101 protein-coding genes and 3 pseudogenes are annotated in these 104,661 nt (G+C 69.1%); 52 read left to right on the top strand and 52 right to left on the bottom strand.

The window, feature by feature from the left end; all coding sequences use genetic code 11:
* Positions 1-223, top strand: a pseudogene (locus GSE44_RS15865) (IS701 family transposase); the annotation flags it as partial.
* A gap of 50 nt (positions 224-273) precedes the next feature.
* Here the strand turns inward: GSE44_RS15865 and GSE44_RS15860 are convergent.
* Genes GSE44_RS15860 through GSE44_RS15830 form a run of 8 tightly spaced genes read right to left on the bottom strand, consistent with a single transcriptional unit; the run spans position 274 to position 5,358 of the window.
* Complete coding sequence (locus tag GSE44_RS15860) at positions 274-567, bottom strand: hypothetical protein (protein WP_159349790.1); 294 nt, start codon at positions 565-567, stop codon at positions 274-276.
* On the bottom strand, positions 564-917 hold the full coding sequence (locus GSE44_RS15855; protein WP_159349789.1) for a hypothetical protein: 354 nt from the start codon (positions 915-917) through the stop codon (positions 564-566). Before GSE44_RS15855 ends, GSE44_RS15860 begins: the two co-directional genes overlap by 4 nt.
* A 6-nt stretch (positions 918-923) precedes the next feature.
* Positions 924-1,526 (bottom strand): cytochrome c oxidase subunit 3, encoded by a 603-nt coding sequence (locus GSE44_RS15850; RefSeq protein WP_159349788.1) that lies wholly within the window; start codon positions 1,524-1,526, stop codon positions 924-926.
* On the bottom strand, positions 1,523-3,469 hold the full coding sequence (ctaD, locus tag GSE44_RS15845; RefSeq protein ID WP_159349787.1) for a cytochrome c oxidase subunit I: 1,947 nt from the start codon (positions 3,467-3,469) through the stop codon (positions 1,523-1,525). The genes GSE44_RS15850 and ctaD overlap by 4 nt, the downstream gene beginning before the upstream one ends.
* Entirely contained in the window at positions 3,466-4,116 is a 651-nt protein-coding gene (locus GSE44_RS25350) for a c-type cytochrome (protein ID WP_201306098.1), read from the bottom strand. Before GSE44_RS25350 ends, ctaD begins: the two co-directional genes overlap by 4 nt.
* The gene (locus tag GSE44_RS25345) at positions 4,113-4,481 is read right to left on the bottom strand and encodes a cytochrome c oxidase subunit II (RefSeq protein ID WP_201306097.1); all 369 of its coding nucleotides are present in this window, start codon (positions 4,479-4,481) and stop codon (positions 4,113-4,115) included. The genes GSE44_RS25350 and GSE44_RS25345 overlap by 4 nt, the downstream gene beginning before the upstream one ends.
* Positions 4,478-5,044, bottom strand: coding sequence for a c-type cytochrome (locus tag GSE44_RS15835; protein ID WP_201306096.1), 567 nt, complete (start codon positions 5,042-5,044; stop codon positions 4,478-4,480). The genes GSE44_RS25345 and GSE44_RS15835 overlap by 4 nt, the downstream gene beginning before the upstream one ends.
* Positions 5,041-5,358 carry a type 2 periplasmic-binding domain-containing protein gene (locus GSE44_RS15830; protein WP_201306095.1) on the bottom strand — a complete coding sequence of 106 codons (318 nt, stop codon included), beginning with the start codon at positions 5,356-5,358 and terminating at the stop codon, positions 5,041-5,043. Before GSE44_RS15830 ends, GSE44_RS15835 begins: the two co-directional genes overlap by 4 nt.
* Before the next feature lie 342 nt (positions 5,359-5,700).
* On the opposite strand from GSE44_RS15830, the gene GSE44_RS15825 reads away from it, so the two are divergent.
* Positions 5,701-5,964 carry a hypothetical protein gene (locus GSE44_RS15825; protein ID WP_159349786.1) on the top strand — a complete coding sequence of 88 codons (264 nt, stop codon included), beginning with the start codon at positions 5,701-5,703 and terminating at the stop codon, positions 5,962-5,964.
* 165 nt (positions 5,965-6,129) lie between these two features.
* On the opposite strand, the gene GSE44_RS15820 is transcribed toward GSE44_RS15825, so the two are convergent.
* The 3 genes and pseudogenes from GSE44_RS15820 to fabF all read right to left on the bottom strand — a co-directional run bounded on the left by GSE44_RS15820 (position 6,130) and on the right by fabF (position 9,067).
* Entirely contained in the window at positions 6,130-6,387 is a 258-nt protein-coding gene (locus tag GSE44_RS15820) for a hypothetical protein (RefSeq protein WP_159349785.1), read from the bottom strand.
* Between the two features lie 218 nt (positions 6,388-6,605).
* Complete coding sequence (locus GSE44_RS15815; protein ID WP_159349784.1) at positions 6,606-7,790, bottom strand: thiolase family protein; 1,185 nt, start codon at positions 7,788-7,790, stop codon at positions 6,606-6,608.
* Positions 7,783-9,067 (bottom strand): annotated as a pseudogene (gene fabF, locus GSE44_RS15810) (beta-ketoacyl-ACP synthase II). Before fabF ends, GSE44_RS15815 begins: the two are co-directional and overlap by 8 nt.
* A 188-nt stretch (positions 9,068-9,255) precedes the next feature.
* Between fabF and GSE44_RS15805 the strand changes: the two are divergent.
* Complete coding sequence (locus tag GSE44_RS15805; protein ID WP_159349783.1) at positions 9,256-9,957, top strand: SDR family NAD(P)-dependent oxidoreductase; 702 nt, start codon at positions 9,256-9,258, stop codon at positions 9,955-9,957.
* 7 nt (positions 9,958-9,964) lie between these two features.
* Here GSE44_RS15805 and GSE44_RS15800 read toward each other — a convergent pair whose 3' ends face one another.
* The 7 genes from GSE44_RS15800 to GSE44_RS15770 all read right to left on the bottom strand — a co-directional run bounded on the left by GSE44_RS15800 (position 9,965) and on the right by GSE44_RS15770 (position 18,082).
* A complete protein-coding gene (locus GSE44_RS15800; RefSeq protein ID WP_235924870.1) occupies positions 9,965-11,236 on the bottom strand; it encodes an aminotransferase class III-fold pyridoxal phosphate-dependent enzyme in 1,272 nt (423 codons plus the stop codon).
* 77 nt (positions 11,237-11,313) lie between these two features.
* Positions 11,314-13,062: a hypothetical protein gene (locus tag GSE44_RS15795; protein ID WP_159349782.1), complete on the bottom strand. Its 1,749-nt coding sequence runs from the start codon at positions 13,060-13,062 to the stop codon at positions 11,314-11,316.
* A gap of 152 nt (positions 13,063-13,214) precedes the next feature.
* The gene (locus GSE44_RS15790; protein ID WP_328799087.1) at positions 13,215-14,246 is read right to left on the bottom strand and encodes a UDP-glucuronic acid decarboxylase family protein; all 1,032 of its coding nucleotides are present in this window, start codon (positions 14,244-14,246) and stop codon (positions 13,215-13,217) included.
* Entirely contained in the window at positions 14,243-15,364 is a 1,122-nt protein-coding gene (locus tag GSE44_RS15785; protein WP_159349781.1) for a CgeB family protein, read from the bottom strand. The genes GSE44_RS15790 and GSE44_RS15785 overlap by 4 nt, the downstream gene beginning before the upstream one ends.
* The gene (locus tag GSE44_RS15780) at positions 15,361-16,458 is read right to left on the bottom strand and encodes a CgeB family protein (RefSeq protein WP_159349780.1); all 1,098 of its coding nucleotides are present in this window, start codon (positions 16,456-16,458) and stop codon (positions 15,361-15,363) included. The genes GSE44_RS15785 and GSE44_RS15780 overlap by 4 nt, the downstream gene beginning before the upstream one ends.
* Positions 16,455-17,054 carry a histidine phosphatase family protein gene (locus tag GSE44_RS15775; protein WP_159349779.1) on the bottom strand — a complete coding sequence of 200 codons (600 nt, stop codon included), beginning with the start codon at positions 17,052-17,054 and terminating at the stop codon, positions 16,455-16,457. The genes GSE44_RS15780 and GSE44_RS15775 overlap by 4 nt, the downstream gene beginning before the upstream one ends.
* 8 nt (positions 17,055-17,062) lie before the next feature.
* Positions 17,063-18,082, bottom strand: coding sequence for an inositol-3-phosphate synthase (locus tag GSE44_RS15770; RefSeq protein WP_235924869.1), 1,020 nt, complete (start codon positions 18,080-18,082; stop codon positions 17,063-17,065).
* 406 nt (positions 18,083-18,488) lie between these two features.
* Between GSE44_RS15770 and GSE44_RS15765 the strand changes: the two genes are divergently transcribed.
* The 8 genes from GSE44_RS15765 (at position 18,489) to GSE44_RS15730 (ending at position 26,756) form a co-directional block, all read left to right on the top strand.
* Positions 18,489-19,652, top strand: a complete 1,164-nt coding sequence (locus tag GSE44_RS15765; RefSeq protein ID WP_235924868.1) for an NAD-dependent epimerase/dehydratase family protein — start codon at positions 18,489-18,491, stop codon at positions 19,650-19,652.
* Entirely contained in the window at positions 19,649-20,752 is a 1,104-nt protein-coding gene (locus GSE44_RS15760) for an SDR family NAD(P)-dependent oxidoreductase (protein ID WP_235924867.1), read from the top strand. The genes GSE44_RS15765 and GSE44_RS15760 overlap by 4 nt, the downstream gene beginning before the upstream one ends.
* Entirely contained in the window at positions 20,749-21,876 is a 1,128-nt protein-coding gene (locus GSE44_RS15755; protein ID WP_235924866.1) for a glycosyltransferase family 4 protein, read from the top strand. The genes GSE44_RS15760 and GSE44_RS15755 overlap by 4 nt, the downstream gene beginning before the upstream one ends.
* Positions 21,873-23,021, top strand: a complete 1,149-nt coding sequence (locus GSE44_RS15750) for a CgeB family protein (RefSeq protein WP_159349777.1) — start codon at positions 21,873-21,875, stop codon at positions 23,019-23,021. Before GSE44_RS15755 ends, GSE44_RS15750 begins: the two co-directional genes overlap by 4 nt.
* Positions 23,018-23,788: a TIGR04290 family methyltransferase gene (locus GSE44_RS15745; protein WP_159349776.1), complete on the top strand. Its 771-nt coding sequence runs from the start codon at positions 23,018-23,020 to the stop codon at positions 23,786-23,788. Before GSE44_RS15750 ends, GSE44_RS15745 begins: the two co-directional genes overlap by 4 nt.
* On the top strand, positions 23,785-24,696 hold the full coding sequence (locus GSE44_RS15740) for a glycoside hydrolase 5 family protein (protein ID WP_159349775.1): 912 nt from the start codon (positions 23,785-23,787) through the stop codon (positions 24,694-24,696). The genes GSE44_RS15745 and GSE44_RS15740 overlap by 4 nt, the downstream gene beginning before the upstream one ends.
* A gap of 90 nt (positions 24,697-24,786) precedes the next feature.
* Entirely contained in the window at positions 24,787-25,773 is a 987-nt protein-coding gene (locus GSE44_RS15735; protein ID WP_235924864.1) for an MDR/zinc-dependent alcohol dehydrogenase-like family protein, read from the top strand.
* Positions 25,770-26,756, top strand: coding sequence for a Gfo/Idh/MocA family protein (locus GSE44_RS15730; protein WP_159349774.1), 987 nt, complete (start codon positions 25,770-25,772; stop codon positions 26,754-26,756). Before GSE44_RS15735 ends, GSE44_RS15730 begins: the two co-directional genes overlap by 4 nt.
* Positions 26,757-26,822: 66 nt before the next feature.
* On the opposite strand, the gene GSE44_RS15725 is transcribed toward GSE44_RS15730, so the two are convergent.
* On the bottom strand, positions 26,823-27,605 hold the full coding sequence (locus tag GSE44_RS15725) for a DUF3750 domain-containing protein (RefSeq protein ID WP_159349773.1): 783 nt from the start codon (positions 27,603-27,605) through the stop codon (positions 26,823-26,825).
* A gap of 256 nt (positions 27,606-27,861) precedes the next feature.
* Between GSE44_RS15725 and GSE44_RS15720 the strand changes: the two genes are divergently transcribed.
* The 3 genes from GSE44_RS15720 (at position 27,862) to GSE44_RS15710 (ending at position 32,898) form a co-directional block, all read left to right on the top strand.
* Positions 27,862-28,875: a chemotaxis protein CheB gene (locus tag GSE44_RS15720; RefSeq protein WP_159349772.1), complete on the top strand. Its 1,014-nt coding sequence runs from the start codon at positions 27,862-27,864 to the stop codon at positions 28,873-28,875.
* A gap of 70 nt (positions 28,876-28,945) precedes the next feature.
* Positions 28,946-32,518 (top strand): CheR family methyltransferase, encoded by a 3,573-nt coding sequence (locus GSE44_RS15715; protein WP_159349771.1) that lies wholly within the window; start codon positions 28,946-28,948, stop codon positions 32,516-32,518.
* Complete coding sequence (locus GSE44_RS15710; RefSeq protein ID WP_159349770.1) at positions 32,515-32,898, top strand: response regulator; 384 nt, start codon at positions 32,515-32,517, stop codon at positions 32,896-32,898. Before GSE44_RS15715 ends, GSE44_RS15710 begins: the two co-directional genes overlap by 4 nt.
* A 37-nt stretch (positions 32,899-32,935) precedes the next feature.
* On the opposite strand, the gene GSE44_RS15705 is transcribed toward GSE44_RS15710, so the two are convergent.
* Positions 32,936-34,453 carry a PAS domain-containing sensor histidine kinase gene (locus GSE44_RS15705; RefSeq protein ID WP_159349769.1) on the bottom strand — a complete coding sequence of 506 codons (1,518 nt, stop codon included), beginning with the start codon at positions 34,451-34,453 and terminating at the stop codon, positions 32,936-32,938.
* A 118-nt stretch (positions 34,454-34,571) separates the two neighbouring features.
* The gene (locus GSE44_RS15700) at positions 34,572-35,312 is read right to left on the bottom strand and encodes a Crp/Fnr family transcriptional regulator (protein ID WP_159349768.1); all 741 of its coding nucleotides are present in this window, start codon (positions 35,310-35,312) and stop codon (positions 34,572-34,574) included.
* 160 nt (positions 35,313-35,472) lie between these two features.
* Between GSE44_RS15700 and GSE44_RS15695 the strand changes: the two genes are divergently transcribed.
* Positions 35,473-35,853, top strand: coding sequence for a response regulator (locus GSE44_RS15695; RefSeq protein WP_235924863.1), 381 nt, complete (start codon positions 35,473-35,475; stop codon positions 35,851-35,853).
* Positions 35,854-35,948: 95 nt separating this feature from the next.
* Here the strand turns inward: GSE44_RS15695 and GSE44_RS15690 are convergent, their stop codons facing one another.
* Positions 35,949-36,377 (bottom strand): helix-turn-helix domain-containing protein, encoded by a 429-nt coding sequence (locus GSE44_RS15690; protein WP_159349804.1) that lies wholly within the window; start codon positions 36,375-36,377, stop codon positions 35,949-35,951.
* A gap of 148 nt (positions 36,378-36,525) precedes the next feature.
* Between GSE44_RS15690 and GSE44_RS15685 the strand changes: the two genes are divergently transcribed.
* Both GSE44_RS15685 and GSE44_RS15680 read left to right on the top strand, forming a co-directional pair.
* Positions 36,526-36,711, top strand: coding sequence for a hypothetical protein (locus GSE44_RS15685; RefSeq protein ID WP_159349767.1), 186 nt, complete (start codon positions 36,526-36,528; stop codon positions 36,709-36,711).
* Positions 36,704-36,913 (top strand): hypothetical protein, encoded by a 210-nt coding sequence (locus GSE44_RS15680; RefSeq protein ID WP_159349766.1) that lies wholly within the window; start codon positions 36,704-36,706, stop codon positions 36,911-36,913. Before GSE44_RS15685 ends, GSE44_RS15680 begins: the two co-directional genes overlap by 8 nt.
* Positions 36,914-36,922: 9 nt before the next feature.
* Here GSE44_RS15680 and GSE44_RS15675 read toward each other — a convergent pair whose 3' ends face one another.
* From GSE44_RS15675 to GSE44_RS15665, 3 genes are all read right to left on the bottom strand, one after another.
* Entirely contained in the window at positions 36,923-38,068 is a 1,146-nt protein-coding gene (locus GSE44_RS15675) for a patatin-like phospholipase family protein (protein ID WP_235924871.1), read from the bottom strand.
* Positions 38,069-38,104: 36 nt separating this feature from the next.
* On the bottom strand, positions 38,105-38,305 hold the full coding sequence (locus tag GSE44_RS15670) for a hypothetical protein (RefSeq protein WP_159349764.1): 201 nt from the start codon (positions 38,303-38,305) through the stop codon (positions 38,105-38,107).
* A 110-nt stretch (positions 38,306-38,415) separates the two neighbouring features.
* Positions 38,416-39,390 (bottom strand): TIGR03885 family FMN-dependent LLM class oxidoreductase, encoded by a 975-nt coding sequence (locus GSE44_RS15665; RefSeq protein ID WP_159349763.1) that lies wholly within the window; start codon positions 39,388-39,390, stop codon positions 38,416-38,418.
* A gap of 329 nt (positions 39,391-39,719) precedes the next feature.
* Between GSE44_RS15665 and GSE44_RS15660 the strand changes: the two genes are divergently transcribed.
* From GSE44_RS15660 to GSE44_RS25340, 8 genes are all read left to right on the top strand, one after another.
* Positions 39,720-40,265 (top strand): hypothetical protein, encoded by a 546-nt coding sequence (locus tag GSE44_RS15660; protein ID WP_159349762.1) that lies wholly within the window; start codon positions 39,720-39,722, stop codon positions 40,263-40,265.
* Positions 40,262-40,636, top strand: coding sequence for an SPW repeat domain-containing protein (locus GSE44_RS15655; RefSeq protein ID WP_159349761.1), 375 nt, complete (start codon positions 40,262-40,264; stop codon positions 40,634-40,636). The genes GSE44_RS15660 and GSE44_RS15655 overlap by 4 nt, the downstream gene beginning before the upstream one ends.
* Positions 40,636-41,418 carry a DUF2243 domain-containing protein gene (locus tag GSE44_RS15650; protein WP_159349760.1) on the top strand — a complete coding sequence of 261 codons (783 nt, stop codon included), beginning with the start codon at positions 40,636-40,638 and terminating at the stop codon, positions 41,416-41,418. The genes GSE44_RS15655 and GSE44_RS15650 overlap by 1 nt, the downstream gene beginning before the upstream one ends.
* Before the next feature lie 148 nt (positions 41,419-41,566).
* Positions 41,567-44,317: a cyanophycin synthetase gene (cphA, locus tag GSE44_RS15645; RefSeq protein ID WP_201306094.1), complete on the top strand. Its 2,751-nt coding sequence runs from the start codon at positions 41,567-41,569 to the stop codon at positions 44,315-44,317.
* A gap of 2 nt (positions 44,318-44,319) precedes the next feature.
* Positions 44,320-45,198, top strand: a complete 879-nt coding sequence (locus GSE44_RS15640; protein ID WP_159349802.1) for an isoaspartyl peptidase/L-asparaginase family protein — start codon at positions 44,320-44,322, stop codon at positions 45,196-45,198.
* Positions 45,191-46,036, top strand: coding sequence for a cyanophycinase (locus tag GSE44_RS15635; protein ID WP_159349759.1), 846 nt, complete (start codon positions 45,191-45,193; stop codon positions 46,034-46,036). The genes GSE44_RS15640 and GSE44_RS15635 overlap by 8 nt, the downstream gene beginning before the upstream one ends.
* A gap of 8 nt (positions 46,037-46,044) precedes the next feature.
* Positions 46,045-47,394, top strand: coding sequence for an NAD(P)/FAD-dependent oxidoreductase (locus GSE44_RS15630; protein WP_159349758.1), 1,350 nt, complete (start codon positions 46,045-46,047; stop codon positions 47,392-47,394).
* 2 nt (positions 47,395-47,396) lie between these two features.
* Positions 47,397-47,756, top strand: a complete 360-nt coding sequence (locus GSE44_RS25340; protein WP_201306092.1) for a hypothetical protein — start codon at positions 47,397-47,399, stop codon at positions 47,754-47,756.
* 13 nt (positions 47,757-47,769) lie between these two features.
* On the opposite strand, the gene GSE44_RS15620 is transcribed toward GSE44_RS25340, so the two are convergent.
* Positions 47,770-49,071 (bottom strand): family 1 glycosylhydrolase, encoded by a 1,302-nt coding sequence (locus tag GSE44_RS15620; protein WP_159349757.1) that lies wholly within the window; start codon positions 49,069-49,071, stop codon positions 47,770-47,772.
* Positions 49,072-49,425: 354 nt separating this feature from the next.
* On the opposite strand from GSE44_RS15620, the gene GSE44_RS15615 reads away from it, so the two are divergent.
* Complete coding sequence (locus GSE44_RS15615; protein WP_159349756.1) at positions 49,426-50,523, top strand: hypothetical protein; 1,098 nt, start codon at positions 49,426-49,428, stop codon at positions 50,521-50,523.
* A gap of 93 nt (positions 50,524-50,616) precedes the next feature.
* A complete protein-coding gene (locus GSE44_RS15610) occupies positions 50,617-51,882 on the top strand; it encodes a glycoside hydrolase family 1 protein (protein WP_235924860.1) in 1,266 nt (421 codons plus the stop codon).
* A 39-nt stretch (positions 51,883-51,921) separates the two neighbouring features.
* Here GSE44_RS15610 and GSE44_RS15605 read toward each other — a convergent pair whose 3' ends face one another.
* The 9 genes from GSE44_RS15605 to GSE44_RS15565 are packed head-to-tail and all read right to left on the bottom strand — an operon-like array spanning position 51,922 to position 60,522.
* Entirely contained in the window at positions 51,922-52,716 is a 795-nt protein-coding gene (locus GSE44_RS15605; RefSeq protein ID WP_159349755.1) for an ABC transporter permease, read from the bottom strand.
* A complete protein-coding gene (locus tag GSE44_RS15600) occupies positions 52,716-53,663 on the bottom strand; it encodes an ABC transporter permease (RefSeq protein ID WP_159349754.1) in 948 nt (315 codons plus the stop codon). The genes GSE44_RS15605 and GSE44_RS15600 overlap by 1 nt, the downstream gene beginning before the upstream one ends.
* A gap of 3 nt (positions 53,664-53,666) precedes the next feature.
* Positions 53,667-55,274, bottom strand: coding sequence for an ABC transporter substrate-binding protein (locus tag GSE44_RS15595; protein WP_235924859.1), 1,608 nt, complete (start codon positions 55,272-55,274; stop codon positions 53,667-53,669).
* A 58-nt stretch (positions 55,275-55,332) separates the two neighbouring features.
* On the bottom strand, positions 55,333-55,800 hold the full coding sequence (locus GSE44_RS15590) for a RidA family protein (RefSeq protein WP_159349753.1): 468 nt from the start codon (positions 55,798-55,800) through the stop codon (positions 55,333-55,335).
* Positions 55,800-56,720, bottom strand: coding sequence for an NAD-dependent epimerase/dehydratase family protein (locus GSE44_RS15585; protein ID WP_159349752.1), 921 nt, complete (start codon positions 56,718-56,720; stop codon positions 55,800-55,802). Before GSE44_RS15585 ends, GSE44_RS15590 begins: the two co-directional genes overlap by 1 nt.
* The gene (locus tag GSE44_RS15580; protein ID WP_235924858.1) at positions 56,717-57,706 is read right to left on the bottom strand and encodes an ABC transporter ATP-binding protein; all 990 of its coding nucleotides are present in this window, start codon (positions 57,704-57,706) and stop codon (positions 56,717-56,719) included. Before GSE44_RS15580 ends, GSE44_RS15585 begins: the two co-directional genes overlap by 4 nt.
* Positions 57,703-58,704, bottom strand: coding sequence for an ABC transporter ATP-binding protein (locus GSE44_RS15575; protein ID WP_201306091.1), 1,002 nt, complete (start codon positions 58,702-58,704; stop codon positions 57,703-57,705). The genes GSE44_RS15580 and GSE44_RS15575 overlap by 4 nt, the downstream gene beginning before the upstream one ends.
* A gap of 10 nt (positions 58,705-58,714) precedes the next feature.
* Entirely contained in the window at positions 58,715-59,869 is a 1,155-nt protein-coding gene (locus GSE44_RS15570; protein ID WP_159349751.1) for a mandelate racemase/muconate lactonizing enzyme family protein, read from the bottom strand.
* A complete protein-coding gene (locus GSE44_RS15565; protein WP_268893660.1) occupies positions 59,866-60,522 on the bottom strand; it encodes a GntR family transcriptional regulator in 657 nt (218 codons plus the stop codon). Before GSE44_RS15565 ends, GSE44_RS15570 begins: the two co-directional genes overlap by 4 nt.
* A 149-nt stretch (positions 60,523-60,671) precedes the next feature.
* Here GSE44_RS15565 and GSE44_RS15560 point away from each other — a divergent pair, with 149 nt between their 5' ends.
* Positions 60,672-61,538, top strand: coding sequence for an alpha/beta hydrolase (locus GSE44_RS15560; RefSeq protein WP_159349749.1), 867 nt, complete (start codon positions 60,672-60,674; stop codon positions 61,536-61,538).
* Positions 61,539-61,636: 98 nt separating this feature from the next.
* Here GSE44_RS15560 and GSE44_RS15555 read toward each other — a convergent pair whose 3' ends face one another.
* Positions 61,637-62,653, bottom strand: a complete 1,017-nt coding sequence (locus GSE44_RS15555) for an ABC transporter substrate-binding protein (RefSeq protein ID WP_159349748.1) — start codon at positions 62,651-62,653, stop codon at positions 61,637-61,639.
* Positions 62,654-62,770: 117 nt separating this feature from the next.
* Here GSE44_RS15555 and GSE44_RS15550 point away from each other — a divergent pair, with 117 nt between their 5' ends.
* The 6 genes from GSE44_RS15550 (at position 62,771) to GSE44_RS15525 (ending at position 68,082) form a co-directional block, all read left to right on the top strand.
* Positions 62,771-63,412 carry a TetR/AcrR family transcriptional regulator gene (locus tag GSE44_RS15550; RefSeq protein WP_159349747.1) on the top strand — a complete coding sequence of 214 codons (642 nt, stop codon included), beginning with the start codon at positions 62,771-62,773 and terminating at the stop codon, positions 63,410-63,412.
* 94 nt (positions 63,413-63,506) lie between these two features.
* On the top strand, positions 63,507-64,346 hold the full coding sequence (locus GSE44_RS15545) for an ABC transporter permease (protein ID WP_159349746.1): 840 nt from the start codon (positions 63,507-63,509) through the stop codon (positions 64,344-64,346).
* Positions 64,347-64,349: 3 nt separating this feature from the next.
* Positions 64,350-65,423 carry an NAD-dependent epimerase/dehydratase family protein gene (locus GSE44_RS15540; RefSeq protein WP_159349745.1) on the top strand — a complete coding sequence of 358 codons (1,074 nt, stop codon included), beginning with the start codon at positions 64,350-64,352 and terminating at the stop codon, positions 65,421-65,423.
* Positions 65,410-66,246 carry a GNAT family N-acetyltransferase gene (locus GSE44_RS15535; RefSeq protein WP_159349744.1) on the top strand — a complete coding sequence of 279 codons (837 nt, stop codon included), beginning with the start codon at positions 65,410-65,412 and terminating at the stop codon, positions 66,244-66,246. Before GSE44_RS15540 ends, GSE44_RS15535 begins: the two co-directional genes overlap by 14 nt.
* Before the next feature lie 13 nt (positions 66,247-66,259).
* Positions 66,260-67,321: a dihydrodipicolinate synthase family protein gene (locus GSE44_RS15530; RefSeq protein ID WP_159349743.1), complete on the top strand. Its 1,062-nt coding sequence runs from the start codon at positions 66,260-66,262 to the stop codon at positions 67,319-67,321.
* Complete coding sequence (locus GSE44_RS15525) at positions 67,318-68,082, top strand: ABC transporter ATP-binding protein (protein WP_235924857.1); 765 nt, start codon at positions 67,318-67,320, stop codon at positions 68,080-68,082. Before GSE44_RS15530 ends, GSE44_RS15525 begins: the two co-directional genes overlap by 4 nt.
* A gap of 4 nt (positions 68,083-68,086) precedes the next feature.
* Here GSE44_RS15525 and GSE44_RS15520 read toward each other — a convergent pair whose 3' ends face one another.
* The 4 genes from GSE44_RS15520 to GSE44_RS15505 all read right to left on the bottom strand — a co-directional run bounded on the left by GSE44_RS15520 (position 68,087) and on the right by GSE44_RS15505 (position 71,822).
* On the bottom strand, positions 68,087-69,406 hold the full coding sequence (locus GSE44_RS15520; protein ID WP_159349742.1) for an NtaA/DmoA family FMN-dependent monooxygenase: 1,320 nt from the start codon (positions 69,404-69,406) through the stop codon (positions 68,087-68,089).
* 174 nt (positions 69,407-69,580) lie between these two features.
* Positions 69,581-69,775, bottom strand: coding sequence for a 2-hydroxymuconate tautomerase (locus GSE44_RS15515; protein ID WP_159349741.1), 195 nt, complete (start codon positions 69,773-69,775; stop codon positions 69,581-69,583).
* A gap of 120 nt (positions 69,776-69,895) precedes the next feature.
* Positions 69,896-70,885 carry a Bug family tripartite tricarboxylate transporter substrate binding protein gene (locus GSE44_RS15510; RefSeq protein WP_159349740.1) on the bottom strand — a complete coding sequence of 330 codons (990 nt, stop codon included), beginning with the start codon at positions 70,883-70,885 and terminating at the stop codon, positions 69,896-69,898.
* A 115-nt stretch (positions 70,886-71,000) separates the two neighbouring features.
* Positions 71,001-71,822, bottom strand: a complete 822-nt coding sequence (locus GSE44_RS15505; protein ID WP_235924856.1) for an IclR family transcriptional regulator domain-containing protein — start codon at positions 71,820-71,822, stop codon at positions 71,001-71,003.
* A gap of 79 nt (positions 71,823-71,901) precedes the next feature.
* Here GSE44_RS15505 and GSE44_RS15500 point away from each other — a divergent pair, with 79 nt between their 5' ends.
* The 6 genes from GSE44_RS15500 to GSE44_RS15475 all read left to right on the top strand — a co-directional run bounded on the left by GSE44_RS15500 (position 71,902) and on the right by GSE44_RS15475 (position 77,555).
* Entirely contained in the window at positions 71,902-72,885 is a 984-nt protein-coding gene (locus tag GSE44_RS15500) for a Bug family tripartite tricarboxylate transporter substrate binding protein (RefSeq protein WP_159349739.1), read from the top strand.
* 14 nt (positions 72,886-72,899) lie between these two features.
* The gene (locus GSE44_RS15495) at positions 72,900-74,180 is read left to right on the top strand and encodes an aromatic ring-hydroxylating dioxygenase subunit alpha (protein ID WP_159349738.1); all 1,281 of its coding nucleotides are present in this window, start codon (positions 72,900-72,902) and stop codon (positions 74,178-74,180) included.
* Positions 74,181-74,188: 8 nt separating this feature from the next.
* Positions 74,189-74,653, top strand: coding sequence for an aromatic-ring-hydroxylating dioxygenase subunit beta (locus GSE44_RS15490; protein ID WP_159349737.1), 465 nt, complete (start codon positions 74,189-74,191; stop codon positions 74,651-74,653).
* A gap of 7 nt (positions 74,654-74,660) precedes the next feature.
* On the top strand, positions 74,661-75,662 hold the full coding sequence (locus tag GSE44_RS15485) for a 2Fe-2S iron-sulfur cluster-binding protein (protein WP_159349736.1): 1,002 nt from the start codon (positions 74,661-74,663) through the stop codon (positions 75,660-75,662).
* A 17-nt stretch (positions 75,663-75,679) separates the two neighbouring features.
* Positions 75,680-76,690: a PdxA family dehydrogenase gene (locus GSE44_RS15480; protein ID WP_159349735.1), complete on the top strand. Its 1,011-nt coding sequence runs from the start codon at positions 75,680-75,682 to the stop codon at positions 76,688-76,690.
* Positions 76,691-77,243: 553 nt separating this feature from the next.
* Entirely contained in the window at positions 77,244-77,555 is a 312-nt protein-coding gene (locus tag GSE44_RS15475; RefSeq protein ID WP_159349734.1) for an HU family DNA-binding protein, read from the top strand.
* Positions 77,556-77,744: 189 nt separating this feature from the next.
* On the opposite strand, the gene GSE44_RS15470 is transcribed toward GSE44_RS15475, so the two are convergent.
* The 11 genes from GSE44_RS15470 to rsmI all read right to left on the bottom strand — a co-directional run bounded on the left by GSE44_RS15470 (position 77,745) and on the right by rsmI (position 93,493).
* A complete protein-coding gene (locus GSE44_RS15470; RefSeq protein WP_159349733.1) occupies positions 77,745-78,632 on the bottom strand; it encodes an ABC transporter permease in 888 nt (295 codons plus the stop codon).
* Positions 78,632-79,582, bottom strand: a complete 951-nt coding sequence (locus GSE44_RS15465; RefSeq protein WP_235924855.1) for an ABC transporter permease — start codon at positions 79,580-79,582, stop codon at positions 78,632-78,634. The genes GSE44_RS15470 and GSE44_RS15465 overlap by 1 nt, the downstream gene beginning before the upstream one ends.
* 39 nt (positions 79,583-79,621) lie before the next feature.
* On the bottom strand, positions 79,622-80,899 hold the full coding sequence (locus GSE44_RS15460; protein ID WP_159349732.1) for an ABC transporter substrate-binding protein: 1,278 nt from the start codon (positions 80,897-80,899) through the stop codon (positions 79,622-79,624).
* Positions 80,896-81,957: an ABC transporter ATP-binding protein gene (locus GSE44_RS15455; protein WP_159349731.1), complete on the bottom strand. Its 1,062-nt coding sequence runs from the start codon at positions 81,955-81,957 to the stop codon at positions 80,896-80,898. The genes GSE44_RS15460 and GSE44_RS15455 overlap by 4 nt, the downstream gene beginning before the upstream one ends.
* A gap of 209 nt (positions 81,958-82,166) precedes the next feature.
* Positions 82,167-84,056, bottom strand: coding sequence for a pectate lyase family protein (locus tag GSE44_RS15450; RefSeq protein ID WP_159349730.1), 1,890 nt, complete (start codon positions 84,054-84,056; stop codon positions 82,167-82,169).
* Between the two features lie 1,103 nt (positions 84,057-85,159).
* Entirely contained in the window at positions 85,160-85,369 is a 210-nt protein-coding gene (locus GSE44_RS15445) for a hypothetical protein (RefSeq protein WP_159349729.1), read from the bottom strand.
* Positions 85,370-85,468: 99 nt separating this feature from the next.
* Entirely contained in the window at positions 85,469-87,916 is a 2,448-nt protein-coding gene (locus GSE44_RS15440; protein WP_159349728.1) for a helicase-related protein, read from the bottom strand.
* Between the two features lie 115 nt (positions 87,917-88,031).
* Positions 88,032-88,784 (bottom strand): SDR family NAD(P)-dependent oxidoreductase, encoded by a 753-nt coding sequence (locus GSE44_RS15435; protein ID WP_159349727.1) that lies wholly within the window; start codon positions 88,782-88,784, stop codon positions 88,032-88,034.
* A complete protein-coding gene (locus tag GSE44_RS15430; RefSeq protein WP_159349726.1) occupies positions 88,781-91,123 on the bottom strand; it encodes a xanthine dehydrogenase family protein molybdopterin-binding subunit in 2,343 nt (780 codons plus the stop codon). Before GSE44_RS15430 ends, GSE44_RS15435 begins: the two co-directional genes overlap by 4 nt.
* A 167-nt stretch (positions 91,124-91,290) precedes the next feature.
* Complete coding sequence (locus GSE44_RS15425; RefSeq protein ID WP_235924854.1) at positions 91,291-92,448, bottom strand: glycosyltransferase family protein; 1,158 nt, start codon at positions 92,446-92,448, stop codon at positions 91,291-91,293.
* A 106-nt stretch (positions 92,449-92,554) separates the two neighbouring features.
* Positions 92,555-93,493: a 16S rRNA (cytidine(1402)-2'-O)-methyltransferase gene (gene rsmI / locus GSE44_RS15420; RefSeq protein ID WP_201306089.1), complete on the bottom strand. Its 939-nt coding sequence runs from the start codon at positions 93,491-93,493 to the stop codon at positions 92,555-92,557.
* Positions 93,494-93,507: 14 nt separating this feature from the next.
* Between rsmI and GSE44_RS15415 the strand changes: the two genes are divergently transcribed.
* The 3 genes from GSE44_RS15415 to GSE44_RS15405 all read left to right on the top strand — a co-directional run bounded on the left by GSE44_RS15415 (position 93,508) and on the right by GSE44_RS15405 (position 96,783).
* Complete coding sequence (locus GSE44_RS15415; RefSeq protein ID WP_159349725.1) at positions 93,508-94,686, top strand: penicillin-binding protein activator; 1,179 nt, start codon at positions 93,508-93,510, stop codon at positions 94,684-94,686.
* A 32-nt stretch (positions 94,687-94,718) separates the two neighbouring features.
* The gene (locus GSE44_RS15410; RefSeq protein ID WP_235924852.1) at positions 94,719-96,068 is read left to right on the top strand and encodes an ATP-binding protein; all 1,350 of its coding nucleotides are present in this window, start codon (positions 94,719-94,721) and stop codon (positions 96,066-96,068) included.
* 265 nt (positions 96,069-96,333) lie between these two features.
* On the top strand, positions 96,334-96,783 hold the full coding sequence (locus tag GSE44_RS15405) for a hypothetical protein (RefSeq protein ID WP_159349724.1): 450 nt from the start codon (positions 96,334-96,336) through the stop codon (positions 96,781-96,783).
* On the opposite strand, the gene GSE44_RS15400 is transcribed toward GSE44_RS15405, so the two are convergent.
* Positions 96,780-97,337, bottom strand: coding sequence for a glycosyltransferase family protein (locus tag GSE44_RS15400; protein ID WP_159349723.1), 558 nt, complete (start codon positions 97,335-97,337; stop codon positions 96,780-96,782). The genes GSE44_RS15405 and GSE44_RS15400 overlap by 4 nt on opposite strands.
* A 93-nt stretch (positions 97,338-97,430) precedes the next feature.
* On the opposite strand from GSE44_RS15400, the gene GSE44_RS15395 reads away from it, so the two are divergent.
* The 9 genes and pseudogenes from GSE44_RS15395 to GSE44_RS15360 all read left to right on the top strand — a co-directional run.
* Positions 97,431-98,666 (top strand): FkbM family methyltransferase, encoded by a 1,236-nt coding sequence (locus tag GSE44_RS15395; protein WP_159349722.1) that lies wholly within the window; start codon positions 97,431-97,433, stop codon positions 98,664-98,666.
* Positions 98,663-99,319: an acetyltransferase gene (locus GSE44_RS15390; protein WP_159349721.1), complete on the top strand. Its 657-nt coding sequence runs from the start codon at positions 98,663-98,665 to the stop codon at positions 99,317-99,319. Before GSE44_RS15395 ends, GSE44_RS15390 begins: the two co-directional genes overlap by 4 nt.
* 8 nt (positions 99,320-99,327) lie before the next feature.
* Positions 99,328-100,353, top strand: coding sequence for a glycosyltransferase family 4 protein (locus GSE44_RS15385; protein ID WP_235924851.1), 1,026 nt, complete (start codon positions 99,328-99,330; stop codon positions 100,351-100,353).
* A complete protein-coding gene (locus tag GSE44_RS15380) occupies positions 100,350-101,384 on the top strand; it encodes a glycosyltransferase family 4 protein (protein WP_159349719.1) in 1,035 nt (344 codons plus the stop codon). Before GSE44_RS15385 ends, GSE44_RS15380 begins: the two co-directional genes overlap by 4 nt.
* 167 nt (positions 101,385-101,551) lie before the next feature.
* Complete coding sequence (locus GSE44_RS15375; protein ID WP_159349718.1) at positions 101,552-102,757, top strand: glycosyltransferase; 1,206 nt, start codon at positions 101,552-101,554, stop codon at positions 102,755-102,757.
* The gene (locus GSE44_RS15370) at positions 102,754-103,899 is read left to right on the top strand and encodes a DegT/DnrJ/EryC1/StrS family aminotransferase (RefSeq protein WP_328799086.1); all 1,146 of its coding nucleotides are present in this window, start codon (positions 102,754-102,756) and stop codon (positions 103,897-103,899) included. The genes GSE44_RS15375 and GSE44_RS15370 overlap by 4 nt, the downstream gene beginning before the upstream one ends.
* Positions 103,900-104,071: 172 nt before the next feature.
* On the top strand, positions 104,072-104,305 hold the full coding sequence (locus GSE44_RS15365) for a hypothetical protein (RefSeq protein WP_159349717.1): 234 nt from the start codon (positions 104,072-104,074) through the stop codon (positions 104,303-104,305).
* Positions 104,306-104,343: 38 nt separating this feature from the next.
* On the top strand, positions 104,344-104,472 hold the full coding sequence (locus tag GSE44_RS26265) for a hypothetical protein (RefSeq protein ID WP_268893659.1): 129 nt from the start codon (positions 104,344-104,346) through the stop codon (positions 104,470-104,472).
* 8 nt (positions 104,473-104,480) lie between these two features.
* Positions 104,481-104,661 (top strand): annotated as a pseudogene (locus GSE44_RS15360) (ABC transporter ATP-binding protein); the annotation flags it as partial.

The raw sequence follows: 104,661 nt of genomic DNA, 5'->3' as shown, positions 1-104,661 counted from the left end.
CGAGGACAGCTTCGAGACCGCCAAGAACGAACTCGGCCTGACCCACAACGAAACACGCTCCTGGCACGGCTGGCATCGACACGTGTCGCTGGTCATGCTGGCTTTCGCCATGATGGCGGTGATCCGACACCGCGCAAACGCTGCCGATGAGCAAACCTCAGCCCGCGTGAGTCGCAAGGACGGGCACTCGTCCGCTGGTCTATCCAGGAAGTCCGCCGCATAGCGGTCCAACTGGCCCAACGAAAAATCCGGCCCGCCCACGTCATCGCATGGTCACTCTGGCGACGAGCACATCAAGCTGTCGCCCAGCAAGCCCACCTCAAACGTAACGCGCAACTGTAATGCTAGGGCAAAACAGGCCGCCTGCCGGACCGCCACGCCCCGGCCGATCCCGGCCCTGCCCCAAAGCCGCGCGACGCCTCGGCCATACAGCACCGCCGAGACCAGCAGCGGCACGACCACCACGGGGTCGAGCTCAATGTCAAAGCCGGGTTCCGCATGGTGATGCCCCTCATGCGCCAGGGCCGGCGAAGCCGCGATCAGTGCGAGAAGAAGCAGCCACCTCATAGCTCGCACCCGTCGAAGACGAAGCCCGCCGCGCCCTGCACCAGGATCACCGCGGTAAAGAGGGCCGCCATCAGGATGCTGACCACCGCCAGGAATTCCCGTGCCTCGCGGCCATCCGGCGGCACCACCCGCTCGGCCTCGCGGAAGGTCTTCCAGGCCCGCCAGGAGATCACGCCGCCCAGAACGGCCAGGATGGCCGAGAGCAGGGTGATGCCGACCGTCACCAGCACCGGATGGTCGGCACAGGCCAGCGACACATAGCTGTACTTCGCCTGCGTGCCGATCGCCCATGCGCCCGGCCCCGCCACGAGGCCGGCCCAGGCATAGCTTCGGGGTGCGAGCGCCGCCATGGCCCGTCACAGCCTCGGCACAAAATAGATGAAGAGGTAGAGCACCACCCAGGAGGCGATGACGAAATACCAGTAGAAGCAGTTGTCGCTCACATCGCTGAAGCGCTTGCCATGGCCGTGGCGGGTGAACATCAGCACAGCCAGCACCAGCGTATCGCCCCAATCGGTCAGCAGATGTATCGTGTGCAGGCCGAGCAGCAGCCAGTTGATCGAGCCATAGGCATTGGTGTCCCAAAGGACGTTCAGCGCCGGGAACTCCCAGATCCGCACGATCAGCGGCGCCGTAGCCAGCAGTGTCATCACCACCATGCCGATGCGGACCTTGCGCAGGTTCTCCTCACGTGCGGCACGGTCCAGCCACCAGTTGGGCCACAGGCTGATGAGCAACAGGACGAGCACCGCCGTGCACGGCCCGAGATCCGGCGGCGGCGCCCTCAGCGGCCAGACCCGGTTGACGAAGGCGATGTAGAGATAGCTGGCGATGGCGACGATGAAGCCGCCGTCCTCGATCGCCACGAAGGCCAGCGTCCCCCACCAGACAGGGCTCTTGGTCCCGAAGCCGTAGCTGGGCAGGCCGGAGAGGTCCTGGACGGGACGCATGGGCCTCATGCCTCATCCTCCTTGTCGCCTTTCGGCCAGAACCAGGCGGTCAGCGCGATGGTCAGCGGGATGGAACCATAGACCACCGCCCAAGGCGTGAAGATCGAGCCGATGAACAGGCCCGTCAGGGCGATGGCGGAGATCAGCGGCCAGATGGATGGATCGGGCGAGCTTTCCCGCAACTCCGGCCTCGCCTCGGTGACGGAGGTGATGACCAGCTCGCGCATATCCGTCCGCAGCCCAACCGCGACCGGCAGGGCGCGGCGCTCCGCCCAGAGCGGCTCCCGCGCCGTGACGACAGGAATATGGGCGAAGTTGTAGGCCGGCGGTGGCGAGCTGGTGGCCCATTCCAGCGTATCCGCATCCCAGGGATTATCCCCAGCCGGCTCGCCATGACGCAGGCTGTAGAGGACGTTCCAGAGGAACAGCGCGAAGCTCGCGAAGACCACGACAGCGGCGAGGCTGACGAAGAGGTTCATGTCCCCCCAGTTCAGCTCCGGCTGATAGGTGTAGATGCGCCGCGGCATGCCCCAGAGGCCCAGCAGGTGCATGGGGAAGAAGGCGGCGTTGAAGCCGAGGAAGGCCAGCCAGAAGTTCCAGCGGCCAAGCCGCTCGCTCATCATCCGCCCGGTGAACTTCGGAAACCAGTAGTACACCGCCCCGAGCAGCGGGAAGACGGCGCCGCCGATCAGTACGTAGTGGAAATGCGCCACCACGAAGTAACTGTCATGCACCTGCGTATCCAGCGGGACGGAGGCCACCATCACTCCCGTCAACCCGCCGATGACGAAGGTGATGATGAAGCCGATGATGAAGAGCATCGGCGTCGCGTAGCGCGGCTTTCCCGAGACGATGGTCGCGACCCAGCAGAAGATCTGAATGCCATTCGGGATGGCGATCAGCATGGAGGAGGCCGTGAAGAAGCTCTCCCCCAGCTGCGGCAAGGCCGTGACGAACATGTGGTGCACCCAGAGCCCGAAGCTGAGGATGCCGATCGAGATCACGGACAGCACCAGCGCCAGATGCCCGAAGACTGGCCGGCGCGTGAAGGCCGGCAGCATGACCGAGATCATGCCACTGGCCGGGACGAAGATGATGTAGACCTCCGGATGGCCAAAGAACCAGAACAGGTGCTGCCACAGCAGCACGTCGCCGCCCTCCGCCGGGTTGAAGAAATGCGTGCCGACCAACCGGTCCATGATGAGCATGGAGCTGCCCACCATCACCGATGGCATGGCGAACATCACCATGAAGGCGGTGACCAGCATCGCCCAGGCAAAGAGCGGGATGCGATCGAGCGTCATCCCAGGTGCACGCTGCTTCAGGATGGTCACGATCAGCTCCACCGCCACGGCCAGTGCCGCCACCTCGGTGAAGGTGATCATCTGCGCCCAGAAATCCGCCCGCTTGCCTGGCGAGAATTCCGGGCCGGACAGCGGCACATAGGCGAACCACCCGACATCGGGGCCGATGTTCAGGAAGAAGGCGCCCCAGACCATCACCCCGCCAAACAGGAACACCCAATAGGAGAAGGCGTTGAGACGGGGGAAGGCGATGTTACGCGTGCCCATCACCAGCGGGATGATGAAGACGGCCACCGCCTCCATCACCGACACGGCGAACAGGAACATCATCGTCGTGCCGTGCATGGTGAAGAGCTGGTTGTAGAGGTCCGGCCCCACCACCTGCCCTTCCGGCTGCGCCAGCTGTGCGCGCATGACCATGGCGGCAAGACCCGCCAGGAACAGGAAGAAAAAGGTCGTTGCGATATAGCGCCGCCCGATCAACTTGTGGTCGACCGTGGTGATCCACCCCCAGAAGCCGGGTTTCGTGCCCCAGGTCTCGCTCAGCACGCGGTGCAGCTCGGCCTCATCCGCCGTGCTGTCGCGGGGCGCCCCCGCGTCCTCCCGCTCCTCCTGCTCCTTGAGGCGGTCGGACTCGGTGACGCTCATCGCAGCCCCTCCAGATAGCTGACGAGGTCCTGGAGGTCCCGGGGCGGAATCTGCGTCATCGGCATGTTGGCCCCGGGCTTGATGCTCTGCGGGTCGGTGATCCAGCCGGCCAGGTTGCCGCGGTTCATCGGCAGGGTGCCCGCCGCGATGAATTGGCGGGTGGCCAGATGCGTCAGCTCCGGCCCCACCCGCCCGGCCGAGGGCGTGCCGCGCACCTGATGGCACATGATGCAGCTGGAGCGGAGGAAGACCTGCTCGCCACGCTGCCGCTCCGGCTCCTTCGGCGCTTCCGCCGCACGCAGCTGCGCCAGGCGCCAGGCATCGAAGGCCTCCGGCGGCTCGGCCACGACCAGGAAGCCCATGCGGGCATGCTGCAGCCCGCAGAACTCGGCGCATTGCCCACGATAGACGCCGGGCTTATCCGCCTGGAAGTCAATGACAGTCTGCAGTCCCGGAAGCAGGTCGCGCTTCCCGAAGAGGTTCGGCACCCACATGCTGTGGATGACGTCGGTGGAGTTGAGCACCAGCCGGACCGGCCGCCCCGTCGGGATATGGATTTCGTTCGCCGTGCGCAGGACCCGCTCGGGCGAAGGATCCTGATAGGTGATCTCCCACCACCACTGATGCCCGGTGACCTGAAGCGTCATCGGCGTGTCCTGCGCGAGGGAGGCGAGCCGCTTCCCGTCACATAGCTCAGGCCGGTCAGGACAAAGACAATGAGCGCCGTCACCCCGACCAGCGCCGTCACGATCCCGGTCGTGCGCCGCTCAGTGGCGGGGTTCAGTGCAAGCGGCGAGGCGGGCACGGCCGCGCGCCGTCGGAGCAGGAGCCCGATGCAGAGCACCAGGACCACCAGCCCCCAGATCGCGCCGCAGACATAGACGAAAAGCCAGAACAGATCCGCGATCCGCTCCGCCTGCGGCCCATGCGCCTCCAGCGCCGATTGCCAGCCGCTGCCGCCCAGTGCCACGGCCGCGAGGGGCAACAGCAGGATGCGGGCCGGGACCTTCATTGGGGATGCTGGGCACTCGGCGGAGTGCTGCCGCCGGCGACGGGAGGTGCCAGGGGCAGCCGGTTCTCGGAAGCGCGCGGGTGCATGTCGTCATTGCGGCTCGGGGCGATGTCCATGCGGACATTGCGGCCCATCGAGCGCACATAGGCGGAAACCTGCCAGATCTGATGGTCCGGGATGCGCCCCCGGAAGCTCGGCATGCCATTCGGCCGCCCCTGCTGGATGGTGGCGTAGATGTTCTGGATCTCGCCGCCATAAATCCACTTGTCATCCATCAATGGCGGCCCGGAATCGCCGCCGCCATTGGCATGGCAGCCATTGCAGTTGAACCAGGTATAGAGCCGCTTGCCCTCGGTTATCTGGTAGGCGCTCTCCTCATATCGCTTGCCGGCGCTCTCCATCGGCGGCGCCTGGGCCGAGCCGGCATGGTTGGTGCTGAGGGCGAGCTGCCGCGGCTGCTCCGCCGGCACCGTACTGGCCCGTGTCTCCCGTTTCTCCCGTTTGCAGGAAGGAAGCGCGAGCACCGCCACCGCGGCCAGCGCGAGGAGGACCGCCCGCATCATGGTGCCCTCTCCGCGCGCTGCCGGCGTGCATCCAGTCGCGGCACGCCGTATTCCGCCAGGATCGCGTCGATCTCATCGCGCTTCCGCACCATGGCCGCATCGATCTCGCGCTGAAACGCGTCATCCTCCCGCCGCACGCCCATGGAGATGTCGAACACCATGGGCAGGCGCGGTCTGTCGATCTGTGGGCGCACCGGGGTGAGCACCAGCGGCACCGATTGCCGTCGCGCGAAATACCTAGCCAGAGGCCCCCAGACGGCGGCGACGTCGATCTCCCCCTTCGCCACCGCCTCCACGATGCGCGCGGGCGGCACCACCGCATCAAGCTTGTACCTCCGGGGCCCCGAAGCGACCTCGTCCCCGACCGCGCGTCCGGCGTTCCATCGTCCGGCGTTCCATACAGAGCACTCCATGAAACTTGCGGCGCCCACATCTGAGCACGCGCCCCTTCGACTGGACAGGACACCCGGATCGGCGGCGCGCCCGCGCCTGGCCAGAGGGCTTGCCTAGGTCATCGCTCCTAAAACCATAGCCCGCATATGCCCTGATTACGCCATTCGTTCAGGACGGAACCGAGACGAATCGCGGCGCTTATCATCTCGCCTGTCGGCCACTATGGCATTGGGGAGCGAACCTACAGGCACAAGGAGGCGTGGATGCAGCGATCCAGGGGCAGGAGCCGGGCGGGGGCCACAATGACGATAGGGCAGCGTGAATTTGAACGCCTCGTCGGGCAGAGCAGGACGCATGGGGCGCCGTCGGATCTCGATGATTTCGCGACGGTGCAACGATTGAAGCGCGTGCTCGAAGTTCTGCAGGAGGTGGAGCGCTCCTTGCTCCGCTCGCAGGAGACGCGAAGGCTGCGGGGAAGGATGCTTCGCGCCCCGGTCACCGTGCTGCGCCAGCCGACCGCGCGATAGCCCGACAGGATCGAGGGGCCCGGCGGGGCGCCAGCGTTTCAGGTGGTTCCAGCCCTCGTCGGCATCCTTCCGGCACGAGCATCCTGCATCCTGTGCCGCGCAGCCTCCCGCTCGCGAAGCAACGCTGCCGCAATGGCCATGCCGCGAGTCCGGAAAGCGCCGTCCTCACGCCGCGTCACGCGCTGCGAGGAGGTCATCCACCGCCGCATCCAGCCCATCGGCGAGAAGCGCGCGGCGCATCATCCCCGTGACCGGGTCCGGTCCCATATCCGCCTGTTGCAGGAGCAGGAACAGGTCATCCCGGATCAGCTGCAGGGCACCGGCATGATCCTCAGGGTCCAGGGATGCCGGCAACCGGATTTCCAGCAGTTGGCGGAACGCCTCTTGAAGGGCGGCGGCATCGAACAGAGGGTCTGGAGGCATCGGTATCCCCGCAGCGGATGCGCAGCCACCGGCTCCGGCGGTTGCGGAATGCACGCGCGCCGAAACAGCCGGTCCCGCCACCCGGCGCGTCGGGGATAAACCGCACGCGACTGCTTCTGTTGCCGCGCAGAAGTGCCGCCTCAGCACAAGCGCTCGACCAGCCTCCGGACCCAAGGGCCCCTGAGCGGGGCATTGCCCCGCCATGCGATGCCGCCGCGTCAGTATGCCTCGAGCGCCAGGGCGATCCCCTGTCCGCCACCGATGCACAGCGTCACCATGCCGCGTCGCAGGCCGTCCCGCCGCATGCCGTGCAGTAGGCGCGTGACCAGCACCGCGCCGGTGGCCCCGATCGGATGTCCATGCGCAATGGCACCGCCTTCGACATTGATGATGTCCTCCGGCAGGCCGAGCGCCTGTGCCACCGCGAGCGGAACGGCCGCAAAGGCCTCGTTGATCTCGATGCGCTCCAGCTCCGGCAGCCGCCAGCCGGCCCGCTCCAGCGCCTGGCGCACGGCAGGAACCGGCCCCAGGCCGAACATGCCCGGCTCCACCGCGGCGATGCCATGCGCGACCAGCCGCGCAGCGGGCGCGATCCCCTTCGCCTCGGCGACGCGCCGATCCGCCACCACCATCGCCGCGGCGCCGCTGTTGAGCCCGGGTGCATTGCTGGCCGTGATGCTGCCATCCGGGCGGAAGGCCGGGCGGAGCCTCGAAAGCCCATCAAGACTGGTGTCCGGCCGCGGCGCCTCGTCCCGCGTGAAGCTCTCTGGCCCCTTGCGGCCCTGGATGGGGACGGGAACGATCTCGGCGTCGAAATGCCCGGCGAGCTGCGCCGCCGCGAAGCGCCGCTGGGACCGCACGGCCCAGCGGTCCTGCGCCTCCCGGCTGAGTTGCGCCCGGGAGACGAGATCCTCGGTATGCCAGCCCGAATGTTCGCCCGAGAAGGCATCGACCAGCCCGTCCCGCAGCATGCTGTCATGGATCTCGGCGGGGCCCATCCGGTAGCCCCAGCGGCCGCCATCCATGAGGTAGGGCGCGCGATCCATGTTCTCCATGCCACCCGCGATCGCCAGGGCCTGCTGGCCGAGCCGGATCTCCTGCGCCGCCGTCACGATCGCCTGCGCGCCCGAGCCGCAGACGCGGTTCACGGTCATCGCCGGCACCGAGACGGGCAGGCCGCCATGAATGGCCGCCTGCCGGGCCGGGTTCATCCGGTTCCCGGCCTGAATGACATTGCCCATGACGACGCTGCCAATCTCCCCGCCCTCAAGCCCTGAGCGCGCCAGGGCCCCGCGGACCACAACGGCGCCGAGATCGGTGGCCGGAACCCCCTTGAGCGTTCCGTTGTAGCCCCCGATCGCGGTGCGGACCGGGTTGCACAGGACCACTTCGGTGTCAGGCATCGTCGGTTCCTTTCCCGATGGCGGATGCGCCAGGGCGAGAGGGCGGCCAGCGGCGGAGCACGATTGAGGCGTTGACGCCGCCGAAGCCGAAGCCGTTCGAGAGGGCGAATTCGGCCGCCTGCATCCGTGCGACAGGGCCGATGAGGTCGAGCGAACCCGCGGCGGGGTCCGGCTCCTCAAGGTTGAGGGTGGGCGGCAGGATTCCGTCCCGCAGCGCCAGGATGGAGATGATCGCCTCCACACCCCCCGCAGCGCCGAGGAGATGGCCGGTCGCGGATTTGGTCGAGGAGATCGCGGGGCCACGCCCATCTCCGAAGACTGAGCGGATGGCGGCCAGCTCGCTGGCATCCCCCACCTGGGTGGAGGTGGCATGGGCGTTGACATAGCCGATCGCCGCCGGCTCCAGCCCGGCCATCGCCAGGGCCTGCAGCATGGCCTGCCGGGCGCCCCGCCCATCGGGCGGTGCCGCAGTCACGTGGAAGGCGTCCGCACTGGTCCCGTAGCCGACCAGCTCCGCCAGCGGCTCCGCGCCGCGCCGCTCAGCATGGTCCAGGGATTCGAGAACGAGGACCCCCGCGCCTTCGCCCATGACGAAACCGTCCCGCCGGATGTCGAAGGGCCGGGAGGCCTGGGCCGGAGCCTCGTTGAAATGCGTGGACAGACTCCGCGCCGCCGCGAAGCCGGCAAGGCCCACCTGGTTGATACAGGCCTCCGCCCCGCCGCAAACCGCCACATCCGCCTCTCCGTTCCGGATCAGGCGCATGCCGTCGCCGATGGCCTGCACGCTCGCGGCGCAGGCCGTCGCCGGCGCACCCAGGGGCCCGGCGAAGCCATGGCGGATGGAGACATGGCCAGCGGCGAGATTCACCAGGAAGGAGGGCACGGTGAAGGGCGAAAGCCGCCCGCTGCCCTTCGCATCCACCGTCCTGACGGCCTCGACGAGGCTGTGCAGCCCGCCGATACCGGAGGCGATGATGGTCGCAGTCCGCAGGCGCGGCCCCTCCTCCTGCGGGTTCCAGCCGGCCTGCAGCGTGGCCTGGCGCGGCCTCGAGGGCGAATTGGATGAACCGGTCCATCTTCTTCCGGTCCTTCACCTCGACGGCGGCCGCCAGGTCGAAGCCATGCGGTTCCTCCTCCCGCGCCGTCACCAGCCCGCCCACCTTGGCCTCGATATCCGGCACGACCGCCTCGGGAATCCGCCGCAGGCCGGATTGGCCCGCGGCCAGCCGCGTCCACATCGGCTCGATGCCGACGCCAAGGGGAGACACGATCCCCATGCCGGTCACGACGATCCTGCCCTCAGGCCGCATTGGGATGGTGCCCTTCCATTCAGAACCCATGGCCACGGCACCGTTTTGATGACGGCCATCATTTTTGTGGATAGATGTTTGCCATCATAAAAAGAGTCAAGCCCGGTTTGCTAAGGCTGGGCACGCGGCATTCCGCCGTGAAACGGAGAGCCGAGATGCAGGACCTGCCCTATCGCACCGCGCTGATCGTCGGCGCCGGCTCGGGGATCAGCGCCGCCCTGGCGCGCGGCCACTCGGCCGCCGGCATGCGCGTCGGCCTCGCGGCACGTGATGCCGCCAAGCTCGCGCCGCTGGCCGCCGAAACCGGCGCGCTGGCCTTTGCCGCGGATGCCTCGAACCCCGCTTCCGTCGCGCGGCTCTTCATGGAGGCCGATGCGCAGCTCGGAGAGCCGGATGTCGTCATCTACAATGCGAGCGCGCGCGCCCAGGGGCCGCTGGCGGAACTGGATCCGAAGGCCGTCCGGCAGGCGATGGCCGTCACCGCCTTCGGCGCCTTCCTGGTCGTGCAGCAGGCAGCCCGGCGCATGCTGCCGCATCGTCGCGGCGCCATCCTGCTGACTGGTGCAACCGCGAGCGTGAAGGGCTTCGCACTCTCCGCTGCCTTCGCCATGGGCAAGTTCGCCCTGCGCGGTCTGGCGCAGAGCGCCGCGCGGGAACTCGGGCCGCAGGGAATCCATGTCGCCCATGTCGTGGTGGATGGCGGCGTGCGCAGCGCCCGGCGCCCGGAACCCGCAGACCGCCCCGACAGCCTGCTCAGCCCCGAGGGCATCGCGCAGACCTACCTGTCCATCCTTCGGCAGCCTCGCGATGCCTGGTCGCTCGAAGTCGAGCTGCGCCCCTGGGTCGAGAAGTTCTAAGCGCTGCTCAGGCGATTCGTGCGACGGCCTTGAACCCTGCCTCGGCGGCGGTGAGGGCGGCGTCGATATCCGCTTCGGTATGGGCGCAGGAGAGGAACATGTTGTGGCGCGGGTGGAAATAGGCGCCGTGGCGCAGCGCTTCGGCGCAGAAGGCCTCGCCCAGGCGGAAGTCGGTATCACCTTCGAACTGCAGCAGCGGCATGGCGGGCGGGCCGCTGTTGCGGATGGACAGTCCCTCGTGCGCCGCCAGTCGCTCGAAGCCCGCGCGCAGCCTCTCGCCCATGGCGCGCATCCGCGCCGGCCCGTCGATGCGGCGCAGCTCGGTCAGCGTCGCCACCGCAGCCGCCATCGGCACGGCCGTGCACCAGAAGGAGCCGGTGGTGAAGACCTTCGTCGCCGCCTCGCGGAAGCGCTCGGCACCGGTGACGGCGGCCATGGCGTAGCCATTGGCAATGGCCTTGCTGTAGGCAGCCAAGTCCGGCCGCACGCCCAGCAGTTCCCAGGAGCCACCCAGATGCAGGCGGAAGCCCGCCCGCACGTCATCGAGGATCAGCGCCGCCCCGGTCGCATCGCAGACCGCGCGCGCCCGGCGGGCGAAGTCCGGATCGGGTAGTTCCAGCGCCATGCTCATGTCATGGCGGAAGGCGGTGACGATGATGCCGGCGAGGTCATCCCCCGCCTGCTCCGCCGCCGCCTCCAGGCTGGCCGCATCATTGTAGTCGAAGGCGATCAAATGCGCTCGGTCCTCGGCCGTGACCCCGGCGATGGAGGGTGAGCACCAGGGCACCGCGCCATGATAGCTGCCGCGGGCGACCAGGATCTTGCGCCGCCCGGTGCCGGCGCGGGCGATGGTGACGCAGGCGGTGGTGGCATCGGTGCCGTTCTTGGCCAGCAGGCACCATTCGGCATGCGGGATCATGCCGACCAGCAACTCGGCCAACTCCACCAATACGGGCGCGGGGCCGTTGAGGCAGTCGCCGAGCGCCGCCTGGCGGGCGGCGGCGGCCTCCACCACCGTATGGTGGTGCCCGAGCACGACCGGCCCCCAGGAGCACATGAAGTCGATGAATTCGCGTCCATCCACGTCCCAGAGGCGGCAGCCCTCTGCGCGGGTGAAGAACTGCGGATAGCCTTCGGGGAGCTTGGCAGCGTTGAGATGCCCCCACAGGCCGCCGGGAATGACTTTTCGGGCACGGGCGCGGAGCGCGGCGTCTGCAGGGCGCTCCGCCTGGGGCGCGGTCCGGATTTCGGCCAGGGTATTGGGCATCGCCTGGGACATGGCGGCGGTCCTTCGCTTCTCGCTTGATATATCATATCGGCAAGAAAGGATGTTGGATAGCGTGAATGCGGCGCCGGTCAGTCGAAGCCAAGAACTTCCCGAAGGCCTTCGGCATAGCGATCGGCGGCACGGCGAGCCCGCGCCGCGTCCACCTCGCTAGACGCATCCGCCGCCATGGCGTGATAGCCCAGCTGGAAGGCCAGGTAGCAGGGCGTTAGGAAGGCCAGCAACGCCGGATCGACCTCCCGCGCCGCCTCGGCTTCAACCAAGGCGCGAAGACGCTCCCGCTCGGTGGCGGACAGGCCAAGCTCCACCGCCGCCCCCGCGACATCCCAGGCGATGTCCTGGCAGCCGATCAGGTCATGCGCCGCCGCATGGTCCACCGCATCGGTCTTGAGCAGCCGGCCATCGGGCAGGACCAGCCATTCCCAGGCATGCAGGCGGTTGTCGGTCCAGACCCGTCGCATGCGGGCCTCGAGCGAGGAAAGTTCCGGCTTCCAGCCATCCAGCCGGGAGGCGAGCGCCTCGCCCAGCGCCTCGGCGGCGTTGTGGCGGGCCATCTGCCATAGCGCCTCCGCCGATGCGCCGCCTTCCGGCGCTGCCGGCAGGTGCCGCGCGCGGAAGGCCAGGTAGCGGCCAAGATGCGCGACCAACCGGTCACGGTCGAACCGTGCCGGATCGAGGGGACGCGCCTCCCCCATCCAACGCTCGACAAGGAAGCCATGGCGGAAGCCCGCAACCTCCGGGGTAAAGCCGGCGGCATGGAGACGGCGGGCGCGCTCCGCCTGCGCGGCGCCGTGGCGGCCGAGCCCCGCGAACTTCAGCAGCCAGGCCGAGCCGCCCCGGCGGAACAGGAATTTCCGGCGCTCCATATAGGGGTGGATAGGTGGCTCGCCCCCATGCAGCCGGCGCCAGGTGCCGCCGGCCAGATCCTCCAGCGGCCCGTCGGGCGATCCCAGCAGCTCGGCCGCCCAGCCTTCCAACCGGTGCTCCGGCCGTGCGGCGTGGAGGAGGAGATCTTCGAAGGAGGCGGGGTGGCGTTGCACCCGCGCCCAGCGGGCACGCAAAGCCGGACATGCCTGCGGCCCGGGCTCGCCGCCATGTCCGGGAAGGAGGTGAATCCGCGAAAGCGGCACCCCGCGGTCCTCCAGGAATGCCATCACGGCGCCGAAGCTGCTGCCGGACAGGCCGGGTCCCTCATCCACCACGGCAAAGCGGGCGGTGGCGCTCGAAAGGAGACCGGCCGCCAGCCGCTCCCCCACAGCCAGCTCCCGGCGGAACGGATGCCCCACCGGGCGCAGGGTACGGGAAGGGACTGCGCCAAGACGGGCGGCGACCATCGCCGCCAGGGTCGCCCCGATCGAGCGGAGGCCGATCACCCGCATCGGCCGAGCAGCCGGCAGGGATGCCGCCGCCAGCGCATAGGCCTCGGGGTAGAGGGCGTAATAGGCGAAGCCCTCGGCCCGCCGGCTTCGTGTCGCCTCTGGCAAGGCCAGGGCGGCCAGGGCGGCCAGCTCGGCCTCGGGCACCGGCCCGAGTTGGGCAAAGCCGGTGTCCCAGGAGAGGCACACCTCCCGCGCGACCCGGCCGAGCAGTGCCATGGCGGCTTCCGGCGCGGGGGCGCCCAGCTCGTCCATCCCGCGATCGGCGAAATCGGCATCGGCGATGCCCTGCGCCAGCTCGCCCGCCTCGATCAGCGCGTCGACCAACGCGGCATGGCGGTCCAGGCCCGGCGGCAGGTCTGCGAGGCACCGGAGCGCCTCGGCCAGTTCCACCAGCTTGCGGCGTGGGTCCTCGCAGCGCGGCGCGTCGCCATAGACCAGCATCGGCGTGGCCTATCCCGCCGGAGCGCGTATGGCAGAAAGCACTGGCGCCACTGGGATCGCCCCGCCGACCACAACGAAGGCCGGCCGCACGGCCTCGTCATCCGGCACGGCGACGCTCCTGCCGAGGCTGGGCGGAGCCGGCGCTCCGCCGCTCAATCCGGGCGGCTGGCCGTGGCGGGCAGCGCAGGGTGCGCGGGATGCACCGGCTGCACCGGACCGGCCTCGCGCCGGAACCAAGCGACCGTTGCCTCGAGCCCCGTCTGCAGCGGCACCCGCGGCGACCAGCCCAGCAGCGCCTTCGCGCGGGAGATGTCGGGGCGGCGGCGGCGGGGATCGTCCACCGGCAGCGGCCGGCGCACGATGCGCGAGCGCGAGTTGGTGAGGGCCAGAACGCGCTCAGCAAGGTCGAGCACCGTCAGCTCCACCGGATTGCCGAGATTGACCGCGCCCGGCGGCTCCGGATCGCAGGCCATCAACCGGACGAGGCCGTCGACAAGATCGTCCACATAGCAGAAAGAACGGGTCTGGCTGCCATCGCCATAGATGGTGATGTCCTCGCCCGCCAGCGCCTGGCAGATGACGTTGGAGACGACGCGGCCGTCATCGGCGCGCATGCGGGGCCCGTAGGTGTTGAAGATGCGGGCCACGCGCACCTCGGCGCGCCGCGCGCGGGCGAAATCGAAGGCGAGGGTCTCGGCGGCGCGCTTGCCCTCGTCGTAGCAGGCGCGGGGGCCGGTCGCATTCACATGGCCCCAGTAGTCCTCGCGCTGCGGATGGGTCTCGGGATCGCCGTAGATCTCGCTCGTTGAGGCTTGGAGGAAGCGCGCGCCCGTCGCCTCGGCGAGGCGCAGCAGCGAGCGCGTGCCGAGGACGCAGGTGAGCATCGTGTGCTCGGGATCCGCCTGATAATGCCGCGGCGAGGCGGCGCAAGCCAGGTTGTAGATCGCGCTGAGATGCAGGCGCTCGGGTGCGAGGGAAGCGGGAAGCGCCTCGGCGATGTCGGCCTGCACCAGGTCGAAGCGCGGGTCCCGCTTCAAGTGCCGCAGGTTGTCTTGTCGTCCCGTCTGGAAGTTGTCGACGCAGATGACGCGGTTCCCCTCGCCGAGGAGATAATCGCAGAGATGGGAGCCGAGGAAGCCGGCGCCGCCGACGACCATCACGAGCTTGGTCTTGCCGTTCCTCACGAGGTCACCTGTTCATCCGCGGGTTGGCCGAAGGCAGCTGCACGCCTGGCCAGGGACTCGCGGAGGTGCCCTTCCAGTTCCGCCGCCCGGTGAGCTGCCGTGTGCTCGCCAAGGACGCGTTCGCGCAGTGCCCGCCCCATCTCGCGTCGCCGCGCCTCGGGCATGTCGAGCAACGCGCGGAGAACGGCTTCGGCGTCATCGGCGAGGATGATCTCCTCATCGGGCCGGAGCAGTGTGTCGATTCCGTCCCACCGGTCCGAGATGATCGGCACGCCGCAGGCGCCTGTCTCGAACAGGCGGACGCTGGGGCTGTAGCCCGCGCGGATCATGTCGGCGCGGGTGACGTTCAGCGTGAATCGGCTCTGTGCATAGAAAGCCGGATGGTCGGCCGGCGGGACATGCTCGATGCGTTCGACATTGGAGGGCCAGTCGATATCGGCGGGATATTGCGGCCCGGCCACGGCGAAGCGCAGCTCCGGCGCGCGGCGCGCCGGCTCCAGCAGCAGCCGCTCCAGAGTCGGCTGGCGATCCGGGCTGTAGGTGCCGAGATAGCTCAGGTCCCAGCGCGGCGGCAGGTCGAGCGGGCGGTAGGCATCGGCATCCACGGAGCAATAGAGCTGGCGCGCCGCCGGCGATCCGTATTGGCGCTCCAGCCGGTCCAGCGTCGGACCGCCGGTGAAGGAGAGATAGAGATCGTATCCGGCGATCAGCGCGGGGGAGAGATATTCCTCGTCGCCGCGCTCCAGCTTTGCGAGGGTGACGGGCGTGTCGATGTCGTAGAAGGCGGTCACGCCACGCGCGGCATCCTGCACCATGCGTCCCACCGCCACGCCCTCGGGCACATAAGAGCCGACGATCACCGCATCCGCCTGCGCGATGGTGCCGCGCCAGGATTCAAGGGCCGCGAGATCGGCGTACAGTTCCAGTCTGCAGAATCCTGGCGACGGAAGATCCCGGTGCTGAGCGTACCAGGGCACGTCGCGTTCCAGGAACAGGATGTCATGGCCGCGCGCGGCCAAGGCGCGGAGCAGGGCGCGGAAGGTGGTCGCATGACCGTTCCCCCAGGAGGAGGAAAGGCTGAGGCCCAGCACGACAACCCGGAGCGGTGGCGCCGTCATGCCGTGACACCCTGGGCCCGCACGCGCGCCATCTCGTTCCGCAGCAACCTATCCACCTCCGCACCACGGCGTGCATAGGTGTGCTCGGCGAGCACGCGCGAGAGGGCGGCCTCGCCAATGGCCTTCGCGCGGGCCGGGGTAAGCGAGCGCAGATGCTCCGCCAACTCCGCACCGTCGCGCGCCACAAGCACCTCCTCGCCTTCCTTCAGGAACAGCTCGAGCCCAACCCAGGCATCGGTGATGAGGCAGGCGCCGGCGCCTGCCGCCTCGAACACCCGCGTGGCGGGCGAGTAGCCGGTCAAGGCCATGCTGTCCCGCGCGATGTTCAACACCGCGAGGGAGGAGGTGTTGAAGGCGTTGTGGTCGCGCGTGCCGACATGGCCGATGCGCTGCACATTGCCTGGCATCGGCTTGTCGTCCCAGCCATTGCCGCCGAGCAGGAAGCGGCGGTCCGGTAGCCGCGCGGCAGCGTCCAGGAAGAAGCGCTCCACCCGCGCCTCGCGGTCCGGCAGGCGATTGGCGAGGAAGGAGAGATCAGCCGCGAATCGCGGATCGGCAGGCACCGGATGATGTGTCTCGGGATCCAGCGCGTTGTAGATCGGAATGCAGCGCCGCGCGCCCAGCCCCTCATAGGCCGCGATCACCGGCGGGCCGCCGCCATAGGTCAGCACGAAGTCCAGCGACGACAGCACGCGGCGCAGCGCATGGTCCGGCGCGTCACCAATCTCGGCGAGGGTGGCGGGTGCGTCCACGTCCCAGAATATACGAATGGCATCGGGCCGCGCGGCAGCCATCACGCCTTCGACCAGTTCGTCGTCGAAAACGCCGACACCGCTGGCCTTCACCACCACATCCGCCAACGCCGCCTCGGCCATCACCTCGCGCAGCGCGTCGGTGGTGGCAGGATAGACGCGCACCTCGGCCCAGGGCGGTGGCTCGATGTCGCGATGCTGCTGGCGCCCAAACGCATCCGGCTCGTAGAAAATGATTTCATGGCCGCGCGCGGCGAGATCGCGCAGCAGGCCGCGATAATAGGTGGCGGCGCCATTCCAGTAGGAAGAGAGAAGGCTTGATCCGTAGAAGGCGATCCTCATGCCGCAATCGCCTCGTTCATGCTCAGGACTTTTCCTTCCCTGCCCCAAGCCACCAAGACGCTCACGGATGCAGGAGCAATATCGAACCTCGCAAGCCCGTCGAGCGTTAACCTAAGATAGGAAGCGAGCGTCGCTTTTATCACATCACAGTGGCTGACGAGCACGATGCGGCCCTCCGGATAATCCTGCTGCAGACGATCCAGCGCGCGCGTCGCGCGGGACTGCACTTCGACCATGCTCTCTCCGCCTGGCGGACGCGCGGTGGAGCGGCTTTCGTTCCAATGAATCCAATCTTGCTCGCCTTCAAGCGAAGCGAACGACCTGCCGGTCCAATCGCCGAAGTCGATCTCCGCCATGGCGTCGCTGACACGGGCCTCAAGACCGATGCGCGCCGCGATGGGGGCTGCGGTTTCCCGTGCACGCTCCAGCGGGCTGGTATAGACGGCGTCGATTCGCTCACCGGCGAGGCGGTCGGCCAGCGCATGCGCCTGCCGCCGTCCCGCCTCACCCAGGCTCACGGCCGGCATCCGGCCGCAGAGCACGCTCCCCACGCGATCATGCGCCGCGTGCCGCACCAGAAAGAAGGTGGTCGCCATGCGCCACCTCAGATCTCGCCTGCCACGAAACGAAGGGTCCGCTCGCGCGCCTCGCCGTCCTGGAACTGCTGGGGCGGGGACTTCATGAAGTAGCTGGACGGCGCAACCAGCGCGCCGCCGACTCCGCGGTCGAGCGCGAGCCGGGCGCAGCGCACCGCATCGATGACCACCCCGGCCGAGTTCGGCGAATCCCACACCTCGAGCTTCAACTCGATATTCAGGGGCATGCCACCGAAGCCGGTGCCCTCCAGCCGGATCTGGGCCCACTTCCGATCGGTCAGCCAGGGCACGTGGTCGCTGGGGCCGACATGCACATCCTGCGCCGGCAGCGGGATCTCGAACTGGCTTGTCACCGCCTGGGTCTTGGAGATCTTCTTCGATTCCAGCCGCTCGCGTTCCAGCATGTTCAGGAAGTCGGCATTGCCGCCGAAGTTCAGCTGGTAGGTCCGGTCCAGCCGGACGCCGCGCTCGCGGAACAAGTTGGCCAGGACCCGGTGCACGATGGTGGCGCCCACCTGGCTCTTGATATCGTCCCCGATGATCGGCAGGCCGCGTGCCTCGAAGCGCTTCCGCCATTCGGGGTTGGAAGCGATAAAGACCGGGATGCAATTCACGAAGGCGCATCCGGCCTTCAGTGCCTGCTCGGCATACCATTCCGTCGCCCGCTGCGAGCCTACCGGCAGGTAGGACACGACGACATCGGTGCGCGATCGCTCCAGGACACCCGCGACATCGGCCACGGGCAGATCCGATTCGGTGATTTCGGCGCTGAGGTAGCGCCCAATGCCATCGAACGTCGCGCCGCGCTCCACCATCACGCCGGTGGGTGCGACGGTGGCGAACTGATGGGTGTTGTTTGGCGGCGCCAGAATGGCATCGGCCAGGTCGCGCCCGACCTTGGAGGCGTTCACGTCGAAGGCGGCGGACAGTTCAATGTCCCGCACATGGTAGCCACCCAGCTCCACATTCATCAGCCCGGGCACGGGCTCATTGGCCGCCGCATCGCGGTAATAGGTGAGACCCTGCACGAAAGAGGACGCGCAATTGCCGACTCCGACAACGGCAACGCGAAGTGCGCCCCGGCTCACGAGGCCTCCCCACCCAGCCGCTGCCGACGCATGGGTGCCAGAATGGATTCCGGCATGCGGAGCGGATCGATCATCAAGAGGTCAAGGTTCCTGCTTCCTCCGGCCCCGGCAGGGCGCCAGGGACCGCATCAACTTAGCTTTCGCGGAAGCAACCGTTCAATGCGGCCTTCGGCTGCACTGCGCCACATTGGATGCGTTACAAGAAAATGTGATGGCATCGGGACTCTTCTTCAAACATGCTGCCGCGGTTAAGGAATGGCGTGGCTCTGCGTAGGCGGCAGGGCAAGCTATGCGCGTTCATGATCCCGGGACGGGAGACTGACGAAGCGTATGGTTGCATGACGCCGTGAGTGATCACCTGGGTGGGCACGGCAATCGGCTGGAGGGCAAGCGTTTGGCGGAATCGATCCTGATCACCGGCGGAGCCGGGTTCATCGGGCGCTATGTGTCGCGTGCGCTGCTCGACCGGGGCGATCATGTGCGCGTGCTCGATAGCTTCATCGAGCAGGTTCATGCCGACCGGGGCGCGGACGGGCTGGATTCCGAGGTGGAGGTCATCACCGGCGACGTGCGGGATGCGGATGCCGTGCGCCGCGCGCTGAAGGGCGTCGACAAGGTGGTGCATCTCGCCGCTGAGGTCGGCGTCGGGCAGAGCATGTATGCGATCGACCGCTATGTCTCGGTGAATGATTGCGGCACGGCCATGCTGTTCCAGCAGTTGATCGACCAGCCGGTGAAGCGCGTCGTCGTCGCCTCCTCCATGAGCATTTATGGGGAGGGGATGTATCGCGACGCTGACGGGAACCTGGTCGAGGATGCGGTACGCCAGCCGCGCAGCGGGCCGGACGCACCCTGGGATCCGCTGGATTCGAAGGGCCGCCCGCTGGTGCCCGTGCCGACGCCCGAATGGAAGCGGCCGAACCTCGCCTCGGTCTATGCCATCACCAAGTTCACGCAGGAACGGCTGACGCTAACCCTCGCCCCCGCCTATGGGATGGAGGGCGTGGCCCTGCGGCTGTGGAACGTGTATGGTGCCGGGCAGGCGCTCTCTAATCCCTATACGGGCGTGCTGGCGATCTTCGCGGCGCGGCTGCAGAACGGTCAGCCGCCGCTGATCTTCGAGGATGGGCTGCAACGACGCGACTTCGTCCATGTCGAGGATGTGGCGCGCGCCTTCCTCCTTGCGCTCGATCATCCGAATGCACCGGGCGGGGTGTTCAACATTGCCAGCGGCGTGGACCGGACGGTGCAGGAGGTCGCGGCGGACCTGGCCACCGCCATGGGCCGCACTGGGCTTGCGCCGGAGATCGCGGGCAAGACCCGCGCGGGCGACATCCGCCACAACATCCCCGACATCACCAAGGCACGCGAGGAGCTGGGTTACGCCACTCGGCATCTCGACTTCACGGCCGATCTCGCGGAGCTGGCGGAGTGGGTGGCGCGGCAACAGGCGCGCGACCGTGTCAGTCAGGCGCGGAACGAGCTCGAGCTGCGGGGACTGGTCGCGTGAGGAAGGTGTCGGCACCATCCGCTCCCGCCGTCACGGGTCGGCAGCCGATCCTGGTCACGGGCGGCGCCGGCTTCATCGGCTCCAACCTCGCCGACCGGCTGGCCACGGAAGGCCATGATGTCCTGATCTATGATGCCCTGCTGCGCCCGGGCGTGGAATCGAACCTCAACTGGCTGAAGCGCCGGCATCCGGAGCGGATCTCCGCCGTCGTCGCGGATGTGCGCGACGCCGCCTCGCTGGCGGCGGCCGCGTCCAGGGCCGGGGCGGTGTTCCATCTCGCGGCACAGGTGGCGGTGACCACCAGCCTTGTCGATCCGCGCGAGGATTTCGACATCAATCTCGGCGCCACCTTCAACCTGCTGGATGCGCTGCGCCGGCGGGGCGAACGGGTGCCACTGGTCTTCGCCAGCACCAACAAGGTTTATGGCGATCTGTTGGATGTTCCGCTCGAACTTGATGGCGAGGCCTATGCGCCGCGCGATCCGGCGATCCGGGCGCGCGGCATCGGCGAGGAACGATCACTGGACTTCCACACGCCCTATGGCTGCTCCAAGGGCGCGGCCGACCAGTATGTGCTGGATTTCGGCCGCTCCTTCGGCGTGCCCACCGCGGTGATGCGGATGAGCTGCATCTACGGGCAGCGCCAGATGGGTACCGAGGACCAGGGCTGGGTGGCGCATTTCGTCCTCCGCGCCCTGCGCGGGGAACCGGTCAGCATCTATGGCGATGGCTGCCAGGTGCGGGACGTGATGGATGTTGGCGATGCCGTGGACGCCTATCTCGCGGCCTGGCGGCGGATCGATGCCGTGGCAGGGCGCGCCTTCAATCTCGGCGGCGGGCCGGCCAATGCGATTAGCCTGCGGCAACTGCTCCGGCATATCGGCGACCTGACGAACCATTCGGTCGAGACGCATTACGCTGATTGGCGCGCGGGCGACCAGCGCTACTATGTGTCGGACACGAGCCGCGCGGCGCGTGAGCTGGGGCTACGCCCCGCGCGCCCCTGGCGCGAAGGCGTCGCGGCGCTCGCGCAATGGCTGCGGCAGGAGCGCACCACACCGGAATCGCTCCGCGCGCCGGTGCCGCTGGCCAGCGCGTGACCTTCGGCGCACAGGGAATCCGGGGCACGCGGCTGCTGATGACCGCCGATGCGGCGGGCGGTGTCTGGACTTATGCGCTGGACTTGGCCGGGGGCCTCGCCATGCAGGGCGTGAGCACCGTGCTTGCCGTGCTCGGCCGGGGACCGACGCCGGACCAGATGGTGCAGGCGTCCGCCATCCCCGGGCTCGAATTGCGGCTGACCGGTCTGCCGCTGGACTGGCTGGCGGAGGAGCCACAGGCGGTGACGGAAGCGGGCGCGGCCCTCGCCGCGCTGGCGCGGGATGTGCGGGCGGATGTCGTGCAGCTCAACAGCCCGGCGCATGCAGCCGGCGCGGGCTTCGCGGTACCTGTCGTCGCCGTCTCGCATTCCTGCGTCGCAACCTGGTGGGATGCGGTGCGGGGCGGCATCCTGCCCGCCGATTTCGCCTGGCGGACGGAGCTGGTCCGCAGCGGCTTCCTGGGCGCCACGGAGCTTGTCGTGCCCAGCCGGGCCTTCGCCGAGGCGACGGCGAACCGCTACACGCTGCCGCGCCTGCCGCGCGTCGTCTACAACGGCCGCATGGCCCCTCCCGCCTCGGCCAGCCCGCCTGATGGCGTGCCGCCGCTCTTCGCCTTCACGGCCGGGCGGCTCTGGGACGCGGGCAAGAACCTCGAGACGCTGGACCGCGCGGCGGCGCGGCTGGACCTGCCGGTGCTGGCCGCCGGCCCCATGGCCGGACCGGACGGAACGCTGGTGCAGGCGCGGCACCTGCGCGCCCTTGGGCGGCTGAACGAGCCGGGCCTGTTAGGATGGCTCGGCCATGCGCCGATCTATGTCTCCCTTGCCCTGTACGAGCCCTTCGGCCTCGCCGTCCTCGAGGCCGCGCAGGGCGGATGCGCGCTGGTGCTTTCGGATGTCCCGAGCTTTCGGGAGTTGTGGGATGGCGCCGCCATCTTCGTGCCGGCGCGCGATGACGCGGCCGCTGCCGATGCGATAGCGCGGCTGGCGGCGGATGCCGGCGAGCGCGCGCGCCTGGGTGCCGCCGCGCGAGAGAGGGCGGGCCGCTACACCGTGGAGGCGATGGCGGAGGCGATGCTTGCCGTGTATCGCAGCCTGCTGCTGCCGGGGACCGTCGCCGCGTGAAGCTCGTCTACCTCACCCATTCGCTGGCCTCCTGCTGGAACCATGGCAACGCGCATTTTCTGCGCGGCGTGCTGCGGGACCTTGTGCATCGCGGGCATGAGGTGCTCTCCCTCGAACCCGAGGGAGCCTGGAGCCTAGAGAACCTGCTGCGCGACCATGGCAAGGCGGGGCTCAACGCCTTCCAAGCGAACTACCCCGAGCTGTCCTCCCGTGCCTTCTCCGGCTTCGCGGAGGTGGAGGCCGCGCTCGACGGGGCCGACGTGGTCATCGTGCATGAATGGAACGAGCCGGAGCTGGTCGCCGCTGTCGGCCGTCTGCGTCGCCGCGGTGCGCCCTTTACCCTGTTGTTCCACGACACGCATCACCGCGCGGTCAGCGAGCCAGAGGCGATCCGGCGCTTCGACCTGGATGGCTATGACGCCGTGCTGGCCTTCGGTGCCACCCTCGCGGAAGTCTATCGCGAGTGGGGCTGGGGCGACCGCGTCTTCGTTTGGCACGAGGCGGCGGATACGCGCCTGTTCCATCCACCGGAAGTGGAGGGCCGGCGCAAGGGCCTGGTCTGGATCGGCAACTGGGGCGATGGCGAGCGCAGCGCGGAGCTGGAGAGCTTCCTGCTGCGCCCCGCGCGTACCACCGGCCTGCCGTTGGACATCTATGGCGTGCGCTACCCGGATGAGGCACGGGCCATGCTGGCACGCTACGGCGTGCGCTACCGCGGCTGGCTGCCGAATGCGCGCGCGCCCGAGCTCTTTGCGCGGCACCTTGCCACCGTGCATGTGCCGCGCCGCTTCTATGTGGAAATGCTGCCCGGCATCCCCACCATCCGCGTCTTCGAGGCGCTGGCCTGCGGCATTCCCCTCGTCTCCGCTCCCTGGCAGGATTCCGAAGGGCTGTTCCGCCCCGGCCATGATTATCTGACGGCCCGCGACGAGGCGGAGATGGTGCGCCACCTCTCCGCCCTGCGCGACGATCCCGCGCTGCGGCGCGCACTGGTGGAAAGTGGGCTGGAGACGATCCGCGCGCGCCATAGCTGCGCGCATCGCGTGGACGAGCTGCTGGGCATGCTGTCACGCCTGGATGCGGCACCAATGCGGCGGCTCGGCCCCGCGCAACATTCGATGGCAGAAGGGGCGCCAGCACCATGAGCCAAGCCGTGACGCTTTCGAAGGATGAGATCCGCAAACGGGTCGAGGCCCTCGGCGACTGGTTCCACAACTTCGACCTCGGCGGGGTGAAGACCGCGCCGAACCACTTCCTGCACGACTATCCCGCAAACAAGTTCAAGCGCTTTGCGAAGGCGATCCCGCAGGACCTGACGGGCAAGTCGGTGCTCGATATCGGCTGCAACGCCGGCTTCTACTCGCTGGAGATGAAGCGGCGCGGCGCCAGCCGCGTGCTCGGCATCGACTCCGATGACCGCTACCTGGCCCAGGCGCGGCTGGCCGCCGAGGTGACGGGGCTGAAGGCGGAGTTCCGCAACCTCTCTGTCTATGATGTCGGCACGCTGGGCGAGCGCTTCGATCTCGTGATCTTCATGGGCGTGCTCTACCATCTGCGCCATCCGCTGCTCGCGCTGGACCTGATCCATGAGCATGTCGCCAAGGACCTGCTGCTGTTCCAGTCCATGCAGCGCGGCGCGACGGAGGTGGAGTCGGTGGCGGCGGACTATCCCTTCGAGGAAACCGAGATCTTCGAACGTCCCGGCTATCCGAAGCTGCATTTCGTAGAGCACCGTTACACCGGCGATCTGACCAACTGGTGGGTGCCGAACGCCGCCTGTGCCGAGGCGATGCTGCGCTCGGCCGGTTTCGCCATCCTCGAGCACCCCGAGCAGGAGGTGTATCTCTGCCGGCGCAAGGAAGCCCCCTGGGGTGCCGGCGCCGCCTATCCCGCGAAGGAGAAGCGCGCGTGATCGAAGCCGCGATGATCTGGAACGAGCCCAACAACAAATCCCATTGGGATCCCGAGATCGATCCGGGCTGGGCGATGTTCGCGGAGACGGCGAAGCTGGCCGGCCGGGCGATCCGCGAGGCGAATCCGGACTTGCCGCGCATTCTCGGCGGCATCTCACCGATCGATCCCGCCTTCATCGTGAACATGGCGGAACGGGGGGCGCTGGCGGAGGTCGATGCGGTGGCCGTGCACGGCTTCCCGCTCGACTGGAACCTGTGGAAGATCGACGAGTGGCCGGCGAAGATCGACGAGATCCGCGCGGTGACGGACAAGCCGATCTGGGTGTCGGAAGTCGGCATCTCCACCTTCGGCGCGGAGGAGGTGCAGGTCTGGGGGCTCAACCGCACCGCCGAGCTTCTGATCGGCAAGGCGCCACGCATCCACTGGTACAGCCTTTACGACCTGCCGCAGGCCTGGGGGGCGACCACGCGCCACCGCGAGGCCGAAGGCTCCTCCTATTATCGCCATTTCTACATGGGCCTGCTGCGCGAGGACGGGTCGCCCAAGCCATCCATCGAGCATTTCGCGAAGCACGCGCCGCAGATGGGCCTGTGCCAGTGGTTCCACTATGAGGACCACCGCCTATACGACGCCGTGGAATGGATGAAGCGGCTGGGCGTCACCTATCTGCGCACCGGCCTCTCCTGGGCCGACAGCTTCCGCCCCAATGCGCTGGACTGGTTCGACCGGCAGATGGAGGCGCTCGCTGATTTCGACGTCACCGTCACCTTCTGCTTCACGCCGGAACATCGCGGCATCGCCCCGCACCACACCAGCCCGCCCCAGGTGCCGGAGGAATTCGCGGAGTTCTGCGCCTCCATGATCCGGCGCTACGCCCCGGCCAAGGCGGCGGTGGTCGCGGCCTGATTCCGGCGGGATCAAACAGTCAGTCAGCAGGTTGATTCGGACCGCCGGTGGCCATCGCGCCACCGGTGGCACGCGATGAAGGATGGCATGATGAGTGGGATGCCCGCCGGTGCGGCGCGCATGCGGGCCGCGGTCCTGACCGGGCCAGGCCGGATGGAGGTACAGGAGGTGGCGCGGCCGGAGCCCGGCCCCGGCCAGGTGCGGCTGCGTGTCGAAGGATGCGGCGTCTGCGCCTCCAACCTCACCCCCTGGGCCGGTCCGGACTGGATGCGCTTCCCCACGGAGCCGGGCGATCTGGGGCATGAGGCCTGGGGCGTGGTGGATGCGCTGGGCGAGGGCGTGGAAGGGCTTTCGCTGGGCGATCGCGTCGCCGCCCTCTCCTATCGCGGCTATGCGGAGTACGATCTGGCGGAGGCCGCGAATGTCGTGCGCCTGCCGGAATCCCTCGCCGGGCAGCCTTTCCCGGGCGAGCCGCTGGGCTGCGCCATGAACATCTTCCGCCGCAGCGGGATCGAGGCGGGGCAGACCGTCGCCATCATCGGCATCGGCTTCCTCGGCGCCATCCTGACGAAGCTGGCGACCCAGGCGGGCGCGCGGGTGATCGCCATCTCCCGCCGCCCCTACTCGCTCGATCTTGCACGCAAGATGGGCGCGGCCGAGACCATCCCGATGGAGGACCACAACGGCATCATCGAGCGGGTGAAGGAACTCACGGGCGGCCGGTTCTGCGAGGTGGTGATCGAGGCGGTGGGCAAGCAATGGCCGCTGGACCTCGCGGCCGAGCTGTGCCGGGAGCGCGGGCGGTTGATCGTCGCCGGCTACCACCAGGACGGGCCGCGGCAGGTGAATATGTGGCTGTGGAACTGGCGCGGGCTGGACGTGATCAACGCGCATGAGCGCGACCCGAAGGTCTATGTGCAGGGCATCCGGGAGGCGGTGGAGGCCATCGCCGCCGGTCGCCTCGATCCCGCGCCGCTCCTCACCCATGACTTCCCGCTGGAACGGCTGGACGCGGCGCTGGACGCCACGCGGGACCGGCCGGACGGCTTCCTCAAGGCCGTGGTGCGCTTCTCGTGAAGGCGCCCCGCATCGGCTTCCTCGGCGTCGGCTGGATCGGCCGCCACCGGATGCAGGCCATCCTGGCCAGCGGCGCGGCCGAAGCCGCCGCCATCGCCGATCCGTCGCCGGAAATGGCGGAGGAGGCCCGGAAACTGGCCCCCGGCGCCCGATGCGTGGGTTCGCTGGAGGAGATGCTGGCGCTGCGCCTGGACGGCGTGGTGATCGCCACCCCCAGCGCGATGCATGCCGCGCAATCCATCCAGGCACTGCAGAGCGGCGCGGCCGTTTTCTGCCAGAAGCCGCTGGGCCGCACGGAGGCGGAGGTGCGCGCCGTGGTCGATGCCGCCCGCGCGGCCGATCGCCTGCTGGCGGTGGACCTGTCCTACCGCTTCACCGAGGGCATGCGCCGCATCCGGGAGGCAATCCAGGCGGGGCAGCTCGGCAGCCCCTATGCCGTCGATCTCGTCTTCCACAACGCCTATGGGCCGGACAAGCCGTGGTTCCGCGATCCTGCCCTGTCGGGCGGCGGCTGTGTCATGGACCTGGGCGTGCATCTGGTGGATCTCGCGCTCTGGGCGCTGGACTTCCCCAAGGTGGCGCGGGCGTCCGGCTCGCTCTTCGCCGGTGGGGAGCCGCTGGGCGCTCGCACGGACCGGGTGGAGGATTATGCCGTCGCAACCATCGAACTGGAGACCGGGGCGGTGGTGCGGCTGGCCTGCTCCTGGAACCTCCATGCGGGCTGCGACGCGGTGATCTCCGCGGAATTCCACGGCACGGCGGGCGGCGCCGCACTGCGCAACGTCAACGGCTCCTTCTACGACTTCACCGCCGAGCGCTTTCGCGGCACCGCGCGCGAGACGCTGGCGCTGCCTCCCGATGAATGGGGCGGCCGCGCCGCAGCCGATTGGGCCGCGCGCCTCGCCGGCGGTGCGCGCTACGATCCCGCCACCGAGCAGCTCACCGAGGTGGCCGCCGTCCTGGACCGGATCTACGGACGCTGACCACCCGCTAAACCCGAAGGAAAAAGATGGGGGCCCGGGGGAATTCCTTCCCCCGGCCTTTCTTTCTCAGGACGCCGCCGCCGGCATCGGCACCCCCGGCCCGTCCGGCCCCCGCATGCCGATGCGCCCCAACCCCGGAAGCTTGATCGCCGGCCGGCGCAGGTCGATCCCCGCCACGGCGCCGAGGATGTTCACCTCGATCCCCTCCACCCAGCCCAGGGTGATGCCGGCATAACCCCCCAGCGTCAGCCGCACTCCAGTGCCCGAGGCCGTGCGGCGAAGCCACCGGCCGTCATAGGGGTAGTCCTTGCCGATGGCGGTGGGCGGGAGGGAGACGCGGATCCCCGGCACCGAGTCCAGTACGGCGGCGACGAAGGTGTTGGAATTCGGCCCCGGCCAGGGGCTGTAATCCCCCTGGTTGCGCCAGCTATAGCTGGCGATGGCCGCCTGCATCCGGGGGATCAGCGCCGATGCGTCCAGGCCATCCGCCGCGAAGACCACCTCGGGCACGCGCCCGAACCAGCGGCCGTCGGGCTCGAAGCCGTTCATGCGGATCGGCTCGCCCCAGGCGGTGTAGTCGTAGCGCGTGTAGCGGGACGCGCCCTCGGGCTTGAAGACGATCCAGCAATGAACGGCAAAGATGCCGCGCCAGCGCACCGTCGGGGCGGCGAAGACCCGCACCACCGCGCCGGGCGTCTGCGCCGCCGGCGGCAGGAGCCCGGCGCTCGAGCGATCGGCCGACCACCACTCGGTGACCGCACCGCCCGCCCGGTAAAGGGCGGCCGAGACGCCAAGGGGCAGGAGGTAGAAGAGGAGGAAGAGGAGGAGCGCGACTTTGATGAGCATCATGGCCGTGCACCATGTTTGTTGCGCTGCGGCAGGCTGCAACCGCGCCCGTGACTCCGCGCGGCATCCCTGCCGCCACCCCGGCGCGGGGCAGGCCGCCGGGCCAGCTCCGGAGAATGCTGCGGGGGCTGCGCCAGGGTCGGCTGTGAAGCCCTCGCGCCCTCCGGCATAGCACCCGCGTAACCGCCCGGAACGGCCGCAACCCCCGCATCATCCAACGGTTCAACTTCATGGCGCACATGCGGCTGAGCGGGACAGGATGACAAGACGCAATATCGTGGCGATCGGCGGCTCTCTCGGCAGTACGGCCGTGCTGAAGCGCCTCCTCACGAGCCTGCCGCAGGATTTTCCGGCGGCCGTGTTCATCACCACCCACATTCCCAGCAGCAGCACGGGCTATTTGGCGGAAATGCTGGGCGCCACTTCCACCCTGCCCGTCAGCCAGGCGGTCGATGGACAGCCGATCGAGCCAGGGCGCGTTTATGTCGCCCCGCCCGACCGGCACCTGCTGATCATCGATGGCGCGGTGGTGCTCGGCACCGGCCCACGGGAGAACATGGCGCGCCCCTCCATTGACCCGATGTTCCGTTCAGCCGCCCTGACTTACGGGCCGCGCGTCATCGGCGTGGTCCTGACCGGCCTGCTGAATGATGGCGCGGCGGGCCTCTATGCGATCAAGGAGGCCGGGGGCCTGACCGTGGTGCAGCATCCGCTGGACGCTGAGGCCCCGGACATGCCGCGGGCAGCGCTGGAAACGGTGGAGGTGGACCATGTCGCCGGGGCCGAGGACCTGGCGGGGCTGCTCACCGCCTTGGCGGACACGCCGGCGGGCCCGGCCCCGCTACACCCTCCGGAGCTGGAGCTGGAGGTGATGATCGCGGCGGGCCGGCGCGTGGGTTCGGACCAGCTGCGCGAGATCGCCGCGCCCTCGGCCGTGACCTGCCCGCGTTGCCAGGGCGTGCTATCCGAGATGAAGGCGGGGGGGCCGCTGCGCTACCGCTGCCAGATCGGCCATGCCTTCACGGCGGAGGCGGTGATCTCCGCCCAGGAGGAAGGGGTGACGGAGGCGATCCGGATCGCCATGCGGATGATGGAGGAGCGCACCGAACTCGTCACCCGCATGGCGCGCGATGCCCGCGAGCAAGGGCGCTCGGCCGTGGCCGAGCTCTATGAAGCGCGGGCCACCGAATACGGCGGCTATGCCGCGACACTGCGGCGGGCGGCCACGCTGGAGCTCCGCACGGCACGCCGCACCTCGCCACAGGAAGTCTGAAAGTCGGATAATGAGGCGCGCGCTTGGGCCGGACAGGATATAGCCCCGCGTGACTGAGGAGCGGCACGTCTTGAACCATCAGGCTACAGGGGAAATCGGACCGCCGGCGGACAGGCCGGTGGCGGTGGTGGGCCTGGGCGCCTCCGCGCTCGCCTACCGCTCGCTGGAGCGCCTCTTTGCCCTGATGCCGCGGGAGAACGGCGCAGCCTTCATCGTGGTATCGGAGTCCCCCAAGCCGCTTGACGCGATCGCCATGGTGGAGGCGCTGAACAGCCATGAATCCATGCCCGCTCGCCTCGCCACCGATGGGGAGCGGCTGCAACCGGACAGGATCTATGTCGTCCCTGTCGGGCTGATGACGACCATCGAGGACGGGCATCTGCGCCTGTCGGAGCCGGAGCAGGTGCCGGGCCACCGCGGTACGGTGGACACCTTCCTCACTTCCCTCGCCGAGCAGTTGCGGGAAGCGGCGGTGGGCATCGTTTTGGCGGCGGTGAAGGAAGCGGGCAGCCTCGGCGTCGCGCGGCTGAAGGAATGCGGCGGCTTGGCCCTGGCCGAGGTGGAGCCCGACCAGGGCGGCTCCAACCCGACGGAGATCGACGGGGCATCCGGGATGGCCGACGTCCGCGTGCCCCTGGCCGAGATCCCGGCCCGGCTCCTGAAGCTGATCGAGCACCTGCGGCAGACCGACGAGGAAGCCGAGACCACGAAGCTCATCCGGGAGGGCGAGAGCCGGCTTCCGGCGATCGCCACCATCCTGCGGAACCAGACCGGCCATGACTTCCATGGCTACAAACCCAACACCTTTCTCCGGCGCATCCAGCGCCGCATGCATGTCGTGCGCGCCACCGACATCGACTCCTATGTCGAGCGGTTGCGCGCCGATGCCGGCGAGGTGCAGGACCTGTTCCAGGACCTGCTGATCGGCGTCACCCAGTTCTTCCGCGACCCGGCCGAGTTCGCGATGCTCGAGGAACGGGTGATCCCCGAGCTGCTGAGGGACCGGCGGGCCAACGACACGCTGCGGCTCTGGGTGCTCGGCTGCTCCACGGGGGAGGAGGCTTATTCCCTCGCCATGCTGGTGCGCGAGGCGACGGCGGAGATGGACACGCCGCCGCATGTGCAGATCTTCGCCACTGACATCGATGCCCGCGCTCTGGCCGTGGCCCGCGCCGGACGCTACCTGGAATCCATCGAGAAGGACGTCCCGCCGGAGCGGCTGGCGCGCTGGTTCATCCGGGAAGGCTCCACCTACCGCGTCCACAAGGACCTGCGGGAGATGTGCATCTTCTCCGCGCACAACGTCATCAAGGACGCGCCCTTCTCCCGCGTCGACCTGATCTCCTGCCGCAACCTCCTCATCTACCTGAACGCCGAGCTGCAGGAACGCGTCATCCCGCTGTTCCACCTCGCCCTCCGGCCGGGCGGCTGTCTCTTCCTCGGCCCCTCCGAGAACGTCACCCGCCATACCAAGCTGTTCCAGCCGCTGGACCGGAAGTTCCGCATCTTCCGACGGCTGGAAACGGTGACGCGGGTCCTGCCGGAATTTCCCCTCACCGCCCGCTCCGGCACACGGCGGAACAGCGGGGGGACAACGACCGCTGTGGCCCGTGCCCTGCCGGGCGCCCAGCTCAGCCGGCGCGCGGAGCGCGTGGTGGAGCGCTACGCGCCGGCCTATGTCGTCATCGACGAAGAATATCAGGTGCTGAACTTCTCCGGCCGGACGGGCCCCTTCCTCGATCCGTCGGCGGGTGTTGCGAATCTCAACCTGCTCAACCTGGTGCACCGGGACCTGCGGCTGGACCTGCGGGCGGCGCTGCACCGGGCTGCCACCAACCGCAAGACCGCGCGCGTCGCGCCCCTGCGGATGGGGCTGGAGAACGAGGCGCGGCGGGTGGGGCTGACGGTGGAGCCCCTGTCGGATTCCGTCCAGGACGCACACAGCTTCGTCGTGCTCTTCCACGACTACGGCGCCGATCTCGGCCAGAATTCCGAGGACACGCCGCTCGATCCCGCGCTGCTGCGCGACGAGCATGTGCTGCGGCTGGAAGGCGAGCTGCGCGTCACCAAGGACCGGCTGCAGGCCACGATCGAGGAGCTGGAGAGCACCAACGAGGAGCTGAAATCCTCCAACGAGGAATACCAGTCGATCAACGAGGAGCTGCAATCCGCCAATGAGGAACTGGAGACCTCGAAGGAGGAGCTGCAATCCGTCAACGAGGAGCTGCAGACGGTCAATGGCGAGCTGGCGCACCGCATCAGCGAGCTGGCGCGCACCAACAGCGACCTGAAGAACCTTCTCGAATCCACCCAGATCGCGACGCTCTTCCTCGATAACGACATGCGGGTGAAGAGCTTCACCCCCAGCATGTCCGAGGTGTTCCACCTGATCGAGAGCGATCTGGGGCGCCCGATCGCCCATATCGCCTCCCGCGTGCCCTATCCGGACCTGGGCGAGGACGTGCGGCGCGTGCTGCGCACGCTCTCGACCATCGAGCGCGAGATCGGGGCACCCGACCGCGGCCGCTACCTCGTGCGCGTGCTGCCCTATCGCAGCGTCGACAACTTCATCGCCGGCGCGGTGCTGACCTTCCTGGACATCACCGAGACCACCATCGCCCAGGCCGCCCGGAAGGCCGCAGACGAGCGGGCGCGCCTGGCCACCTCCGCCGCCCGGATCATCATCTGGGAAATGGCGGTGGAGAGCGGGCGCTTCACCCATTCGGAAGGCTTCGAAAACACCTTCAGCTTCCCCCCGCCGCAGACGCTGGGGATGCTGCTCGAAACCGCCCATCCCGAGGACCGGGACCGGCTCTCCGCCGCCTTCGACGCCGTGATCAACGGCCGGACTCCCTTGGATGTGGAGGTGCGCATGGCCGGGCAGCGCGGCGAGGTCTGGGTCCGCTTCAGCGGCACCCGCACCGACGGCACGCTGCTGGGCGTCCTGCAGGACGTGGACGAGCGCCGCCGCGCGGCCGGGCAGCAATCCCTGCTGCTGGCGGAGCTGCAGCACCGGGTGAAGAACATCCTGGCCGTGGTGCGCTCCCTCACCGTCCGCTCCCTCGACACCTCGGAGACGCTGGAGGAGTTCGGCGAACGCTTCTCCGGCCGGATCGACGCCCTGGCCCGCACCCAGGGGGTGCTCGCCAACCGCGGCGCGGCCGGCGTGCAGCTGGGCGAGCTGGTCCGGGACGAACTGGCCGCGAGCCTCGGCGATGATGGCGGCCAGGTGGAGATCGGCGGCCCGCCGGTGCTGCTGAAGGACAAGGCGGCGGAGGCCTTTGCCCTCGCCATCCACGAGCTGACCACCAATGCGGTGAAATACGGCGCCCTCTCCACCCCCACGGGCCGGCTGAGCGTGCAGTGGCGCATCATGAACACGAGCGGCGGCGGGCGGCTGGACCTGGAATGGCGCGAGCAGGGCGTGCAGCTGCCAGACGCCCGCCCCCCCCGCACCGGCTTCGGGCGGCGGCTGATCGAGCGCGGCCTGCCCTATGACCTCGAGGCGGTAACCTCCCTGGAATTCACCCCGGAGGGCGTGCGCTGTACGGTGGAGCTGCCGCTCGGACCGCGCGTCATCGCCCTCGCCGAGGATGAGATGGCCGGCCCCCCCGGTAACACCCTTGCCGGGATGCCAGGATGACCGACGCCACGCCAACTGCCCAGCCCCTTGCCGGCCGGGCCGTCCTCATCGTCGAGGACCAGTACCTCATCGCGGACGAGATGTGCGCCCTGGTCGAACGGCTGGGGGGCACGGTGGTCGGTCCCGCCGCGCGGGTCTCCGCGGCCCTGGCGGCGCTCGCCTCCCACCGGCCGGACCTCGCCCTGTTGGACGTGAACCTGGACGGGGAGCGGATCTATCCCGTGGCCGAGGCGCTGCGGGAGGCCGGCATCCCCTTCGTGTTCATGACCGGCTACGACCCCTGGGCGATCGATTCCCGCTTCAGCGACGCGCCGCATCTGGAGAAGCCCATCGGGTTGCCGGCGCTGCAGGGCATGCTGCGCAGCCTGGGCCTGGCCTGAGCCGCCGCAGCCCCTACCCGGCCCCCACCGACCAGTCTCAGGCGACGACGCTGCTTACGGAGGTCTCCCGCATAACGATCCGGTCGGTCAGCGGAAGCTCGATCCTGCAGTGCAGCCCCTTCGGACCGAAGTTCTGCGTGACCTTCGCGCCCAGATCGTAGGGAAGCGTCCGTTCCAGCAGTTCGGTGCCGAAGCCGCGGCGCCGCGCCCCTGCCACACGGGGCCCGCCGCTCTCCTGCCAGTCGAGGATGAGCTGGGGATCCTCGCTTCGCCAGGTCACGTCGATGCGCCCCTGCGGAAGAGAGAGCGCTCCGTGCTTCACCGCATTGGTGGTCAGCTCATGTATGGCCAGGCCCAGTATCTCGGCAGCCTTGGGCCGGAGCTGCACCGTTGGCCCCTCCATCCGCAGCCGTTCGTTCTCCCTCGCGGTATGGGCGAGCAGCTCGTCCGCGATGAGCTGCGCGAGGTCGATGCCGCGCCCGGGGTCCCGGGTGACGGCGGCCTGCACCCGGGCGAAGGCGTTGATGCGCCCGTCCAGATGCATGGCCAGCTCGTCGACCGTCGAGCTCGCCCGCACCGTGCGGCGGATGAGGGAGCGGATCACGCTGAGCATGTTCCGGCCCCGGTGCTGCAGCTCGGCCATCAGGAGGCGTTGGTGCTCCTCCATGCGGCGCAGCTCGTCCACATCGGTGGAGGTGCCCAGCCATTCGACGACGCGGCCTTCGTCGTCCCGCACCGGCTTGGCGCGGGTCTGGAACCAGCGGTAGCGACCCTCGGCGGCGTGGCAGATCCGGTACTCGGCCTCAAAGATCTCCCCCTCATCGGCGCGCTGCCAGGCCTCCAGGGCCACCGGGCGGTCATCCGGGTGCAGGGCCCGCAGCCAGCCATGGCCCTGGCTCTCCGCCTCCGGCAGGCCGGTATGGGCGCTCCATTGCGGGCTGCACCAGGACCAGATCCCGCCCGCCGTGGCGCGCCAGACGAGCTGCGGGATTCCCTCGACGAGGGAACGCAGCCGCCGCTGGTTCTCCTGCAGCCCCTTCTCCACCGAAACGCGCCGGGTGGTTTCCACCACCGTGGTGACCATGCCAGCGACATGGCCTTCCGCATCGCGTAGCGGCGCGGTGGAAAAGGTGAAGAGCGCTTTCTCTGGTGTGGAGGGGCGCGCCGAGGCAAAGGCGAAATCCTCAAGGAAGACCGTCTCACCATGCTGCAGGACACGGTCGGCCATGGATTGCACCTGCTCGCAGCTTTCTGGCCAGACCTCGCGCAGCGGGCGGCCGAGCGCCTCGGGCGGCGGGCCCATGATCCGCAGGGCAGCGTCGTTGTGCAGCTCGAGAAGCTCCGGGCCCCAGAAGATGAAATTGGGGAAGCCCGAGGCGAGGCAGAGCTCCACCGCGGTCCGCAAGCTGGGGGCCCAGGCCGCGGGCGGGCCGAGCGGGCTGCCCGACCAGTCCTGCGTCCGGATGAGCTGCCCCATGGCGCCGCCGCCCTCGGGCCAGCCGGTGCGAAGGTCAGGGGCGGTCCCGCTCTCGCTGGTCCGGGTTTCGCTGCTCAAGCTCTGTCCCTCGGCATCTGGCCCTCAGCATCTGGTTCGGGCAGGACCCTACGCGTCCTGGCGGCCGTCTCAGGCGAATGCGCCGCATCTTTCAACATGTCCGCGGCTGCCACGCATGCTATTCATTTGCGTCGAGGTGTCGCCCTTCGTGTTCGAGATGTAGGTAATTAGGATTGAACTGCCCGGCGCTCTGGAGCGCATCGAGATCCGGGATGGTCAGGGTCCTGCCCTTCAGGACGATCAGGTTCGCCGCGCGAAGCTCCTGCAGGGTGCGGTTCACATGCACCGTGGAGAGCCCCATCGCGTCGGCCAGCTCCGACTGGGTGAGCGGCAACTCGCAGCGGTTCTCCTGGGTGAGGCCGACGCTGCGCAGGCGCAGGAACAGCTCGCAGAGGAGATGCGCCATACGCTCCAATGCGTCGCGCTGGCCAAGGCTGACGGTCCATTCCCGCTGGATCGCCGTGTTCACCAGCGATTCCCACCAGAGCGCCTGGGTGACGCGGGGGTATTCGAGCGTGATCTCGTCGATGCGGCGGCGGGGGATCTGGGCGAAGGTCACGGGAGTCAGCGTGCCGACCGAATGGTCCATCTCTCGCAGGACGAAGACATGGTTGTCGCAGAGGTCGCCCGGCAGGAAGAAAGCGATGATCTGGCGCCGGCCATCCTCCAGATGCTTGTAGCGGCAGGCCCAGCCGGAAAGGATAAGGTTAAGGGCCTGCGGCTTGTCGCCTTCACGGATGATGTCCTCCCGCGTTCCGAGCTGGCGAACCCCCTCGGCCGCGACCTGCTCAAGAACCTGCCTTTCGTCCGATGACAGCTTCGTGAACTGCTGCAGTTTCCGAATAAGTGGATTGTTCATGGCAGATCCCGTGTGCAACGGGGCTGGTAACGCCCTGGGGTAAGATCGCCTTAACATGGGTTATGCAACGACGACGACAGCTTCCCGATCCGCATTGGCGGGCTATTCTGACCACAGCGCAATGCCCGCTTCGGCATGCACGCCAGAGAAGGCACCAGGGATGATGATGGAAGCTGTGCCGAGACAGGACCTGAAGGGTTGCCGCGTGCTCGTTGTCGAGGACGAGTTCTTCATCGCCGATGATCTGGTGCAGGCGCTGCAAGACCTCGGGGCCCAGGTCCTCGGTCCGGTGCCGACCCGGGAGCAGGCGCTCGAGCAGCTTTCGGCCGGTGGTCGGATCGACCTTGCCGTCCTGGACGTCAACCTGCAGGGGGAAATGGCCTTTCCCGTGGCGGATGCACTCAACGAACGGGGCGTCCCCTTCGTGCTGGCCACGGGCTATGCGCAGACCTCCCTGCCCCCCCGCTTCGGCCATGTGCCGCACTGGGAGAAGCCCTTCGACCCCGAAGCGCTGGTGCGCGCACTATCAGGCCTGATCTAGGCGCCGCTGGCGCCGGCGCGGGTATATCCGCACGCGTATGGGGCATTCCCGATGACGGGATCGCCCCTGCAGATTTCTCTCCTCGGTCCCTCGGCTTAATCCTCCGGCGCAAGGCTCCTCAGCAGCGCCATGACGCGCTTCCGCACGGCGGGATCCGTGATGCTGTAATAGGCACGGATGAGCTGCAGCGTTTCGCGCTGGTGCAGCGTATCGCCCGTCATGTGGTCCAGTGGCGCCTCAGGCGTCTGATCCAGGCCTTGCAGCGCCTGGACCCCCTCGGGCATCTCATCGAAGAAGTAGCCGATCGGCACATCCAGCACCTGCACCAGATCGAACAACCGGCTGGCGCCGATACGGTTTGCGCCGCTTTCGTATTTCTGGATCTGCTGGAAGGTGACGCCGAGTGCCGCCCCCAACTCCCCCTGACTGATCCCCAGCATGGTCCGGCGAAGCCGGATCCGGCGCCCGACATGCGCGCCGATCATGCTCGAGCGCGGATCTCTCGCCCGCTGGGACCGTTCCATCCCCGTTCTGACACTGCGGTCAAAGGTGACGATATCCATCGCAAAAGGATCTCCATCCGCACCGACCTCATTCACTAACAGGCCTCCACCGGAGGGGAATTACCTTATGTTAGGGATGCGTAACCGACCCTGGTCCAAGTTGGCATGCATGGAGCCGCGGCCTCATTCCGATCTGAACCGACGCATCCTTCAGGTGCGGCTGGTCGTCGCCTTGTCCCGGCAGATGCACGGGCCCTTCGTTCCGGCCTTGCCCGGCGCGTCGAGACGCCTGCCGGCCATGCCGAACCGCGCCATGGTGCAGGCGGGCCGGGTGGAGGCGCCGCGCCATGCCTGAGGTGACGCGCCCGCCCATGGCGCGGATCCTTCTCGTCACGCCGGGCTCGGAACGCGGCTTCTTTGGCGGCCTTTCCTTCATCGTCGAATATGAAACCATTTTGGGTCAGTGCACGGTCGAACTCTCGCCCGAGCGCATGCAGCATCTCGGGATCCTGGAGGCCTATGGCAGCGAACGGCTGATTCCCGCGCCGGAGCCATAGCGCCAGGCGCTACGCCACCTCGTGGAGCAGCAGGCCGGGGGCAAGCTCCTCGGCCCTGCCGCCTGCTTCAATCCGCCGCAATCCTTCCCGCAACGCCTCGGCGCCCGCGCGCCAGCGCTCCGCGAGTGTGATGTGCGAGAAGTCGAAGACCTTGCCTGGGCCAGCCTCGTCCAGCCCGCCGCGATAGCCGAGCAGCAGCAGCGTCAGCTCGCGCGCTGCCCCCCTGGCCTCGGCCCGGAGCGACGCGGTCCGCGCATCCTTTCCATCTTTCGGCCCATCTTTAGGCAGTGCCGCGGCCAGACGCCCCACCAGCGCGCGCAGGCGGAACTCCCGCGCGCAGCCTTCGAGGATCCGGCGCGTCTGGTTGCCGAAGGCGAGGTCCCCCGCGCGTGCAGCGGAAGCGGCGACGGAGCGCGGCCGGCTGCCATGGCGCGTGAAAAGCTCGACCAGGACACAGAGCACGGGCCCGGCCACCGGCTCCTCGATCAGCAGGTCGAGCGGCGCATTGGCGGAGAGGCCGCCATCGCCGAGCAGGCGGCCCTCCACCTCCACCGGCGCGAAGAGCGGCAGCAGCGCGCATGAGGCCATGAGATGCTCCGGCCTGATCCGCGCTCCCCGCGCCGTGTCGAAGGTCACCCGCTCCCCGCTGATGACATCGGTCGCCACCACGGTGAGGCGAGGCGCGCCGGCATGGTTCAGCCGGTCGAAGTCGAGGCATTCCGCCAGGTGCCGGCGCATCGGCTCCAGGTCATAAAGGGCTGGGGAGGCGCCCGACAGCTCCCCGCCCATCAGGCGCGGCCGGAACAGGCCCGGCCGGCCCAGGAACAGCGACTGCATCGCGGCCGCCTGATTATACGCGCGCCGCCACGCGCCCGCCTCCGGTGGCGGCCCGAGCCAGAAGGACGTCCAGGGCGTCGGGTCGTCGGCGGCCCTGCCCCAGAACTTCCGCAGGCTCTCCACGCGGCGGCCGGGCGGGTTGCCGGCGATGATGGCGGCGTTCACGGCCCCGGCGGAAGAGCCCAGGACCCAGTCGGGCAATGGGCCATCCGCTGCCTCCAGCGCCTCATACACGCCGGCCTCGAAGGCCCCTAGGGCGACCCCGCCCGAGAGCACCATCGCCGTCATCCGCGGGGCTGGCGCCGCCGGCCCTGGCACGCTCAACCCTGCGCTCCCTTCTGGAGCGCCGGCCGATCAGCCACTGGTCTTGTGCCCGGGCCGTCCAGCTGCGGCCTTCGCGGAGCCGGTTCCGGCGATGTTGCGCTGGTTGTCCTGCTTTGAGCCCGTGCCCGGGGAGCTGCCGGGACCTGTAGCGGTGCCGCCAGCATTGCTGACGCTTCCCTGCCCCGAGCCGGTCTCCGCCGCGCGCCGGTTCGCCTTCTTCTCAGTCGTCATCGCCTTCGTCCCTGATGCTGGATGGGGATGCTGGATGGGAACTTGGCCCTGCCCCAGAACGCGGCGGGGCCCGCGAGGGTTCTGAAGAAACGCGCCGCAGGCGCCGCATGTCACCCGCGCCGCAGTGCCGGCAGAACCTTCGCGCCGAAGGTCTCGATGAAGGCGCGCTGGTTCCGCCCCACCTGATGGAGCTGGATCTCCCCGAAGCCGAGTTCCACCAGCTCCGCCAGGCGCGCGGCATGCCATCCGGGATCGGATGAGATCCAGACGGATTTATGCATGTCCTCGGGCCGGACGAAGCGCGTGGCGGTGTCGAACTCCTCCGGCGTGCGCAGGTCCCAGTTCACGTCGCCGCCGATGGCGTTGGTGCGCCACTGCTCATGCGCACCGGCCAGCGCCTCCGCCTCGGTCGGCGCCCAGTTCACGGCCACCTGCGCCACGAGCCGCTTGCCCCGCCCACCACCGCGATGGAAGGCCTCCACCACCTTGCGCATCTGCGCCGGCTCCGCCGAAACGGTGAGCAGGCCGTCCGCCCAGGCGCCAACCTCCTCCGCCGTCGCCTCCGTCACGGCCGCGCCGAGCAGCGGCGGCGGGGTCGCGGGGCGGCTGTACAGCTTCGCATCCACCACGGTGACGCGGCCTTGATGGTTCACCGTCTCCCCGGCCAGCAGCGCGCGCACGATACCCGCGCATTCCCGCAGCCGCGCGTTGCGCTCCGCCTTCTCCGGCCAGGCAAGGCCGGTGATGTCCTCGTTGAGCCGCTGTCCGCTGCCGAGGGCAAACCAGAACCGGTCCGGGAACATCTCGGCCAGCGTCGCAGCGCCCTGGGCAAGAATTGCCGGATGATAGCGGTAGCCCGGTGCCGAAATCACGCCGAATGGCAGCCGCGTCCGCGCCATCGCTGCACCGAGCCAGGACCAGGCATAGCCGGAATGCCCTTGTGCGGCGCCCCAGGGCCGGAAGTGATCGGACGACATCGCGCAATCGAAGCCGGCGCCTTCCGCTTCCTCGACGAGGGCCAGCAGCTCCGATGGCGGGAACTGCTCGTGCGAGGCGTGGAAGCCGAAGCGGACGGGCTGCGTCATAAGGCGGCTCCTTTGGAAGCTGCATGAACCGGGAACGTCGCCGCGGGTTGCCGGCGAATGGCAGGACACCGCGCGGCGCGTGGAAATCACTCATTCGGGAGAACACGAATGAGCGGCACGCCACCTATCGCAGGTTAGAGGCTGCCCGCTCCCGCTGCGTAAGAAGCAAAGTCCCGCACTGATGAACACGCCAGGGAACCCATGACCAAAGGTCCGCCGCCGGCCCATTTCCATCCCGTCCTTGCCGCAATTGCTAAGTTGCGCATTCCTCCCGACGGGCAGGGCAGGCGCGGCCCCGCCCCGGCGGTCCGCGTACAGGGAGAGGTCCCATGAGCGGCGCCGGCACGAATGCCGGCCGTGCGCTGCCGCCAGCCTGGCAGCCCGCGCTCGGCACACCCGGCCAGGACCGCTCCCGTCTCCACGCCACCTTCCTGACGTGGCTGCGCGCCGCCCATTGCAGCGGCACGGCCCTGGCGCTGGCGGCGGAGTCCTGGGTACGGGCGGCGAGGAGCGCGCCCGTCTCCCTGGCCTTCAGCCAGATGCAATCCGAGGCGGAGGAGGGGGTGCACCGTATCGAGTACATTCTCTCCTGCCTTGGGCGGGGCGCACGGGGCGGCACTCCCTGGATCGACGGACGCGACCTCACCATTCCTGCGGAGGCGGACGACACGCGGCTGCTGGCGCTCGCGCGCTGGGCGCTCATGCGCATGAGCTGCGGCACGCTCGACCTCGGCACGCTGGCGCATGCCTGTGGCGAGTACCAGGCGGCACGGCTGCTGCAGATGTCGGTCGAGGAGCAGCTCACCACCGCGCGCCTCCTCGCAACAATTCTTCCGAACGCCGCCATGGACCTGCCAACCTGGAGAGCCCAATGAGATTCCTCTCGACCCGTGCGCATGGCGTGATCGATTACCTCACCGTCATCCTGTTCATCGCCGCCCCCTGGCTCTTCGGCTTCGCCGATGGAACGGCCGCGCAATGGGTTCCAGTGGCGATCGGTGTCGTCATCCTCCTGAGTTCCGTGCTCACCGATTACGAGCTCAGCCTCACGAGAATGATCCCGATGCCTGTGCATCTCGGCCTCGATCTCCTGGCGGGACTGCTGCTGGCAGCCTCGCCGTGGCTCTTCGGCTTCTCGGACCGGGTCTGGATGCCGCACCTCCTGCTCGGCGCCTTCGAGGTGATCGTGAGCCTCGTCACGCGCACGGTGCCCGACACTGACGCGCAGGCACCCAGCCGGATCTGATGACCGACACCCGGTCTTCGCCTCGTCCCCTGCTGGCAGCCGGCGTGCTCGGCTTCGCGCTCGGCGGCTTCTTCGATGGCATCCTGCTGCACCAGGTGCTGCAATGGCATCACTTCCTGTCGCTCGTGCCTGGCGAGGCGCTGCGTGACATCCGCATGCAGATCCTCGCAGATGGCTACTTCCATGTCGCCGTCTACCTAATCGCCGCGCTGGGCCTCTGGCTCCTCTGGCGCGCGCGGCGGAATATGCCGGGGGATGGCGGGCGGCTTCTTGGCGGCGCGCTGCTCGGCTTCGCCGCATGGCAGGTGGTGGATGTGGTGGTGTTCCATTGGATCGTGGGCATCCATCGCGTGCGCGTGGACGTGCCGGATCCGCTCATCTGGGACATCGGCTGGCTTGTCGCCACCGGCCTCCCGCCACTGGCGGCGGGGCTTTGGCTCGCGCGCCGGACGCCTCCGCCCGGCGGCGGACGGCACGGCACAGCCGTCGCGGCCTCCCTCGCGCTGCTGGTCCTGGCATCCGCGCCCGTCGCCGCTCTCCCGCCCGCGGGAATGACCACGACGCTCGTGCTGTTCCGCCAGGATCTGGGGCCGGACGCGGCCTTTGCGGCCGCTGTCGCAGCCGGTGGACGGGTGGCGTGGAGCGATCCCTCCGGCGGTCTCATGGCTGTCGATCTTCGCGACGGGGGCTCTGTGCTGGAGCTGTACCGCCGCGGCGCATTGCTGGTCGGAAGCGCCACCGCCACCGGCGGCTGCCTCGGCTGGACGCGCATGCGGAGCTGACGTTTCCGGTACGTTTCCGGAACGGAACTACAAGGCTCCGCGCACGTTCGTCAGATGTAGCGGCAGCATCACATTTCCAGCGCCCGCCGCCCGCATCCCTGCGCCAGTCAAACACCAACAAGATAGATAAGAACGAGAAGGCCAGTCCATGGGTACCGAGCTCACCTCGACCGGCGGCGCGCCGATGCGCGTGCTGCATTCGGCCGTTTACCGAGGTCCGCACCTCTTCAGCCACACGCCCATGATCCGCATCCGCCTGGACCTAGGCGCGCTGGAGGAATGGCCGTCCGACCGACTGCCGGGCTTCACCGACGGGTTGGTCGCCATGCTGCCGGGTCTGCAGGAGCATGGCTGCTCCTATGGCACGCCGGGCGGCTTCATTCGCCGCCTGCGGGAAGGCACCTGGATCGGGCATGTGTGCGAGCATGTGGCACTGGAACTGCAGACCCGCGCGGGATCGCGCGTGACGCGCGGCAAGACCCGCTCGGTGCGCGGCAAGCCCGGTAACTACAATGTTCTCTACGCCTATCGCGAGGAGGAGGTCGGTCTTCTCGCGGGCCGTCTCGCGCTGCAGCTGGTGGAATCGCTGCTCCCGGCCGAGCTGCGCGGCATCCAGGGGCTGGAGGAGCTGCATCGGCGCGATCCGTTGGCGGATGGCGGCGGTGTGGGGGCCGCGCTCGAGGCGCTCACCCGTCTGGTCGGCCGCCGCGCGCTCGGCCCCACCACGCGCTCCCTCGTGCAGGAGGCCGAGCGGCGCGGCATTCCGGTGATGCGCATGGACGAGCACAGCCTGGTGCAGCTCGGCCATGGCAAGCGGCAGCAGCGGCTGCGCGCCAGCATCACGGGCCGCACCTCCTCCATCGCGGTGGAGATCGCGGGGGACAAGGATCTCACCAAGGCGCTGCTCGCCGATGCGGGGCTGCCCGTGCCCCGGGGTGCGGTGGTGCGCACCGCGGAGGATGCGGTGTGGGAGGCCGAGCGCATCGGCTACCCGGTGGTGACCAAGCCGCTGGACGGCAACCACGGCCGCGGCGTCAGCCTGGACCTGCGCACACCCGAGGATGTGCGCCGTGGCTTCGAGGATGCGGCGCGGCGCTCGCGCGACGTCATCGTCGAGCAGCAGTTCCAGGGATATGATCACCGCATCCTGGTGATCGGAGGCGAGGTGCGCGCGGTGGCGCAGCGCGTGCCCGCCCATGTGGTTGGCGATGGCGTGCGGACGATCGCGGCGTTGATCGAGGAAGTGAACCGCGACCCGCGCCGGGGCAGCGGGCATGAGAACATGCTGACGCGCATCGAGGTGGACGAGCATGTGCTCGGTCTCCTGGCCAAGGCGGGCATGAATCTGGAGAGCATTCCTGAAAAGGGTCGCTGCGTGGCGCTGCGCGACACGGCGAATCTCTCCACCGGCGGCACGGCCATTGACCGCACGGATGACATCCACCCGGACAATGCCTGCATCGCCCGCCGCGCGGCCATGGCGGTGGGACTGGATGTCGCGGGCATCGACTTCCTGGCGCCCGATATCCGCCGCTCCGTGCGCGAGACCGGCGGCGGCATCGTGGAGGTGAATGCGGCGCCGGGCTTCCGCATGCATCTGGAGCCCTTCGAGGGCTGGGCGCGCGACATTGCCCGCCCCGTCATCGACATGCTGTTCCCGGATGGCGAGACCGGCCGCATCCCCATCCTGGCGATCACCGGCACCAACGGAAAATCCACCACGACCCGCATGGTCGCGCATATCCTCCGCCACGCCGGGATGACCGTGGGAATGACCACCACCAGCGGCATCTGGATCAATGACGACAAGATCACGGATGCTGACGCCAGCGGGCCCAAGAGCGCCCGCATGGTGCTGCGCGACCCGAGCGTGGACGCCGCCGTGCTCGAGACCGCACGTGGCGGCATCCTGCGCGAGGGGCTGGGCTTCGAGGAATGCGATGTCGGCGCCGTGCTGAACATCCAGGCCGATCATCTCGGGCTGAAGGAGGTGGACACGCTGGAGGACCTCGCGGCAGTGAAGTCCGTCGTGGTCGAATCCGTGCGGCGGGACGGCTGCAGCGTGCTCAATGCCGATGACCCGCTGACGCTTGCGATGGAGCGCCATGCCGGCGGCCGCATCGCCTTCTTCTCCATGAAGGGCGGCAAGGACATGCCGGATGCCCTGCGCGCCCATATCGATGCCGGCGGATTGGCCGTGGTGAGCGAGGACGGGGTGGATGGCGGCGACATCGTGGTGCATGACGACCGGCGCCGCCTGCCGCTGATGAGCGCGGCCGAGATCCCGGCGACGCTGGGCGGCATGGCTGGCTTCAACATCCAGAACGCCTTGGCGGCGGTGGGGATGACCTATGCGCAGGGCATCTCTCCGCCTGTCATCCGCGCCGCGCTGCAGAACTTCTCCTCCTCCTTCGAGCAGAGCCCGGGCCGGCTGAACGTGCATGACGCCCATGGCTTCCGCGTGATCCTGGACTATGCCCATAACCCGGCGGGGTTGACTGCCCTCTGTGACCTTGTCGCCAAGCTTCGGCCCCGGCACGGCCGGCTGATCGGCATGATCAGCACGCCGGGCGACCGGCGCGACGACGACATGCGGGAGATGGGCCGCATTGCCGCCGGCGCCTTCGACGAGGTGGTCCTGCGGGAGCGGCCGGATGGCCGCGGCCGTCCCTCCGGGGAGGTCATGCGGCTGATCGCGGAGGGCGTGCTCGGCACCGGATTCGCGGAGGAGCACCTGCACTGCGTGCTGGACGAGCATGAGGCGGCGGAACTCTGCCTCCGCATGGCGCAGCCGGGCGATCTCGTCGTGCTGACGCCGACCTCGGTGGAGGAGGTCTGGGCCCAGGTGCTCGCCTTCCGGCCGGTCGAGCAACCCGCGGCGGTAAAGGAGCTTGCGTGAGCATGGGAAGCATGCGCTGGGCCCTCGTGCTTCATGGCGGGGCGAAGGAGATTGTGCCGGAAAAGCACCGGGCAAACCGCGCCGGCTGCCTCGATGCGCTCGCCGCCGGCGCCGCCGTGCTCCGCTCGGGCGGCAGCGCGGTGGATGCGGTGGAGGCCACGATCCGGGTGCTGGAGGACGACCCGACTTTCAATGCCGGCCGCGGCTCCGTCCGCAACGCCGATGGCGAGGTGGAGATGGATGCGGCCATCATGGATGGCGACACTCTCGACCTCGGTGGCGTCGCAGCACTCCGGGACATGCGCCACCCCGTCTCGGTCGCCCGGCTGATGTTGCGGGAAGCCCCCACCCTGCTGGTGGCCGAGGGCGCGCGCCGCTTCGCCGAGGCGCATGGCGCCGAAGCCTGTGCCCCCGCCGAACTGCTGGTGGCGGAGGATGCGGACCATGACCCCGGCCATGACACAGTGGGCTGCGTCGCGCTGGACATGCGGGGGAACCTGGCGGCCGGCACCTCCACCGGGGGGCTGGAGGGCTGCCCAGCGGGGCGGGTGGGGGATTCCCCCCTGCCCGGCTGCGGCCTCTACGCCGACAACTCTCTCGGCGCCGTAGCGTTCTCGGGCGATGGGGAGAGCATCTCGCGCGGCATGCTCGCCGCGCGCGTCATGCAATCCATGGAATCACAACCGCCCCAGGCGGCAATCGAACAGGCGATCTCGCAGCTCGGCCGGATTGGCGGCGAGGCCGGCGGGATCGTGCTCGACCGGGCCGGACGCATCGGCTGGGCCCATAACAGCCCGCATTTCGCCGTGGGCATCGTAACCAGCGAGGACGAGACGCTGCACGCCTATCTGCACAAGAGCGAGGAAGCCCCCCATGCCTGACCGGAGCCGGATGGGCAGGGGCCCTCTCATCATCATCGGCGGGCATGAGGACAAGCAGGGGGAGCGGATCATCCTGCGCGAGGTGGCCCGCCACCTGAAGGGCGGCCGGCTCGTCATCGCCACCGTCGCCTCGCACCAGCCGGAAGGCTATTTCGACTCCTATAAGGACGCCTTTGCGGCCCTGGGCGTGACGGACCTCGTGGAGCTCTATGTCGAGGAACGTTCCGAGGCGCGGGACGAGGAGAAGCTGCGCGTCTTCGATGGCGCGACCGGTGTCTTCTTCTCCGGCGGCGACCAACTCCGCATCAGCAGCCAGCTCGGCGACACGCCGGTGGAGCAGCGCGTCCGCGAGATCCACGAGGCCGGTGGCGTGATCGCCGGCACCTCCGCCGGCGCCTCGGTCATGAGCGACACGATGCTGGTGAAGGGCAGCAGCCAGGAGACGCATCGCATCGGCGACCTGCATCTCGCTGCCGGGCTGGGCCTTGTACGGGACGTCATCATTGACCAGCATTTCGCGGAGCGCGGCCGGATCGGGCGCCTGCTGGGCGCCGTGGCGCAGAACCCGCGCGAGCTGGGCATCGGCATCGATGAGGACACGGCCATCATCCTCCGCGGGCACAAATTCGAGGTGATCGGAAGCGGCGGCGTCTATGTCGTCGATGGTGGCGGCGTCACCCATTCCAACATCGCCGAGGCGGAGGCGGACCGTGCGCTCTCCATTCACGATGTCCGGCTGCATGTCCTCTGCCATGGCGACCGCTTCGACCTGCGGGACCGGCGGCCGGCCATAGCCGCGGCCGCGGACGAGCCCGTGGCGCAGGCGGCCGACCAGTAGTGGCCCGGATGGGACGCCCCCCCTTGCGCGTGGTGGTGGTCGGGGCCGGCTTCGGCGGGCTGGAGGCCTCGCGCGCCCTGGCGGGGGCCCCCGTCTCGCTGACCATCCTGGACCGGCAGAACCACCATCTGTTCCAGCCCTTGCTCTACCAGGTGGCAACCGCCGCCCTCTCCCCCGGGGACATCGCCTGGCCGGTCCGCACCGTCTTCCGCCGCCAGGCGAATGCCACCGTGCTGATGGCCGAGGTGACGGCTGTGGACGCCCAGGCGCGGCTGGTCCATGCCGATGGCAAGGCCATCCCCTATGACGTGCTGGTGCTCGGCACCGGCGCGACCCATTCCTATTTCGGCAAGGATGAATGGGCCGCGGTGGCGCCCGGCCTCAAGACGATCGAGGATGCGACCGCCATCCGCCGACGCCTGCTCGTCGCCTTCGAGCGCGCCGAGCTGGCCTCGGACGAGTCGGAGCGCCGGCGCCTGCTCACCTTCGTGGTGGTCGGCGGCGGCCCCACGGGGGTGGAGCTGGCGGGCGCCATGGCCGAGCTGTCGCGCCACGCCCTGCAGCGCGAGTTCCGCCATGTGGACCCGCGCAAGGCGCGCATCCTGCTGGTGGAGGCCGGCCCGCGCCTCCTGGCGACCTTCCCGGAGGAGCTATCGGACTACGCCACCCGCTCCCTCCGTCGCATGGGGGTGGAGGTCCGCACCGATGCCCGGGTGACCAATTGCGATGCCGGCGGCGTTTCCCTCGGGGACGAGCGGATCGAGGCGAGCACCACGGTCTGGGCCGCCGGCGTGGTCGCCTCCCCGGCGGGAAGCTGGATCGGGGCGGAGCGCGACCGCGCCGGCCGCGTGGTGGCGGGCCCCGACCTCTCCGTGCCCGGCCATCCCGAGATTTTCGTGGTGGGCGACCTGGTGACCGCCAAGGATGGCAAGGGCAAGCCGATCCCCGGCAACGCCCCGGCCGCAAAGCAGATGGGCCGCTATGTCGGCAAGGTGATCGCCGCACGTGCGGCGGGCCGCCCGGCCCCGCCCCCCTTCGCCTATCGCCACCAGGGGGATCTCGCCACCATCGGGCGCCGCTCGGCGGTGGTCGCGCTGGACGGGTTCCGGCTGAAGGGGCTGCTGGGCTGGTGGTTCTGGGGCATCGCCCATGTCTGGTACCTGATCGGCTTCCGCAGCCGCGTCGTCGTCTCCTTCGAATGGCTGTGGAGCTACATCACCTTCCAGCGCGGCGCCCGGCTGATCACCCGGCTAGAGCCCCGGAGCACCACCCAGCAGGCGCCCCCTAGCGGCGAGACCGCCGCGCCCGGGCCCCAGGCCCCGCAGCGTGCCGAAGCCACCGCAAGGCCAGGAGGCTGAGCATGCCGAAGAATGACGACCCGACCGAGCTGGAACCGCGCCCGGTCCCCGTGCCGGTGACCCCCACCTCCAATGCCGCCCAGCTCAAGCGAGACGCCGAAAGCGGCGCAACCGGCGACAAGGTGCCGATGCTGGACCCCGGCCTCGCCCCGCTCGGCACGGATGACGAGGCCGCGGGCGCGCCGCTGGACCCGAAGCTGGTGGCGGAGGTGCGCGAGCGGGAAAGGCGCGATGCCCCGGTCCCGCCCGACGCGGCCAGCAACCGGGTGCCGCCCTCCGGCAGCCATCGGACCGTGGCCGTCATCGTGGCGGTCCTGGCCCTGTGCCTGCTGGCGGCGATCCTGGTCTGGCGGATGGATTGATCCGGGCGCGCCGTCAGGCGACGCGCCGCTGCCCGACCAGGTACCGGTCTTCGCGCCGCCACCAGCCAGGCTCTTGCGCCACGGGGTGCAGGTAGCGGCCTGTGGTCGCCAGCGCGCGGACCGCCTCGGCGAGCGGTGTTGGCCGCGGCGGGTCATGGCGCACGTCGAAGACACCCGGCTCATAGTTGCCGTCCCGGCGCCGGAGCAGCGAGCACCAGTCCATCGCCCCGAACATGGACCAGACCGTCACCGCATGCAGATCGACACCCTCCTGCCGCAGGCGGCAGGCGCCATCCCACACCTCCATCAGCCAGCGCACGGATTCCTCCGGCTCCCGGCATCCCAGATGCGCCTCGGTGACGGCCATGGGCAGCCCGTAGCGCTCCCAGGCCTCGCGCAGCCGCGCCTCCGCCCCGGTGTGCTCATGCGGCGGCAAGGGCACGCGCACCGCCTCAACATCCGCATAGCGCAGCTCAGGGCCGCCGCCGACAGTCTCCGGCGGGTAGAGCTCCACGCGATGGTCCAGGTAGCGGTCGCTGGTCACGTAATGGTTGATGCCGATGATGTCCGGCGGGCAGGGTTCTGCCACCAGCTGGTCCAGATGCTCCCGCGGCACGCCTTCCGACACCATGACGTCGTACCAGGAGTGGCTGCTGTTCACCCGGCCGCAGAGCAGGTCAAGGCTCAGCCAGCGGCGCTCGTTCTCATGCGCGGCCTGCGCGGCCAGTGGCGGCGTCGAGAAGACGCGGCCGAGATCCTCGGTCTGGATCAGCCGGGCATCAGGCCGCACCTCGCGGATCGCGCGCATGGCCAGGTTCACGGCGCGACATTCGTTGGTGAGCGCCGTCAGGAAGCTCCGCCCATCGCACCCGTGCGGGAACCAATGGCCGTAGAGGCCGGAGAAGCGGGCGGTGGTGAGGGGTTCATTGACGGGCGTCCAATCGCGCACCCAGGGATAGCGCATGGCTACCTGCCTTGCGTAATCCGCGAGCTTCTCCGGAAAGAGCGGATCGAGAAGGCTGGTATAGGCCGGCCCCGAACCGTGATGCACGAGACCGACGATCGGCTCGCAACCCAGCTCACGCAAGCGCGCCAGCCGTGCGTCAGGCCAACTCCAATCCGGCTTCCGCAGATCCTCCGGCGCGACCTTTTCCCAGAGAACGGGGTAGCGGAGATGACGGATGCCCAGCGAGGCGATGAGATCCAGATCCGTGTCGCGATCATGATGCCCTGTTTCGCAGAGCTGATCGCGCCATTCGCCCCCTGCGCGCAGAACTGTGCATTCAATTCCGCCCCAGAGCTCCAGTCTAGACATTCCCGTCGATACTCCTCACTTCTCTGCGCCGGCCGGCACGTTCGGCGTAAGCGCCCTAATTCCGCCATCGTTTCAGCGGCAGACACGAAAGTTTCCGCCGTTTCGTCACGCGTGACGTCATGTGTGGAAACGCGCATGGATCCGCGATCACACAAGATAGAGGCGCAATCAATCCTCGCGTGAGAGCGTTGTGACCCATGGGCCGCCGGCGCATCCTGAAGACGACGCATCCGGAAAACGGTGCGCGTGTTTCGGGGAATAACGCTGGATCCAGCATGGAATGGAGAAATGGATGAAGCCCCTCGCCGAACGTGACGCGACACCCCATCGGGGCCGGCCCTCGTGAAGGTCATCATGCTTCCCTGCGTCGAAGGCGGCATCGGCCATATCTCCCGGACCGCGACATTGGCGCGGACCCTGCGCCGGATCGATCCCTCGGTCGAGGTCGAATTCGTGCTCGACACGGTGCGGATGCGGCCGCTCAACATCGAGATGACGATCAAGATGGGCTACCAGCCGCGCCTGCTGCCGCCCATCACGCGCGAGAACCGCGATGCGGTCACCAAGGCCTGCTTCGGCGATGCCGATGTCATCGTGGACGACACGGCCCGCTACCTGCTGCCGCTCCGCGCCTGCGTTCCACATGCGGCCTGGGTCTCCATCCCCATCCCGCCGGTCGGCGACGAGCTGTTCGGCGACTGGCCCTTCATGATGCAGATGGACGCGATCATCTGGGCCTATGCGCCGCTGGTCGCGCTGCCGCCGGAGCTGTCGCTCGTCGAAGACAAGATCGTTAAGACGGGTCCCTTCCTGGACCTGGAGGCGGTGCCTGACAAGACAGAGGCGCGCGCAAGGCTAGGGCTCTCCGGCCGGCCGACGGTCCTGTATTCCGTACGGAACTTCCCCTTTGGCCGGGACTTCGCCAGCCGCGTTCTCCGCGGCCTCTATGGCGCGGTGGAGCAGTTGCGGCAAGGCGCGCATCCGGAGTTGGAGCTGCACCTGATGGCCGTGCGGGACGAGGACGAGCTGCGCAGCGTCCTGGGGCTTGAGGATGGATTCCCCAATTGGTTGCATTGCCGCGGCGTGATTCCTCAAGCAGACGCATTGCTGCACATCCAGGCCACCGACATCCTGATCGGCGAGGGCACGAGCACCATGCATGAGGGTGCGGCCCTGGGCACGCCCCTGGTGCTGGTGCCGGGGCCCATCTCGGAAACCCTGCTGCTGGCCGAAGCCCTGGGGCGCCACCGGGCGGCGCATAGCTTCCTGCCGGATGCCATCGAAGCGGACGGGCTGGCGGAGGCTTTCTGCTCCATCCTGGAGGAGCCCGCCAAGACCGCGGCCATGGCCGCCCGCGCCCGATCCCTGGTGACCGGCAGCGGCGGGGTCGAGGCGGCGGCGCGGCTGATCCTGGAGATCGGCGCGCAACGCCAGGCCGCCGCCGCGGCCTGACGATCCGGGATAATGGCCGGGGGCGGCGGAAACGATCCGCCGCGGCCCGCGTGAGGGACTCCGGCCCGCTGGCGAATTCTTGGAGTGAACGGAATGAATGATCCGAGTGCCGCGCGCGCCGGGCATGGCAGGGGGCAGGAGATGGCCACATCACTCGCGGGCGCGCAGGACGGGGAGATCACGCCCCTCTTCCCCCAGAGGGGACGTTCCTCCGGGACCCGGCTGTTCCAGAGCTTCTTCATGGGCGGCTTCGAATGCTCCACCCATCGCCGCCGGGATGGCCGGCGGCTCGACCTGCTCCGCAGCACGCGGCACGACGTGCTGGCCGCCGAGGACTACCGGCAGCTGGCGGAGCACGGCATCCGTGTTGCGCGTGACGGCGTCCGCTGGCACCTGATCGAGACGGCGCCGGGCCATTACGACTGGTCCTCGGTGCTACCGGCGCTGCGCGCCGCGAAGGTCACCGGAACCCAGGTGGCCTGGGACCTCTGCCATTACGGCTGGCCGGATGGGCTCGACGTCTATTCCGCCGCCTTCGTAAGCCGCTTCGCCAATTTCGCCCGCGCCTTCGCCCGGCTGCACCTGGAGGAGACAGGCCATCCCCCCATGGTCTGCCCGGTGAACGAGATCTCCTTCTTCGCCTGGGCCGGCGGCGAGGCCGGGTTGATGAATCCCGGCCACACGGACCGCGCCTACAGCGATGCATTGAAGATGCAGCTCGTCCGCGCGGCGATCGCCGGGGGGCGGGCGGTGCGCGAGGCGGCGCCTGGCGCGCGCATCGTGTCGATCGATCCCATGATCAACATCATCCCGCGCCCGGACCAGGACCCGGTGGATGCGCTCGCCCGCAACCAGGGGCAGTTCCATGCCTGGGACATGCTGGCTGGCCAGGCCTCGCCCGAACTCGGCGGCGGGCCCGAGATCGTCGATATCGTCGGCGTGAATTACTATTGGAACAACCAATGGCTGCATGGCGGCGAGCGCGAGGCCGTGCTGCCCGCCGACCCGCTCCACCGGCCGCTCCGCATGCTTTTCGCCGATGTCTATGCGCGCTACCGCCGCCCGATCTTCCTGGCGGAGACCAGCATCGAGGGCGACGAGCGCGTGCCATGGCTGCGCTATGTCTGCGAGGAGGTGCGCGCTGCCATGCGCGCGGGCGTGCCCATCGAGGGAATCTGCCTCTATCCCGTGCTGTCGCATCCCGGCTGGGACGATGACCGCTACTGCCCGAACGGGTTGTTCGAGTTGCAGCCGGATGGCGACAGGCGGCTTGTCTACGCGCCGCTAGCCGAGGAGCTTCGGGAGCAGCAACGCCTGTTTGATGCGCTGCTCCAGGAGACCCGCGCCAGGGCGGGGTGAGCGTGCGGCGGCCATGCCCTGGCATGGCCGCCGGGGCTCTCAGCCGTCCCGCATCTGCAAGGCCCGCCCGAGCAGGGACGCGGCGATGGCGGCGAGCAGCAAGGCAAGGCCGGGGAAAATCGCCAGCCAGGGCGCGACGGTCAGGTAGTTCCGGCTTTCCTGCAGGCTGGCGCCCCAATCCGCCGTGGGCGGCGGCACGCCGAGGCCGAGAAAGCCCAGCGCCGCCTGGATCTGCAGGGCCAGCGGAAACAGGATCACGCATTGCAGGATCACGACGGGCGCGACGTTGCGCGCGACATGCCGCAGCAGCACCGCCCATTCGCCATGGCCAAGCGCCCGCGCCGCCTCCACATAGGCGCGCTGCGATTCCATCAGCCCCGCCGCCCGCGCCACGCGGAAGAAGACCGGCGCATAGATAATGGCGAGCGCCAGGATCAGGTTGCCGGCCCCGGCCCCTAGCGTGCTGGCCAGCACCACGCCAAGGATGATCGGCGGAAAGGCCAGCAGCGCATCCGCCGCTCGGGACAGCGCCAGGTCCGGCACCCGGCCCATATAGCCGGCCACCGCGCCCAGTCCCCCGCCCAGCAGCGCGGCAACGGCGATGGCCGCGCCCACGATGCCAAGGGTGGTTCCAGCCCCATGCACGACGCGCGCATAGACATCCCGCCCGGTCTCGTCCGTGCCGAACCAGAATTGCGCGGAAGGCGCCTCCAGCCGCCGCGTCACCTCCACCGCCTCGGGCGGCCCGGCGAACAGCCCGGGCGCAAAGCTGACGGCGAGCAGGATCGCCGCCAGCACCGCCCCGATCACCAGCTCGATCCGGCCCCGGCTCATCACGCGCCCCTGACGCGTGGATCGATTGCCGCATAGGCGAGGTCGATCAACAGGTTCACCAGCAAGGCCACCAGCACCGCCAGCAGCAGCGCGCCCTGCAGCACGGGATAGTCCCGGCCCTGGATCGCAGCGAGCAGCGTGCGCCCGAGGCCTGGAATGCCGAAAAGCGTCTCCACCACCACCACGCCGCCCAGGATCTGCACCAGGATCAGCCCGGCATAGGTGACGAGCGGGATGGCGATGTTGCGCAGCACGTGGCGGCCGAAGATGACGCGTGCCGGAAGCCCGCGCGCCGTCGCCGCGCGCACGAAATCCTGCCGCAGCAGCGCCGCCGTCTGCTGCCGCGTAAACTGCGCATAGGCCGCCGCCTGCAGCAGCCCGAGCGCCAGCACTGGCAGCAGGATGCCCTCCAGATTGTCGGCCAGCGAGATGCCGGGCGGCGTGTAGATCAACGGCGGCGCCCAGCCGAGCCAGGCATCGGCCAGGATCAGCAGCACCATCCCCGTCCAGAACACCGGGGCGGAAAGGCCGAGCAGGGTGAATCCCTCCACCACCATGTCGAAGATGCCGCCGGGCCGCGCTCCCGCCGCGAGTCCCAACGGAACCCCCACCAAGATCGCGACCACCAGGGTAACGAGCCCGATCTCCAGCGTCACCAGGAAGGCATCGAAGATGATCCCGGCCACCGGCAGCCCCTGCCGCATCGAGGTGCCGAGATCCCCCTGCAGCACATCCCCCGCCCAGGCCAGGTATTGCGACCAGAGCGGGCGATCCAGACCGAAGAAGGCGCGCAGCGCCGCCTCCGCCGCCGGGTCGCCCGCGCTCTGCCCCAGCATCTCGCCGATGGCATCGCCCGGCACGGCGCGGATCAGCAGGAAGACCGCGCCGGTGGCCAGCACCATGGTCACGAGCGCGGCACCGAGCCTGCGGAGGAGGGCTTCCGTCATGGATCAGGCGGCGATCCAGGCCTTGGCCAGGCCGAACCACCATCCCGTCGGGTGCTGCACATAGTTGCGCACGCGCTGCTGCGACACCGTCACCAAATCGGGCGAGAAGAGCATCAACGTGGGCACGGTCTCGTCCATCACCTTCTGCAAGCCCAGATAGGCCTCGCGCCGCTTTGCGGGATCGGGCGTCGCCATGCCCGTATCCATGAGACGGTTGGCCTCGGCATTGTTCCAGTTGCGGAAGTCCGCGCCGCGCGGCGTGCCGCGGAAGTGCCGGTAGTACAGCAGGTGCGGATCGGGCTGCGTGCCCCAGTCATTGAAGGTGAAGCGCATGTTGCGCGTGCGGAAGGCGTTCAGCCACACGCCCAGTTCCACCCGCTGCAGGTTCAGCCGGATGCCGATGGGTGCCAGCTGCTGCGCGATGGTGACGGCCGCCGGGTCCATCCATTCGAAGCCGATGATGCTGATCAGGTCCAGCGCGAAGCCATCCCCAAGCCCCGCCTCGGCCAGCAGCGCCTTCGCGCGCGCCGGGTCGGTCTTCTGGAAGGGCAGGGACTCGATCGGCGCGCCCCAGCTCTCCTGCATGGCGGCCGGGATGGTGCCCAGCACCTTGCCCTTGCCGCCGATCGAGGCCTGCATCACCGCGTTCTTGTCGATGGCCAACGCGATGGCCTGCCGCACGCGCTGATCCTTCAGCTGGGCATGGTTGCAGTCGAGGTCGAGCGAGCATTGCCGCAGCGAGAGGGCGGAGGTGATGTTGATTCCCGCCTGCCCCTGGAGCTGCTCCGCATCCTGTGGCCGGGCCAGCAGCGCAAGGTCCACGCGGCGGCTGCGCAGCGCCACCAGCACGCTGGCCGCATTGGGCTGCACGCTGAACAGCACCCCATCCAGATAGGGTTGCCCCTGGCGCCAGTAATTCGGGAAGCGCGCCATGCGGATATGACTCTGCGGCCGGAACTCCTGCAGCATGAAGGGCCCGGTGCCCACCGATTGCTGCGAGAGCCGCGCGCGCGCCTGCGGATTGGCGAAGGTGTCGCGCGGGACCACGCAGCCGAAGCGGTTGGTGAGCGTCATCGGCAGGGAGGCGTTGGGCTCCGACAGGCGGATTACCACGGTATGGTCGTCCGGCGCCTCGATCTCGCTGATAACCCCGAAATCCGCGGCGCCCGGGCTGCCATTGGAGGGGTTACGCACATAGTCGTAGCTGTATTTCACATCGGCCGATGTCATCGGCTGGCCGGTATGGAAGCGCACCCCGCGCCGGATATTGAAGGTATAGGCGAGCCCGTCATCGGAGATCGCCATGGATTCCGCCAGCAGCGGCTTCGCGGTGCCAGAGGCGTGCTCGAACATCAGCCCCTGGTACATCAGCACGGTGACGGCGGTGCGCGCATCGCCAGCCTGATGGAAGGGATCGAGGTTCGGCGGCTCGTTGGCGATGGCGATGGTCAGGATGCCGCCGCGCCGCGCCTGCGGATCATCGGCCCCATAGGGATCTGCCTCCCCACCCGCTGCGCCCTGCGCCCAGGCGGGCATTCCCGAAAGCCCGGTTCCCAGCAGGCCCGCACCGGCGAGCAAGGCGGTGCGGCGGTCGATCATCGGATGCGGCATCGATCTCTACCCCTGTTGTCAGCGTGGAAGGAAAGAAGGCGTCGCGCTTCTCCCGGAATCAGCCCTGGTCCCGCAGAGCGAAGACGAATTCGATCTCGACCGGCACGTTGCGCGGCAGCATCGCCACCCCCACGGCGCTGCGGGCATGGCGCCCCGCCTCGCCGAAAACCTTGCCCAGCAGGTTGGAGGCAGCGTCGATCACCTTCGGCTGGTCGCAGAAGCCGGTGGCCGAGGCGACGAAGCCCGTCACCTTCACCACCCGCGCCACGGCATCGAGCGAACCTGCGACGGAACGCAGCGCGGCCAGGCCCTGCAGGGCGCAGAGCTCCGCCGCGCGGCGCCCGTCCTCCAGCTCCACCTCGGCGCCCAGCCGGCCCAGCACCGGCAGGGCGCCTTCGGCATCGCGCGGCAGCTGCCCGCTCACCCAGACCAGCCCGCGCTCCAGCACCGCCGGCACGTAGTCGAAGGCCGGCTTCGGCAGGGGCGGCAGGGTCAGGCCCAGCTCGGCCAGTCGTGCCTCATGCATCACGCCTTCTCCTTCATCGTCATTTCGTGCAGCGTCTCGGAAAGAATCGCGTCCAGCGCACGGCACGGCGCCCAGCCAAGGGTGCGCAGCCGCGAATCATCCACCAGCGGCAGGTCCGCGGGCGCGGGCTGCTCCACCACCTCGATCCGGCCGCCCAGGGCGGCGGCAATCCGGCCATAGGTCAGGGTCAGCCCGGCCATGTTCAGCAGGCGCGGCGCATCAGGCCGGGCGGCCAGCATCAGCAACGCCTCGGCCGCGTCGTCACCATGCACGGCGTCGAAGGGCGCGGCAGGCACCACCTCATGCGATGCCGAGCCGTCAGCCGCCGCGCGCAGCATCCTCGCGAAGAGCGTGGCGGCGCCGACATACCAGCGCCCTGGCCCGAGCACGAGCGGCAGGCGCAGCGTCGTCACCGACAACCCGAGCGCATCCACCCCCCAATCCGCTGCCAACTCCGCCATGTGCTTCGACAGCCCATAGGCGCTGCGCGGCGCCGGAGCGGCCATCTCGTCCACACACTCCGAAGGGTAGAGACCGGGCGGCCCATAGACGACCGTCGACCCGCATTGCACGACGCGGCGCACCCCCGCCTCTGCACAGGCCGCGAGCACCGCCGCGAAGCCGCCGGCATTCACCGCCACCGCCCGCGCCGGATCGGAGAGCGCCGTGCGCGCCAGCCCATCGCCCGAAGGATTGTGGCCGGCGGCCCAGATCACCGCATCCGGCGCAAAGTCCCGCAGCACGGCAGCGAAGCGGCCCGGCTCCTCCGCCGCGCCCTCGAACCGCGCCACGCCGTCATCGCTGGGCACTTCGCCCGGCCCGAAGGAGGCGGCGGCGATGCCGCGCGCAACGGCCAGCCGCAGCACACGCCCCCCGACGAAGCCGCCCCCCCCAACCACCATCAGACGCGCCATGCTCATGCCGCCTGCTCCATCGCCAGAATGTCGTCGCGGATGCAGGCGGCGCGGCGGTCAGTATCGAGGGGACGCAGCGCAGGCACGTTCTCGGCGCAGGCGGGCAGCGCATAAGGGCAGCGCGTGCGGAAGACGCAGCCGGAAGGCGGCGCCGCCGGGCTCGGAATCTCGCCGCGCAGGATGATACGTGGCCCGCGCGCCTCCCCCGGCCTTCCCGGCGAGGCGGAAAGCAGCGCCCGCGTATAGGGATGGCGCGGCGCGCGCAGCACCGCCGCTGCCTGCCCTTCCTCCATGACCCTTCCGAGATAGAGCACGGCAACGCGATCGCAGAGCGTACGCACCGCACCAAGATCATGCGAGACGAAGAGCAGCGCGAGTTGCCGCTCACTCCGCAACTCCCGCAACAAGGACAGGATTTCGGCGCCGACGGATACGTCCAGTGCCGAGACCGGCTCATCCGCGACGATGAAATCCGGATCCACCGCCAGCGCGCGCGCGATTGCCACGCGCTGCCTCTGCCCACCCGACAGCGCCGCAGGCCGCCGGTCATACAGACCCGGCGACAAGCCGACGCGCTCGAGCAGCGCCGCCGCCCGCTCGCGCGCCGCGTGGCCGGTGGCAAGACGGTGCAGCACCATTCCCTCGGCGATGGAGGCGCCGATCCCCATGCGCGGGTTCAGGCTGCCGAAGGGGTCCTGGAACACCATCTGCATCCGCCGCCGCAGCGGCCGCATCGCCGCGCGCTCGGCCCCAGTGATATCCTGTCCGTCGAACAGCACCTGCCCGGCCGTGGGCCGTGCCAGGCGCAGCAGCATCCGACCGATGGTGGACTTGCCGCTGCCGCTCTCCCCCACCAGCCCCAGCGCCTCGCCGCGACGGATGGCAAGATCCACCCCCGCCACGGCACGCACGGGACGGCGGCGCGGCGCCAGCAGGCTCGGCCCGCCGAACTCCATCACCAGCCTACGCCCCTCGACGATCGGGGCGCTCACGGCACCTCCTCCCAGCGGAGGCAGCGGCTGCGGCGCCCCGGCGCCACGTCGAAGAGCGGCACCGGTCCGGCGCGGCAGGCGGGCACCACCAGCGCGCAGCGATCCGCGAAGCGACAATGCGGCGGCGGCGCCAGCGGGTTGGGCATCAGCCCCGGAATGCCGCGCGGCGGCTCCCCCTCCAGCGAGGGAATGCAATCCAGCAGGGCGCGGGTATAGGGATGGCGCGGCGCCGCCAGTACCTCGGCCGCCGTTCCCTCCTCCACCACCTGCCCCGCGTAAAGAACGCAGATCCGGTGCGCCAGCTCGGCCACCAGCCCGAGATCATGGCTGACGAAGATCATCGCCATACCATTTCGCGCCTGCAGATCCCGCAGCAGGTCCACGATTTGCGCCTGGATCGTCACGTCGAGCGCGGTGGTCGGCTCATCCGCGATCAGCAATCGCGGCTCACCCGCCAGGGCCAGGGCGATGACGGCCCGCTGCCGCATCCCACCCGAAAGCTGGTGTGGAAACTCGCCCGCGCGCCTCGTCGGATCGGGAATGCCCACCAGGCCAAGCAACGCGACCGCCTTATCCGCGGCCTCGCGCCGGCCGATGTCCCGCAGGTGGCGCAGCGTCTCCGCGATCTGGTCGCCGATGGTGAACAGCGGATCGAGCGCGCTGCCTGGGTCCTGGAACACCACCGCGATCTCCCGTCCGCGCAGGCGCCGCAGCCCTTCCCCGCGCAGCGCCAGCAGATCGGTCGTGCCGCCCTCGCGCGCCTGCCAGCGCAGCGCGCCGGTGGAGCGCGTGCCGGCGGCGCCGGCGTGCAGCCGCGCCACCGCCATGGCAGTGACGGACTTTCCGCTGCCGCTTTCCCCCACCAGCGCCAGCGTCTCCCCCGGCGGCACGGCGAAGGACACGTCCTCCACCGCCGTCAACCAACCCTTCGCGCCCCGGAAGGCGACGGAAAGCCGCTCCGCCTGGAGCAGCGGGGAGATGGCGACGGGGGCGTTCACCGCGCCTTGCTCACCGTGGCCGGAAACGTTCAAGGGCGGCGCGATCCGGCTCCACACCCAGGCCGGGCGCGAGGGGCACGGGAATCACGCCATTCACTGGCCGCAGCGGCTCGCGCAGCAGCTCGTCGCGCAGGGGGTTCTCCGCCACGTCATATTCCACCCAGGGCGGGTCCGCCTCGCTTTCCGTGACAGCGGGATAGGGCGGCTGCGCCGCAACGAGATGCACGGCGGCCGCAAGGCCGAGGCCCGTGCCCCAGACATGCGGCGAAAGCCGCGCATGGCGCAGCGTGCAGAGCTGCCCGATCAGCCGCCCCTGCGACAGCCCGCCGCACAGGGCGAGATCGGGCTGCGCGATGTCGATCACGCGCGGCGCCAGCAGCCGGTCGAAGGCATAGGCAGTGTAGAGCGCCTCGCCGGTGGCGATGGAGATCTCGGAGCGCGCGTGCAGCGCGCGATAGCCCTCCTCATCCGCCGGGCTCAGCGGCTCCTCATACCAGTCGATGCCGAAGGGCGCGATGGCACGCATGCTGGCCAGCACCTGGTCCAGCCCGTAATTGCCGTTGGCATCCACGGCGATTCGCATCTCCGGTCCCAGCGTCTCGCGCGCCAGCCGCACCCGCGCCACGTCATCCGCGACGCCGCGGCCAATCTTAATCTTGCAGGCCGCGAAGTCACGGAAGCGCGGCAGCTGCGAGGCCAGGCCTAGCGCCGGATCCGCGGTGAAATACCCGCCCGAGCCATAGACCGGCACGCCATCCCGCGCCTGCCCGCCGATCAGCGCATGCACGGGCAGCCCGTGCTCCTTCCCCAGCGCGTCATGCACCGCCATGTCGAGGCCGGAGAGCAGCGCCATCAGCCCGTTCTGAACGCCGAAGTGGTAGTTGCGGGCCAGCACGCGGTGGAACATCGCGCCATGGTCCACCAGCTGCGCGCCGCGCCAGTCGGCCGCGACGAAATCGAGATAGGCGGCGCAGAAGTCCGGCGGCCCCCAGGCCTCGCCGAATCCACTCACGCCCGTATTCGTCTCGATCTCGACGATGGTGGCGCCGCGGGCGGAAACCAGGCCCCGCGCCATGCCATAGGCACCCGCATCGCCCATGACATGCAGCACGGGATGGAGGGTGATGCGGGCGATGCGCGCCGCGCTGTCGGGGATGGTGGTCACGGCGCCAGGCGCTCCCGCGATTCTTCGAGATGTCGTGCCATAGCGGCCTCGGCCGCGCGGGCGTCCTGGCGCGTCAGTGCATCGAGGATCGCCTCGTGCTCCTTCGCCGTCTCTTCCGCGCCCGTCTGGGCGGCCATGTAGAGGCGTGAGGCATGCACCTGCGCATTCAGCGCGGCGAGAGCCTGCCGCCCCGGCTGGTTGCCGGAAGCCTCGGCGATGGCGTCGTGGAAGGCCTCGTCCGCCGCCGCATGGGTGCGGTGGGTCTTCCACGGGCCGCGCCGCACATGCGCGCCCATGTCGTCCAGGCTGGCTCGGAGCCGCGCGATGGCGTCCGGCCCGATCCGCGCCGCCGCCTGGCCGGCGAGCCAGGGCTCCAGCCGCAGCCGCGTGTCGTAGAGGTCCCGCAGAAAGGCCTGGTCGGGCATGGGCGCGACGGTGAAGCCGAGGAAGGCCTCGTTGCGGACCAAGCCCCGGGCGCAGAGCCCCGCCAGCGCCTCGCGCAGCGGCGTGCTGCTGACGCCCATCTCCCGTGCCAGCGCGTCGATGTTCAGGCGCGCCCCCGAGGGCAGGTCCTGATCCATGATCCGTTCCTGAAGCCGGGCGCGGACCTGTTCAGCCAAGCCCACCCGCGTTATTGATCGTACATCCTGCATCGTGCACGATCCTAGACATGGCAGCCACCTGCCAGCAAGCCGCTTCTTGATGCGGGGTACCGGTCGCCACGCCACGGCCAGGGTGGGCGCCGATTGTCACCATCCGTCCCCCGGCTCTATCGGGGGCGTCCGTCACCGGAGTGCATGCCTTGAGCCAAGCCGCGCCCTTTTGGGCCTCGCTCTCTCCCGAAGAGCATGAGTTCCACTACAATCCCCAGCGCGCCTTCCCGGATTTCGCCACGCATCGCCTCCGGCGCACGCCCGCGAATGATGCCGCCCATGCCGGGCTGCGCAAGCACCGCGACATCGCCTATGGCGACCATCCGAGGCGCCGGCTGGATGTCTATCCCGCGGCCCAGTCCAATGCCCCGGTGCATGTCTTCTTCCATGGCGGCTACTGGCGCGCCAATGACAAGGAGAGCTTCGCCTTTATCGCGCAGGCGCTGGTGCGGCAGGGCATCACCGCAGTGATCGCCAGCTACGAGCTGTGCCCAGACTCCACGCTGGACGGCACCGTGGATTCCGCCATCGCCGCGGTGGAATGGACCCGGCGCCACATTGCCGAATATGGCGGGAACCCGATGGCCATCAGCCTGTCCGGCCATTCCGCCGGGGCGCATCTCTGCGCGGCGGCATTGGCCGAGGACTGGGGCGCGCGCGGACTGGATTCCACCTTCCTGCGCGGCGCCGTGATGATCAGCGGCATCTACGATCCAGCGCCCGCGATGCTCACCACGGTGAACGCCGATCTGCGCCTGACGCCGGAGATCGCGGCACGGCATGACCTGGAGCGGCGCGCACCCACCGCAAACTGCCCCGTGCATCTCTTTGTCGGCGGGCGTGAGCCCTGGCACTGGATCGACCTGACCTTCCGCTACGCTCACCACCTGCGACGGCATGGCGCCGATCCGGAGGTGCATGTGCTGCCCGGCCATGACCACTTCGACATCCTCGACCAATACATGCAGCCGGAGAGCCCGATCCTCCGGGCCGTGGTGCGGGCGGCAAAGGGGTAAAAAGGCCAGGGGAAAGAATTCCCTCGGACCCCCATCTTCTTCTTTCCGATAAAAATAGAAGGGGGTCCGGGGGGATACCTCCCCCCGGCCTTCCTTCCTCAGCCCGCCGTCATCTTGATCGATGTATCCAGGAAGGCATTCGTATAGGCCTTCTCCAGCTCGAAGGGCTGCGCTCCTTCGAAATGCGCCTGGATCAGCTCATAATCCGCCTTCATCCGCTCCGCATCGAATACGCCGAGCGCGACGGAGGTGGTGGTCGGGTCGCGCATCATCTCCTTCACGCGCTCCCACTGGTCCCGCTGGCTGCGCTCCTCCAGGCCGGAGGCGGCGGCGAAGAGGGCATCCAGCCCCAGCTTTGCATCGGCCACGCAGGCCGCGAAGGCGCGCTGCGAAACCTGCACGAAGCTGCGCACCAGGTCCGGCTGCTTCGCCAGCACATCGCCATTCGCGATGATCGAGTTGCCATAGGAGTTCAGCCCCGTATCGCTCCAGCGCAGGAAGCCGAGATCGGCGCCGAATTCACGGAGCTTCACGTCATGCGAGTTGTAGAAATCCGTGGTGATGTCGATCACCTTGTTCTTCAACGAGGGCACCTTGGCCGCGGGCGTGATGTTGACGAAGCGGACGGACGCGGGATCGATTCCCGCCCGCCTGGCGAAGGCTGGCCACATCACCCGCGCCGCGTCTCCGGGCGGGTTTCCGACGGAACGGCCGACGAAATCCTTCGGCTCGGAGATGCCGCTGCTGCGCAGCCAGTAGAAGGTCTGCGGGGTGTTCGCATAGACAGTCATGACAGCGGCCAGGTTGCCGCCACGGCTGCGCGCCAACAGCGCCGTCGGCATTTCAGAGATGCCAAGCTGCGCGGTGCCCGCCGCCACGCGTTGCGCGGAGGGGCCGGAGCCGCGGCCCGTCTCGATCGTCACGTCCAGCCCCGCCTTCTCGTACCAGCCCTGGGCCTTGGCGAAGAAATAGGGGCCGTGATCCGCCCCCGGCGTCCAGTTCAGCACGAAGGTCACGCGTTCCCGGGCGAAGGCGCTGCGCGGGGCGATGAAGGGCGCGGCAAGGCCGGCGAGAAGGATTCCGCGGCGGGAGAAGGCGGAACGGTCCCTGGTCATGCGGAGCTTATCCCCTTATCGAGGCCCTGCGCGGGCGGCGTTTTGGAAACCCTATCACGCCGCTTCCGCATCGCAACAGCATTCAACCAAACGGTTGGTAAGGATGTTCCGCTGGCCATGACCCCGTCACCCCGCCGCCCACAGGGGCGCCGTGACCCGGACAGCACGCGCCGCGCCCTGCTGAATGCTGCGATCGGCGAGTTCGCGGAGAAGGGACTTGCCGGCGCGCGGGTGGATGAGATCGCCGCGCGGGCGGGGGTGAACAAGCAGCTCGTCTACCATCACTTCGGCACCAAGGAGGACCTCTACGCGGCAGCGCTGGAGGAGGTCTATGCGGAGATCCGCACGAAGGAGCAGGCCCTGCACCTGGCCGACCTCCCACCGCGGGACGCGATGGAAAGGCTGGTCGGCTTTTCCTTCGACCACCTCGCCCGGCACCCGGAATTCGTGGCCCTGCTGAACGACGAGAACCAGCACAGTGCGCGGCATGTGCGTGAATCGCCGCGCCTCATGGAGATGCATTCGCCCCTGGTTGGTCTGCTGGACGAAACACTGCGGCGCGGTGCCGCCGCCGGCCTGTTCCGGGGCGACCTCGACCCGGTGGATGTCTATATCTCCATCGCCGGCATTGCCTATTTCTACTTCTCTAACAACCGCACGCTCTCGGCGATCTTTGGAACGCGGCTGGACACCAGGGCAGCCATCGCGCGGCGCCGGCGCCACACCATCGAGTTCGTCCTCTCCGCACTGCGCCCCTGACCGGCTATCAACCAGTTGGTTGACACTGCGCGAGGCTTCCCGTTAGCGTTCCGCCTCCGGTCCGTAAGGCCGGACAGCAGAGGAAAGGCCGGGAATGATCGCGAATGCGGCGAGCACCGACATCCAGGCTGTACCCACGGCGGATGCGCAAACGGACGCCCGCGTCGCCGCGGCTGCCCGGGCCACGCGCCGCCGCTGGGCGGTGATCGTCCTCGTCCATGTCGCTGTCGTGCTGCTGTGGGAATTGCTGGTGAAGGCGGCGAAGATCCCCGCCTTCATCCTGCCTGCGCCCAGCGACGTGCTTGCCACCCTCGCCGCGCCGACCAATGCCTGGGTCTCAAACACGCTGGTGACGGCGGCGGAGATCCTCGGCGGCTACCTGCTGGCGGTGGCGCTGGGCGTCAGCCTCGCGTTGCTCTTCTCCTGGTCGAGCCTCCTGATGCTGTTGGTCTTTCCGCTGCTGGTCACGCTGAACATGATCCCGAAGGTCGCGCTCGGCCCCATCGTGGTCGTGTGGATGAGCTACGGCATCTTCACCAATATGCTGATCACCTTCAGCCTGTGCTTCTTCCCCATCCTGCTGACCACCGCCCGCGGGTTGCGGGAAGTGGAGCCCGACCTGCTGGATCTGGTGCATTCGCTGAAGGGTTCGCGCTGGCAGGTGTTCCGCTACATCCAGCTGCCCGGCTCGCTGCCCTACATCTTCTCCGGCATGAAGGTCGGCGCCATCCTCGCCGTTGCCGGCGCGGTGGTGGGCGAATTCATCGCCTCCGAACGCGGCCTCGCCTATCTGATGATCCAGGTGCAGTCCTCGCTCGACACGGCGGCCATGTTCATGGCCGTCTTCCTCCTCACCCTGCTCGGCCTGACCCTCTACCTGATCGTCCTGGGCCTGGAGCATCGCTTCGTCCCACGGGACGCAAGGAAGGGATAAGCCATGTCCGCAGCCACGCTGAACCCGGCCGCCGAAGCCGAATGGCTCGACCCCGCGCATTTCCCCGACCGCTTCGAGGATGACGAGGCGCTGGACGCCTTCCTCTCCCGCCCCAGCCAAGCCCTTGCTGCTGACCTTGCGGCACTGGATGGTGACGTTATGGTATTGGGCGTGGGCGGCAAGATGGGCCCCACCCTCGCCCGGCTGGCACGCAACGCAGCGCCCGACAAACGCATCTTCGGCGTCGCCCGCTTCAGCGAGGCCGGGCTGCGCGAAGGGCTCGAGAAGAACGGCGTCGAGACCATCGCCTGCGACCTTCTGGACCGCGCGGCGCTGGAGAAGCTGCCCCGCGCGAAGAACGTCATCCTCATGGCCGGCCGCAAGTTCGGCGCATCGGGCGACCAGGCGCTGACCTGGGCCATGAACACCCATGTCCCCGCGCTGGTGGGGGAAGCCTTCCGCGAGTCCCGCATCGTCGCCTTCTCCACCGGCTGCGTTTACCCCTTCGTGCCGGTGGACAGCGGCGGCTCCGCCGAGGACAGCCCGCTCAACCCCCCGGGCGAATACGCCTTCTCCTGCATCGGGCGGGAACGCCTGCTGCAGCACTTCTCCAACATGCACAAGACGCCGGGCCGGCTGTTCCGCCTAAACTACGCGATCGACCTGCGCTACGGCGTGCTGTTCGACATCGCCTGCAAGGTGCGTGACGGGCAGGAGGTGGACGTCACCATGGGCCATGTGAACGTCATCTGGCAGGGGGATGCCAACACCCAGGCGTTGCGCAGCCTGCGCCATTGCGCCGTGCCCTCCGCACCCCTGAATGTCACGGGCCCCGAGACCATCTCCGTGCGCTGGCTCGCCAAGGCCTTCGGCGAGCGCCTCGGCAAGGCGCCCCTCATCACCGGCCAGGAAGCACCCACCGCTTGGCTGAACAACTCGGCGGAAGCGGCACGGCTATTCGGTTACCCCCTCGTGCCGCTGGCGCGCATGGTCGACTGGGTGGCGGATTGGGTGGCGCGCGGCGGCAAGAGCCTCGGCAAGCCGACGCATTTCGAGGTGCGGGATGGCGCCTACTGACGCCCTCTCCATCACGGCGCTGACGCCTGCGGCCATGGAAGGCTGCCTGGCTCTCTCGGCCGAGGCCGGGTGGAACCAGAGCGCCGCGGATTGGGATGTGTTTTTCCGCGGCGGCACCGTCTTCGGCATCGGCGATGCGCACCGTCCGGACGCCACCGGTGCGGTGCTACCCTATTCCGGCGGCTTCGGCTGGGTGAGCATGGTGCTCGTCACCGCCCCCCAGCGGGGCAAGGGCCTCGGCACCCGCATCCTGTGTCGCTGCATCGAAGCGCTGGGCGCGCAGGGCCTGTGCCCTGCGCTGGATGCCACCCCGGCTGGTGAGCGGATCTACCGCCCCCTCGGCTTCCGCACCCAGCTTGGCCTCACGCGCTGGCGCGGCATGGGCGGGGGCGCAGTACCCGCGGGGGTGCGCCCGCTCGCCCCGACGGAGCTGTCCGTCGCGGCCGCCGCCGATGCCGCCGCCTTCGGTGCCGAGCGCGGCGCGCTGCTGCGGGACCTGCTGGACCGCGCTCGCGCCCAGGCCTTCCGCACCGCGGAGGGCACCGGCTTCGTCCTCGCCCGCCCCGGGCGCCAAGCCCTGCAGATCGGCCCTCTGGTGGCGGAGAGCGAGACGGAGGCCGCCACCCTGCTGGATGCCGCCCTGGCCAGGGCGGACGGCCCGGTGCTGCTGGACCTCGCCGATCGCTGGACAGCGCTCGCCGCCCAACTCCGCGCCCGCGGCTTCACGCCCGAGCGCCCCTTTAACCGCATGGCCCTGAACCGGGCCGAGCCCTTCGGTAATCCCGCCCGCCTGATGATGGTGGCAGGGCCGGAGCTGGGCTGACAGGAAGGACATCATGGGCCTGCACCGCACCGACCTGCCGCCCGAGACGCTGCGGCTTCTCCGCCAGGGCGTGGCCATCCCCGCCCATCCGCTGGCGTTGGACGCAAACCGTCAGTTCGACCGTCGCCGCCAGCGCGCGCTCAGCCGCTACTACATCAATGCCGGCGCAGGCGGCCTGGCGGTCGGCGTGCACACCACCCAGTTCGAAATCCGCGATGTCGGCCTCTATCGCCCCGTGCTCGAAGCCGCGATGGAGGACAGCCGCGCCTGGACCGACCGCCCGCTGGTGATGGTGGCAGGCCTCGCCGGCCGCACGGAGCAGGCGGTGCAGGAGGCGAAGACCGCCGCCGCCCTCGGCTACCATGCCGGCCTGCTCAGCCTCGCCGCGATGAAGGGCGCCTCGACGGAGGAGATCCTCGCCCATTGCCGCCGCATCGCGGAGGAAATCCCGCTCGTCGGCTTCTACCTCCAGCCAGCCGTCGGCGGCGTCTCGCTCGGAGCCGACTTCTGGCGCGCCTTCTGCGCCATCGACAACGTCATCGCCGTGAAGGTCGCCCCCTTCAACCGCTACCGCACGCTGGACGTGGTGCGTGGCCTGGTCGAGGCCGGGGCGGAGGAGCGCGTGACGCTCTACACCGGCAATGACGACCATATCGTGCTGGACCTCGTCACCCCCTTCACCGTGAAGCGGGACGGCGTGCCCGTGACGGTCCGCTTCCAGGGCGGCTTGCTCGGCCACTGGTCGGTCTGGACGCGCGGCGCCGTGCAGTTGCTGGAACGGCTGAAGGCCGCTGTCGCCGCCGGCCCCCTCCCCCCGGAGATCCTGGCACTGGATTCCGCCGTCACCGACTGCAACGCCGCCTTCTTCGACGTGGCGAACGACTTCCACGGCTGCATCGCCGGCTGCCATGAAATCCTTCGCCGCCAGGGGTTGCTGGAAGGCACCTGGTGCCTCAACCCCGCCGAGGGGCTGAGCCCCGGCCAGTCCGAGGCGATCGACCGCATCTGCCGCCTCTACCCCGAATTCTCCGACGACGCCTTTGTCGCCGGGAACCTGGAGCGCTGGCTTTCGTGACCGAGCCCCTCATTCGCCTCGAGAACGTCCGCAAGACCTACCGCACCGATGGCCAGGATTTCGTCGCCGTCTCCGATGTCACCATGGCGGTGAAGGAGGGCGACCTCGTCTCCCTCGTTGGCCCCTCCGGCTGCGGCAAGACCACTGTGCTGAAGATCCTGGCCGGCCTGCATGACGCCGACAGCGGCATGGTCCGGATTGGCCATGCCGCCTCCACCTTCGTCCCCGGCCGAGACGTGGGCATGGTGTTCCAGCAGGCGCTGCTGCTGAAGTGGCGCAACATCCTGGACAACGTGACGCTTCCGGCCGAAATCCTCGGCCTGCCGCTGCGCGAGGCGAAGGAGCGGGCACGCCACCTGCTCGCCATGGTCGGGCTGCGCGGCTCGGAAGATAAATACCCCTACCAGCTCTCCGGCGGCATGCAGCAGCGCGCCGCCATCGCCCGCGCCCTGGTGCATGATCCGAAGCTGATCCTGATGGACGAACCCTTCGGTGCGCTGGATGCCCTCACCCGCGAGCGCATGAACCTCGAGATGCTGCGCATCTGGCGGGAAAGCGGGAAGACGGTCCTCTTCGTCACCCACTCCATCCAGGAAGCCGTCTTCCTCGGCGCCCGCTGCGCCGTGCTGACCGCCGGCCCGGCGCGCATGGCCGATTACTTCGACATCGACCTGCCCGTCGAACGCGACCTCGCCATCAAGACCAGCGAGGCCTTCGGTGGCTATGTGAAGCGCATCTACGGCCTGCTCGGGATGAGCTGAGGGATCAGAATTCCAGCAGGTTCTCGCGGAAGGTCGAGTGGCCATAGGCGCGGCGCACCAGTCCGCGCGCCTGCAGCGCCGGCACCAGCCCATCCGCCACCTCGGCCACCACGCGGCGGCTGACATCGCCCATGGAGAACAGGAAGCCGTCCCCGCCGACCTCCTGCACCGCCTCGGCCATCTGCCCGGCGATGGCATCCACCGTGCCGCAGAGATCCACCGATAGCCCAGTGCCGCTATAGTCGGTGAAGGCCTGGCGCAGCGTCTTCCCACCGGCGCCCAGCCGCTTCAGCGTGTCCAGGTTCTGCTGGTGGCCGTTGGTGCGCAGGTTCTCGTCGATCGGCTTGTCGAGATCCATGCTGCCGAAGTCGATATTGGTCACCTTGCTGAAATGCGCGAGCCGCTGAGCGATCCTGCGGTCCGCCTGCGCGATGCGCTCCAGCCGCCGCATCTCCGCATGCTCCGCGCTCTCGCCGATGATCGGGTTGATGAGGAACAGCACCTTGATGTTGTCGGGGTTGCGCCCGGCCGACACCGCCCGCGCGCGAATGTCGTCGCGATAGGATTTCATCGCGGCAAGGCCCTTCGGATTCGCCACCACCGTCTCGCCATGCGTTGCCGCGAACTGCCGCCCGCGCGGCGAGCCGCCGGCCTGCGCGATCACCGGCCGCCCCTGGATGCAGGGCCCGGAATTCAGCGGCCCGCGCGAGCTGTACCACTTGCCCTTGAAATCCACGGTGTGGACCTTGGTATGGTCCACCAGCACACGGCTTTCGCGGTCCGCCACCAGCGCGTCGGGTTCCCAGCTGTCCCAGAGCGCGTTCACGCAGGCCATGTACTCATCGGCCATGTCGTAGCGCAGGTCATGCTCCGGCAACCCGTCCAACCCGTAGTTGCGCGCCGCCATGTCGCTGCTGCCGGTCACCATGTTCCAGCCGGCGCGCCCGGCCGAAATCTGGTCCAGCGTCGCGATGATGCGCGCCAGCAGGTAAGGCGGGTGGGTGAAGGTGGCGAAGGTGGTGGCGATGCCGATCCGCTTCGTCGCAGCGAAGAGCAGCGTCGCTACGACGGAAGGATCCTGCCGCGGTACGGAAAGCCCGTGCTTCAGATAGATCTCGCGCGATCCGCCATAGGCCTCGCCGACATAGGAGCTGTCTTCCAGCAAGATGTAGTCGAAGCAGGCGCGCTCCAGCGCCTGGGCCATGTCGATGAACAGGCTGGGCCACATCCAGTCCTGGCCGATATTCCCGGTCCAGGGCTCACCCCAGGCCTGGGCGCTGGAGCCCTGCAGGAACCAGCCGAGATGAAAAGGACGCGCGGCCATGGATGCTCTCCGATCGGGCGTGCGGGATGTCGCACGCCGAAGTCCCGTGCGGCCTGGCTCCCGTCACCGGCGATTCTGGGTCGCTCTCCGGGTTACTGTTTCCGATCACCTTCGGCTTTGCAACCGAGGCGATGGCGCGGCCAGTCTCCCTGCCTACACCATCGGCTGCCGCGATCAGTCCTTGGCCTTGACGGACATCAGCTCACCGCCGGCGGCCCAATTTTCTTTCGCGACGTCCCGGAAGACGATGCTGGTGCTGGCGGGCGACGCACCGGCATGGGCCTGTAGCGCCTCGGTCACCGCGCGCGAGACCGCGGCCTTCTGTTCCTCGGTGCGGCCAGCAAGCAGTTCGATGGTGACATGGGGCATGATGCGGGACTCCGTCCTGTACTTGGGTTGCCGGTCGTCGAGGTGGATGTATCTCCGGCCAAACCGGCCGCCGGGCAATCGCACCCGCGGGCCGGCGCGGAGACGGCGCCCGGAGATCCGCTACTCGGCCCGGATGCCGGCCCGCTGCACCACCTGCTTCCAGCGCGCGATCTCCCGCGCCTGGAAGGCCGCGAACTCAGCCGGCTCGTTCGCCACCACCGTCAACCCGGCGCGGCGGAGGTTCTCCACCACCTCCGGCTCGCGCAGCGCCGCCGCCACGGCGCCATGCACGCGCCGCAGCAGCGGCTCAGGCATGTTCGCGGGCCCCGCGACGCCCTGCCAGGAGGTGGCGACGAAATCCGCCAGCCCCGCCTCGGCGGCGGTGGGCACCTGCGGCAGCACCGGATCGCGCTCCGCCGAGGTCACGATGATCGGCCGGAGGCGCCCATCGGCGATCTGCCCCGCCACCACGCCGAGATCGAGGAAGGCCAGCTGCACGGTGCCGGACAGCAGCGCGGTCACGGCGGCCCCGCCCCCGGCATAGGGCACATGGGTCGGGTCGGTGCCGGTCAGCTGCTTGAAGGCCTCCATCGTCAGATGGTGGGAGGATCCGATGCCGCTGGTGGAATAGGCGGTGCGCCCCGCCTCCCGCTTCAGCCAGGTGATCACCCCGGCCAGGTCGGTGGCCTCCACCGCCTGCGGATTCACCACCAGCACATTCGGCGAGGTCACGGCCAGGGTAATCGGCGTGAAGTCCCGCTGCGGATCATAGCCAAGGTTCGGCCGCAATGCCGGGTTGATCGCGAAGACACCGATCGCGCCGAGCAGGATCATGTGCCCGTCCGGCACGCTGCGAGCCAGCAGGCGCGAGGCGATCTCGCCATTCGCCCCGGGCCGGTTCTCCGCCACCACCGGTCGCCCCAGCACCGGCTGCATACGCTGCGCAATCGCGCGGGCCACCAGGTCCGAGGCGCCGCCAGGGCCATAGGGAACGAGGATGGTCACCGCCCGGCTCGGCCAGGCTGCCTCCTCCTGCGCCATGCCTTGTCCCGGCTGCAGCGCCATCCCCGCGGCCGCCACGCAACCCGCCAGAACGTTCCGACGAAACATCCGCTTCCCTCCCTGCCGGACCACGTGCACCCCGCCGGCGCCGCCATCCCCCTGAATTGTCGGCCATCATACCCCCCTACACCGGAGGCCAGGAAGCCGCGCCCATGCCTGCGGCCTAGAGCCGCGCGGAGAGGCGGCGCGCGCCCTCGCTCAGCAGCGGCAGCAGGTCGCGCACCGCCTCCGCGGCGCTGCGGCGGCTCGGCTGGGTGCTGATGCTCATGGCAGCGACCACCGCGCCCGACACGTCCCGCACCGGGACGGCAAGCGACAGCAGCCCCAGTTCCAACTCCTCGTCGCAGAGCGCATGCCCCGCCTCCCGCGCGCCCAGCACCCCGGCGCGCGCCGCCTCCGGCGTCACCGCCGTACGCGGCGTCAGCGGCCGGAACTCCACCCCCTCCAGCCGCGCGGCGACGGCCTCGTCCGGCAGCCCCGCCAGCAGGACGCGCCCGGTGGCGGAACACCAGGCCGGCAGGCGTGAGCCGACACCGGGCCCGACGGACACCATCCGGTGCGGCGCGGAGCGCGCGACGAAGACCGTCTCCGCCCCATCCAGGATGGCCAGCGACACGGCCTCCCCAGCCGCGGCCTGCACCGATTCCAGCACCGGCTGGGCAAGGCGCGGCAGCGGCGTGGCCGAGAGGAAGGCATAGCCCAGGCGCAGCATGCGCGGCTGCGGCGTGAAGTGCCGCCCATCATGCGCGACATAGCCGAGGTCCAGCAGCGTCAGTAGGCAGCGCCGCGCCGCTGGCCGCGACAGGCCCGTCCGCTTCGCGGCCTCCACCAGGGTGAGTCGCGCCGTGCCCTCCCCAAAGCATTCCAGAATGGCGAGGCCCTTGGCCAAGCCTGCCATCGCCTCCCGCCGCTCACCCTCCACCATCGCCGCTCCACCTTGGCTGTGCCGCACCCATGCATTGACGGGCGACGTGCTGCGGACCAAAATTGTCCGAAATACAGCATAACGTTCGATATGCGAACATCAACCCGGCCGATCTGGCCGGGCCGGGAGGAGTGATCGAGTGAAACCCTTCGCGCGCCGCAAGCTATTCATGCTGCCCCTCGCGGCATCGCTGCCGGCCGCGGCGGCCCATGCGCAGCCGGCCACCGGCTCCCCGGCCCGCACCGTGCGGATGATCGTCCCCTTCCCCGCTGGCGGCTCGAACGACATCTCGGCCCGCGTGGCGGCCGACCACCTGCGCACGCTTTGGGGCCAGGCGGTGGTAGTGGAAAACGTGTCGGGCGCCGGCGGAAACCTCGGCGCCGGCAACTTCGCCAGGGCGGAGCCGGACGGCTACACGCTGCTCGTCACGCCGCCCGGCCCGCTCTCGATCAACCAGTTCCTGTTCCGCAACCTGGGCTACGATCCCGAGACCTTCGTTCCAGTCACGGTGCTCTGCAAGACACCCAATGTCGCCATCGTCTCGACCGCCAGCGGCATCAAGTCCCTGGCCGAGCTGATCGCGCGGGCGAAGGAAAAGCCGGAGACGATGACCTATGCCTCCCAGGGCGTCGGCACCACCTCCCACCTCACCGGCGCGCTGTTCCAGGACCTGACCGGCACGAAGCTGGTGCATGTTCCCTATCGCGGCGAGGCGCCGGCGATAACCGACATCGTCGGCGGGCGCGTGGACATGATCTTCTCCAACGTCACCGGCGCGCTCGCGCAGCACCAGGCCGGCCGCGTGCGCATGCTGGCGGTGGCCGACACCACCCGCGCGCCCGAGGTGCCGGAGGTGCCCACCGCCGCCGAGGCCGGGCTGCCGGAATTCCTCTCCCTTGCCTGGTTCGCCGCCGTCGCGCCCGCCGGCACGCCGCCGGCCGTGGTGTCGCGCATCTCCGAATCCCTGGCCGAGGTGCTGCGCAAGCCCGAGGTCCAGCGACGCTACCGCGAGCTGGGCGCCTCCGCCGTAGGCGGCACGCCGGAGGAGACCGCCGCCTTCGTGGTGGCCGAGCGCACCCGCTGGGGCGCCGTGGTGCGGCGCGCCAACGTCACCGTCGAATGAACGGAGAGGCCGCAATGCCCGACCACAACCTTCCCGCCCCCGTCCTCGCCACCCCGCCCGAGGCCCCCTGGCCGCCGGACCAGCTGACGCGCGTGCCCTACTGGGTCTTCCAGCGCCCCGATGTCGCGGCGCTGGAGCAGACCCGCGTCTTCCGCGGCGACACCTGGAACTACCTGTGCCTTGAGGCCGAGATCGCAGAGCCCGGCGACTACCGCGCCACCACACTCGGCGGTGTCCCCATCCTCGCGGTGCGCGACCATGATGGCGAAATCTACGCTTTCGAGAACCGCTGCGTGCATCGCGGCGCGCTGATCGCGCTGGAGGATTTCGGCAAGACGCGCGAATTCACCTGCGTCTACCACGCCTGGAGCTATGACCTGCAAGGCAACCTGAAGGGCGTGGCCTTCAAGGATGGCATCAACGGCCAGGGCGGCATGCCGGACTGCTTCCGCATGTCCGACCATAGCCCGCGCAAGCTCCGCACCGCCGTCGTCCATGGCCTGGTCTTCGCCTCCGCCTCCGACACCGTGCCGCCGATCGAGGAATTCCTCGGCGAGGAGATCCTGGACCGCATCGAGCGCGTGCTGGGAGGCCGCCAGCTGGAGGTGATCGGCCGCTTCACCCAGGAGCTGCCGAACAACTGGAAGCTCTATGTGGAGAACGTGCGGGACAGCTACCACGCCTCCCTGCTGCACCTGTTCTTCACCACCTTCGAGTTGAACAAGCTCAACATGAAGGGCGGGCTGATCGTCAGCGGATCCGGCGGCAACCACGTCTCCTATTCCGCCATCGACCGCGAGGCCGAGGCGAAGGCCAAGGCAGCCAGCAGCGAATACGCCGCGCAGAACATTCGCTCGGAAAGCGAGTACCGCCTGAAGGACCCCAGCGTTCTGGAAGGCCAGGACGAATTCGGGGACGGCGTGACGCTGCAGATCCTCTCCGTCTTCCCCGGCTTCGTGCTGCAGCAGATCCAGAACGCCATCGCCGTACGCCAGGTGGTGCCGCGCGGCGTGGACCGCACGGACCTGCACTGGACCTATCTCGGCTTCAAGGACGACACGCCCGAGCTGCGTCTCATGCGCCTGAAGCAGGGCAACCTGGTCGGCCCGGCGGGCTATGTCTCCATGGAGGATGGCTGCGTCGGCGGCTTCGTGCAGCGCGGCGTCGTCGGCGCCTCGGACCGGCACGCGGTGCTGGAGATGGGCGGCTCGGATGCGAAGAGCACCCGCACCCGCGCGACGGAAGCCTCCGTGCGCGGATTCTGGAAAGCCTATCGCGGCCATATGGGACTCTGAGCAGCGGCATGCAGATCACTGACATCATGGCGGTGCAGGCCCGCTACGCCCGCTGCATCGACACCGACCGGCTGGAGGAATGGCCGGACTTCTTCCTGCCGGATTGCCAGTACCGCATCACCACGGCGGAGAACCACCGGCTGGGCTATGCCGCCGGGCTGATCTGGGCGGATAGCCGCGGGATGCTGCAGGACCGCGTGGCCGCGCTGCGCGAGGCGAATATCTACGAGCGCCATTCCTACCGCCACCTGCTCGGCCTTCCGCTGGTGGATGGCACGGGGCCCGAGGGCACGCGCAGCGAGACGCCCTTCATCGTCGCCCGTATCATGCGGGACGGCGCGACGGACCTCTTCGCCACCGGCCGCTATCTCGACCTGTGGCGCGCGGACGAGGCCGGCACGCCCAAGCTCGCGGAGCGAATCGTCGTCTGCGACAGCTCCCGCATCGACACGCTGCTGGCTCTGCCGCTGTAGCCGCCTGATGCAATGGACCATCCAAGTCGCCCATAGCGACCTGAGCTTTCCCTGCGGCCCCGAGGAAAGCGTGCTGGAAGCGGCCCAGCGCGCCGGGTTCGAAATCCCCTATTCCTGCCGCCGCGGCGTCTGCATCACTTGCCAGGGCAAGGTGCTGGCCGGCTCCATCGAAGAATCCGGCAGCATCCATTCCGCGGCGGATCGTGGGCCCTTCGATTCCCTCTTCTGCTCGGCCCGGCCGCGGTCGAACATCACGATCTCGCCGCGCCGCATCTCCCGCCCGCTCGGCCTCGGCCAGCCGCGCGAGGTGACGGCGCGGGTGTTCCGCAAGCAGCAGGTCGCGCCCACGGTGATCCGCCTGCACCTGCGCTTCCCCATCGGCGTGCGCGTCGCCTTCCGCGCCGGGCAGTACATGGACCTGCTGCTGCCGGATGGCGCGCGCCGCTCCTATTCCATGGCCAATTCCCCTGGCGAGAGCGACGGCGTGCAGATGCACATCCGCCTGCACCCCGGCGGCGCCTTCTCGGACAGGCTGCTGGGCGCGCTCCAGGCTGGAGACAGCCTGCGGCTGAGCATGCCCTATGGCGATGTCCAGCTGGACGGCGAGGACAGCCGCCCGCTGCTGCTTCTGGCCACTGGCACCGGCTTCGCCCCCATCGCCTCCATCATCGAGGAGGCGATCCGGCGGCGCTGGACCCGGCCGATCATGCTCTATCGCGGTGCGCGCCAGGCGGAGGACCTCTATTTGCCCGAACTGCCTGCGCGCTGGGCCCGGCGCCTGCGGAATTTCCGATACGAGCCCATCCTCTCGCGGCCCGATGCCGCCTGGGCAGGCCGCTCCGGCCGGGTGCAGGCAGCCGCAGCAGCGGACCGCCCCGATATGTCAGGCGTGCAGGTCTATGCCTCCGGCAGCCCCGCCATGGTCGCGGCCTCCCGCGAAACCTTCACGAAGCTGCATGGCCTGCCCGAAGGCGATTTCTTCGCGGACGCCTTCCTGCCCTCGGCCTGAGCGAGCACAAGATCCCCATGCCCGACACATCCCGCAGGCGCATCGCGCTCACCATTGGCGATCCGAACGGGATCGGGCCGGAAATCGCGGTGAAGGCCGCCGCCCATTTCGCCACGCTGGAGGAGGGCCCCCTGCCCATCCTGGTGGGTGATCCGGGACCGATCCGCCACTACGCCGCCCGCCATGCGGCAGCGCTGCCCATTCTGGAGTCGCCCCACGCATGGGGCCGCATCCCCGGCCTGAACCTGGCGCCCCTGGACGCCCTCCGGGCCGAGGACTTTCGGCCGGGCCAGGTCACCGCCGCCGCCGGCGCGGCCACCGTGGCGTATGTCCGCCGCGCCCTCGCGCTGGTGCGCGCGGGACAGGCGCAGGCGATCATCGGCGCCCCCCATTCGGAAACCGCGATCGCCGCCGCCGGCATCCCCTTCAGCGGCTATCCCGGCCTCGTTGCCGACCTGACCGGCGTGTCGCGCGACGAGGTGTTCATGATGCTCGTCGGCGGCGGCCTCCGCATCGTCCATGCCACGCTGCACGAACGGCTGCAGACGGCGCTGGAGCGCGTGACGCCGGAGCTGGTCGCCGCCGCCGCGAAGGCCGCGCACCGCGCCCTCGAGGCCCTCGGCGTCGAGGACCCGCGCATCGGCGTCTTCGGCCTCAACCCCCATGCCGGCGAGGGCGGCCTGTTCGGCGAGGAAGATTCCCGCGTCACCGAACCCGCCGTTGCCATGCTGCGGAAGGCCGGGCTGCGCGTGGAGGGCCCCACCGGCGCCGACGTGCTGCTCGCCGCTCGGGCGATGGACGCCTATGTTGCCATCTACCACGACCAGGGGCACATCCCGATCAAGCTGCTCGCCCCGCGCCGCGCCTCCGCCCTCTCCATCGGCGCCGAGGTGCTCTTCTCCAGCGTCGGCCATGGCAGCGCCTTCGACATCGCCGGGCGCGGCATCGCCGATCCCACGGCGGTGATCGAAACCCTGTGGCTGCTCAGCGGCCAGGCAGTGCCCGAGGGTGCCCGCGCCCCGGCCTGAGCGAGGCATGATCCGCTGACGGGGGCCGGGGGCAGCGGCAGGCCGGCATGATCGAGCGCGTCATGTGCGACTTAGCGCTCGGCCTGCGGGACGCCGCCCTGCAGTCGCAGGCCATCCTCCGCCAGGCGCTGGCGCGGATGGCACTGCTGAGCAAGCAGGGCTGGTGTAGCCCAATGCCCTGGCGCTGCGCGTCACGCCAGCCGGTCGGCGCTTCCTGCGGCAGGTCGCCGCCTGCTTCGGTGCCTTCCTCGCCCGCGCCGCCAAGGGGCATTCGGCGGCCTTCTGACCAGGACCGCCTGACGCGGCGCGCCGCCGACGGAACCGGTCACCACGGACCGCGATGGCGTCACGAGCTTCGCACACCACGAAAAAATTTTTCGCCAAGCTGCCGAATTCCCGTGAGCCTGAAACGCTTTGGCCCCTTCTCTTGCGCTCGCGCCTTCACAGGTAAGGGCGGAAGGCCGTAAGAGCGCCCTCGTCAAAGGCCTGTCCGGTCCGCACCCGCCTTGAAGGGAACGGCGCTTCAGGTCTGGCTAGTAGGAAAGATGCGATCATGTCGAAGAAGTTCCTGACCGATGTCATCCAGCAGTCATCCGAGATGACTGGCGTGGCTGCCGGTCGTCTGGCGGCCGATATCGTCGCGGCCATCAAGGCCGAGATCGTCGAGACGGGCCGCTTCTCGCTGCCGGATTTCGGCTCCTTCACGGTTCGCGAGACCCCGAAGCGCACCGCGCTGAACCCCCGCACCGGCGAGAAGGTGTCGGTGAAGGCCGGCGCCACGGTGAAGTTCAAGGCCAGCCCGGCGCTGAAGGCCGCGGCCTTCGCCGGCGCGAAGAAGGCGAAGCGCAAGGCCGCCAAGGGCTGATTGCCCGCCAGCCACCGGTTCTGCCCGGCGGGGGATTCCCGCCGGTGCGCACCAAGGCCGGCATCATCCTGTGAAGCCGCGACGGAAGGCGTGTCCGGGGTATCGCTCCCCGGCCGCCATTGCCCCAGGGCATCCGTAGCGGCGCGCAGGCCAAAGGTTCCGTTCATCAGAACGAAACGCGCCCGTGCCTTATCGCGAGGCGGCGGCCCGTCGCCGGCGCAGGATCGCGACGCAGCCCAGCGCGACGCCGATCACCGCCAGCGACATCCCCGTGGTGACGGTGCCGAGCGCATATATCTCGGGCGTCGTGACCGTCGTCGTCAGCCCCTGCAGCTCCAGCGGCAGGGTGTTGCGCCCGCCGATCGCCTGGCTTGTCCGCGCCACCTCGTCCCAGGACAGGGTGAATCCGAATAGCGCCACCCCCACCAGCGAGGGTGCGATGATCGGCAGCACCACATGCCGCAGCACGCGCCAGGGTGAGGCCCCGAGGTCGCGCGCCGCCTCCTCATAGACCGGGTTGAAGCGGTTGAAGACCGCGAAAAGGATCAGCAGCCCGAAAGGCAGCGTCCAGGTCAGATGCGCCCCCAGCGCGGAGGTGTAGAGACCCGCCGAGGTTTCGTAGCCCTGCAGGAATCCCCAGCCGGTCGCCTCCGCCAGCGCCTTCACCGCATCATCCAGGATGCGGAACTCCAGCCCGATCCCGAGGCTGACCACGATGGAGGGCACGATCAGGCTCGCCACCGCCACGTAGAACAACGCGCCCTGACCGATGAACCGCTTGCGGAAGGCCAGCCCCGCCGGCAGCGCCAGAAGCACCGTCAGCAGCATCACCACCGCGCCCAGCCGCAGCGAGCGCCCGAAGGCGGCCCAGATATCCACCACCCCCACGCCCTGCCAAAGCTTTGAGAACCAGAAGGTGGAGACGCCGTTCATCGGAAAGGTGAGGCCGCCCGAGGGTCCCTGAAAGCTCAGCACCACGATCGCCAGGATCGGTCCATAGAGGAACAGCACGAACAGGGTGAAGAGGGCCGCCAGCCACCAGAAGGCGGCGGGACGCCGGTCGCCATCGCGGTTCATCACAGCTCCCGCCTGATATCGACCAGCCGCGTCAGGGCCCAGATCATCAGCAGCACGATCCCCAGCAGCACCACTGCATTGGCCGCCGCGATGGGGAACTGCAGGTAGTTCATCTGCACCTGGATCACCTTGCCGATCGAGGCGATCTGCTGCCCGCCCATGATGCCGACGGTGACGAAATCCCCCATTACGATCGTCAGCACGAAGATGGAGCCGATCACGATCCCCGGCTTGCAGAGCGGAATCACCACGTTCCACAGCGTCTGCCAGCCCGAGGCCCCGGCATCCCGCGCCGCCTCGATCAAGGAACGGTCGATGCGCGCCATGGAGTTGAAGATCGGCACCATCATGAACAGCGTGTAGAGATGCACGAAGGCCAGCACGACCGAGAACTCGGAATAGAGCAGCCAGTCCAGCGGCGCATCCGTCAGCCCCACCGCCTGCAGCCCCTGGTTCACCAGCCCGTTGCGCCCGAGCAGCGGCACCCAAGCCACCATGCGGATGATGTTGGAGGTCCAGAAGGGCACGGTGCAAAGCAGGAACAGCCCCATCTGCACCGGCACGCTGCGCACATGGAAGGCCAGGAAATAGGCGATGCCGAATCCCAGCACCAAGGTCGCCACCCAGGCCAGAAGCGCGAAGCGCAGGGTGGAGAGATAGGTCGCGAAAGTTACGCAGAGAGCCGGCAGCTTCGCGATGCAGCCGTCGAAGACCTCCTGGTAGTTCTCCAGGGTGAAGGCGGGGGTAAGCGAGTACTCGTCATAATGCCAGAAGGAGACGGCCACCGTCAGGCAGAGCGGCAGGATGAAGAACAGCAGGAACAGCAGCGCGAAGGGCGCCGCCTGCCAATAGGCACCGCCCCGGCTTCGGCGCGGCGCCACCCGCCCCGGCGCCGCCGCGACGCGCGCGTCATCGATCCTCCCCATCTGCAGCGCGCGCGTCCCGTCCATCAACCCGCCCCTGCCAGGCCGTTCCATCAGGCCGCCCAATCAGGCCGCGATGAACTCGTTCCACTTGCGGATGAGGTAGCCGTTCTCGTCCATCACCGCGTTCCAGCAGGCCACCTTGCCCATGCGGTCCTCATAGGACCCGCCGTCGCGCACCGTGCCGGCCTTCTCCAGCAGCAATCCGTCCGGCGCCTTGATGTCCTGCTCGGCCGCCTTGCCTTCCATCCAATAGGCCCATTCATAGGGCGCCATGTTCTCCTTCGCCGTCTCCAGCACGGCCGAGTAGTAGCCCTGCCGGTTCAGGAAGGCCCCGGCCCAGCCGGAGAGGAACCAGTTGATGAACTCATAGGCGGCATCGAGCTTCCGCCCCTCCAGCATGCGCGGCATGCCGAAGCCAGAGGCCCAGGCGCGGTACCCCTCCTTCAGCGGCTGGTAGATGCATTGCACACCCTGGCTCCGCACCTTCGTCACGGCCGGCGACCACATGGACTGGATGACGGTCTCGCCCGAGGCCATCAGGTTCACACTCTCGTTGAAGTCCGACCAGAAGGCGCGGAACTGCCCCGCCTTCTTCGCCTCCGTCAGCATGGCCATGGTGCGGTCGATCTCGGCCCGCGTCATGTTGCCCTTGTCGGGGTATTTGTACTGGCCGGTCGCCTCCATCACCATCGCGGCGTCCATGATGCCGATGGAGGGAATGTTCAGGATCGAGGCCTTGCCCTTGAACTGCGGGTTCAGCAGCTCGGCCCAGCTTTCGATCGGGCGCCCGATCAGATCGGGGCGGATGCCCAGCGTATCAGCATTGTAGGTGGTGGGGATCAGCGTCATCCACTCGGTCGGGCTGTCGGCGAACTCCTTGGAGCTGCGGCCCTTGAGGAACTGCACCTTCTTCGGCGCGGTGCCCTGCTCGCCCAGCGCACGGCCGCCGACGGTGACGCCGCGGGTGAAGACGGGCGTGATCTTGTCGAACAGCTTGATGCGGCGGGCCTCCACGCCTTGCAGGTTACCCGAGGGGACGACGCGCTTGAGCGAGAAGTACTCCATGTCCAGCAGGTCGAAGGTGTTGGACTGCGTCACCGCGCGGCGGATCACGTCATCCGTCACCACCGGGATGTATTCGATGGTGATGCCCAGCTCCTGCTTCACCTTGGCGGCGATCTCGGCGCTCTGGTTCACGGCGGTGCCGAGATAACGCAGCGTCACGGGCTCCTGGGCATGCACCGCGGGGGCCGCCAGCTTCGCGGCCGCGCCCATGGCGGCAAGGCCCGCACCCGCGCGCAACATGTCGCGGCGGCTGGGAAGCCGGGTCGTCTCGGTCATGGGGACAGCTCCTCGAGGGCCGGCGCTACGGCCGGCGGTTGCACGTCGCGCAAGGCATGGGCATCACCCTCGCCCCAGCGAGCGGTCACTGGCTCGCCCACTGCGAAGGGCCGGGCGGCGAAGGCATCGTCCGGCATCACGGCAAAGAGCTCCGTGGCCGAGACGGCGGGATCCAGGGCCTGCAGCCGCAGCTGCACGAAGGAACCCTGGTACTCCACCGTATCCACCCGCGCCGTCAGGGAAGGTCCGGGCGCGGCATCCTCCGCACCGGCCGGCGAAAGCCGCATCCGGTCCACCCGCACCGCCACCAGCCTACACCCCTGGGGTAGGGCGATCACGTTATGCCCGCCGATGAAACGGGCAACGAAGGCCGTGGCCGGGCGGGAGAACACCTCGCGCGGCGGCGCCGCCTGCTCGATGCGCCCACCATTCATCACCACCACGAGGTCGGAAAGCGCCATCGCCTCCTCCTGGCTGTGGGTGACATGGATGAAGGTGATGCCCAGCTCCTTCTGCAGCCGCTTCAGCTCGGCCCGTACCTGGATGCGGAGGAAGGGATCGAGCGCGCTCAGCGGCTCATCGAGCAGCAGCACGGAGGGTTCGGTCACGAGGGCGCGGCCCAGCGCCACGCGCTGCTGCTGCCCTCCGGAAAGCTGCGCCGGCAGGCGGTGCGCGTAGCTCTCCATCCGCACCAGCGCCAGCATCTCCCGCGCACGGCGCTGCCGCGTCGCCTTGTCCACCCCGCGCATGCGCGGACCGAAGGCGACGTTGTCCAGGCAGTCGAGATGCGGGAACAGCGCGTAGGACTGGAACATCATGGCCGTGCCGCGCGCGGCCGGCGGCAGGTGTCCCACCTCGCGCGGCCCGATCCGAATATGCCCGTCGCTAGCCGTCTCATGCCCCGCGATCATCCGCAGGGTGGTGGTCTTGCCGCAGCCCGAAGGCCCCAGCAGGCAGCAATAGGAGCCAGCGGGAACCTGTAGCCCGACGGCGTCCACCGCCAGGGCAGCACCGTAGCGCTTGCTCACCGCTATCAGCTCGACACTGGCCCCGTGCATCCGATCCCGCACTCCCTGGGCTGCCTGTCCCGGGATTCAGGGTCAGCAATTCACGTGCCAGGTAAGGACCGGAGCGGGCCGGTCCACCGCAATATGCGCTGTGCAGGCGCGCCACCTGCCCCGAAACGCAATCGGGCCCGGATCCTGGGGAGGATCCGGGCCCGTCGCTTCAGTGCCCCGGCGTCAGCGGGTGGCGCCGGAGGTAGGCGTCAGAGGATGAAGTCGCTCGCCGCCAGGTTATGAAAGCCGGCCAGCTCGATCTGGAAGTCGGCTTTGCCGTCGCCGTTGACATCACCCTCGATCAGCGTGTCGCCGCTCGACTGGATGGCATGCAGCTCGCCCGCCTGGCCGGTGAACTTCCCGCTGCCGATGAAGCTGAAGGACTGGTCGCCGTTCAGCTTGGTCATGGCATCGATCGCGGAGAGGTCGATCACGTCGCCCTTGGCGAAGTCGGTGACGACGTCGTGGCCGCTGCCCACCTTGCTGTCGAGAAGCTGGCTGAAGACGAAGGTGTCGTTCCCAGCGCCGCCGGTCAGGACATCGCTGTCCAGCCCGCCGACCAGGCGATCATTGCCGGCACCGCCGATGAGCGTGTCCTTGCCGGCCCCGCCCAGGAGGATGTCGTTGCCGGCGCCGCCGTCGAGCAGGTCCTTGCCCTCGCCGCCATCGAGCTGGTCGTTGCCGTCGCCGCCATACAGCTTGTCGTCGCCAATGCCGCCGAGAAGGATGTCGTTCCCGGTGCCGCCGTCGAGCGTGTCCTTGCCCTCGCCACCCTCGAGCCGGTCGTCGCCGGCACCGCCGTTCAGCTTGTCGTTGCCGTTGTCGCCGAACAGGGTGTCGTTACCGTTGCCGCCATCGAGCGTGTCGTCGCCGCTGCCGCCGACGAGCTTGTCATGGCCGTCGCCGCCCGACAGCACGTCCTTGCCGCCGGCGCCGTCGATGGTGTCGTTCCCAGCGGTGCCCGTCAGCTTGTCGGCCGAGCCGGTGCCCTTGAGATCCGTCGCGGCGGTGTTGTCCGGCATCGGCTTCGGCGGGGTGGTGCCCTCCGGAACCGGCTTGGACGGCGTGGTGGTGACCGGCGGGGTAACAACCGGCGGCGTCACAACCGGCGGCGTCACGACCGGCGGCGTTACGACCGGCGGCGTTACGACCGGCGGCGTTACGACCGGCGGGGTAACAACCGGCGTGCTGTGCACCGCGCCGAGCTTGCCAGTGCCGGCATTGGCGAGGACCGAGGCCTTCACGGTCGAGGCGGCGTCGAGATCGTAGTTGTAGGGAACGGTGTAGCTGGAGGTGGACTTGCCGTTGGCCGCGCTGGCCTCACCGCTGCCGACCTTGCCCCAGGTGACGTTGGTGAACTCGTTGCCGCTGAGGTTCCAGAAGCCAATCTCCTTGCTGTCAACGCTGACGATCGGGTTCTTGGCGTTCTCGAAGACGTTGTTCTGGATCAGGCCCTCGGCGCCCATGCGCAGGTTGATCGCGGAGACCTCGATGTCCTTGTAGTAGTTCTCGTACACATGGACCTCGCCGTCGCGGACGCTCGGTGCGCGGGAGCCGATGTTCTCGAACATGTTGTTGTTGTAGGTGACGTAACGGCCGCCAGTGTCGCTGTCCGAGTAGCCGTTCAGCGAGGCCTTGTGGTGGTCGTGGAAGTAGTTGTTGGAAATGGTCACGTATTCCGTGCCACGCTTCATGTCGAGCAGGCCGTCGTAGTAGTCCTTGTCGGCCGCCATGTTGCTGTAGAACTCGTTGTGGTCGACCCAAACGTTGTGGACGCCGCCTTCCATACCGAGCGCGTCACCGTCGCCTGCCTTGACGTGGTGGATCTCGAGGTTCTGGAAGATCAGGTTGGACGAGCCGCCCTTCACCTGGAAGCCAATGCCGTTGAAGTCGCCCTGATCGCCGACGCCGATGATCGAGAGATTGTGGACGTCGTTCAGGGTGATCGTCGCGGCACCGGTGTTCGCGGCGGTGATCTCACCCTTGACGAGGATCGTCAGCGGCGCGTCCGCCGCCTTGGCGACAGCTGCCAGCAATTCCTTGCCGGTTGTAACCGTAACGGTCGCCCCGCCTGCGCCACCCGTGGTGCCGCCGTTCATGGAAGCGAAGCCGTGAGCCTGAGTAGCCATGATCTGTACAATCTCCGTTTGCGCAGGCATGGCCGCGCCGACCCGATGAAATATTCGAACGCCCAGAACTTCTGACTTCAAGAAACGCCAAAGTCCTGAGGAACTCGATTAGCTGCGGACATGGCAGGGAAACCTGCCATTCGTCTCCGAAGCCTCTTCGAATTCTTGAAGTTCAAGCACCCCTTGGCTGAGCGGGTAGGTATCAGCCGAAGGCAGGCGCCGGCAATCCAAATCACACATCTTCGTGATCGCAGCGTTGGATTGTATAACTGAGGCGTCTGCAACCTACGGTTTTAGGAAAATTTATCCATTCTCTCGGAAACGTGATCCGAAGTCGCCAACATCGCTCATTTGTGATCGTGGGGGTGCGTCAGAGCGCTCCTGGGAGCGAGCCCGCCTTGGCCCATCCCGATCAAGTGCAACTCAAAATTGCGCGACTCACTGTCCGCGCGACCGGCTGTCCAACCTGCGCCAGCAGCAACAGCCTCGGAACCGAACCCGCCGCGCCGAAGATAGCCCCGCCTGGACAGGGCGGCTCCAGATAGTCCAGACCGCCCGGCCCGCGGCCACTCCGGCGCCAGGCCGCAGCCGCCAGGCGAGCCCAGCCCACCACCTCCGCCGAGGCGCTCACCCGGCCCTTCGACGCTCGCGGCCTTTCACCCGTTGCAACCAGGCAGCCTTGCCTGCATCGCCGCGCTGGATCCGCGACGGAACGCCCTTGTCACGGAGGATCGAGGAGCGCTGGAGGCGGCGTGCCCCTCACCATCGAACACAACATCTCGGTGGCCAGGCTGCGCGGCGGCTGAGACAGAACCGCCTTGCAAGGCCACCTTCCACCCGCGACGAGCTGCCCGTCGCCCGGCTGCGCGCCGGCAGCGCCGTCATTCCGGGCAAGACCGATGCTCCGGAGTTCACGCTGAAGGGCTATACGGACGACGCTCTGTTCGGCCCCACCAGGATCTGCGGCAGCGCATCCCAAACCAGCACAGCGATCCGGATGCGCGCGGGCCCCGTCCCCATCACCTTCGCGACCAGCACCCGCCTGCGCCGCGCATTCATCACGTCAAAGGCCGCTACCGCGATCTTCGTCGCCTCCCTGTTCCGAACAGCACGAGGAACGGCGGTAGCAGCGCCGAGGCCGGAATCGACCGGAAGATATCCGGCACAAACTCTACCTCCGGGCAAAGCCGCCCCCGCACGCCGATGGCGACGGCGACGGCGACGGCGACGGCGACGGCGACGGCGACGGCGATCACGAAGGACAGCAGCGTCCGCCATGCCATGCGCATCCGGTCATGCGCCGAGGCGGCTGGAACAAAGGCAGCCCAGGTGTCGCGCGCCGCCTCGCCGGCGAGGGCAACAGCGCCGCCCCGATCCGCCAGTCAGGAAGGCCGCGCCCGGCCGCGGCGCCCGGCGGGCTTACCTGGCACGGCGCCGCCCGTCCTTTTCGGACCGAACCCCCGCCCCCGGGTCATCTCGGCGCCACCGGCCACCGAACGCGTCCGGCCGGAGGGCTGCGCCGCCAGCACAGCCTCGATCCATTCATTGAGGTAACGGCTCTCCGCCAGCGCCCCCTCGATGTCGCGATAGGTGTTCGGGAAGCGCAGCGCCATCCAGCGCCAGGCCACCAGCCGCCGGTGGACCCGCTCGGCCAGTTGCAGCGCATCCTGCCCGGCGCGGTCCGGCGCCGGCAGCCGCCCCACGCGCGGCGGCGCCACGGCCAGGCCCAGCGCATGCTCCACCGCCCAATCCGCCAGCCGCGCGATGCCCTCGTCCCGCTCATCCACCGGGCACATGGCATAGGTCCAGCGATCCAGCAGCGACAACTCCCGCACCCCGTCCACCGCCGCGGCGATGGCCATCTGGGTCGAGAGATCGCCCAGCCGGTAATTGGGGTCGTCACGCCGCAGTACGGCGCGCTCGATCCGCCGCAGCGTGCCGAACAGGCTTGTGGTGCCCATTTCGGCCGCCACGGCCGCCACGATCTCCGCATCGGGCGCGACGGGCGGGCGCAGGTCCTCGGGCGTCACCGGCCCGGCCGTTAGGGCATGGGCGATCTCCGCGGGGGAACCGCCGCGCTCCAGCACCGCGACGATACCCTCCGCATGCGCCCCCCCGAAACGCCCGGCCCGGCCACCGATCTGCTTGATCTCCTGCACCGAAAGCGGGCGGTCCTGCTTCCCGTCCCATTTGGTCAGGGAGGAGAACACCACCCGCCGCAGCGGACCGATATTGAGGCCCATGCCGATGGCGTCCGTCGCCACCAGCACCTCCGCCTCGCCTTCCCGGAACCGCCGCGCCTCCGCGCGCCGCACGGTGGGCCCGAGCGCGCCATAGACCACCGCCACGCTCCGCCCACGGCGGATCAACTCCGCCCGCAGCGCAAACACCTCCCGGCGTGAGAAGGCGATCACCGCGTCTCCCCGCCCGACCTCGGAAAGCGGAACCGGATCGGGTGCGGCCACCAACGGGCCCATGCGCTCCAGCCGCACCTCCTCCAGCGGGTCGCCGCAGAGCGCCGCGATGCGCCGGATCATCGGCGCCGCATCCGGCGCCCCGAGCACGATCACCTGCCGCGCCGGCACGCCCATGACCGCCGCAGTCCAGGCCGATCCCCGCTCGGGATCGCTCAGCATCTGCACCTCGTCGATCACCGCAACATCGACCGGGTTCTGGAACGGGCACATCTCCACGGTGGCCGCCGTATGGCGACTGCCGGGCACCCGGATGCGCTCCTCCCCGGTCGAGAGCGAGGTCGGCACGCCGCGCGCCTCCAGCGCCTCCCGGTACTCATGGGCCAGCAGCCGCAGCGGACCGAGCGCGATGCCGCTCTCCGCCTCCGCCAGCCGCGACAGGCCGAAATAGGTCTTTCCCGAATTGGTCGGCCCCAGGCAGGCGATGATCCGCCGGTTCAGCGAGCGCGCGGTGGCGAAATGCGCCGCATAGCGATCCAGCCCCGCGATGCGCGCAACGGCGGCGTTGGTCAGCCGCCGCACCGGCTCCGGCGCCTCGGCGGGCGCCGGCCGGTTTCCGGCCTCCGCCTCGCGCCAGGACTGCACCTCGCCGCGCAATGCCTCCAGCGCTTCCGGGTCGAACTCCGCCTCGCGCAGCGTCCGGCCGCCCTTGCGCGTCTCCACCCTTCGGGCCACCGGCACGATTCCGGCGCGGATCCAGCGCGTCGCCTCCTCCCGCGTGCAGCCCAGCAGGGCGGGTACGGCGTCCAGCCCGACCAGAGAGCTTTCCCAGGTTTTGAGGCGGCGTTCCTCCTCGGCCCGGCTCTCGCGCGCCGCCCGGGCCGCGGCACGCCGCTCGCCCCGCCGCAGCCGCTCGGCCTCGACCGCGCGCCGGGCAAAGGCAGCGGCATCCGGCGCAGCCATGGCGAAGGCCTCGGCGACCAGGCCGGCGCAATGCCCCACCACCTCCAGCGGGGCCTCCCCGGTGCTCCCCCGCGGCAGGTCCTCCAGCGCTGCTGCCAGCGCCCCCTCCGGAGTGCCGTAGCCGCCCAGCCGCGCGACCACGGCCTCCCGCAACGCAGCAAGAAGCTCCGCCTCCCGGGACTCCGGCTCGCTGATGCTGGCGACCGCCACGTCGAAATCATCCGGCCGCGCCGGCAACGCCTCGACGCGCTTCGCCAGCGCCACCAGCCGGTTGCGCCAGGCCGGGCGCCGCACCTCGACCAGGGCCCGCCGCAGCGCCTCCCCCGAGGCTGGCACCTGCCCCCCAACCGCCTTCAGGAGCGGGCGCATCTCATAGGGAAGCAACGAGAGGCCGGCGGCTTCGGCGGCGGCGCGGATGGCATCGCTGGCTTCGGCGGGGGGTTGCTGCTCCATCGGGTCTCCTGGGGGGAATGCCTGTCCCCTGAACGAAAAAGGCCGGGGGAAGGAATTCCCCCGGGCCCCCATCTTTTTTCTTCGAGCTTGGGGGGAGTGCTTCCCCGGCCCGGGCTTACCGGCCCGGCTTGTGCACCCGCAGGGGGCCGAAGCTCTGGGCCACGGGCATCACCTGCAGGGTATTCACGTTCACCCGCGCGGGGCGCGTCGCCACCCAATGCACGGCATCGGCGATGTCCTCCGGGGTCAGCGCATCCGCGCCCTCATACACGGCAGCGGCCTTTGCATCATCGCCGAAGCGGACATTGCTGAACTCGGTGCCGCCAACCAGACCGGGCTCGATATCCGTCACCCGCACCGGCGTGCCATGGAGATCGGCCCGCAGGTTCAGGCTGAAATGGCGGACGAAGGCCTTGGTCGCGCCATAGACATTGCCGCCCGGATAAGGCCACTCGCCGGCGGTGGAGCCGATATTCACCACATGCCCCCGGCCCCGCTCGATCATCCCCGGCAGCACCGCACGCGTCAGGTACATCACCCCCTTCACATTGGTGTCCACCATCGCGTCCCAGTCATCGAGGCTGGAGGACTGCGCCGGCGCCAGCCCGCGCGCGAGCCCCGCATTGTTCACCAGCAGGTCGATGGCGGCCCATTCGGCGGGCAGGCCCTCGATGGCCTTCTCCACCGCCGCCCGGTCCCGTACGTCCAACTCCAGGGGCAGCACGTTTTCCGCCCCCAACTCCTCCTGAAGCGAAGTGAGACGGTCCGCGCGCCGGCCCGCGGCGATGACCCGCGCACCGTCCTGCGCGAAGCGGCGGGCAATGGCGCGGCCGAAGCCCGCCGTCGCCCCAGTGACGAGGAGGATCATGCCGCCGCCCTCTCGTTCAGGATCTGCCACACCTTCAGCGGCGTCGCCGGCATGTCCACATGCGTCACCCCCCGTTCCGACAGCGCATCCACCAGCGCATTCATCACGGAAGGCAGCGCGCCGGCGCAGCCCGCCTCGCCGCAGCCCTTCGCGCCCAGCACATTGGTGCGCGCCGGCACGGGATGGCTCGCGAAGCCGAAGAAGGGCGCATGCCCCGCCCGCGGCAGGCCGTAATCCATGTAGGAGCCGCTGAGGAGCTGCCCCTCCTCGCTATAGGCCGTCTGCTCGGTCAGCGCCTGGCCGATGCCCTGCACGATGCCGCCATGCGCCTGCCCGGCCACCAGCATCGGGTTCACCAGCACGCCGAAGTCGTTGACGGTGACGTAGCGCACCACCGCCACCTCTCCCGTTTCCTCGTCCACCTCCACCTCGGCGATGTGGCAGCCATTGGGGAAGGCGGAATCCTCGTACTGGTCGGTGTGGGACACATCCAGCGTGCGCGGCAGATCCTCCGGCAACCCAGGCATGTCGCGCAGCCGCGCCGCGAGCTCGAGGATGCCGATACCCCGGTCCGTGCCCGCGATGGCGAACCGGCCCGCGGAGAACTCGATGTCCTCGGCGGAAGCCTCCAGCACATGCCCGGCCAGTTGCTTGCCCTTCTCGATCACCAGCGCGCTGGCCGAGGCGATGGCCTGTCCGCTCGCCATGATGGAACGCGAGCCGCCCGTGCCGCCGCCCGCGATCAGCAGGTCGCTATCGCCCTGGGAAAGCCTGATGCGGTCGAAGGGAACGCCCAGCCGGTCCACCAGCACCTGCGCGAAGGGCGAGGCATGGCCCTGCCCGTAATCCAGCGTGCCGGTCAGGATGGTCACGCCGCCATCCTCGTCGAAGCGGATGCCGCCCATCTCCTTCGAAGGTGGCGCCGTCACCTCCAGGTAATGCCCGATCCCGATCCCGCGCAGCTTCCCGCGCCGGCGGGCCTCCGCGCGGCGCGCCGGGAAGCCATCCCAATCCGCCGCCGCCAGCGCCTCCTCCAGGATCGCGGGAAAGTCGCCGCTGTCGTAATGCATGCCGGAAGGCGCGTCATAGGGGATCTGGTCGGGCTGGATGTGATTGCGCCGGCGCAGCTCCACGCGGTCGATTCCCATCTCCCGCGCGGCGGTGTCGACCAGCCGCTCCATGTAGTAGTTGCCCTCCGGCCGCCCCGCGCCGCGATAGGCGCCGACGGGCGTGGTGTTGGTGAAGACGCAGCGCGTGTTCACCTCCACCAGCGGCGTGCGGTACACGCCGATCACGTTCTTTACCGTGTTGCCGGTGGAAGGCAGCGTCGTCGCATTGCTCATATAGGCGCCGAGATTGCCGAAGCCGGTCATCCTTACGGCGAGGAAATGCCCCTCCGCATCCAGCGCCAGCTCCGCCTCCATGTCGTGGTCGCGACCATGGCTGTCGGAGAGGAAGCTCTCCGAGCGCGAATCCGTCCACTTCACCGGCCGCCCCAGCTGCCGCGCCGCATGCAGCAGCGCCGGGTACTCCGGATAGACGCTCGACTTCATTCCGAAGGAGCCGCCGACATTGCCCGTCAGCACACGCAGCTCCTGGGGCTTCACCCCCATCACCTTCGCCAGGTTGCCACGCATGCCGAACACGCCCTGGCTGCCCATGCGAAGGACGTAGCGCCCCTCCTCCCAGGTCCCGATCGCCGCGCGCGGCTCCATCGGGGAGACGATGACGCGGCTGTTGCGGATGGGCAGGCGCGTGACATGCGCGGCCCGCGTAAAGGCGGCCGCCACCGCCTCGGCATCGCCATAGTGGAAGTCCACCAGCGTGTTGCCGGCCACGTCGTCATAGAGAAGCGGCGCACCGGGCGCGACGGCATCGCGCGCCTCGGTCACCGCCGGCAGCGGGTCGATGTCCAGCACCACCGCCTCGGCGGCATCGCGCGCCTGCTTCGCCGTCTCCGCCACCACGACGGCCACCGGGTCGCCCACATAACGCACCTTATCGGTGGTCATCGCCGGCTGGACCGGCGGCTTCGGCGTGCTGCCGTCGCGATTCTTCTGCCCGACCATCACCGGCATCGGGCCAATCCCCGCCGCCTCCAGGTCGCGCCCGGTATAGATCGCCACCACGCCCGGCATGGCGGCGGCCTCGGCCGTGTCGATGCCGTTCAGCCGGCCATGCGCATAGGGGCTGCGGACCATCACGGCATGGGCCTGCCCGGGCAGGGACAGGTCGTCGCTGTAGCGCCCCTCGCCCCGCAGCAGCACCGGGTCCTCCTTGCGGGAAACGGGCTGGCCGATGCCGAATTTCAGCTGCGAGGGATCGAACGGAGCGTTCATGCGGGCATCCTTACAGAGCAAGCGGTCGGGCAGGCCGGCCTCGGGGCGACGCGGGCGTCGCCGCCCGCAAGTTGGGCGGAGATGCTGCGTCGCGAAAGCCCCCCCGCTGTCCGGAGGCCGAATTCGCCTGATTCCCTGCGTTTTTCCGGTCCCCGTAGCGCCCCGCCTCACTCCCCGCGCGGCAGCGGGTTCCGGCCCCGGAACTCCCGGCTCGTCAGCAGGATTTCCCGCACCTGCCGCACCGAATGCCGCCCGGCGAGGGATTCCAGCGCCTCGTCCTCGGGCAGGCGGTCCAGCAGGTAGCGGAACAGGGTAGCCACATCCTCGCGGCTTGCCGGGCGGTCCCGCTCCAGCCGCGTCCGCGCCTGCTCCTCCAGCAGCGGCGCCAGCCGCGCGGCGCGGTAGTGCACATGCCGCTTCCGTGGCTCGGCGATGATCCCGGAGACCTGCGAATCCACGCCGGCCGCCAGCCGGTGCTGCGGCCCCTCCACCCACTCCATCCGGTCGTAGCCCATGTCCCGGAACTTATCGTCGTGGAAGGAGGCGCCCTGCGCCCCGATGTAGCGGGCGAAGCAGACATCGGTCATCACCCGCCCGATTCCCAGCGCGTGGCAGCCCAGGGTCTTCACCGCATCCTGGGAGGAGAAGCCGCCCGCCACCTCCAGCGTCTCCATCCAGCGGAAGATCGCCAGATGGTCCCGGAAGCCGTAATCCGCCCCCTCCAGGATGCGATCATAGGGCGCCAGCCACTCCCGCAGCCGCCGCCACGGCTCCCGCCGCAGCCCGAAGGCCCAGTGGTGCTGCAGCATGGTCAGCCAGGCCTCGGGGCCCGGCGGCGCGGCCTTGTGGTCGCCATAGGCGGCGAAATACCCCATGCGCGGATCCCGCTCCGACAGCGCCCGCAGCTGCTCCATGATCCGCAGGTATTCCGGGCCGAGCTCCAGGTCGTCCTCGAAGAAATAGGCGCAATCGGCATCCAGCGCCTCGAAGGCCAGCACCTCTCCGCGCCGGATGTTCGAGGCCACGCCCAGGTTGTCCCGCGCGGCCGCGACATGCCCGCGCGGAAAATGCGCCTGGAAGGCGGCGATGGAGGCTGCCACCTCGGCATCCTCGGCATAGCGCAGCCCGGTGCGGGGAGAGACGGCGCCATCCTGCAGCAGGAAGACCCGGCGCGGGTCCAGCACCACGTCCCGCTGCCGCAGCAGGGAAGCGCAGACCCGCTCGAGATAGGTCGGGCGGTTGAAGGCGAAGAGGATCACCGGCACCTCCAGCACCGGCGGCGCGGGTGTGGTGTGCAGCGCCGGGGATGGCATCGCGTCCGTCAACTCGCCCTCTCGTCCTGTTCCGGCCGGGGCTAGGGCGTGCCGGGCGGGATGGCAAGCAAGGCCGGGGGAAGTGCTCCTCCGGCCTTGCTGCGGCGCGGGAGCCGGCTCAGCCCTCCTCGCGCCCCATCTCCAGCGCGCGGGCATAGACCTGGCGGCGCGGCATGCCGGTGGCAGCGGCCACCATGGCGGCGGCATCGCGCAGGGATTCGCCGGCGGCCAGGGCAGCGCGCAGCTGCGCCTCCATCTCCTCGGCCCCGCTTGGCGCATCCACGGCGGCCGGGCCCACCACCACCACGATCTCCCCCCGTGCCGCATGCGCCGCGTAATGCGCGGCCAGCTCGGGCAGGGACGCCCGCCGCACCTCCTCGAACCGCTTGGTCAGCTCCCGCGCCACGGCGGCAGGGCGGTCCCCGAAGCCCTCGGCCAGCGCCGCCAGGCATTCCGCCAACCGGTGTGGCGCCTCGAAGAAGATCAGCGTCGCCGACAGCCCCGCCCCCTCGGCCGCCCGCAGCCGCGAGATCGCCTCCGCCCGCGCTCCCGCCTTGGGCGGCAGGAAGCCCATGAAAAGGAAGGGTTGCGGCGGCAGGCCGGACAGGGTCAGCGCCATCACCGCCGCATTCGGCCCCGGCACGGCCGAGACGAAGACCCCCGCCTCCATAGCCGCCCGCGCCAGCCGGTAGCCGGGGTCGCTCACCAGCGGCGTGCCGGCATCCGATACCAGCGCCAGCCGCGCGCCCCCCTGCAGCCGCGCCAGCAGCCGCGGCACCTCCTGTGCCTCGTTATGGTCGTGCAGGGCGGCCAGCGGAGCGGAAATCCCGTTCCGCGCCAGCAGCGGCGCCGTCACCCGCGTATCCTCGCAGAGGATCATCTCCGCCGCCCGCAAGGTCACGACCGCGCGGGGTGACAGGTCCCCCAGGTTGCCGATGGGGGTGGCGACCAGCCATAACCCCGGAGCCACCCCGGCCTTCGCGCCGACAGCACCAGAAGGGGCCTCGCGTGGATCCTCGTCCGTTCCGGGCCCCGGCCCTGCTTCCTCGTCCTGCAAGCCGCGTCTCCCTGGTGCGCCGCCGCCTCTCCGGCCTGGGGAGCATGGCGGCGCTGCTGGCGCTTGTGGGCCTCGCGGCCTGTGCCCCGCAAGGGCGCTCCCCCTATTACGGCCGTCCCGCCGCGCCGCTCTTCGGCGGCGGCTACGCCGCCCCGCAGGCCGCCCCCGCTGCCAAGGTCGCTGTCCTGCTGCCGATGAGCGGCCCGCAGGCCGCCCTCGGCCCCTCGATGCTGAACGCGGCCACCCTCGCCCTGTTCGATTCCGGTGTCCGTGGGGTGGAGCTGGTGCCGCGCGACACCGCCAGCTCCCCCGGCGGCGCCTCCGAAGCCGTCCGCGCCGCCCTGGCCGATGGCGCCCGGGTGGTCGTCGGCCCGCTGACCGGCGCCGAGACGGCCTCCGCCACCAGCCAGGTCCGCAGCGCCGGCGTGCCCGTCCTCGCCTTCACCAATGACGTGGACCAAGGCGGCAACGGCGCCTGGGTGCTCGGCATCACCCCCGCCCAGCAGGTCCGGCGCCTGCTGGTGGCGGCGCAGTCGGCCGGCATCAGCCGCGTCGGCCTCGCCGGACCCGACGGCCCCTTCACCCGCCAGCTCACGGCGGCACTGCGCAACGCCTCGCGGGAAGCCGGGTTGCCCCCGCCGCTCGTCGTCACCTATCCCGGCAGCGCCTCCCGCGCCCAGGCCGCCGGGCAGCTCGCCTCCCAGGCCGGGCCCGAGGGGCTGGGCCTGTTGATCCTGGGCGAAAGTGGCTCCCAGGCCCGGGAGATGGCCGCGGCCCTGGCCAGCGCCGGCCTTGCCATCCCGCCCATGCGCATCGGCGGCCACGCCCTCTGGGCCGGCGACGCGACGCTGGCCAGCGAGCCCGCCCTGGCCGGCGCCTGGATCCCCGGCCCCGACCCAGCCGCCCACAACGGCTTTGAGGCCCGCTACCAGGCCGCCTTCGGCGAGCGCCCGCCGCGCTTGGCCTCCACGGCCTATGACGCCACGACGGCGGCGCTCCGCTCCCTGCGCGGTGGCGACCCCACCGCCCCGGCCCGCCTGCCGCTGGAGGAGCCGCTGCAAGGCGCCGACGGCGCCTTCCGCCTGCTGCCCAACGGGCAGGTGCAGCGTGCCCTTGCGGTCTATGCACTGTCCCCCGGCGCCGAGCCGCAGATGGTCGACCCGCCGGTGCTGCCGGGCGCCGTCGGGTTCTGAAGCCCCGCCCCTCCTGGTCGGCCCTGCTGCGCGTGGCAGGGCTGGTGGGCGCGGTGCCGAGCCTCGCCCTGCTCCTGCTGATCGCGACGGGGACGGCCGCGCCCGCGGCCGGCGCCCTGGCCCTGTTGGCCACGATCCTGGCCGCGCTGCTTCTCGCCCGGGCCTGGGTGGGCACGCTGCTGGGGCTGGAAGCGGCCCTCCGTGCCGCCGCCGAGGGCCGCCCAGCCCCGCCCCGCGCGCCCCTGCTGCCCGTGGCCTCTGGCGTGGCCGAATCCGCCGCCCGCCTTGCCCGCAGCCTCGCTGAGCGGGAAGCCCTGGTCGCGCGGCTCCGCCGCGCCGACGCCGCCATCATCGAGGCCCTGCCGGACCCGCTGCTCGTCCTCGCCGAGGATCGCCGCCCGCTCCGCGCCAATGCCGCCGCCCGCAGCTTCTTCGGCACGGACGCCGGCCGGGACGGCGCGGACGACACAGCTGACACCGCCGCCTTCCTGCGCCACCCCCGCATCGCCGGTGCCGTGGACCGCGCCCTGGCCGAGGGCACGCCGCAATCCGCCGAGGCCATGCTGCCCGTCCCCGTGGCGCGGGACCTGTCCACCCAGGTCATCCCGCTCAACCCGCCGCTCTCCGATGGCGGCCGCCTGCTGGTGGTGCTGGCCGACCGCACCCAGGCCCGGGCGGCGGAGCGGATGCGCGCCGATTTCGTGGCCAATGCCAGCCATGAGCTTCGCACCCCGCTGGCCTCCATCATCGGCTTCGTCGAGACGCTGCGCGGCCCCGCCGCCGGGGATCCGGAAGCCAGCACCCGCTTCCTCGCCATCATCGCAGAGCAGGCCGACCGCATGCGCCGGCTGATCGAGGACCTGCTCGGCCTCTCCCGCATCGAGATGACGGAGCACCAGGCCCCGACTGGCGAGGCGCGGCTCGACGCCCTGGCGCGGGACGAGACCGCAGCCATGGCCCCCATCCTGGCCAGCCGCAACGTCACCCTGAACCTTGACCTCGCCCCCGCCACGGCGGTCCCGGCCGATCCCGGCCAGCTTGCCCAAGTTCTGCGCAACCTGCTGGAGAATGCGGTTCGCCACGGGCGAGAGGGCGGCACCGTCACCCTCTCCGTCCGCAGCCTGGCGGCGCGCGAGGGCAGTCTGCCGCCGGGCGTGCTGCTGCGCATCGCCGATGACGGGCCGGGCATCGCGCGCGAGCACATCCCGCGCCTGACCGAACGCTTCTACCGCGTGGATTCCGGCCGCTCCCGGAGCGCCGGGGGCACCGGCCTCGGCCTCGCCATCGTCAAGCACATCGTCAGCCACCACCGCGGCCAGCTGCTCATCGAAAGCGAGCCGGGCCAGGGAACCACGATGCGCGTCTGGCTTCCCGGCCGCTGAGTTCGGACCGTTCGGAGGCCGCGGCGCCGGATCACCGGCGCATGAGGGACTTCCAGCCGGCCCTGGCCCGCCGCGCAGGCCCTTGCTGATCACGCGCCAGACGATGCCCGGCACCGACAGGGCATCGAGCAGCTGCAGCACAATGGTCGGACGATTAGGGATGGTCAGCCGGTCGATATGCAGCGCATCCGGCGAGAGCGACGAGGAGTGGAACTGCCCCGCCCCCAGATCCAGCGCATCGACGCGGGCGGGATCGAGTTCCCGCATGACCTCGATCTCCTGCCACAGCTCCTTCGCCAGCGGCCGCTCGGCCGCCGCGTCCATGGGAATGCCGAAATACGCCTTCCCCCCGCTTGTCGATGACCAGCGTCCCACGCTGCGTCGGCACGCCCTTGCGGTACGGAACGAGGCCGGATGGCGCCCGGCCGTCCATGCTGTCCAGCAGCAAGCCAAACTCCCGAAACAGCCCGCGCGAAAGAGAAAGCGGCCCAGCCTGATCGGGGTCGCCGCCCAGCAGGGCGGCCAGCATCGCGACGTGATTGCTAAACGCCGTCTCGTTTGGGGCCACGGAGCCGAGCAGCATTCCATCCGGGCAGGCCTGCAGCTCCGCCTTCCACACGGGGTCCATGCGGTTCCGGGCCACCACGACCCCGCGGCTGTGGCGCTGGAAGAAATCGACGCCACGGGTCTTCACGGCCCCGGGCTTCCCGCCTAACGCCGCCAGCTTCGCCTCGGCGGCCGCCAGGTCGTGGCGGTCGACGAGCACCGCGGCCTGGAAGCCCTGCCGCGCATGCGAACGGGCCGCCGCCACCTGCCGCCTGAAGGCCTCATCCGCCGGATCGGGAGCCAGGAGAGGGCCACCCGCACCGCCACATCTCCGATCTTCGCGCGGTACAGCGCCGCCAGCTCATCCTTGCGTGGCTGCAGCCCGGCATAGATCGTCGCCAGCGAGGCATCCATGATGTAGCCGCGCCTGACGATCTCCTGCGCGCGGGCGGCCAGGGCCAGGGCCAGGGCGGCCTCCGGGTTCTGCCGCGCCCATTCGACGTGGGCGGCGATCTGCTGCGCCACCACCTCCGCCCCGTTGCGGAGGCCGACATAGAGCAGCGTGTCGCCGAAATGCGTCCGCGCCCAGGGTTTCTCGTCGCAGATGATGAGCGCGCCGGCCGCCAGCCCCTCGAACAACCGATTCGACATCAGCGCCGCATCCTTGCGCGGCTGCGACGACAGGGCGAGGCAGATGTCCGCCTTGTGGATGTCCTCGGTCACCGAGACGCCGTCAAAGGGCAGGCTGGAATAACTTACGATCCCGTGCTAACTGCGCCCTGATATCAGAAACGAAACGCGCGGATCTTTTTGCCAGTGAAGAACGTTCTGCCGTGGTACCGCAAGGCAGGCCGCCGCGCCCTTGGCACCTTGCGACCGTTTCTGGCTCCCCTGCTGCATCGCCTACAGTTGCGGATCCAGACAGCGGTCGGGGCTGCTTTCGCAATTTCGCCCCTCCACGATCTCCACCGGCTGCACCACAGGCTGGATGGCAGCGAGGCCCGCTTCAATGCTCTGCAGCTCGGCGTAAATACTCTGCAGCACGGTGTAAATGCTCTGCAGCTCGGCGTAGACGCGGTTCGGCTGGATGCCATGGCTGCTCAAAGCGGGATGCGGGAACAGTTCGAGCGCGTGCAGTCCAGACTGGAGGGCATCGAAGCCCGCTTCAATACTCTGCAGCTCAGCGTTGACGCAACTCGGCTGGAGAGGCAGGCAACAACGGATGCCCTCCTGCTCCGCACGAACCTCCTCCTGCAGCGGGTTGCCATTCCTCTCGGCAACGACGTTCTCGTGCGGACCCCCGAAGGCTTCCTCCTGACACCGGCCGAGGACGTTGCGTTGCTGGCAGCTTTGCATGAAGGCGGTGGCCGGCTGGAAGCGGGTACGGTGTCCGTGATGCAAGCGCTGTTGCAGGAAGGCGATCTGGTCGTGGACGTGGGCGCCAATATCGGCATGACTGTGCTTGCGGCGGCGTTGCGAGTGGGCCCGACAGGACATGTCACCGCCTTCGAGCCAGCGTCCCGAGTGAGTGGACTACTGCGCCGTAGCCTCGCACTGAATGGCTTGAGCGAGCGGGTGACGCTACATGCCTGCGCGGCCGGCGGAGCCACAGGCAGCGCACGGCTCCATCTTACCGCGATCACCGGCCATTCCTCGCTCCTGGATCTGCCTAATGCGGCGGGCACCGAGGATGTAGAGGTGAGAACGGTGGACGATCTGGTCGGGCCCGGGCGGCCTATTCGCCTCGCCAAGCTCGATGCGGAAGGTTTCGAACTCCAGGTCTGGCGCGGCATGCGCCGCGTGGTGGAGGAGAGCCCGGAACTTGCGGTGCTGGTGGAGTTCGGCCCCACGCACCTGCGCCGTGCCGGCATCTCCGTGGAGGCATGGCTGGCGGAATTCCTCTCCCCGGGCTTCACCGCCTACGAAATCGATGAGGCGACAGGCCAGCTGAGATTGCTGCGGCCCATGACGGAATTGAACGCCGTGTACTCGCTCAACCTGCTGCTGCTGCGTCAGCCCCCCGCCTCTTTCCCTCAGCTGAGCTTCGCGTGAACATCCGCCAGGCTCTTCCCCGCCTGGTCGTCATCGGTGCGGGTGGCCACGCCAAGGTGGTGATCGAGGCCGTGCGTGCGGCGGCGCTGGCCGAGGTCGTGGGAGCGCTCGATCCAGCCCCGCCTTCCGCCTCGGTGCTGGATGTTCCGGTTCTCGGCGGCGACGAGATGTTGCCGCGCCTCCTGGCCGAGGGTGTCAGCGCGGCCGTGGTCGCTCTGGGTGGTAATGCGCTGCGTGAGCGGATCGGCTCTGGCTTGCGGGAGATGGGCTTCAGCCTCCCGACCGTGGTGCATCCCTCGGCCCTTGTGTCGCCCTCGGCCGTGCTGGGAAATGGCGTCGTGATCATGGCGCGCGCTGTAGTGGGAACCGAGACTCGTGTGGATGATCTGGCCATCGTGAACACCGGCGCCGTAGTGGACCATGACAACTGGATCGGCCGCGCAGCCCATGTGGCACCAGCCTCCGGCCTGGCCGGCAATGTCACCGTCGGGGACCGTGCACTGGTCGGAATTGGCAGCGTGATACGGCCCGGAATCCGCATCGGCGCCGATGTGGTGATAGGCGCCGGCGCCGCCGTGGTGGCCGATGTGCCGGCGGAAGCGGTCGTGGGGGGCGTTCCAGCCCGGCGGCTGCAACGGGAGCCGCGCACATGAGAATTGGCTTGATATCCACAGCCACGCCGCTGGTGCAGGGCGGCTATCGCTTCATCGTGGACTGGCTGCAGGAGAAGCTGCGGGAGCGGGGCCACTCCGTTGAGGTCATCTATCTTCCCTACACCGACGAGCCGGAGCACATCCTGCCGCAGATAGCGGCCTTCCGCATGATCCGGTTGGACAACTACTTCGACCGGGTGATTACCTTCCGCCCGCCGGCCCATGTGGTGCAGCATCCGCGCAAGGTTGTATGGTTCATCCACCACCTTCGTATGTTCTACGATCTCTGGAACACACCCTATTGCCCCATCGCGGACGACCCGAAGGGACAGGCCCTGCGAGCGGCTGTTATCTCAGCGGATAATGCCGCGCTGCACGAAGCGCATCGGGTGTTCACCAATTCCCAAGTGGTAAGCGATCGCATGCGCCGCTTCAACGGGATCGACAGCGAGGTGCTCTACCCCCCCATACTAAGGCCGGATCTGTTCCGCTCCGGCAGCTACGGCGATGAGATTGTCAGCGTCTGCCGCATGGAACACCACAAGCGCCAGCACTTGTTGGTGGAAGCAATGGCGAAGACTCGCACGCCGGTGCGCCTGCGCCTGTGCGGCACCACGATGGACCCCGCCTATGTCGATCGGCTGCGCAGCGAGGCACAGCGCCTAGCCCTGTCCGACCGCGTGACCATCGAGAACCGCTGGATCACCGAGGAGGAGAAAGCTGACCGGCTCGAGCATGCCCTCGCCTCGGTCTACGCGCCCATCGACGAGGACAGTTATGGCTATCCTACGCTCGAGGCGGCGCATGCTCAGCGCTGCACCGTGACCACGACGGATTCCGGCGGGGTGATGGAATTCGTGACCGATAGCGAGACTGGGCTCGTAGTTGAGCCCGATCCCGCCGCCATGGCACGGGCCTTCGACCAGCTCCACAACGATCGCGGCTTAGCCCTCCGTATGGGACGTAGATCCTGCGAGCGCATCGCGGAGTTGCGCATCGATTGGGAGACGGTGGTGGAAAGGCTGCTCGCATGAAGGTGCTCGTGCTGAGCACGAAGGTGCCTTTCGTTCATGGTGGTGCAGAGGAGCTGTTCGACCACCTCGTGCGTAACCTGCAACTGGCTGGCGTCGAGGCCGAAGGCATGCGTCTTCCGTTCTCCTGGGAACCGGCCGAGCAGCTGATCGATGAGATGCTGATCGTGCGGCGTCTGCGCCTGTCAAATATCAACCGCGTCATCGCTCTGAAGTTCCCGGCCTACATGGTGCCCTGGCACGACAAGGTGCTGTGGCTGCTGCACCAGTACCGGCAGGCCTATGACCTGCTCGACGCGGGGCAGAGCAACATTCCCAACAATACGCGCGGGGCGAAGATCCTCTCTGCCATCCGTGCCGGCGACGCCCTCGCCTTTTCGGAAGCGCGGCACATCTACACGAACGCGCCCACCACGTCGCAGCGGCTGCACCACTACAACGGCTTCAGGAGTGAGGTGCTGCGGCCGCCGCTGAATGACCCCGAGCTGTTCGCGGGTGGCGAGTCCGAAGGCTACATCCTGGCGACGGGGCGGGTGAACGCCGCCAAGCGACAGGAGCTCCTGGTGCGTGCGCTGCGATATGCCCCCAAGGCGCGCCTGCTAGTGGCGGGGCCGCCGGACACGCCTGCGGATGCCGAGCACCTGCGCCGGCTCGCGGCCAGCGAAGGGGTGGAGGGCCAAGTCAGGCTGGACCTACGATTCCTGCCGCGCTCCGAGTTGGCGCGGATGGTCAATGGGGCACTGGCGGTGGCCTACCTGCCCTTTGACGAGGACTCGCTCGGCTACTGCACCATGGAGGCCTTCCGAGCGGCCAAGCCGGTCATCACGACCACCGATTCGGGCGGGGTGCTGGACATCGTGCGGAACGGCGACACCGGCTTGGTCGCGACGCCCACCCCCGAGTCACTGGGAATGGCGATGGCCACGCTCTGCGACGATCCGACCTATGCTGGAAAGCTCGGCCGCGCCGGGCAGGCGGCCATGGACGCGGAGCGGCTGGATTGGCCGTCCACGATTCACAAGTTGCTGGGGTGAAGGGCATGCGCATTGGCTGGGCCACACCCTGGAACGATCAGTCCGCCATCGCGGACTCAGCCGGCAAGGTCGCTCTCGAGCTGATAGAGCGCGGGCATGCCGTGACCATCCTGCGGACAGAGATCGGCGCAGCGCTGGCCCTTCCACCAAGACCGACGCCCTTGCCGATGCTTTCCCTGGCCGACGTGAGCGACGAGGACCTGGCACGGGAATTCGACGTGCTGGTCGGCCATTTTGGCAACTATTACGCCTATCACGGGGCACTCCTCGCCCGCCTCGATCATTTGGACATTGTGGGAATCTTCCACGACGCCGTTTACGCGCATCTAGCCACTGACTGGGCTGTTCAGCACGGCGGAGAGCCGGTCTTGCGCCAGCTCGTGCATGAGGCCTATGGCGAGGCCGCCCTGGTTCCGTCGGAGCCGTACTGGATCGATTTGGAAGAGATCGCCCGGCGCCGGCCGATGCTCGAGTGGCTGGCACGGCGGACGGTGGCCGCCGTGGCCCATTCCGGGCACTATGCGGCGCGGCTCCGCTCCGCCTGCCCCGGCCCGGTCGCTACTATCCCCCTGGCGTTCACCGCGCCTGGCCTGCCGCCACCGCCGCATCCCGGGAGCCGGATGACGATCGCGGCGATCGGGCATGCCAATCCGAACAAGCGGATCGACCAGATCCTGATGGCCATCGGCGCTTCCCCCATCCTGCGCGGGCGCTGCCGGCTGCGGGTGATCGGCGAAGCCACCCCGGCCGAGCGCGAGCGGCTTACCGCCGTCGCCGCGGCCGCCAGGGCCGCGGCACCGGAATTCACCGGCTGGGTCACCGATGACGCCCTGCGCGGACAGCTTCGGGACGTGGACGTCATCTCCTGCCTGCGCAACCCTGTGCTGGAAGGCGCATCGGCCTCGTTGGTGGTGGCTCTCGCCTCGGGCCGTCCCACCCTGGTCACGGACCATGGCTGCTATGCCGAGGTGCCGCCGGACACGGTGATGGCTTGCCGGCCGACAGACGAGGCGCTGGACGCGATGCGCCATCTGGAACACCTGCTGGCGGATCCCGCGTGGGGGGCAGCGATGGGCACACGCGGCCGCGCGCTGGCCGCTGAGCGGCACGCTCCGTCCGCCTATGCCAAGGCCCTGCTGCCGCTGCTTGAGGAGGTCGTCGCCGACCGGCCGCTCCACGATACCCGACGGCAGTTCCTGGCATCGGGATCCGATCCGCTTCACGGTGCCCGTGAGCAATTATTCGGCACGTTGGCCGAACTGGGCCTCGACCCCGGCGACCCGGCGTTCCGGCGCGTTAACGTCACGCTGGACGGAATGAGGGCGGGTCCGGCAAAGAGAGCGCGCCCAGCGCAGGAGGAGAAACCCACATGATGGCTCAGCAGGCGCCCGCCATGGGTATGGCCGCGAAGGAGCGCATCCCTGTCTATCGGCCCGATCTGTCTGGGAACGAGCGCCGGTACGTCCTGGAATGCGTGGACAGCAGCTGGATTTCCTCCATCGGCGCCTTCATCGGCAAGTTCGAAGCGGCAGTGGCCGAGGCCACGGGCTCCCCGCACGCGATCAGCGTCTGCAACGGAACCGTGGCCCTGCACCTCGCGCTGCATTGCCTGGATATCGGGCCGGGCGATGAGGTGATCGTCCCCTCCTTCACCTATATCGCCTCCGTCAACACCATCGCGCAGACTGGCGCGACGCCTGTCTTCGCGGAAAGCCGGGCCGAGGACTGGCTGCTGGATCCGGCCGATGTGGAGCGGCGCATTACGCCCCGCACCAAGGCGATCATGCCGGTCCACCTCTATGGCGCGGCCTGCGACATGGCTGCGATCATGGATATCGCGCGCCGCCACGGGCTGCATGTGGTGGAGGACTGCGCTGAGGCACTGGGAACGCACATCGGCGGCCAGCATGTCGGCACCTTCGGAGACATCGGCACCTTCTCCTTCTTCGGCAACAAGACCGTTACAACGGGCGAAGGCGGGTTGGTAATCGCCCGCGAAGACGCGCTGGCGGCACGGCTGCGCATGACCAAGGGCCAGGGCCAGTCGCTGACGCGGCGCTACTGGCACGAGGTGCTGGGCTTCAACTACCGCATGACCAACATCGCCGCAGCGATCGGCCTGGCGCAGATCGAGCGCTTGGCTCCGGTGCTGGAGCGCAAGCGGGGCATTGCCGCCCTGTATCGCCGACTCTCCGCCTCGCTGCCGGTGACCTTCCAGGTGCCGGCCGAGGATGTCACCGCCTCCGATTGGCTGGTGAGCTTGCTGCTGCCGCCCGGCACGGATCGCGAACGACTGATGCGTGAGATGGACGCCCAGGGGATCGAAACCCGCCCGGTATTCTTCTGCGCCCACACCATGCCGATGTATGTGCGCGACGAGCACTTCCCCGTCGCCGAGGACATCGCCTCCCGGGGACTTTCACTGCCAAGCTACCCACTACTTTCCGACGGTGACGTGGCGCGGGTCGTGGATGCGCTGGGCAACGCCCTGCAGGTGCAGGGCTTGGCTGGATAAGCTTCACCACGCTGATGCCGGGAAGCGGGACCCTTTAGCGAATAAGGGCCCGCCGTTCTCACTCGCTTACCAGTGCACTAGGGCGCTGTCATTCCGAACGCGGGATGCCCGAGCAAACTCTGACTGGTATCCTGAAAAGCCCGCCTCCCGCAGTATGCTTTTTAAGACCGAAATGTATCCCACCCGAGCCGCCGGCACGGGTATTGCGCGCGCCCTGGCCATTTTTCCAATTGGCCTGATTCTCGGCTTCACCCCCTACTGGCATCTCATCAGCGGAGATGATGTGGCCAACTGGATTGGCTACGAGGCTTTCGCTCGGAATGCCTGGCGTTGGCCCATCTTCCGCAGCACTCTCCTCAACCCGCCAGAGGGTGCCAACATACTCTTTACCGACACGATCCCCTGATGGCCTGAATAGTATTTGCTGTTGGATAACCCCGCCCGATGCTTGCAGGCCCTCTCATCACGACCGAGACCGACAGCTTCGATGCGGCCGCCCCGCGCCGGGCGGAGTTGGCGCGCCCCGACCTGCGGGAGGGCTTCGCCTCCTGGCGCCTGGCCTTCTGGGTCTGACCCTCATGATGCATATCGAAGCAGCCGGATTGCGGGTTGATTTTCCGCTCTACCACCTGGCTGCGCGCAGCCTGAAGAAGCAGCTGCTGGCCCGCGCCGCCGTGCGGGTGCGGACGGATGAGTCGAATCGCGTCGTGGTCAGCGCGCTGCGCGACCTGGACTTCCGGATCGATTCCGGGGAGCGCGTCG

The organism is Muricoccus harenae, assembly GCF_009848505.1.
GTDB classification, from domain to species: Bacteria; Pseudomonadota; Alphaproteobacteria; order Acetobacterales; family Acetobacteraceae; genus Roseomonas; species Roseomonas harenae.
The sequence above is the reverse complement of the archived record's forward strand: the minus strand, read 5'-3'. Positions and strand labels throughout refer to the sequence as shown.

Coding starts and splice junctions, on each gene's coding strand:
- GSE44_RS15860 (WP_159349790.1), bottom strand. CDS start 567: ATGAGGTGGCTGCTTCTTCTCGCACTGATCGCGGCTTCGCCGGCCCTG.
- GSE44_RS15855 (WP_159349789.1), bottom strand. CDS start 917: ATGGCGGCGCTCGCACCCCGAAGCTATGCCTGGGCCGGCCTCGTGGCG.
- GSE44_RS15850 (WP_159349788.1), bottom strand. CDS start 1,526: ATGAGGCCCATGCGTCCCGTCCAGGACCTCTCCGGCCTGCCCAGCTAC.
- ctaD (WP_159349787.1), bottom strand. CDS start 3,469: ATGAGCGTCACCGAGTCCGACCGCCTCAAGGAGCAGGAGGAGCGGGAG.
- GSE44_RS25350 (WP_201306098.1), bottom strand. CDS start 4,116: ATGACGCTTCAGGTCACCGGGCATCAGTGGTGGTGGGAGATCACCTAT.
- GSE44_RS25345 (WP_201306097.1), bottom strand. CDS start 4,481: ATGAAGGTCCCGGCCCGCATCCTGCTGTTGCCCCTCGCGGCCGTGGCA.
- GSE44_RS15835 (WP_201306096.1), bottom strand. CDS start 5,044: ATGATGCGGGCGGTCCTCCTCGCGCTGGCCGCGGTGGCGGTGCTCGCG.
- GSE44_RS15825 (WP_159349786.1), top strand. CDS start 5,701: ATGCAGCGATCCAGGGGCAGGAGCCGGGCGGGGGCCACAATGACGATA.
- GSE44_RS15820 (WP_159349785.1), bottom strand. CDS start 6,387: ATGCCTCCAGACCCTCTGTTCGATGCCGCCGCCCTTCAAGAGGCGTTC.
- GSE44_RS15815 (WP_159349784.1), bottom strand. CDS start 7,790: ATGCCTGACACCGAAGTGGTCCTGTGCAACCCGGTCCGCACCGCGATC.
- GSE44_RS15805 (WP_159349783.1), top strand. CDS start 9,256: ATGCAGGACCTGCCCTATCGCACCGCGCTGATCGTCGGCGCCGGCTCG.
- GSE44_RS15800 (WP_235924870.1), bottom strand. CDS start 11,236: ATGTCCCAGGCGATGCCCAATACCCTGGCCGAAATCCGGACCGCGCCC.
- GSE44_RS15795 (WP_159349782.1), bottom strand. CDS start 13,062: ATGCTGGTCTATGGCGACGCGCCGCGCTGCGAGGACCCACGCCGCAAG.
- GSE44_RS15785 (WP_159349781.1), bottom strand. CDS start 15,364: ATGACGGCGCCACCGCTCCGGGTTGTCGTGCTGGGCCTCAGCCTTTCC.
- GSE44_RS15780 (WP_159349780.1), bottom strand. CDS start 16,458: ATGAGGATCGCCTTCTACGGATCAAGCCTTCTCTCTTCCTACTGGAAT.
- GSE44_RS15775 (WP_159349779.1), bottom strand. CDS start 17,054: ATGGCGACCACCTTCTTTCTGGTGCGGCACGCGGCGCATGATCGCGTG.
- GSE44_RS15745 (WP_159349776.1), top strand. CDS start 23,018: ATGAGCCAAGCCGTGACGCTTTCGAAGGATGAGATCCGCAAACGGGTC.
- GSE44_RS15735 (WP_235924864.1), top strand. CDS start 24,787: ATGAGTGGGATGCCCGCCGGTGCGGCGCGCATGCGGGCCGCGGTCCTG.
- GSE44_RS15725 (WP_159349773.1), bottom strand. CDS start 27,605: ATGATGCTCATCAAAGTCGCGCTCCTCCTCTTCCTCCTCTTCTACCTC.
- GSE44_RS15720 (WP_159349772.1), top strand. CDS start 27,862: ATGACAAGACGCAATATCGTGGCGATCGGCGGCTCTCTCGGCAGTACG.
- GSE44_RS15710 (WP_159349770.1), top strand. CDS start 32,515: ATGACCGACGCCACGCCAACTGCCCAGCCCCTTGCCGGCCGGGCCGTC.
- GSE44_RS15700 (WP_159349768.1), bottom strand. CDS start 35,312: ATGAACAATCCACTTATTCGGAAACTGCAGCAGTTCACGAAGCTGTCA.
- GSE44_RS15695 (WP_235924863.1), top strand. CDS start 35,473: ATGATGATGGAAGCTGTGCCGAGACAGGACCTGAAGGGTTGCCGCGTG.
- GSE44_RS15690 (WP_159349804.1), bottom strand. CDS start 36,377: ATGGAACGGTCCCAGCGGGCGAGAGATCCGCGCTCGAGCATGATCGGC.
- GSE44_RS15685 (WP_159349767.1), top strand. CDS start 36,526: ATGGAGCCGCGGCCTCATTCCGATCTGAACCGACGCATCCTTCAGGTG.
- GSE44_RS15680 (WP_159349766.1), top strand. CDS start 36,704: ATGCCTGAGGTGACGCGCCCGCCCATGGCGCGGATCCTTCTCGTCACG.
- GSE44_RS15670 (WP_159349764.1), bottom strand. CDS start 38,305: ATGACGACTGAGAAGAAGGCGAACCGGCGCGCGGCGGAGACCGGCTCG.
- GSE44_RS15665 (WP_159349763.1), bottom strand. CDS start 39,390: ATGACGCAGCCCGTCCGCTTCGGCTTCCACGCCTCGCACGAGCAGTTC.
- GSE44_RS15660 (WP_159349762.1), top strand. CDS start 39,720: ATGAGCGGCGCCGGCACGAATGCCGGCCGTGCGCTGCCGCCAGCCTGG.
- GSE44_RS15655 (WP_159349761.1), top strand. CDS start 40,262: ATGAGATTCCTCTCGACCCGTGCGCATGGCGTGATCGATTACCTCACC.
- GSE44_RS15650 (WP_159349760.1), top strand. CDS start 40,636: ATGACCGACACCCGGTCTTCGCCTCGTCCCCTGCTGGCAGCCGGCGTG.
- cphA (WP_201306094.1), top strand. CDS start 41,567: ATGGGTACCGAGCTCACCTCGACCGGCGGCGCGCCGATGCGCGTGCTG.
- GSE44_RS15640 (WP_159349802.1), top strand. CDS start 44,320: ATGGGAAGCATGCGCTGGGCCCTCGTGCTTCATGGCGGGGCGAAGGAG.
- GSE44_RS15635 (WP_159349759.1), top strand. CDS start 45,191: ATGCCTGACCGGAGCCGGATGGGCAGGGGCCCTCTCATCATCATCGGC.
- GSE44_RS15630 (WP_159349758.1), top strand. CDS start 46,045: ATGGGACGCCCCCCCTTGCGCGTGGTGGTGGTCGGGGCCGGCTTCGGC.
- GSE44_RS25340 (WP_201306092.1), top strand. CDS start 47,397: ATGCCGAAGAATGACGACCCGACCGAGCTGGAACCGCGCCCGGTCCCC.
- GSE44_RS15620 (WP_159349757.1), bottom strand. CDS start 49,071: ATGTCTAGACTGGAGCTCTGGGGCGGAATTGAATGCACAGTTCTGCGC.
- GSE44_RS15615 (WP_159349756.1), top strand. CDS start 49,426: ATGCTTCCCTGCGTCGAAGGCGGCATCGGCCATATCTCCCGGACCGCG.
- GSE44_RS15610 (WP_235924860.1), top strand. CDS start 50,617: ATGAATGATCCGAGTGCCGCGCGCGCCGGGCATGGCAGGGGGCAGGAG.
- GSE44_RS15605 (WP_159349755.1), bottom strand. CDS start 52,716: ATGAGCCGGGGCCGGATCGAGCTGGTGATCGGGGCGGTGCTGGCGGCG.
- GSE44_RS15600 (WP_159349754.1), bottom strand. CDS start 53,663: ATGACGGAAGCCCTCCTCCGCAGGCTCGGTGCCGCGCTCGTGACCATG.
- GSE44_RS15595 (WP_235924859.1), bottom strand. CDS start 55,274: ATGCCGCATCCGATGATCGACCGCCGCACCGCCTTGCTCGCCGGTGCG.
- GSE44_RS15590 (WP_159349753.1), bottom strand. CDS start 55,800: ATGCATGAGGCACGACTGGCCGAGCTGGGCCTGACCCTGCCGCCCCTG.
- GSE44_RS15585 (WP_159349752.1), bottom strand. CDS start 56,720: ATGAGCATGGCGCGTCTGATGGTGGTTGGGGGGGGCGGCTTCGTCGGG.
- GSE44_RS15565 (WP_268893660.1), bottom strand. CDS start 60,522: ATGCAGGATGTACGATCAATAACGCGGGTGGGCTTGGCTGAACAGGTC.
- GSE44_RS15555 (WP_159349748.1), bottom strand. CDS start 62,653: ATGACCAGGGACCGTTCCGCCTTCTCCCGCCGCGGAATCCTTCTCGCC.
- GSE44_RS15550 (WP_159349747.1), top strand. CDS start 62,771: ATGACCCCGTCACCCCGCCGCCCACAGGGGCGCCGTGACCCGGACAGC.
- GSE44_RS15545 (WP_159349746.1), top strand. CDS start 63,507: ATGATCGCGAATGCGGCGAGCACCGACATCCAGGCTGTACCCACGGCG.
- GSE44_RS15540 (WP_159349745.1), top strand. CDS start 64,350: ATGTCCGCAGCCACGCTGAACCCGGCCGCCGAAGCCGAATGGCTCGAC.
- GSE44_RS15535 (WP_159349744.1), top strand. CDS start 65,410: ATGGCGCCTACTGACGCCCTCTCCATCACGGCGCTGACGCCTGCGGCC.
- GSE44_RS15530 (WP_159349743.1), top strand. CDS start 66,260: ATGGGCCTGCACCGCACCGACCTGCCGCCCGAGACGCTGCGGCTTCTC.
- GSE44_RS15520 (WP_159349742.1), bottom strand. CDS start 69,406: ATGGCCGCGCGTCCTTTTCATCTCGGCTGGTTCCTGCAGGGCTCCAGC.
- GSE44_RS15515 (WP_159349741.1), bottom strand. CDS start 69,775: ATGCCCCATGTCACCATCGAACTGCTTGCTGGCCGCACCGAGGAACAG.
- GSE44_RS15510 (WP_159349740.1), bottom strand. CDS start 70,885: ATGTTTCGTCGGAACGTTCTGGCGGGTTGCGTGGCGGCCGCGGGGATG.
- GSE44_RS15495 (WP_159349738.1), top strand. CDS start 72,900: ATGCCCGACCACAACCTTCCCGCCCCCGTCCTCGCCACCCCGCCCGAG.
- GSE44_RS15490 (WP_159349737.1), top strand. CDS start 74,189: ATGCAGATCACTGACATCATGGCGGTGCAGGCCCGCTACGCCCGCTGC.
- GSE44_RS15485 (WP_159349736.1), top strand. CDS start 74,661: ATGCAATGGACCATCCAAGTCGCCCATAGCGACCTGAGCTTTCCCTGC.
- GSE44_RS15480 (WP_159349735.1), top strand. CDS start 75,680: ATGCCCGACACATCCCGCAGGCGCATCGCGCTCACCATTGGCGATCCG.
- GSE44_RS15475 (WP_159349734.1), top strand. CDS start 77,244: ATGTCGAAGAAGTTCCTGACCGATGTCATCCAGCAGTCATCCGAGATG.
- GSE44_RS15470 (WP_159349733.1), bottom strand. CDS start 78,632: ATGAACCGCGATGGCGACCGGCGTCCCGCCGCCTTCTGGTGGCTGGCG.
- GSE44_RS15465 (WP_235924855.1), bottom strand. CDS start 79,582: ATGGACGGGACGCGCGCGCTGCAGATGGGGAGGATCGATGACGCGCGC.
- GSE44_RS15460 (WP_159349732.1), bottom strand. CDS start 80,899: ATGACCGAGACGACCCGGCTTCCCAGCCGCCGCGACATGTTGCGCGCG.
- GSE44_RS15455 (WP_159349731.1), bottom strand. CDS start 81,957: ATGCACGGGGCCAGTGTCGAGCTGATAGCGGTGAGCAAGCGCTACGGT.
- GSE44_RS15450 (WP_159349730.1), bottom strand. CDS start 84,056: ATGAACGGCGGCACCACGGGTGGCGCAGGCGGGGCGACCGTTACGGTT.
- GSE44_RS15445 (WP_159349729.1), bottom strand. CDS start 85,369: ATGGCATGGCGGACGCTGCTGTCCTTCGTGATCGCCGTCGCCGTCGCC.
- GSE44_RS15440 (WP_159349728.1), bottom strand. CDS start 87,916: ATGGAGCAGCAACCCCCCGCCGAAGCCAGCGATGCCATCCGCGCCGCC.
- GSE44_RS15435 (WP_159349727.1), bottom strand. CDS start 88,784: ATGATCCTCCTCGTCACTGGGGCGACGGCGGGCTTCGGCCGCGCCATT.
- GSE44_RS15430 (WP_159349726.1), bottom strand. CDS start 91,123: ATGAACGCTCCGTTCGATCCCTCGCAGCTGAAATTCGGCATCGGCCAG.
- GSE44_RS15405 (WP_159349724.1), top strand. CDS start 96,334: ATGACCTCGATCTCCTGCCACAGCTCCTTCGCCAGCGGCCGCTCGGCC.
- GSE44_RS15380 (WP_159349719.1), top strand. CDS start 100,350: ATGAAGGTGCTCGTGCTGAGCACGAAGGTGCCTTTCGTTCATGGTGGT.
- GSE44_RS15375 (WP_159349718.1), top strand. CDS start 101,552: ATGCTTTCCCTGGCCGACGTGAGCGACGAGGACCTGGCACGGGAATTC.
- GSE44_RS15370 (WP_328799086.1), top strand. CDS start 102,754: ATGATGGCTCAGCAGGCGCCCGCCATGGGTATGGCCGCGAAGGAGCGC.
- GSE44_RS15365 (WP_159349717.1), top strand. CDS start 104,072: ATGTATCCCACCCGAGCCGCCGGCACGGGTATTGCGCGCGCCCTGGCC.
- GSE44_RS26265 (WP_268893659.1), top strand. CDS start 104,344: ATGCTTGCAGGCCCTCTCATCACGACCGAGACCGACAGCTTCGATGCG.